The 115343-nt window shown below is 57.0% G+C and carries 100 protein-coding genes and 6 pseudogenes (2 of these 106 cut by a window edge); 38 read left to right on the forward strand and 68 right to left on the reverse strand.

The window, feature by feature from the left end; genetic code table 11:
• Nucleotides 1-679, reverse strand: partial view of an RHE_PE00001 family protein gene (locus ACX3M4_RS30100; protein WP_459359672.1) — the 5' portion only. The gene continues 428 nt to the left of window position 1, outside the view; the window shows 679 of its 1107 coding nt (coding positions 1-679); it begins with the start codon at nucleotides 677-679; its stop codon lies off the left edge, out of view.
• Between the two features lie 282 nt (nucleotides 680-961).
• Between ACX3M4_RS30100 and ACX3M4_RS30105 the strand changes: the two genes are divergently transcribed.
• Nucleotides 962-1891: a recombinase family protein gene (locus ACX3M4_RS30105; protein WP_459359673.1), complete on the forward strand. Its 930-nt coding sequence runs from the start codon at nucleotides 962-964 to the stop codon at nucleotides 1889-1891.
• Between the two features lie 45 nt (nucleotides 1892-1936).
• Here ACX3M4_RS30105 and ACX3M4_RS30110 read toward each other — a convergent pair whose 3' ends face one another.
• The 5 genes from ACX3M4_RS30110 to repA form a co-directional block, all read right to left on the reverse strand.
• Nucleotides 1937-2350 (reverse strand): PIN domain-containing protein, encoded by a 414-nt coding sequence (locus ACX3M4_RS30110; RefSeq protein WP_459359674.1) that lies wholly within the window; start codon nucleotides 2348-2350, stop codon nucleotides 1937-1939.
• Nucleotides 2347-2595: a type II toxin-antitoxin system VapB family antitoxin gene (locus tag ACX3M4_RS30115; protein WP_248157882.1), complete on the reverse strand. Its 249-nt coding sequence runs from the start codon at nucleotides 2593-2595 to the stop codon at nucleotides 2347-2349. Before ACX3M4_RS30115 ends, ACX3M4_RS30110 begins: the two co-directional genes overlap by 4 nt.
• 91 nt (nucleotides 2596-2686) lie before the next feature.
• Nucleotides 2687-3958: a plasmid replication protein RepC gene (gene repC, locus ACX3M4_RS30120; protein ID WP_459359675.1), complete on the reverse strand. Its 1272-nt coding sequence runs from the start codon at nucleotides 3956-3958 to the stop codon at nucleotides 2687-2689.
• A gap of 354 nt (nucleotides 3959-4312) precedes the next feature.
• Nucleotides 4313-5311 (reverse strand): plasmid partitioning protein RepB, encoded by a 999-nt coding sequence (gene repB, locus ACX3M4_RS30125; RefSeq protein ID WP_459359676.1) that lies wholly within the window; start codon nucleotides 5309-5311, stop codon nucleotides 4313-4315.
• Nucleotides 5308-6534 (reverse strand): plasmid partitioning protein RepA, encoded by a 1227-nt coding sequence (repA, locus tag ACX3M4_RS30130; RefSeq protein ID WP_459359677.1) that lies wholly within the window; start codon nucleotides 6532-6534, stop codon nucleotides 5308-5310. Before repA ends, repB begins: the two co-directional genes overlap by 4 nt.
• 2333 nt (nucleotides 6535-8867) lie before the next feature.
• Here repA and ACX3M4_RS30135 point away from each other — a divergent pair.
• From ACX3M4_RS30135 to ACX3M4_RS30195, 13 genes are all read left to right on the forward strand, one after another.
• Nucleotides 8868-9299, forward strand: coding sequence for a Ros/MucR family transcriptional regulator (locus tag ACX3M4_RS30135; protein ID WP_459359678.1), 432 nt, complete (start codon nucleotides 8868-8870; stop codon nucleotides 9297-9299).
• Between the two features lie 702 nt (nucleotides 9300-10001).
• Complete coding sequence (gene trbB / locus ACX3M4_RS30140) at nucleotides 10002-11006, forward strand: P-type conjugative transfer ATPase TrbB (RefSeq protein WP_459359679.1); 1005 nt, start codon at nucleotides 10002-10004, stop codon at nucleotides 11004-11006.
• Nucleotides 10996-11355, forward strand: coding sequence for a TrbC/VirB2 family protein (locus ACX3M4_RS30145; RefSeq protein WP_459359680.1), 360 nt, complete (start codon nucleotides 10996-10998; stop codon nucleotides 11353-11355). The genes trbB and ACX3M4_RS30145 overlap by 11 nt, the downstream gene beginning before the upstream one ends.
• A complete protein-coding gene (locus tag ACX3M4_RS30150; RefSeq protein ID WP_459359681.1) occupies nucleotides 11348-11644 on the forward strand; it encodes a conjugal transfer protein TrbD in 297 nt (98 codons plus the stop codon). Before ACX3M4_RS30145 ends, ACX3M4_RS30150 begins: the two co-directional genes overlap by 8 nt.
• A gap of 2 nt (nucleotides 11645-11646) precedes the next feature.
• Nucleotides 11647-14094: a conjugal transfer protein TrbE gene (locus ACX3M4_RS30155; protein WP_459359682.1), complete on the forward strand. Its 2448-nt coding sequence runs from the start codon at nucleotides 11647-11649 to the stop codon at nucleotides 14092-14094.
• Nucleotides 14072-14863, forward strand: a complete 792-nt coding sequence (gene trbJ, locus ACX3M4_RS30160; protein WP_459359683.1) for a P-type conjugative transfer protein TrbJ — start codon at nucleotides 14072-14074, stop codon at nucleotides 14861-14863. The genes ACX3M4_RS30155 and trbJ overlap by 23 nt, the downstream gene beginning before the upstream one ends.
• 2 nt (nucleotides 14864-14865) lie before the next feature.
• Nucleotides 14866-15072: a TrbJ/VirB5 family protein gene (locus tag ACX3M4_RS30165; protein WP_459359684.1), complete on the forward strand. Its 207-nt coding sequence runs from the start codon at nucleotides 14866-14868 to the stop codon at nucleotides 15070-15072.
• The gene (gene trbL, locus ACX3M4_RS30170; protein ID WP_459359685.1) at nucleotides 15072-16226 is read left to right on the forward strand and encodes a P-type conjugative transfer protein TrbL; all 1155 of its coding nucleotides are present in this window, start codon (nucleotides 15072-15074) and stop codon (nucleotides 16224-16226) included. Before ACX3M4_RS30165 ends, trbL begins: the two co-directional genes overlap by 1 nt.
• 15 nt (nucleotides 16227-16241) lie before the next feature.
• The gene (gene trbF, locus ACX3M4_RS30175; RefSeq protein WP_459359686.1) at nucleotides 16242-16904 is read left to right on the forward strand and encodes a conjugal transfer protein TrbF; all 663 of its coding nucleotides are present in this window, start codon (nucleotides 16242-16244) and stop codon (nucleotides 16902-16904) included.
• A gap of 29 nt (nucleotides 16905-16933) precedes the next feature.
• Nucleotides 16934-17767, forward strand: coding sequence for a P-type conjugative transfer protein TrbG (trbG, locus tag ACX3M4_RS30180; RefSeq protein ID WP_459359687.1), 834 nt, complete (start codon nucleotides 16934-16936; stop codon nucleotides 17765-17767).
• Between the two features lie 2 nt (nucleotides 17768-17769).
• Nucleotides 17770-18237 carry a conjugal transfer protein TrbH gene (locus ACX3M4_RS30185; RefSeq protein ID WP_459359688.1) on the forward strand — a complete coding sequence of 156 codons (468 nt, stop codon included), beginning with the start codon at nucleotides 17770-17772 and terminating at the stop codon, nucleotides 18235-18237.
• An 11-nt stretch (nucleotides 18238-18248) separates the two neighbouring features.
• Nucleotides 18249-19592 carry an IncP-type conjugal transfer protein TrbI gene (gene trbI, locus ACX3M4_RS30190; protein WP_459359689.1) on the forward strand — a complete coding sequence of 448 codons (1344 nt, stop codon included), beginning with the start codon at nucleotides 18249-18251 and terminating at the stop codon, nucleotides 19590-19592.
• Nucleotides 19593-19640: 48 nt separating this feature from the next.
• On the forward strand, nucleotides 19641-20066 hold the full coding sequence (locus tag ACX3M4_RS30195) for a hypothetical protein (protein ID WP_459359690.1): 426 nt from the start codon (nucleotides 19641-19643) through the stop codon (nucleotides 20064-20066).
• A gap of 278 nt (nucleotides 20067-20344) precedes the next feature.
• Here the strand turns inward: ACX3M4_RS30195 and ACX3M4_RS30200 are convergent.
• The 9 genes and pseudogenes from ACX3M4_RS30200 to ACX3M4_RS30240 form a co-directional block, all read right to left on the reverse strand.
• Nucleotides 20345-21028, reverse strand: a pseudogene (locus ACX3M4_RS30200) (IS6 family transposase).
• Between the two features lie 68 nt (nucleotides 21029-21096).
• Nucleotides 21097-21221 (reverse strand): annotated as a pseudogene (locus ACX3M4_RS30205) (LysR family transcriptional regulator); the annotation flags it as partial.
• A 60-nt stretch (nucleotides 21222-21281) separates the two neighbouring features.
• On the reverse strand, nucleotides 21282-21623 hold the full coding sequence (locus ACX3M4_RS30210; protein WP_459359691.1) for a RidA family protein: 342 nt from the start codon (nucleotides 21621-21623) through the stop codon (nucleotides 21282-21284).
• Nucleotides 21620-23029 (reverse strand): FAD/NAD(P)-dependent oxidoreductase, encoded by a 1410-nt coding sequence (locus tag ACX3M4_RS30215; protein WP_459359692.1) that lies wholly within the window; start codon nucleotides 23027-23029, stop codon nucleotides 21620-21622. Before ACX3M4_RS30215 ends, ACX3M4_RS30210 begins: the two co-directional genes overlap by 4 nt.
• The gene (locus tag ACX3M4_RS30220) at nucleotides 23016-23321 is read right to left on the reverse strand and encodes a (2Fe-2S)-binding protein (protein WP_459359693.1); all 306 of its coding nucleotides are present in this window, start codon (nucleotides 23319-23321) and stop codon (nucleotides 23016-23018) included. Before ACX3M4_RS30220 ends, ACX3M4_RS30215 begins: the two co-directional genes overlap by 14 nt.
• Nucleotides 23296-24396: an NAD(P)/FAD-dependent oxidoreductase gene (locus tag ACX3M4_RS30225; RefSeq protein WP_459359694.1), complete on the reverse strand. Its 1101-nt coding sequence runs from the start codon at nucleotides 24394-24396 to the stop codon at nucleotides 23296-23298. Before ACX3M4_RS30225 ends, ACX3M4_RS30220 begins: the two co-directional genes overlap by 26 nt.
• Before the next feature lie 58 nt (nucleotides 24397-24454).
• Nucleotides 24455-25444: a TRAP transporter substrate-binding protein DctP gene (gene dctP / locus ACX3M4_RS30230; RefSeq protein ID WP_459359695.1), complete on the reverse strand. Its 990-nt coding sequence runs from the start codon at nucleotides 25442-25444 to the stop codon at nucleotides 24455-24457.
• A gap of 68 nt (nucleotides 25445-25512) precedes the next feature.
• Entirely contained in the window at nucleotides 25513-26811 is a 1299-nt protein-coding gene (locus ACX3M4_RS30235; protein ID WP_459359696.1) for a TRAP transporter large permease, read from the reverse strand.
• Nucleotides 26808-27326 carry a TRAP transporter small permease gene (locus ACX3M4_RS30240; protein WP_459359697.1) on the reverse strand — a complete coding sequence of 173 codons (519 nt, stop codon included), beginning with the start codon at nucleotides 27324-27326 and terminating at the stop codon, nucleotides 26808-26810. The genes ACX3M4_RS30235 and ACX3M4_RS30240 overlap by 4 nt, the downstream gene beginning before the upstream one ends.
• Before the next feature lie 95 nt (nucleotides 27327-27421).
• On the opposite strand from ACX3M4_RS30240, the gene ACX3M4_RS30245 reads away from it, so the two are divergent.
• Complete coding sequence (locus tag ACX3M4_RS30245; protein ID WP_459359726.1) at nucleotides 27422-28345, forward strand: LysR substrate-binding domain-containing protein; 924 nt, start codon at nucleotides 27422-27424, stop codon at nucleotides 28343-28345.
• Between the two features lie 206 nt (nucleotides 28346-28551).
• Here ACX3M4_RS30245 and ACX3M4_RS30250 read toward each other — a convergent pair whose 3' ends face one another.
• The gene (locus ACX3M4_RS30250; protein WP_459359727.1) at nucleotides 28552-29061 is read right to left on the reverse strand and encodes an FMN-dependent NADH-azoreductase; all 510 of its coding nucleotides are present in this window, start codon (nucleotides 29059-29061) and stop codon (nucleotides 28552-28554) included.
• Here ACX3M4_RS30250 and ACX3M4_RS30255 point away from each other — a divergent pair.
• The 10 genes and pseudogenes from ACX3M4_RS30255 to ACX3M4_RS30300 form a co-directional block, all read left to right on the forward strand.
• Nucleotides 28963-29685 (forward strand): annotated as a pseudogene (locus ACX3M4_RS30255) (IS6 family transposase); the annotation flags it as partial. The gene ACX3M4_RS30250 and the pseudogene ACX3M4_RS30255 overlap by 99 nt on opposite strands.
• Before the next feature lie 255 nt (nucleotides 29686-29940).
• Nucleotides 29941-31518: an ABC transporter substrate-binding protein gene (locus tag ACX3M4_RS30260; protein ID WP_459359698.1), complete on the forward strand. Its 1578-nt coding sequence runs from the start codon at nucleotides 29941-29943 to the stop codon at nucleotides 31516-31518.
• A 71-nt stretch (nucleotides 31519-31589) separates the two neighbouring features.
• Nucleotides 31590-32528 (forward strand): ABC transporter permease, encoded by a 939-nt coding sequence (locus ACX3M4_RS30265; RefSeq protein ID WP_459359699.1) that lies wholly within the window; start codon nucleotides 31590-31592, stop codon nucleotides 32526-32528.
• A 1-nt stretch (nucleotide 32529) separates the two neighbouring features.
• Nucleotides 32530-33414: an ABC transporter permease gene (locus ACX3M4_RS30270; protein WP_459359700.1), complete on the forward strand. Its 885-nt coding sequence runs from the start codon at nucleotides 32530-32532 to the stop codon at nucleotides 33412-33414.
• A complete protein-coding gene (locus ACX3M4_RS30275) occupies nucleotides 33411-34436 on the forward strand; it encodes an ABC transporter ATP-binding protein (protein WP_459359701.1) in 1026 nt (341 codons plus the stop codon). Before ACX3M4_RS30270 ends, ACX3M4_RS30275 begins: the two co-directional genes overlap by 4 nt.
• A gap of 5 nt (nucleotides 34437-34441) precedes the next feature.
• Complete coding sequence (locus tag ACX3M4_RS30280) at nucleotides 34442-35407, forward strand: ABC transporter ATP-binding protein (protein ID WP_459359702.1); 966 nt, start codon at nucleotides 34442-34444, stop codon at nucleotides 35405-35407.
• 120 nt (nucleotides 35408-35527) lie between these two features.
• Nucleotides 35528-36664 carry an NAD(P)/FAD-dependent oxidoreductase gene (locus tag ACX3M4_RS30285; RefSeq protein ID WP_459359703.1) on the forward strand — a complete coding sequence of 379 codons (1137 nt, stop codon included), beginning with the start codon at nucleotides 35528-35530 and terminating at the stop codon, nucleotides 36662-36664.
• Nucleotides 36645-36950: a (2Fe-2S)-binding protein gene (locus ACX3M4_RS30290; RefSeq protein ID WP_459359704.1), complete on the forward strand. Its 306-nt coding sequence runs from the start codon at nucleotides 36645-36647 to the stop codon at nucleotides 36948-36950. Before ACX3M4_RS30285 ends, ACX3M4_RS30290 begins: the two co-directional genes overlap by 20 nt.
• Nucleotides 36947-38428 carry an FAD-dependent oxidoreductase gene (locus ACX3M4_RS30295; protein ID WP_459359705.1) on the forward strand — a complete coding sequence of 494 codons (1482 nt, stop codon included), beginning with the start codon at nucleotides 36947-36949 and terminating at the stop codon, nucleotides 38426-38428. The genes ACX3M4_RS30290 and ACX3M4_RS30295 overlap by 4 nt, the downstream gene beginning before the upstream one ends.
• Before the next feature lie 410 nt (nucleotides 38429-38838).
• A complete protein-coding gene (locus ACX3M4_RS30300) occupies nucleotides 38839-39768 on the forward strand; it encodes a LysR substrate-binding domain-containing protein (RefSeq protein ID WP_459359706.1) in 930 nt (309 codons plus the stop codon).
• A gap of 79 nt (nucleotides 39769-39847) precedes the next feature.
• Here the strand turns inward: ACX3M4_RS30300 and ACX3M4_RS30305 are convergent, their stop codons facing one another.
• The 8 genes from ACX3M4_RS30305 to ACX3M4_RS30340 form a co-directional block, all read right to left on the reverse strand.
• Nucleotides 39848-42508, reverse strand: coding sequence for a PAS domain-containing sensor histidine kinase (locus ACX3M4_RS30305; protein WP_459359707.1), 2661 nt, complete (start codon nucleotides 42506-42508; stop codon nucleotides 39848-39850).
• Between the two features lie 918 nt (nucleotides 42509-43426).
• Nucleotides 43427-44212 (reverse strand): helix-turn-helix domain-containing protein, encoded by a 786-nt coding sequence (locus ACX3M4_RS30310; RefSeq protein WP_459359708.1) that lies wholly within the window; start codon nucleotides 44210-44212, stop codon nucleotides 43427-43429.
• 511 nt (nucleotides 44213-44723) lie between these two features.
• The gene (locus ACX3M4_RS30315) at nucleotides 44724-46157 is read right to left on the reverse strand and encodes an NAD-dependent succinate-semialdehyde dehydrogenase (RefSeq protein ID WP_459359709.1); all 1434 of its coding nucleotides are present in this window, start codon (nucleotides 46155-46157) and stop codon (nucleotides 44724-44726) included.
• Nucleotides 46157-47431 carry a TRAP transporter large permease gene (locus ACX3M4_RS30320; RefSeq protein ID WP_459359710.1) on the reverse strand — a complete coding sequence of 425 codons (1275 nt, stop codon included), beginning with the start codon at nucleotides 47429-47431 and terminating at the stop codon, nucleotides 46157-46159. The genes ACX3M4_RS30315 and ACX3M4_RS30320 overlap by 1 nt, the downstream gene beginning before the upstream one ends.
• Before the next feature lie 6 nt (nucleotides 47432-47437).
• Entirely contained in the window at nucleotides 47438-47905 is a 468-nt protein-coding gene (locus ACX3M4_RS30325; RefSeq protein WP_459359711.1) for a TRAP transporter small permease, read from the reverse strand.
• Nucleotides 47906-47932: 27 nt separating this feature from the next.
• Nucleotides 47933-48949 carry a TRAP transporter substrate-binding protein gene (locus ACX3M4_RS30330; RefSeq protein ID WP_459359712.1) on the reverse strand — a complete coding sequence of 339 codons (1017 nt, stop codon included), beginning with the start codon at nucleotides 48947-48949 and terminating at the stop codon, nucleotides 47933-47935.
• 39 nt (nucleotides 48950-48988) lie between these two features.
• On the reverse strand, nucleotides 48989-50749 hold the full coding sequence (locus ACX3M4_RS30335; RefSeq protein ID WP_459359713.1) for a thiamine pyrophosphate-binding protein: 1761 nt from the start codon (nucleotides 50747-50749) through the stop codon (nucleotides 48989-48991).
• Nucleotides 50749-51603, reverse strand: a complete 855-nt coding sequence (locus ACX3M4_RS30340; protein ID WP_459359714.1) for a hypothetical protein — start codon at nucleotides 51601-51603, stop codon at nucleotides 50749-50751. Before ACX3M4_RS30340 ends, ACX3M4_RS30335 begins: the two co-directional genes overlap by 1 nt.
• Nucleotides 51604-51746: 143 nt before the next feature.
• Between ACX3M4_RS30340 and ACX3M4_RS30345 the strand changes: the two genes are divergently transcribed.
• The 3 genes from ACX3M4_RS30345 (at nucleotide 51747) to ACX3M4_RS30355 (ending at nucleotide 54701) form a co-directional block, all read left to right on the forward strand.
• The gene (locus tag ACX3M4_RS30345) at nucleotides 51747-52556 is read left to right on the forward strand and encodes an IclR family transcriptional regulator (RefSeq protein WP_459359715.1); all 810 of its coding nucleotides are present in this window, start codon (nucleotides 51747-51749) and stop codon (nucleotides 52554-52556) included.
• Between the two features lie 73 nt (nucleotides 52557-52629).
• Entirely contained in the window at nucleotides 52630-53637 is a 1008-nt protein-coding gene (locus tag ACX3M4_RS30350; RefSeq protein ID WP_459359728.1) for a cyclase family protein, read from the forward strand.
• A gap of 20 nt (nucleotides 53638-53657) precedes the next feature.
• Nucleotides 53658-54701 (forward strand): zinc-binding dehydrogenase, encoded by a 1044-nt coding sequence (locus ACX3M4_RS30355; RefSeq protein ID WP_459359716.1) that lies wholly within the window; start codon nucleotides 53658-53660, stop codon nucleotides 54699-54701.
• Between the two features lie 610 nt (nucleotides 54702-55311).
• Here ACX3M4_RS30355 and ACX3M4_RS30360 read toward each other — a convergent pair.
• Nucleotides 55312-56241 carry a LysR family transcriptional regulator gene (locus tag ACX3M4_RS30360; RefSeq protein ID WP_459359717.1) on the reverse strand — a complete coding sequence of 310 codons (930 nt, stop codon included), beginning with the start codon at nucleotides 56239-56241 and terminating at the stop codon, nucleotides 55312-55314.
• A gap of 83 nt (nucleotides 56242-56324) precedes the next feature.
• Here ACX3M4_RS30360 and ACX3M4_RS30365 point away from each other — a divergent pair, with 83 nt between their 5' ends.
• From ACX3M4_RS30365 to ACX3M4_RS30385, 5 genes are all read left to right on the forward strand, one after another.
• The gene (locus ACX3M4_RS30365) at nucleotides 56325-56801 is read left to right on the forward strand and encodes a TRAP transporter small permease (RefSeq protein ID WP_459359718.1); all 477 of its coding nucleotides are present in this window, start codon (nucleotides 56325-56327) and stop codon (nucleotides 56799-56801) included.
• Entirely contained in the window at nucleotides 56798-58093 is a 1296-nt protein-coding gene (locus ACX3M4_RS30370; RefSeq protein ID WP_459359719.1) for a TRAP transporter large permease, read from the forward strand. The genes ACX3M4_RS30365 and ACX3M4_RS30370 overlap by 4 nt, the downstream gene beginning before the upstream one ends.
• Before the next feature lie 49 nt (nucleotides 58094-58142).
• Nucleotides 58143-59171 carry a TRAP transporter substrate-binding protein DctP gene (dctP, locus tag ACX3M4_RS30375; protein ID WP_459359720.1) on the forward strand — a complete coding sequence of 343 codons (1029 nt, stop codon included), beginning with the start codon at nucleotides 58143-58145 and terminating at the stop codon, nucleotides 59169-59171.
• Nucleotides 59172-59239: 68 nt separating this feature from the next.
• On the forward strand, nucleotides 59240-60871 hold the full coding sequence (locus ACX3M4_RS30380) for an alkaline phosphatase family protein (protein WP_459359721.1): 1632 nt from the start codon (nucleotides 59240-59242) through the stop codon (nucleotides 60869-60871).
• 15 nt (nucleotides 60872-60886) lie between these two features.
• Complete coding sequence (locus ACX3M4_RS30385; RefSeq protein WP_459359722.1) at nucleotides 60887-62668, forward strand: SulP family inorganic anion transporter; 1782 nt, start codon at nucleotides 60887-60889, stop codon at nucleotides 62666-62668.
• On the opposite strand, the gene ACX3M4_RS30390 is transcribed toward ACX3M4_RS30385, so the two are convergent.
• From ACX3M4_RS30390 to ACX3M4_RS30420, 7 genes are all read right to left on the reverse strand, one after another.
• Nucleotides 62644-63165, reverse strand: a complete 522-nt coding sequence (locus tag ACX3M4_RS30390) for an HAD family hydrolase (RefSeq protein ID WP_459359723.1) — start codon at nucleotides 63163-63165, stop codon at nucleotides 62644-62646. The two genes, ACX3M4_RS30385 and ACX3M4_RS30390, sit on opposite strands and share 25 nt — an antisense overlap.
• Nucleotides 63162-64193: a threonine aldolase family protein gene (locus ACX3M4_RS30395; protein ID WP_459359724.1), complete on the reverse strand. Its 1032-nt coding sequence runs from the start codon at nucleotides 64191-64193 to the stop codon at nucleotides 63162-63164. Before ACX3M4_RS30395 ends, ACX3M4_RS30390 begins: the two co-directional genes overlap by 4 nt.
• Entirely contained in the window at nucleotides 64190-64954 is a 765-nt protein-coding gene (locus tag ACX3M4_RS30400; protein WP_459359725.1) for a metallophosphoesterase family protein, read from the reverse strand. Before ACX3M4_RS30400 ends, ACX3M4_RS30395 begins: the two co-directional genes overlap by 4 nt.
• Before the next feature lie 35 nt (nucleotides 64955-64989).
• The gene (locus ACX3M4_RS30405; RefSeq protein ID WP_459359529.1) at nucleotides 64990-66243 is read right to left on the reverse strand and encodes an extracellular solute-binding protein; all 1254 of its coding nucleotides are present in this window, start codon (nucleotides 66241-66243) and stop codon (nucleotides 64990-64992) included.
• A 113-nt stretch (nucleotides 66244-66356) separates the two neighbouring features.
• Complete coding sequence (locus ACX3M4_RS30410; protein ID WP_459359530.1) at nucleotides 66357-67187, reverse strand: carbohydrate ABC transporter permease; 831 nt, start codon at nucleotides 67185-67187, stop codon at nucleotides 66357-66359.
• Nucleotides 67184-68062, reverse strand: a complete 879-nt coding sequence (locus ACX3M4_RS30415; protein ID WP_459359531.1) for a carbohydrate ABC transporter permease — start codon at nucleotides 68060-68062, stop codon at nucleotides 67184-67186. Before ACX3M4_RS30415 ends, ACX3M4_RS30410 begins: the two co-directional genes overlap by 4 nt.
• Nucleotides 68059-69207 carry an ABC transporter ATP-binding protein gene (locus ACX3M4_RS30420; protein WP_459359532.1) on the reverse strand — a complete coding sequence of 383 codons (1149 nt, stop codon included), beginning with the start codon at nucleotides 69205-69207 and terminating at the stop codon, nucleotides 68059-68061. The genes ACX3M4_RS30415 and ACX3M4_RS30420 overlap by 4 nt, the downstream gene beginning before the upstream one ends.
• 96 nt (nucleotides 69208-69303) lie before the next feature.
• Here ACX3M4_RS30420 and phnF point away from each other — a divergent pair, with 96 nt between their 5' ends.
• On the forward strand, nucleotides 69304-70035 hold the full coding sequence (gene phnF, locus ACX3M4_RS30425) for a phosphonate metabolism transcriptional regulator PhnF (protein WP_459359533.1): 732 nt from the start codon (nucleotides 69304-69306) through the stop codon (nucleotides 70033-70035).
• A 166-nt stretch (nucleotides 70036-70201) separates the two neighbouring features.
• Here phnF and ACX3M4_RS30430 read toward each other — a convergent pair.
• From ACX3M4_RS30430 to ACX3M4_RS30525, 20 genes and pseudogenes are all read right to left on the reverse strand, one after another.
• Nucleotides 70202-70505, reverse strand: a pseudogene (locus ACX3M4_RS30430) (Glu/Leu/Phe/Val dehydrogenase dimerization domain-containing protein); the annotation flags it as partial.
• A gap of 17 nt (nucleotides 70506-70522) precedes the next feature.
• Nucleotides 70523-71958 (reverse strand): annotated as a pseudogene (locus ACX3M4_RS30435) (NAD-dependent succinate-semialdehyde dehydrogenase).
• A gap of 2 nt (nucleotides 71959-71960) precedes the next feature.
• Nucleotides 71961-73682: an acetolactate synthase catalytic subunit gene (locus ACX3M4_RS30440; protein WP_459359534.1), complete on the reverse strand. Its 1722-nt coding sequence runs from the start codon at nucleotides 73680-73682 to the stop codon at nucleotides 71961-71963.
• A gap of 14 nt (nucleotides 73683-73696) precedes the next feature.
• The gene (locus tag ACX3M4_RS30445) at nucleotides 73697-75118 is read right to left on the reverse strand and encodes an aspartate aminotransferase family protein (protein ID WP_459359535.1); all 1422 of its coding nucleotides are present in this window, start codon (nucleotides 75116-75118) and stop codon (nucleotides 73697-73699) included.
• 106 nt (nucleotides 75119-75224) lie between these two features.
• Entirely contained in the window at nucleotides 75225-75893 is a 669-nt protein-coding gene (locus ACX3M4_RS30450) for a GntR family transcriptional regulator (RefSeq protein WP_459359536.1), read from the reverse strand.
• 216 nt (nucleotides 75894-76109) lie between these two features.
• On the reverse strand, nucleotides 76110-77069 hold the full coding sequence (locus ACX3M4_RS30455; protein WP_459359537.1) for a Bug family tripartite tricarboxylate transporter substrate binding protein: 960 nt from the start codon (nucleotides 77067-77069) through the stop codon (nucleotides 76110-76112).
• Between the two features lie 65 nt (nucleotides 77070-77134).
• Complete coding sequence (locus ACX3M4_RS30460) at nucleotides 77135-77563, reverse strand: tripartite tricarboxylate transporter TctB family protein (RefSeq protein ID WP_459359538.1); 429 nt, start codon at nucleotides 77561-77563, stop codon at nucleotides 77135-77137.
• 25 nt (nucleotides 77564-77588) lie between these two features.
• A complete protein-coding gene (locus tag ACX3M4_RS30465) occupies nucleotides 77589-79112 on the reverse strand; it encodes a tripartite tricarboxylate transporter permease (RefSeq protein WP_459359539.1) in 1524 nt (507 codons plus the stop codon).
• Nucleotides 79113-79484: 372 nt separating this feature from the next.
• On the reverse strand, nucleotides 79485-80369 hold the full coding sequence (locus tag ACX3M4_RS30470; RefSeq protein WP_459359540.1) for an alpha/beta hydrolase: 885 nt from the start codon (nucleotides 80367-80369) through the stop codon (nucleotides 79485-79487).
• 777 nt (nucleotides 80370-81146) lie between these two features.
• Nucleotides 81147-82034: a LysR family transcriptional regulator gene (locus ACX3M4_RS30475; protein ID WP_459359541.1), complete on the reverse strand. Its 888-nt coding sequence runs from the start codon at nucleotides 82032-82034 to the stop codon at nucleotides 81147-81149.
• A gap of 60 nt (nucleotides 82035-82094) precedes the next feature.
• Nucleotides 82095-82997 (reverse strand): PDR/VanB family oxidoreductase, encoded by a 903-nt coding sequence (locus ACX3M4_RS30480; protein WP_459359542.1) that lies wholly within the window; start codon nucleotides 82995-82997, stop codon nucleotides 82095-82097.
• A 443-nt stretch (nucleotides 82998-83440) separates the two neighbouring features.
• Nucleotides 83441-84910, reverse strand: a complete 1470-nt coding sequence (locus tag ACX3M4_RS30485) for a glutamine synthetase family protein (protein ID WP_459359543.1) — start codon at nucleotides 84908-84910, stop codon at nucleotides 83441-83443.
• 26 nt (nucleotides 84911-84936) lie between these two features.
• Complete coding sequence (locus ACX3M4_RS30490) at nucleotides 84937-85551, reverse strand: aromatic-ring-hydroxylating dioxygenase subunit beta (RefSeq protein ID WP_459359544.1); 615 nt, start codon at nucleotides 85549-85551, stop codon at nucleotides 84937-84939.
• The gene (locus tag ACX3M4_RS30495; RefSeq protein WP_459359545.1) at nucleotides 85544-86905 is read right to left on the reverse strand and encodes an aromatic ring-hydroxylating oxygenase subunit alpha; all 1362 of its coding nucleotides are present in this window, start codon (nucleotides 86903-86905) and stop codon (nucleotides 85544-85546) included. The genes ACX3M4_RS30490 and ACX3M4_RS30495 overlap by 8 nt, the downstream gene beginning before the upstream one ends.
• A gap of 292 nt (nucleotides 86906-87197) precedes the next feature.
• A complete protein-coding gene (locus tag ACX3M4_RS30500) occupies nucleotides 87198-87602 on the reverse strand; it encodes a glutaminase (protein WP_459359546.1) in 405 nt (134 codons plus the stop codon).
• Nucleotides 87603-87728: 126 nt separating this feature from the next.
• Entirely contained in the window at nucleotides 87729-89201 is a 1473-nt protein-coding gene (locus ACX3M4_RS30505) for an amidase (RefSeq protein ID WP_459359547.1), read from the reverse strand.
• A gap of 39 nt (nucleotides 89202-89240) precedes the next feature.
• Complete coding sequence (locus ACX3M4_RS30510) at nucleotides 89241-89882, reverse strand: ABC transporter ATP-binding protein (protein WP_459359548.1); 642 nt, start codon at nucleotides 89880-89882, stop codon at nucleotides 89241-89243.
• Nucleotides 89883-89935: 53 nt separating this feature from the next.
• Complete coding sequence (locus ACX3M4_RS30515; RefSeq protein WP_459359549.1) at nucleotides 89936-91654, reverse strand: branched-chain amino acid ABC transporter ATP-binding protein/permease; 1719 nt, start codon at nucleotides 91652-91654, stop codon at nucleotides 89936-89938.
• Nucleotides 91641-92498 carry a branched-chain amino acid ABC transporter permease gene (locus tag ACX3M4_RS30520; protein ID WP_459359550.1) on the reverse strand — a complete coding sequence of 286 codons (858 nt, stop codon included), beginning with the start codon at nucleotides 92496-92498 and terminating at the stop codon, nucleotides 91641-91643. The genes ACX3M4_RS30515 and ACX3M4_RS30520 overlap by 14 nt, the downstream gene beginning before the upstream one ends.
• Nucleotides 92499-92568: 70 nt before the next feature.
• A complete protein-coding gene (locus ACX3M4_RS30525) occupies nucleotides 92569-93732 on the reverse strand; it encodes an ABC transporter substrate-binding protein (protein ID WP_459359551.1) in 1164 nt (387 codons plus the stop codon).
• A 501-nt stretch (nucleotides 93733-94233) separates the two neighbouring features.
• Between ACX3M4_RS30525 and ACX3M4_RS30530 the strand changes: the two are divergent.
• Together ACX3M4_RS30530 and ACX3M4_RS30535 are read left to right on the forward strand one after the other, a co-directional pair.
• Nucleotides 94234-94770, forward strand: a pseudogene (locus ACX3M4_RS30530) (integrase core domain-containing protein); the annotation flags it as partial.
• 128 nt (nucleotides 94771-94898) lie between these two features.
• Complete coding sequence (locus tag ACX3M4_RS30535) at nucleotides 94899-95339, forward strand: DMT family transporter (protein ID WP_459359552.1); 441 nt, start codon at nucleotides 94899-94901, stop codon at nucleotides 95337-95339.
• A gap of 31 nt (nucleotides 95340-95370) precedes the next feature.
• Here ACX3M4_RS30535 and ACX3M4_RS30540 read toward each other — a convergent pair whose 3' ends face one another.
• The 16 genes from ACX3M4_RS30540 to ACX3M4_RS30615 all read right to left on the reverse strand — a co-directional run bounded on the left by ACX3M4_RS30540 (nucleotide 95371) and on the right by ACX3M4_RS30615 (nucleotide 113411).
• A complete protein-coding gene (locus tag ACX3M4_RS30540; RefSeq protein ID WP_459359553.1) occupies nucleotides 95371-96804 on the reverse strand; it encodes an NAD(P)(+) transhydrogenase (Re/Si-specific) subunit beta in 1434 nt (477 codons plus the stop codon).
• Nucleotides 96805-96817: 13 nt separating this feature from the next.
• Entirely contained in the window at nucleotides 96818-98389 is a 1572-nt protein-coding gene (locus ACX3M4_RS30545) for a Re/Si-specific NAD(P)(+) transhydrogenase subunit alpha (RefSeq protein ID WP_459359554.1), read from the reverse strand.
• Nucleotides 98390-98412: 23 nt separating this feature from the next.
• A complete protein-coding gene (lpdA, locus tag ACX3M4_RS30550) occupies nucleotides 98413-99789 on the reverse strand; it encodes a dihydrolipoyl dehydrogenase (RefSeq protein ID WP_459359555.1) in 1377 nt (458 codons plus the stop codon).
• 10 nt (nucleotides 99790-99799) lie between these two features.
• Nucleotides 99800-100675, reverse strand: coding sequence for a 2-oxo acid dehydrogenase subunit E2 (locus tag ACX3M4_RS30555; protein ID WP_459359556.1), 876 nt, complete (start codon nucleotides 100673-100675; stop codon nucleotides 99800-99802).
• Between the two features lie 14 nt (nucleotides 100676-100689).
• The gene (locus tag ACX3M4_RS30560; RefSeq protein ID WP_459359557.1) at nucleotides 100690-102120 is read right to left on the reverse strand and encodes an NAD-dependent succinate-semialdehyde dehydrogenase; all 1431 of its coding nucleotides are present in this window, start codon (nucleotides 102118-102120) and stop codon (nucleotides 100690-100692) included.
• A gap of 16 nt (nucleotides 102121-102136) precedes the next feature.
• Nucleotides 102137-103459, reverse strand: a complete 1323-nt coding sequence (locus tag ACX3M4_RS30565; RefSeq protein ID WP_459359558.1) for a biotin/lipoyl-containing protein — start codon at nucleotides 103457-103459, stop codon at nucleotides 102137-102139.
• On the reverse strand, nucleotides 103449-104447 hold the full coding sequence (locus ACX3M4_RS30570) for an alpha-ketoacid dehydrogenase subunit beta (protein WP_459359559.1): 999 nt from the start codon (nucleotides 104445-104447) through the stop codon (nucleotides 103449-103451). The genes ACX3M4_RS30565 and ACX3M4_RS30570 overlap by 11 nt, the downstream gene beginning before the upstream one ends.
• An 11-nt stretch (nucleotides 104448-104458) precedes the next feature.
• Nucleotides 104459-105457, reverse strand: coding sequence for a thiamine pyrophosphate-dependent dehydrogenase E1 component subunit alpha (locus ACX3M4_RS30575; protein ID WP_459359560.1), 999 nt, complete (start codon nucleotides 105455-105457; stop codon nucleotides 104459-104461).
• 71 nt (nucleotides 105458-105528) lie between these two features.
• Nucleotides 105529-106827, reverse strand: coding sequence for a M24 family metallopeptidase (locus ACX3M4_RS30580; RefSeq protein WP_459359561.1), 1299 nt, complete (start codon nucleotides 106825-106827; stop codon nucleotides 105529-105531).
• A 71-nt stretch (nucleotides 106828-106898) separates the two neighbouring features.
• Nucleotides 106899-107654, reverse strand: a complete 756-nt coding sequence (locus tag ACX3M4_RS30585; protein ID WP_459359562.1) for a glutathione S-transferase family protein — start codon at nucleotides 107652-107654, stop codon at nucleotides 106899-106901.
• A 6-nt stretch (nucleotides 107655-107660) separates the two neighbouring features.
• On the reverse strand, nucleotides 107661-108695 hold the full coding sequence (locus ACX3M4_RS30590) for a branched-chain amino acid ABC transporter permease (RefSeq protein ID WP_459359563.1): 1035 nt from the start codon (nucleotides 108693-108695) through the stop codon (nucleotides 107661-107663).
• 2 nt (nucleotides 108696-108697) lie between these two features.
• Nucleotides 108698-109576, reverse strand: a complete 879-nt coding sequence (locus ACX3M4_RS30595; protein ID WP_459359564.1) for a branched-chain amino acid ABC transporter permease — start codon at nucleotides 109574-109576, stop codon at nucleotides 108698-108700.
• A gap of 9 nt (nucleotides 109577-109585) precedes the next feature.
• Nucleotides 109586-110314 (reverse strand): ABC transporter ATP-binding protein, encoded by a 729-nt coding sequence (locus ACX3M4_RS30600; protein ID WP_459359565.1) that lies wholly within the window; start codon nucleotides 110312-110314, stop codon nucleotides 109586-109588.
• Nucleotides 110314-111060 (reverse strand): ABC transporter ATP-binding protein, encoded by a 747-nt coding sequence (locus tag ACX3M4_RS30605; protein WP_459359566.1) that lies wholly within the window; start codon nucleotides 111058-111060, stop codon nucleotides 110314-110316. The genes ACX3M4_RS30600 and ACX3M4_RS30605 overlap by 1 nt, the downstream gene beginning before the upstream one ends.
• A 54-nt stretch (nucleotides 111061-111114) precedes the next feature.
• Nucleotides 111115-112386, reverse strand: coding sequence for an amino acid ABC transporter substrate-binding protein (locus ACX3M4_RS30610; RefSeq protein ID WP_459359567.1), 1272 nt, complete (start codon nucleotides 112384-112386; stop codon nucleotides 111115-111117).
• An 86-nt stretch (nucleotides 112387-112472) separates the two neighbouring features.
• A complete protein-coding gene (locus tag ACX3M4_RS30615; protein WP_459359568.1) occupies nucleotides 112473-113411 on the reverse strand; it encodes an NAD(P)-dependent oxidoreductase in 939 nt (312 codons plus the stop codon).
• 364 nt (nucleotides 113412-113775) lie between these two features.
• Between ACX3M4_RS30615 and ACX3M4_RS30620 the strand changes: the two genes are divergently transcribed.
• Both ACX3M4_RS30620 and pckA read left to right on the forward strand, forming a co-directional pair.
• Nucleotides 113776-114798 carry a LacI family DNA-binding transcriptional regulator gene (locus ACX3M4_RS30620; RefSeq protein ID WP_459359569.1) on the forward strand — a complete coding sequence of 341 codons (1023 nt, stop codon included), beginning with the start codon at nucleotides 113776-113778 and terminating at the stop codon, nucleotides 114796-114798.
• Nucleotides 114799-114970: 172 nt separating this feature from the next.
• On the forward strand, nucleotides 114971-115343 hold the beginning of the coding sequence (pckA, locus tag ACX3M4_RS30625; protein ID WP_459359729.1) for a phosphoenolpyruvate carboxykinase (ATP). 1289 nt of this gene lie beyond the right edge of the window; only the first 373 of its 1662 coding nucleotides appear in the window; it begins with the start codon at nucleotides 114971-114973; the stop codon falls past the right edge of the window.

The raw sequence follows: 115343 nt of genomic DNA on the forward strand, positions 1-115343 counted from the left end.
GCTGCAGCGGTTCGAGCCGCTCCCATGCATCCCACAAAATCGCTGCTGCCAGGGTCGCCGGAAACCTTTCAACCTGTCTGAGCACCTCCAGCCATTCAGAGATCCGTTCGGACTCGTCCCAATCAGGATCCCGAATAACCAACTCGCCCACAATGAGGTCAGGTTGCTGAGTTCTGGTAGATCCGGGGGGAACGGCTTCCACCAGCCAACTGGTTTCCGCAAGCACCTCGTCGAACTCTGCCAATTCCGGAGGAAGCGCATCGTGCTCGTCCATTCCGAGATGGCTCCCCTCCCCTCTCCTCTCGATTTTTTTTGGAAGCTCATCCTCCTGCTCGGCAATCCCCGCAAAGGCCATGATCCCAGCCCGCGAGATCGCCCAGCCAGGATCGTTTCTCATTGCCCGTCGTCTTGCCCGGACGATCCGGTGCGCAATGACGAGTTCGTGGCTTGGTGCACGAACATCCATCTTGGCATCGTGCAGAACCAGATCCTCCAGATGGACGAGTTCGCCGGCAACCCACATGCTGGAGACAGCCTCGAAGAAATCGGCCCGCTCCGCAAAGCCCTGTCCGACCTCGGATCGGGCAACACGCTCATCAAGCCGCGCCAGCGCGTCCTCCGCCGCCGATATCGGCGTCAAGAGCGTCTCGAGGTTCAGTTTTCCAGTTTCATAAGCCATTGTTTCTTTGTGATTTCGACCTGCATACGGAAGTTATCATGAATTTTATTTCCGTCATAGATTGCCTCTTCAACTCTCATTCACCGATATACAGTCTGACGCCTTCTGAATTGAACAAAGGCCCGGCAATCCGTGCTCAGATCGACGAGAGGGCCCGGTTTTCCTGGGGTTTTGACGCTTCAGGTCGTGGAAAAGGCACTCAAGAGACGTTTACAAACGATCAGTTATCCGTATCTTCTTAATTTGGAAAATCACTCTCAACATGACTCTCAGGCGTCCCAAATGGCCAAATCAGCGCTCAAACAGTCTTCTCATCGACCTGAGGGACGGCTTATTGGCTACGCGCGCGTCTCTACGGACGAACAGGCGACAGAGGCGCAGGAGCTGGAACTGCGATCGGCAGGCTGCGAGACAATCGTGGAGGAATACGGATCTGGTGCCTCTCGCGCGCGCCCAGCCCTTGCCAGGCTGGTTCGGGAGATCGATGCCGGCGAGACTCTGGTCGTTGTACGACTTGATCGCCTCGCACGCTCGGTGACCCATCTTTTGGAAGTTATCGACGATTTGAATGCAAAGGGAGCGCATTTCCGCTCGTTGAGCGACCCGATCGACACGTCGACGCCTCAGGGCATGTTCTCCCTGCAGGTTCTGGGTGCCGTCGCGCAGCTCGAACGCGCCTTGATTTCCGAGCGCACCAAGGCCGGCATCAAGGCCGCAAAGGCGAAGGGAAAGTTACCCGGCAATCCAGGAATTCGAGAGCGCAGACCTGAAGCGCTGGCCAAGATGACGGCCGCTCAAACAGCGGCCTATGGTGCACGCATCCAGGCAAGTGCCAGTCAATGGCTTCCAATTGTCCGGCGCATGCGCCCCGATCACACCTGGGACGATATCGCGCGGTTTCTCAAAAATCGCGGGCATGACTGGACGCCAGAACGGTTGCGGCGCGCAGTAAAGTGGATGATCTCCGAAGGAATGGCGGACAAGCAACTGCTCAGAAAATCGCCGCCCCGCCCGCCGGAAGACCGGTTGATGACACTGGTAGCCGGCATCCACTCGTCGAACCCGGACCTGACATTGCGTGAAATTGCCAGCCAGTTGGAGCGTTTGCACGAACGTACCCCGCGCGGTGGAACGAAATGGTCGCCTTCTTCCGTCAAGAACCTCATCGACCGAGCACACAGAACCGGTCTTTTGACAGTTTTGGAGGAGTGAAACAGTCGATTTCCTTCAGCCTGGTGCGGTACCTTGCTGACCGAATTAGAACTCCCAGGGAGAAATAAGTTCAAGGTCAGTCGTCTGAAAGTCGTTCAGATTTCGCGTGGCCAGGCGGCCACCGTTGATACGTGCGATTGCGGCAATCATTCCGTCCGGCGCGGACATGCCGCGGCCCTTACGGGCGGCCTCGCCCATGACGTCGCCATATGCCAGTGCCGCTGCTTCAGTCAGTCCAAAGATCCGATCGGCAAATCTGCGACGCCAGTCCGAAAGCCCTTGTTCCAGACGATCGGCGCGCTGATCGGGACGGATTTTCTGTATGCCGAACGCTATCTCGGCGATGACAACCGTCGACAACACCAATTCAGCATCATGTCGTACCAGCCACGCGATCACTCCCGGATCAGGAGCCTTTTTCAGCGTTTCCGAGATCACGTTGGTATCTAGGAAAATCAAAGCTCCGGCCCCAGATGGACCTTGCGGTTCTCTCGGATCACTTCTTCAAGATCGATATCGGTGCCAAAGTTTTCTGAAACCCGGGCATAAAAGTCCGCAGCAGGTTCCTTGCCTGCTTCCCTAACCTCGTATGCCTCCAGCGCACGTTCGACGATATCAGCAATCGAACGGTGTTCCCGGCGAGCAAGGCGATGAGCCAAGTCTCGCGCCTTTGCACTGCGTACGGAAAGTTGAGGTTCTGCCACGGGGGATCTCCTTTGTTCCAAATATAGCGAACTGCAACCTTGCCATCAAGATGGCAGATGACGGCAAGCCATCATTTTCGCATGACTGAGCTTATTTCGAAGCCAGTCCGAACAGTGACTTCGCCAGGGCCAGCTTTCCTTCCGCAGCCCGGTCGCAGCACGCCCGGAAATATCCGCCTGGCGAGCTGATTTTCTCCGGATCGCGCAACGCCTTTTCAGCAACGACCGCCAGGATTGCCGCAGCCGCCTGCCTTCCCAGCCGGCCACATGCCTGGGCGTAGGCCGATTCACTGAGGCCTATCCCCACCCGCATGACTTCAGCCGCCGACAGCAATTCAGGCCAACTTGTCAGAGATAGCCCAAAATCGCTTTGAACGGCCGTACAGGCGCTTTCCAGTAAGGATATCGAAACCGCATCCAGGGATGCTGATCTCTGGAAATCCGCTCCACTTGGGCGGTTCTGCGGGCGTTTGGAGGCCGTTTGAGCCCCACCCGACCCCGCTTGCTCCCTTTCAGGAGCTATTTCGGCGCCGTAGGCGACGTCAGGATTTGATTTTAGTTCATCCGCGTTAGCGGATGTCCGATTACTTAAGCAAGAGTCTGGTGAGTTTGTATTAAATAATTGGGTGACAGCGTTGTCATGCTCGCGTGTCATATTATTGTTTTCAGGTGCTTTTTCGGCAGTCTGAGCCTCGGCGACGGCTTCAAGCAATAGATCGTAAAGATCCAGCAGGGCTGCGGCCTTTTCCTGGACTTCCATACCATTTGCCAGGATAGCATCCATCTGTCCCTGAAAGTCGGAAAGAGCCTGATTGGATGTGATGCTGAGAATATCGACAATTGCCCGGGAAACCCGCGTAACCGTGCGTTTCGCTTCCCGTCTGGCATTGAGTTCGGCTTGCCATTCGTCGGCCATCCGCTTGATTTCAAAGTAGCGGACGCGTGCCGGCGTGAAATCCAGCCCGTAGGCGAAGGTAATGTCGCCGCTTCCGTTCCGGTGCACCCAGCGGCGTCCTGTGGAACTGTCTCTGTAGGCCAGAATCTGCGCTTCGACCAACTGCTTGATGGCGCGGATAACCGTGCGCTCGCTCCGGCCGACATAGGATGCCAGTTTTTCGTTGGAGATCGCGACGATCGGCCGGGCCGAGCGTTTCCAGTCTTCCGACTTCGACAGTCCAAGCAGAATGTCGAGCACATGATAGGCCGTTGACGAAAGACCGAGAGGCTGAGCGGCTCTCTTCAGAGCGATTGCGACTTCCGATTTTCCAATGTCTGGAATGTCGTTGGACATCGCCAAACGTTGAGATGCAAGGATCCCTGGCGTCACCTTCCGGAAGGAAGAGACGTTCGAAACAGTAGGCATAAAAACCTCCGTTCGCCGTCGCGAGTAGCATACGGCGTCGATCAATTCGGAAGGTTCAATGATGGGAAATCGGCAGAAATCCACTGTTCACGCAAGAAGACTCTTGCGCGGTGATTCGGTATGCACTACAACGGAAGGGCTTAGGGTTTCCGTTGGGATCTACCCATCTGAACCATGGAATTAGGGGCTATCTGGTTGCAGCCAGATGGTCCCTTTTCATTTTTTGCTACTTCTCTCCGTGTCCTCCTTTTTCGATCGAAAATTTACTCTCCCAGCGAAATTCCAGCCTCGCGGCCACCAATCCGTGGGACGTTTATCCTCTGCTTTGTTCGCCCAATTTGCAGCAACAGGCATCTAGTCCGGGTCTCTTTCATCTGTCTGTTCTTGCTGCAAATATTCGCCATGCAGATCAGGAATTCTCTCGCTCAGCCATTTCGCAAAGGCGATTTCCTCCTTAGGAAATGACACCGCGGCGGATGAACTTGTGGCTTTGAACCTCCCAACGACTTTGCCGGACGATTTGATTGAAACCTCATTCTTCTTTGGCGGTTCAGACTTTATGCGTCCTTTGATCGCCACAGTTGCGAGCCTCATTCGTTCAGCACCATCGCTTTCCAGAAATGCAGGCTCAGCAACGATCCTGCGGGCACGATCGGCCGCCTTGTCGTCATCAAACAGCTTTGCGAATTCGACCCAGGCCGGGCGACCGACACCTTTGGCTCGTCCAATCGCGCGAACGACATCCACCGGCACTGCATTGGCGACTTTCAAAAGCACCGAGATGTTCGTTTCCTTTTGGCCAAGGATCGGTTCCATCTCCCGCTGCTTGATGCCGGCGCCCTTCAACTGCACGGCCCACAAGGCCTGCTCGATCCAACTCAAATTTTCGCGAACGCCATTTTCAAGCGACTGCTCCTTGATCAGCTCTGCATCGGTCAGTTCGCGGACATAGGCACGCACCCGAACAGTCTCCGGGTTATCTGCTTCTCGATGCAGTTCCTGCAAAACAGCGGTGCGCCTATGACCATAAGCAAGTTGATATCGGCCCTGTTCGGTCGGGTGAGGCCGTACCAAAACTGCCTGCTTTTGTCCCTCAGACCTGATCGAAACTTTAAGCTCGTGCAACGCCTCTGCTGCTTCGGTGTCAGTTTCGAACCTGTCGCGAAAAGGCGATGGATCAATCTTGTCTGGGTTGATTGAAATCACCGTATCCGCCGAAAGACTTGTTAGAGCCTTTCCCACGTTGCCGACGACCGGGGACCCCATACGACGATGCCGAGGTGGCTTGGGCATCGCGTCCGCCGGATCTTTCCCCTCGCCTTCTGCCATCTGTTGGAGAATAGATTTCTTCATGTCTCTCGTCCCCAAACGCTCTTGACGATACTGAGAATTTCTTCATTCACCCGGTCAGAGCTTTCTCGTGCCCGTTTATAGGCATCACGCCCGACTTCGCCGGACTCGAGCTCATAAAGGGACTTCTTCGCCACACCGCCTGCTGCAATAGCTGTCGATTCCCAAGCTTCAGATACGAGGACATCTTCTGCAAAGAGGCGCCGCATGATTCCACTCATGTACTTTTGCGGGCCATCGTTGGGGTTCACCCGTGTAAGCAGAAACCTGATCCAGTCATGGTCGAACTTCGCTCCAAAGGCCTCCAGCGTTTCCGACAACTCCGAGATCATGATCAGGAACTGATTGCATGAGGCCACGTCGAGCATTGCGGGATGGACGGTGATGATTAAAGCAGTTGCCGCGTAGAGAGCTGCAAGTGTCGAGTACCCAAGGGAGGGAGGCGTATCCAGGACCACAACGTCGTAATTGTTCTCGACGGAGGCAATTGCATTTCGCAACCGCTCAAAGAACAACCCCAATTCGTCTCTGTGATTGTTAGAAAGATATGATGGCGTATCAAACTCGAAGTCCATGAGTTCCAGATTGCCCGGAACTATGTGAATCCCCGGGAAATAGGTCGCCTGGATTGTTTCGGCCAGTGACCGACGATCGTCGTCATAACGTAGAGCCGCATAAGCGGTCTCGTTCGGTTCGAGATCGAATTCGGGTTGAATGCCGAATGTCGAGGTCATTGAGGCTTGCGGATCAAGATCGATGCACAACACCCGGTAACCTTGAATAGCAAGATAATGCGCTAAGTGGACAGAAGTCGTCGTCTTGCTCGACCCACCTTTAAAGTTCGCGGTCGCGATGACTTGAAGGCTCTCGCCTTGCCTGCGATGCGGCAGGAGGCGCAAGGCATCTTCAGGGCGCTGCTGCGCCAGGAACTCTCGTAGTTCCCAGACCTGTTCGATGCTATAGATACGCTTGTTGTTCTCAGCGCGGCTAGGCTGCGGTCCCTTTCCTTCTAATGTGAGCGAGCGCAAAGTGCTTTCCGGAATGCCGAGAAGTTTCACTAGATCGAGTGTCGAAAACGTGCGCCCGAACACTTTCTGAGATTCAGGCGGATACATGCGAGCACGCATTGAGTTCAACTCTGCTGAGAGCTGACGCGTATAGTCCTCAATCTTTTTCGCCGTGTCCGGCTTGCGTGGCTTGTGCGCCCTAGTCTCGCTTACTGCCATTCGGCTCTCCTGACGGCAAACACCTCGTTCGCGACCGTGATGCCGTCAGAAGTGAAGGATGTCGCCAAAAATTGCAAGGATTATTAGGTTAATAAGATCTTAAGCCCCTAAACACCACAGTGTTGGAACTCCAACCAAATGACAGTCTCATCGAGGTTACAGCTCAGCAAAGCAGTCCGAGTGATAGTGAAGGAAATCCAATTTGCGCGCTAAAATAAAGGGTTAGTTGAATTTAGCTGAGAGACGGGCGGCACAAGATTCGTGCACGATTGCCTAAATCGGGCTTTCAGTGCATCTGCGATACAGGGTATACAATTCACAGGTAAATGCCCAATCCCTCTTCGTCAGGGTTCACAGAATCGCCCGTCAACACGGCTCGTCGCGACTCACCAAGCCAATAATTGATTACGCATTTCGTGCGTCTCCAAATGTCCGACTACAAGATAGTGCAGCAACGAGTTTCCAGCGTTCACGCCAATAAAACCCATCCCTCCCTTTCCAAAGCTGCGCATCGGCCACCTTCTATTTCGGCTTTCCCGCAGTTCTCGTTTGAGCCTACTCTGCACAGGCTGGGATAAACGCGAAAAGAAAGGGCACAGTTCTAGAATGACCTCCGAATCCCCAATAGCCGTTTCGATTGTTCTGGTTTCCACACCCGGCGGCACTCATTGGTTCATCAGATGGGCGCAACGATACAGGATGAAAAACTCGGACATTTCCCGATCAAATTCAGAGCCAAGAACACGCGTGAGGCGACCCGGGCCGAAGAAATAGTTATAGAATTGCGACGGGACAGCTTGCACGATTGAAACGTCAGGCACCCATAAGCGAACCAAGTTGTTTGACAATGAGGCACCTGAAACGCAGGCAAGCCGAATTATGGAAGTGACGAAATTCAAGCCATGTTCTGCTGGTTCTCCTTGGAGCTGGCCTTCTCCAAATCCTTCGACTTCGGCACCTGGAACATTGGAGAAACATTTTCGCCTCTGATCCCGAAGGGCACTCGATCCCTCGCCAACTCAAATTGGCCCCGATCTCGCGGACATAGTTCCAGCACCAGGCCATCGGCGATAGCTCCATCTAACTGATGGCATCCAAGCGGCACCGCAAGCGGACTGCGCAGCACTTGCACCATCGAGGCTTGTGCTTAGGCCGATACCTAAATGTTTGCACAGCACCCCCAGCACCGCACCCTTCCCTACTTCTTGCGACGTCGGGCGGCTGGGCAGGCATGCTGAACTGGTGCGCGGACGCCTAATTTTTCGCGATACAGCGCCGCCTCTTCTACTTCCCAATGGCTCGCAAGGTCTCGTGGCTCGCTTGCAATCCGCAAGACGCCTTAATTAGCTCTTCCGAAACGCACCGGCTTGAAAACAACCGAACACGACAGATTCGGCCAACCGCCTTCCCGAGCACTATTTCAATCATTGCACCGGCTACATCTTCATCGCGCGATCTTGACCAACCGCAAATACGAATACGCCTCCTCACAACGAACTAGCGTCGAAGAATTAGCAGATATTGCCTCATGGCTCGATTACGTAAATCGGCGACGTCCATTTCTCTCCTTAGACGGCTACTCGCCCAACGGGATCTACGGGATCCCAGAGATGGCGACGTCGCAAGTGGCGCAAGATTGCAACTGCCCCTTGCCAGCAGCAAGCACTTCTTCATCACCTGGCATGCCCCGATTCGAAATGCGGCGCACGCAAGCTCTGCGTGCGACGAGCTCGCACCGACTTATCAATTGATAAGTCACGTCTGGCTTCACACTCACTTACACGTAGCGCGACCCGATACTGCGAATTTGGTTTCAGTCATGCCGATTTCCGAGGAGGCGAGGTCGGGAGGTTTTATCGAAACGCCGAATGCGATGTTGCGCGATAGTCAACAAAGTTGACTCCCCAAGAACTCGAACTGAACTTATCAACTGATAAGTCTGGCCTGCCTCAACGCTCAACTCCACAGTAAGCGGCAATTGCCGACGCGACATGGTTGCTGCAGATGCAGCAAATAACTAGGCACTTTATGATGGTCTGTTCAATTAGCGGAATAGCGGAGCGAGCTTTAGTGCATGCTTTTTTGAAGGCGCAATAACGGGAAGGGGTCAATGCGAAAATGACATCCGCAAGAAATTTTACTACGAGGGGAGGGCTACCCAAAACAATTCGCATCTAGCTCGGATGGCCGAGAAAGTCGATCGCACTTTGCTCAGGGGCAGTGGCGCCTTTAAAGAGACCCCTGACTGTCCAATACGAAGAATTTGCTTTAATGGGGAACAGGTTTAGAACCAGCGCACACCCAGCTCCGAGTATCGCCTGGCAAGGATCCCAATGTCTGAGACACCCGAAAACAACCCAACTATTGAGCCCGTATATGTTGATCTGACTGCGGATATCGTTTCCGCATATGTGAGCAACAACACGATTGCTTCGGGTGATCTGGCCGCCTTGATAGCGACGGTTCATTCGGCTCTTGTGTCGGCCACACAAACGGCACAGGAACCGGCCGCTGAAGCGCTCTTGCCGGCCGTGCCAATCAAGAAGTCGGTAACGGACAACTACATCATCTGTCTTGAGGATGGCAAAAAATTCAAATCGCTGAAGCGGCATCTTCGGACGCATTTTGATTTGACGCCAGAAGAGTACCGCGCGAAATGGAACCTTCCGGCAGATTACCCGATGGTCGCGCCAGGCTATGCGGCTGCGCGTTCAGCACTTGCCAAAAAGATGGGCTTGGGTCAGCAGCGGAAGAAGTCCAAATGAGCCAACGCCAAGTAGGCAGTTGTGACTAATTCGACTTGATAGCACGCACCGCATAAACGGGCAGAAGTTCCTTCACGTTGTCGCCTTGAAAGCCCACTGCGAAGTCATTTGAGCTCGAGCACACCCGCTGAAAGGGGTTGCTACTCAACACCTATCAATTTGCCGATAGTAGTTTTGAAACGATTGCAGGCCTATGATTTCTCGCATGCCTCTTGCGAATGAGTCGGGGGCAGCAGTTTGTGGTCCATCAAGCCACATGCACAGAACCTTCGTACAGGCGCAGAGATGCACCTGTTTTTTTTACATAGCTGATAGGTCCAGGTTTGACCCCAGCCATAAGGATCTGTGATCACGAAGCTTCGTAACGTCCAATATCTCTTTAGCTAAGACCTAGATGAACGGTCGGCGACATGGTCCGATTTGATCGCTATATTTGCAAATCCATACATCTCTCCTTAGGTGTGGAAAACTTTTTCTCAACCTTGCGATGAGGCTTCGTTCTGTGTTGGGTTGCGCCCTCTCGCAAGGTGATCAACCACTGATTGCTGTAGCCGTAAATCATTGATCTCAAATAAAAAAGGACACTCCGAATGACCTCCGGAGAGCCTGGGCATACCCTCATGCCCGGTCCGATAAATGCTGTCTCAGTGAGGCCGCACCATCCCCTGAACATCTCAGCTTTCACCGGTAGGGGAGGGGACATTGAGGAACGGTGAAAGCCGCCGCAGGCTTATCGCCGGGCTGGAAGACTCGCTGGGGTCTACGATCCTGTCGGCGCTGTCGGACGAGGCCGTCGTTGAGATCATGCTCAACCCGGACGGACAGTTGTTCATCGAGCGTGTCGGCAGGTGCATGGAGCCCTCCGGCGAGATGACGTCTCATGACGCCCAGATCATCATGGGCAAGGTCGCCCATGCGCTCGGCACGGAAATAACGACCGACAAGCCGATCATTTCCGGCGAGCTGCCGATAGGCGGTCATCGTTTTGAGGGTCTTCTGCCACCGGTCGTTTCCAAGCCGTCCTTCACGATCCGCAAGAAGGCATCGCTGCTCATCCCGCTGTCCAAGTACGTCGAGGATGGCGTGATGCTAGAAGTCCAGGCCGCCGTGATCCGCGATGCGGTTACCGGCCGGAAAAACATTCTGGTTTCGGGCGGCACGGGCACAGGCAAAACGACGCTGACGAACGCGATCATTGGCGAAATGGTCTCGGTCGCTCCAGATCATCGCCTTGTCATTCTGGAAGACACCGCGGAAATCCAGTGCGCGGCCAGGAACGCCGTGACCCTGCACACGTCCGATAACGTGGACATGCAGCGGCTCCTGAAATCGACCATGCGCTTGCGCCCCGACAGGATCATTGTCGGCGAAGTGCGCGATGGCGCGGCGCTGACGCTGCTCAAAGCATGGAACACGGGCCACCCGGGCGGCATCGCCACGGTTCACTCCGACAATGCCTTCACCGCACTGACGCGCCTTGAACAGTTGATCGCGGAAGTGTCCCAGCAGCCGATGCCCCAAGTCATCGCAGAAGCGGTTGACCTCATCGTCTCGATCGAGCGCTCCCCCGAACACGGGCGCATCGTTCGGGACATTGTGACTGTATCCGGCTTTCGGGACGGCACCTATGACGTCCGCTCAGCCGTTGCATCTCAGTTCCTCAACAAAAATTCCAACGACAGACAAGGGACACTTCATGTCGCGTAATTTTGTGATTTTTCTTGCCCTGGTCGGGGCCGGACTTTTCGTCATTGAACCAGCCTTTGCCTCCGGCGGCGGTTCGCTTCCCTGGGAAGGTCCGCTTCAGCAGATCCAGGCCTCCATCAACGGTCCTGTCGCTGGTGCCGTTGGCCTGATCGCGGTGGCGATCGCGGGCGCGATGTTGATCTTCGGCGGCGAACTCAACGATTTTGCCCGCCGTCTGGCCTACGTCGTTCTGGTCCTCGGCGTGCTGCTCGGCGCATCCACCATCGTCGGTCTGTTCGGATCCTCCGGAGCGTCCATTGGCATTGCTCCGGATATTGAAGCGGCACCATTGGAACCGGCTCATGGCTGATGCGCCTGGGCTCAACAGAGCGCGGATCCACCGTGCTCTTTCACGCCCGACACTGTTGTTCGGGGCAGACCGCGAGCTGGTGCTCGTGACCGGTCTTGCCTCGGTCATTCTGATTTTCGTGATCCTGAAGCCCTATGCCGCCGTGCTCGGCGTGGCGATCTGGATCGTAGTGGTTGGCGTACTGCGGATGATGGCGAAGGCGGACCCGCGGATGCGTGCTGTCTATCTGCGGCACGTCAAATACCGCACCTACTACCGGCCGACATCCACGCCCTGGCGGAAATACTGAACATGGTTGCCCTAAAAAAATTCCGACATGTTGCGCCCTCTTTCTCCGACCTGCTGCCTTACGCGGCGCTGGTCGACAACGGCATTGTGCTCCTGAAGGATGGGGGCCTGATGGCCGGCTGGTATTTTGCCGGGCCGGACAGCGAGAGCTCGACCGCGTTTGAGCGGAATGAAGTTTCCAGACAGATCAACTCGGTTCTGGCTCGCCTCGGCAACGGCTGGATGATCCAGATGGAAGCCGTGCGCATTCCCTCAATCGGATATCCGGCCAAGGAAAGCTCGCATTTTCCGGACCCGGTCACGGCCCTGATCGATGACGAGCGCCGCCAGCGGTTCGAAGCCGGGGAGGGGCATTATGAAAGCCAGCACGCGCTTGTTTTGACTTACCGGCCGCCGGAGAAAAACAAGTCCAAACTGGTGAAATACATCTATTCGGACGACGCCAGCCGGAACACGTCTTTTGCCTCGCGCACACTTGAGCACTTCAAGACGACGATCCGGGAATTTGAGCAGTACATGGCGAATGTCGTCTCGATCCGGCGTATGGAAACCCATGAAGTGCCGGAAAGAGGTGCGGGGAGGGCAGGGGAGAGGCGTGGCCGTTACGATGATCTGCTGCAGTTTGCCCGCTTCGCGCTGATCGGAGAAACCCATCCGATCCGCTTGCCCGACATTGCCATGTATCTCGACTATCTGGTGACGGCGGAATTCCATCACGGTCTCAACCCCATCATCGACGGCCGTTATGTCGGCGTTGTGGCGATCGACGGTTTCCCGGCCGAAAGCTGGCCAGGGATCCTCAATGCCCTCGATCTCATGCCCATTACCTATCGCTGGTCGAGCCGGTTCATCTTCCTGGATCCAATCGCCGCGCGCTCGGTGTTGGAAAAGACACGCAAGAAGTGGCTGCAGAAGGTGCGGCCACTGATGGACCAGCTCTTCAAGACCAATTCCGGATCGCTCGATCAGGACGCCATGCTGATGGTCGGGGAAACCGAGGACGCGATTGCCGAGGCGAACTCGCAGCTCGTCGCCTTCGGCCACTACACGCCGGTCATCGTGCTCTTCGACACCAACCAAACCCGTCTTCAGGAGAAGTGCGAGGCGGTGCGCCGTCTTGTCCAGAACGAAGGGTTTGGCGGCCGCATCGAAACCCTGAACACCACCGAAGCGTTCCTGGGAAGTCTGCCAGGTGTCTCCTATGCCAACGTTCGCGAACCACTGGTCAGCACGCGCAATCTCGCGGACCTCGCTCCACTCAACTCCGTCTGGGCTGGGTCGCCGGAAGCGCCATGCCCCTTTTACCCCGTTGGCTCCCCGCCGCTCATGCAGGTGGCGTCCGGCTCCTCACCGTTCCGGTTCAATCTCCATGTCGGGGATCTGGGGCATACGCTGATCTTCGGGCCGACCGGTTCGGGTAAATCGACGCTTCTGGCGCTGATAGCAGCTCAGTTCCAGCGCTATAAGAACGCGCAAGTGTTTGTCTTCGACAAGGGCAAATCGATGTATCCGCTGACGCTTGCCGTTGGCGCGGATCACTATGACGTCGGCAAGTCGGAGACGCTGGCCTTCGCACCGCTCTCATCACTCGAGGACGACACCGACAAGGCGTTCGCTGCCGAGTGGCTGGAAACCCTGATCGAAATGCAGGGTGTGAAGGTCTTGCCGGAGCACCGCAACGCGATCACAACGCAGATTGACTTGATGTCAAAGTCGCAGCGCCGGTCGCTGACCGACTTCGTGTCGGGCGTTCAGAACCGGGAGATCAAGGACGCGCTGCAATATTACACGGTGGACGGTCCCATGGGTTCGCTCCTCGATGCGGAAGAAGACGGCCTGTCGCTCTCCAAGTTCCAGACCTTCGAGATTGAAGAGTTGATGAACATGGGCGACCGGAACCTGATCCCGGTCCTTCTGTATCTCTTCCGCCGGATCGAAAAACGCCTGACCGGTGAACCAAGCCTGCTTATTCTGGACGAGGCCTGGCTGATGCTCGGCCATCCGGTCTTCCGCGACAAGATCCGGGAATGGCTGAAAGTTCTCCGCAAGGCCAACTGCGCGGTGGTCCTTGCAACGCAATCGATCTCGGATGCCGACAGATCCGGCATCATCGACGTCCTGAAGGAAAGCTGCCCGACAAAGGTTTGTCTTCCCAATGGGGAGGCCCGGGTTTCCGGAACGCGCGCGTTTTACGAAAAGCTCGGCTTCAACGACCAGCAGATTGAAATCATCGCCTCCGCGATCCCGAAGCGCGAGTACTACGTCACCTCTCCGGACGGGCGCCGGCTCTTCGATATGGCGCTCGGCCCGATCACGCTGTCCTTCGTTGGCGCGTCCGCCAAGGACGATCTCAAGCGCATCGAAGACCTTCACCTCCACTACAGCGACAAATGGCCCGCCGAATGGCTCAAGCAAAGAGGAATTGCCAATGCCGAACAGCTTCTTGGCTAGATCGCTCGCCAGCGTTCTTTGTGTGATCGGAATTGCAGGACCGGTCCAGGCTGGTGGCGCGGTCACCGGTGCGACCGAGTTCACTCAGATCCTCAACAATAGTGAGCTCATTGCCCTCGGCGGTCAGAACGCCGAGCAGATTGCCAATCAGGTGCAGCAAATCGGCAACCAGATCCAGATGATCGAAAACCAGATCTCCATCTACGAGAACATGCTGCAGAACACGCTCTCCCTGCCGATGCAGGTTTGGGGCGAGGTCGAGCAGAACCTCGGCCAACTGCAGAGCCTGGTTCAGAAGGGTCAGGCCATGGCGTTCTCGATGGGCAATCTGGACGACACGCTGAAACAGCGGTTCCAGAGCTACTCCGACTTCGCGAAGAACGGCTTGCCGGACGGGCAGTCGTTTTCGACCATGTACCAGGGCTGGTCCGACACCAACCGGGACACGATTTCTTCGACCTTGAAAGCGGCCGGATACACGTCTGACCAGTTCGCCACTGAGGAGAACACCATGCGCCAGCTCCGGCAGCATTCCCAATCCGCGGAGGGGCAAAAGCAGGCCTTGCAGGTGGGTCATGAGATTGCAGCCCAGCAAGTCGAGCAGATGCAGAAGCTGCGCGGTCTTGTCTCCCAGCAGATGACCATGATGGGAACCTGGTACCAGTCCGAGCAGACGAAGAGCGACCTCGCTCAGTCAAAAAGGGAAAAATTCTTCAATTCCACACTTCCACCCATGACGGGCGGGCAAGAAATGAAAGTAGAGTTCTGAAAATGAACAAATCTTATATCTTCATAGTCGCTCTACTGATTTTGAGTGCAACAGCGATCGCGACTTTTACTTTTGTATTTCACGACAAATCTGAAACCAAGCAAGAGAAACACGAAAATAGGTCAACCGGCTTTGATCCCACCAAATACCCCATGACGGGTGGGCAAGAAATGAAACCTGATTTCGGCAATTCGAAAGGTGGGAACTGATGACCACCAAAAAGCGGATTGTTCTGTTTACAGCCATTTTGAGCCTGTTTTTCGGATCAAGCATGGCGCTGGCACAAGACGGCACAATATTGTCGACTGTCCAAAATCAGATACAAGCGGCGGCACAAGGATGGCAAACGACGATAGCCGATGCCGCTCGTTCGCTATTTTGGATCCTTGCTGGAATTGAATTTGGCATAGCGGCCGTCTGGCTGGCCGTTCAGGCCGCCTCTTTGGAAACCTGGGTCTCAGAGCTCATTCGCCGTATCATGTTCGTCGGCTTTTTTGCCTTCGTGCTCACCAATGGGCCGAGTTTCGCTCAGGCGATTGTAGACAGTCTTTTTCAGATCGGCGCCGGAGGTGGATCTGCTTCACCTGCTAACATTTTCAACGCTGGGATTACCGTCGCCGGCATCATGTCCAACAATGTACAGTTCGGTCTATTGGCAGATAACGGCCTCGCGATTGCTTCGGTCATAGCAATGGTCGTGGTGGTCATCTGCTTTTCCCTTGTCGCTGCAATTTTCGTCGCAGTGATGGCCGAAATGTATATTGGAATACTGGCGGGCATTATCATGCTCGGCTTGGGAGGTTCTTCGCATACCAAAGATTTCGCTATCAGATACCTGGTCTATTCGTTCTCGGTCGGCATGAAGCTTATGGCTCTCGTGATGATCGCAAAAATTGGATCTGACACCCTTATCGGATTAGCACAAAACGTATCTCCAGATGACGAGTTCATTGCAGCTCTAACAATCGCCGGCATATCGGTCGTGATTTTCATGATCGCTATCTACGTCCCACAGATCATTCAGGGTGTCGTCCAAGGCGTTTCCGTCAGCAATGGTATGGAAGTCATTCGTCACGGCACACAGTCCAGCACTTTCGCTGCCGGAACCGCTATCGGCGGCGCTCAAATGGCCGCCGGTGCGAAGGCAGCCTACGAAACCGCCAGGAACGATGGATCTTCGAGAGGGCAAGCTGCGGCGCAGGCCGCCATGGCTCCCTTTGCAGCCCTTTCATCAGCAGCCGCAGACAAGCTCTCTGGCGCCCCTCATGCAGGAAATGCCTCGGCACTGGGCCTTGCCAATCACAAACTGCGGCAATCCCTGCCGAACAAGCCAACTGGCGGATCTTCGCCCAAATCCTCCTGAGCAATAGGCAGTTAGATGGCAAAACATACTCCAATTGATAATCCCTATCTTGCCGCACGGATGGAATGGAACGAGCGATACGGCTCCTACATCCGTACCGCCCGCGTATGGCAGGGTGTCGGTCTTATTTCCCTGGCGATGGCAACAATCGGCTTCGGGTTTGCGCTGTACCAGAGCACCCAGGTCAAACTTGTCCCGTATATCGTCGAGGTGGACAAACTCGGTACGCCTGCGATCGGCGGCTTCCCGGCCCAGATCGAATATGCCGATGAGCGCGTTGTCCGCTCCATGCTCGGGGCCTGGATTGCTAACTTCCGATCGGTCACGCCGGATACAGTTGTTGCCAAAGGCTACATCGACCGCGTCTACGCGATGCTGCGGCAGACGGACGTCGCCACCCAGAAGGTCAACAACTTCTACCGGACGAACTCCCCTTTCGACCGGGCACAGTCTCGCACCGTGTCCGTCGAGGTGACGAGCATCGTGCCGCTCTCCAATCAATCCTATCAGATCGACTGGACCGAGATCGAACGGGACCGGAAAGGCAAGGAGCTTCAAACGAAGCGCTGGCGCGGGGTGGCGAACGTTACGCTCTCGCCCCCACAGGACGAAGCGGTCATCCGGCTCAATCCGATCGGCCTTTATCTCAAGGACTTCGACTGGACCGCTCAGCTGTAAGCAATTCGCACACTCAAAGAGAAAGAAATATGTCTCAGAAAAACTGGCTGCGCGCCGGCATGCGTATGCTCGCGGCTGCGACAGCCATCGCCACCTTGCCTGTTCAATCCTTGGCTGCTGACTACACTGCAAAGGAACTGCGAGCCCTCGGACTTTCGAGCGATTGGCGCAATGGTCGCGGTGTCATTACCAAAGGTCCGGACGGCAAGGTGATCTATCTCTATGGTCAGGTCCAACCGACCGTTGTCTGTGCTCCCCTGCAGGTCTGCGACATCGAATTGCAGCCCGGAGAAGCTGTTCGCAACGTCATGGTCGGGGATACGGTTCGTTGGAAGGTGGATCCTGCGACATCCGGTGGCCCAACCGGAAACTCGGTTCACCTGATCATCAAGCCGACCGAACCCGGGCTCGTCACATCGATGGTGGTGACCACGTCGAGGCGCACCTATCAAATCAAACTTCAAAGCGACAGTCACCGTTACATGGCCCGGGTAGGCTTCGATTACCCGGAAGATATCCAGGCCAAGTTCGAAGCGGCTAATCGACAGATCGAAGCCAACACCATTCCAGGTGCAGGCGTCTCCGCCGAGAACCTGGACTTCAAATTCCATGTTCGTGGTCAAGCCCGCTGGCGGCCGACACGTGTCTATTCGGACGGTCTCAAGACCTACATCCAATTTCCGAGTGGAATGGCGTCCGGTGATGCCCCGGTTCTTTATGTCACCGCCGGTGGACAGAACCAGATCGTCAATTATCGCCTGAAGGGCAGCCTCATGATCGTGGACTACATGATCGACCAGGCAGTGCTCGTTTCCGGTGTTGGCTACAGCCAGCAAAAAATCCGCATCAATAGGGGAGGGTGACGATGTTGCACACGCGCCGCTCAATTCTAAACGCCATTGGCATTTCGGCCCTCGCAACTCCGATGGCTGGCTGCATGACATCACAAAGCGGTTGGTTCAATCCGACGTCGAGCATTGATGCCGCCAACCTGTCTCCTTCCGCTGCACGCGTCGTCGCCGGCGACATGGTTGCAAAACTCTCCGAGCATGTCGGTGCAGGAACGGGAACCATCTTCCTAAAAGCTGACAATTCAGAGTTTGCCCTGGCCCTGGAAAATTCCTTGCGCGGGTGGGGGTATGCGGTCGCTGAAGCGGATCAGCAGCCATCAGGCGATACCATCATTCCCCTGGCCTACACGATCGATTCCGATGCAGGGCAAATCTTCGCTCGTCTCACCACGCCAACTGTCGAATTGGCACGGACCTATCAGGCAACGCCAACCGGAGCATCACCGACGAGCCCGGTTTCCGTTTTGACCAGAACTGTATAGAGGCGGCACTCATGAGCAATTCGGAATCGAACGTGCATCTGGCGGGTGGCGATATCCGGCCCGATGACGAAGCCCCCAAGATACGGCGCCTGAACAAACTTCCCATTGTCTTGTTCGTCGGGCTTATCGTGGTATTCGGCGTCGTGATCATCATCGGCCTTGCCAACCGTGGCATCAATTCGAGCAACAATGTCGCTGGCGACGAAGGCGGCGCGCCGGCGAGTGGGTTTGCGGATCAGCTCAAAGCCGGCATTAGCAACGGCGTCATTGATCCTCCCAGCCAGCATATCGCGGCAGTTCAACCAGACCCGGTCAGAGCCGCGGTCCCAGAGAAGGTTCAACAGCAGAGACCATTCGGCAACCCATTTCAACCGGAACCAGGCAAACCCGACGAGACCATTGCTCCACAGCAAACCGAGCCCGATTGGCGTGCTCAACTGGACCAGCGGTTTGAGGAACAACAGTTGCAGGAAATGCATCGGCAGCGGATGAAGCGGCTTCAATCAATCGATGCCGCCCATGACAGCCCCACCACTGTGAATCTGAGCGACCTTCAAGGCCAGGGGGAGGGGGGGCAAACCACACAGGGCAATCAAACGGGCAACGGCACCTTTACACGAGGTCCAACGTCACCTGATCTCCTCACAGCTGCCCTGCAGGCGGCTCAAGGAGAGAATGCCAATGCTGATCCCAACGGACAATTCGGCAAACAAGCTTTTTTCAACCAGGATATTGCCGAAGCTGGTTATCTCGCGAACCGCGTGGTTCCTCAGCAATCGCCTTATGAACTGAAGCGTGGATCCGTGATCCCGGCAACGCTCATCACCGGCATCAATTCAGACCTCCCTGGCCGGATCACTGGCCAGGTCAGGCAGAACGTCTACGACAGCGCAACCGGCCATCTGCTTCTGATCCCTCAGGGAACCAAGCTGTTCGGCCGGTACGATTCCGACGTGTCGTTCGGTCAGAACCGGGTTCTGGTCGTCTGGACGGACATTATTTTTCCGAACGGCGCCACCTTGCAGATCGGCTCCATGGGGGGTGTTGATGGTGAAGGCTATGGCGGTTTCAAGGATAAGGTGAATAACCACTACCTTCGGACTTTTGGCTCCGCGGCACTCCTTGCGATTATCGGAACGGGGATCGACATGGCAGTACCCGAAAGCTCAACGCTTGCCACCCAGGATGCGGCGTCCGATGCCGCCCGCCGGAACTTTGCGGAAGTGTTCGGTCGGGTGGTTGAGCGGACAATCAGCAAGAATCTTGATGTGCAGCCGACGTTACAAATCCGGCCGGGGTATAATTTCAACATCCTCGTCGATCAGGACATCATTTTTCCTGGACCGTACGGCTGATCATTGTGAAACCCAGGAAAGCAATTGAATCAGCAAAGAAGTGCTCCAATGGCTGAAGGCGCGCTGCAAACTCTATGGAAGGTTTACTTCGCACCGCTGTGCAGGCCGCAGGCGCTTTGGCTGTTCGAAGTATGTTGGTCACTGGATTTTTTTGTCTCCCTCTCTGCATTTGGCTTATGTGATTTTGGTCGATATGAGCTCGAACCATTAATTCGTGCTTCAAAAGTTTCTGATTGTGGCTTGTCACGCTATCTCCCGCGTCGGCAACATCTACTCCACGAGGCGGTTACTCAGCGAAGAGCGGCTTTGGAACCAGACATAAAAAACGAAGTTATGGAAAGTTGCAGTCAGGTGACGTTACGCTCCAAAATCCACATATGCACTGGCACCAATTTCGACTTACCCCACAAAGAATATGCTGTGGGGTACTTTGTGGCCATCGACTACTACGGCGCACTTGGATCAGCAGCCTGAACAGATTTGCGACTGTCCCTGATTGACTGTGCGATTTGAAATCTGCGCGGCGCACCACGTTCGAAAGCTGTCGGCTCAAAAACCTATCGCTAAGATCGTTTTCGGCTAGGCAACAAGACTATCGATCAGTTCATCGGCGAAGATAAGCTGGAGCTGCTGGACCTACTAGACCGGCAGGTTGAGATTGCCAAAACCGCAAAACAGGGAGGAACGGGAACGGGCCAGGTGGCATTGAAAAGTTAACTGACCGAGCCCGAAATTGGGGCTGATTGCGATGTTCACGCAGCTGCGAGGTGGGCGATCTCACTCCGCGCCTCCAAGGCGGCGGTGCGGAGCTCGCGAAATTCAGCGGACGTCATCTCGTGCCGGGGCCGGTGAAACAGGTTTGCAATCGTGTCATGAATGGAGATGAAGCGCTGCAAATGCCGAGGCGATTTGAAGCGTTTCTTAATGCGCACACGCCTTCGGGTCCTTTAGTGAGAGTTTTCGGCACGGTTATTCAAGCCCTAGCGCGAAAAGTGCGCAACCCCCGGCATGATCCCCCGCTTCGCCACCGGGTATGAGTGAAGTTTATCGGTGATCAATACACGCGGCGGATGACCTTGTCATTTCAGCAACTTGCGAATCAGGCGCAGGGCGGCATTCCGGTCACGCCAAGCTTGAGCCAGGACATCTAGCACGAACCCCTCCTGATCGACAGCCCGCCGAAGCCATTGCTTGTGCCCCCCGATCGAGACGACAACTTCATCCAGATGCCATTCGTCGCCGAATTTGCCAGACGTCTGGCGGCGGATCGTATTCGCGAATTCCCGTCCGAATTTTTCGGCCCAAGCCCGCACCGTCTGGTGCCACAGTATGAATCCGCGGTCCGCTAGAAGATCCTCGGCCATTCGCAAGCTCAGGTGAAATCGGAAATACAGCCAGACGGCATAAGTAATCACGTCAGGGGGAAACCGTGGCAGCGAAAGCGGCGGGCGTCGGTCATACCGCCATGTCGCACCTTACGCAGGCAGCCGCATTTACTTTACGGTGCCGATCGGTTTTCTAAATCGAATCCTGTGGCGACAATGTCGACGATACAACCCTCGTTAACGAGATCTACATGGACCTCCGGATACGCCGCAGGAAGACTGGGCCGAGTGGCGCCAGTATTTTGGGGAGTGCCGGCGCCGGCTACTCGACGAATGTTTAGCCGTGTTAAGTGCCAATTCGCCTTCAGTCGCAGGCGGCAGCGATTATGATCTCCACCTTCAACTCTTCCAAGGCAAGTTTCGTCTCTCCACAGGCTCGAGCCGGGGCGTGACCTTTGGGGATCCAGGCATCCCAGACGGCGTTCATTTCGGCAAAATCGCTCATATCAGACAACCAGACGATGGCCTGAAGTATGTTCTTGCGCGACGAGCCCGCCTTTTCCAGAAGAGCGTCGATGCGAGAAAGGCAGTCCCGAGTCTGCTCGGTGACCGTTGCGCCATTGCCTACTTGGCCGCACAAATATGCAACGCCATTGTGTTTGACGATCTTGCTCATCCGCGGGCCGGTTTCGATGCGTTCTATCATGTGACGGGTTCCTGTTCATCGATTAGGATGTCGTTCATGGCCTCCAACTCGCCGAGTGTGACCGGTTTCAGCGGTGGCCGGATGCGGTAATACCCGGTGGCGTCCTGCGTCTGGCCGGTTTCGGCAGCGAGAAGGTCCGTGACGGTCAGACCGCAATATCGGCCCTGGCAGGGGCCCATGCCGGAGCGTCCGAAAGCCTTTGCCTGGTTGGGACCAAGACAGCCGAGCCCCGCATAGCGGCGAATATCACCTGCGGTGACTTCCTCGCAGCGGCAGACGATCGTGTCGTCGGCAGGCGCCAATGCCTCTCCAAAGGGTGGGTATGCACGGTCCACGAGCGGCCGTGCGGCTAGTTCTGTTGCGAGTTTCCTGCTAATGCGAACAGCCGCCCGATCACGGTCCTCCCAGGTCGATTTGCCGAGATCGCAGGCTATTTCCAAAGCGGCCAGCCTGCCTTGAAGCTGGGCTGCCACCGCCCCGCCAATTCCAGCACCGTCGCCGGCAATGAAAACGTCCTGGAGCTGTGTTCTGCCCCAGTCATTCTTTTCCGGTACGAAACAATGCTGAGCCTCGTTCCAATGATGCGGCACATCAAGGGAGCGGGTGGCTTGCACGTTGGGCACGACCCCGTGATGCAGCAACACCGTGGCGCAATCCAGCCGGTGGCATTTTCCCTTGGAGATAAAGCTTATGGTTTCCGCCTTCGCACTGCCTTCAATGGCGATTTGCGACGCGCCTGTGTATCGGGCCACGCCAGCCTTTCGGACCTCGGCGAGGAGGCCGACACCTTTGGCCAACAACCGCCAGCCGCGCAGCGCACCGGGCAAATGCCGGAGCGCAGCCATCCTGTCCGCGGCTGTCTGGGTTTCAATCAGCGCCAACGGTGGCGAACCAGCCCGGCACATTTGGGCCGCGACCAGATACAGCAATGGTCCGCTGCCAGCCAGAACTGCCCGTTCGCACAAGATGCCGGATTGTTTGAGCAGGATCTGCGCGGCACCGACTGTCATCACTCCCGGCAGGGTCCAGCCGGGAACAGGCATCGGTCGCTCCAGGGCGCCCGTCGCAATCAATAGGCGCCTGGCGATGGCAGTGGATGCCGCGCCGCTTCGCGTGAAAGATACGCGCGGGCCGGCCTCGATCTGCCAGACCGTGGTGCTTGTCAGATGCCGGATCATCGGGTGGTCCAGCGCCTCCGCAAGAGCCCGTCCCCTGGTGTAATCGGTACCGAGAACCTGGGCCCGGCCTTCAGGCACTTGTGCCACGTCTCGGTAGATCTGGCCTCCCGGCCGTTTCTGTTCGTCCAGCAATAGAACCGTAAGTCCCGCATCAGCGGCTGTTCTGGCTGCCGCCATGCCGGCGGGACCGGCTCCGAGGACAATGAGATCGGCTTCAAGCATCGCCATCGTCTCCAACGTTCGGCATTTCTACCTTTAAACCTGCGGTCACCTCGGCCATGCAAGCCTGCCGGGTGATGCCGTCGATTTTGACGAGGCAATCGAAACAGGCCCCCATCATGCAGAAAGGACCACGCTGCGCACCTGATACGGGTGTTTTGCGAAAGGTTCGAACGCCGGCGGCCAGAAGTTCGGCGGCCAGATTGCCGCCGTCGCGCAACATCAGGTCCTTGCCGGCAAACCGGACGCGAACGCGTCGGACATCTGTTTCCAGTTCACGAAAGGGCGAAGCGGTCTTCACTGAACACCTCCAGGTCGGGCGCCTTATCGGTCTTTTCCAACCAATGGGGCAGGAAGGACGCATGGGCGGCGGCAAGCGTGATGCCGCTATGACAGGTCACGAGAAATGCGTCCGGCATTTCTTGGCTTTCCTGATAGATCGGCAAACCATCGGGCGAGAGCACGCGCAGTGCCCCCCAACTGCGCACCAGCTGGGCATTGGCGAGAATGGGATAGGCGGCCACCGCTTCGGCGGCGAGACCGGCGAGCCCCTTGACGGTAACCTCGTCATTAAAGCCGACTTCCTCGTTGGTCGCGCCGATCTGAACCCCGCCTTCGTCCACCTGGCGGGCAATCAGCGACGGCCGGTTGATGATCTTCGGCAGTTTCTCCGTGATCAGAACCTGGCCGCGCTGCGGCCGGATGGGGGCCTTGAAACCGAGTTTCGGGCCAAGCACGACAGAACCCAGCCCGGCTGCAAGCACCAACTTACCTGCTTCGACGACGGTCCCGTCGCTGCAACGGATTTCGAAGGAGCTGTTTCGCACGACCGTTTCCACGGTCTTGCCGTTCAGTACGCTACCGCCCTTGCTGCGGACACCTGCGGCCAGTCCCCGCAGCAGCTTCAGTGGATTGGCGTGACCGTCCTGATGGTGAAGGATGGCCCCGACCACTTTTGGGCCGATTTCCGGCTCTTCCCTGCGTAGTTCATTGTGACCAAGCACTTCGTAAGGGTAATCACCGCCAAGCTTGGCCTTCAGGGTTTCATATTTGGCGACGGTGTCAGCGAGGGCTTCGTCAGAGAAGTGAAAATCGTAACCGCCCTTCTGCTCGAGCGCTGCATCGACGCCGGTCGCGTCGCGCAAGGTGGCGGCAAAACCGGCCCAGGCAGCGGCAGACCGTTGCGACCAGCGGGCATAGGCAGGTTGATTCATGCCTTTCGATTGCACCCAGACAAGGCCGAAATTGCCCCGGCTGGCGCGGAAGCTGCCGTCGCCACCGTCAATGACCGTGACCGACCGGCCCATTTGGATCAGGCCCCAGGCAACAGAAAGCCCCACGACGCCCCCACCTATGATGGCGTAGTCCGATTCCATGATGTTTCCCATAAAAGATCAAAGTCCGGGCGGCGCATGCCGCCCGGGATTGCGTTGGTCAGTTCAATGCCTTGTCCAGGATTGACTGGCCCCATTCCTGGCCGACATCATTCAGGAGTTCCGGCCACACGGTTTCGCGCACCTTGGCTGCCATGTCCGCAAGCTGCTGGTCGGTGAGCTGGACGACATCCGTGCCGAGTTCGTCGGCAAGGCGCTGTTCCCACTTGCGCTGGTCTTCTTCGGCGACGACCCAGCGGGCGGCTTCGAAGTCCTCAGCAGCCTTTTTCATGGCCATCTGATCGTCTTCATCGAGGCTGGACAATGCTTCGTTTGAAATGATCATGAACCAGACCTCGAAATGGGTGTTGGCGGGGATATAAGACTTGGTCACGTCTCGGAACGATGCGTAGTAGCCTTCCGCACCGGAGCCGATGACACCGTCGACGACTCCTACCTGGATCGCCGTGAAGGCTTCGGAGAAGGGGATTGGCGATGGAATATAGCCGAGAGCCTCACCGGTAAGCTGGAAGCCCTTGATGCCCGGTACGCGCACCTTGATGCCCTTGGGCTCGGTGGAGCCGGGGGTAACGGCGTCGCGGTTCAGCGAAATGCCGCCAAAATAGACCGGGTAGGCTGCCAGCATGGTAATGTCTTGCTTTGCAAACAGCTCGGCCATCGTCTCGTGCAACACGCCGCCAGGACCGTAGATCTTGCGGGCCTCTTCCCAGTTGGAAGCAAGAAACGGCACAGAGGCGATCTGCATGCGCCGGTCCGTGCCGGTGCCTGCCGGCTGGGTCGCCATCTCGATGGCGCCGACTGAGACACGCTCCTGTACGGTGGTGTAGTCCCCCAATGCAGACGCGGCGTAGATCTCGATATTAACGTCGCCCCCGGTGGCTTCCTTCACTGCTTCCGCATAGGACTTGAGCTCGACGTCGATGGTCGCGCCCTGCGGGCGCACATGGCTCATCTTGAAATCGGCCGCCCGGGCTGCGCCGGAAAGACCTATCAGTGTTGCGACGGCTGTCGCGGTCAAAAGCTTTTTCATGATGTTCCCCGTGGTTTGCATGATTGTCCTCACATGAGTTTCGGTTTCGTCTGGTTTGATGGGGCCGGTCAGTAACCGAAGAGACGCGGCAGATAGAGCGACAGGTCTGGCCAGAAGGAGGTCAGGAACACCACCGGGACATAGCCTGTCACGACCAGGAACATGGCCGGCGGTATGACCTTGGTGACCTTCACCTTGCCGATACGGGCGCCGAGATAAAGGATCGAGGCATAGGGCGGTGTGACCCCGCCCATGGCGGTGTTGACGCCCATGATGGCTGCGAACTGGACCGGGCTGATGTCGAGCGCCTGCATTAACGGCAGCAGAAGCGGCGCGACGAGGATGATGGCCGTGGCATCGTTGACGACCATGCCGATCAGGAACAGCAGGATGTTGATCAGGATCAGCAACACGATCTTGTTCTCGGTGATGCCGAAGATGACGCTGACCAGCTTCTGCGGGACGCCCTCATAGACGAACATCTGGCCGAGGATCATCGAAAACAGGATCATCAGCATGATCGCGCCGACGGCCGTCGCGGCTTCCTTGCCGGCAAAGAGAAAGTTGTCTACTCGCAAGCCCTTGTAGATCAGGAACCCGACCGGAATTGCGTAGATGACGGCAAGGGCGGCGGATTCGGTCGGAGTCATGATACCGCCGTAGATGCCGCCGAGGATCATCACCGGCATCAGCAGGGCCGGGAAGGCGTAGACGCCGCGCCTGGAGATGTCGCTGGCGAACTCCTTCGCCGTCGGCTTTTCGTCCAGCACCAAATTGAACTTGCGCGCCATCCAGAGGTTCACGACCGAGAAGTTGAACATGATTAGAAGGCCCGGGCCGAGGGTCGCCAGGAAGCAGGCTGCAATCGACGTGTCGGTCACCCAGCCAAACAGGATCATGCTCAAGGACGGCGGGATCAAGAGGCCGAGGATCGAGGAATTGGCAATGAGCGCGGTGGCGTATTCCCGCGGATAGCCGCGCTTTTCCATTTCAGGAATAAGCAGCGGGCCGATGGCGGAAATACCTGTGAGGCCAGAGCCCGAGATTGCACCGATGATGGCACAGCTCACAGCGGCGACGACACCAAGACCGCCGCGGATATGACCGACAAAGGAATTGACGAAGCGCAACAAGGCAGCCGCAATACCGCTTTCCGACATGATGGTGCCGGCCAGCACGAACAGCGGAATGGCGAGCAGGGCCGGGTTGCCGAGTTGCTGGAAGCCCCAGAGCACCATGCCTTTCATGGTAACGTCGCCGATGAAATACATCACCATCAGCGCGGCGCCGAAGCACCAGGGCAGCGGTACGCCTAGGGTCAGAGTGATGACCAGGACCAAAATGGCCAGGAGCGCGATCTCGATCATGGTGCGCTTCCTTCCGCCGCCGTAAGGCTGCGGATATGCATCAGCAGATAGGTGACGGTGTAGGCCATCATCAGCACCAGCCCGACAAGCAGCGCGACATCGGCATAGAAAGTCGGGATGTAGAGCGTCGGACTTTCTCGCCACACCCTCCAGGCATAGCGGGTGTAGTCCCACGCCCAGCTCAGCAGCCAAAGGCCGACCGCGAGGCTGATGATCTCGCCGATGATGGCCAGAATAGTGTGCTGGCGGTCGGTCTTGAGGAAGATTTCGAGGACATTGGCGCGGATATGGCTGTTTTCCCGCGAGGCGTTGACCGCACCGAAAATATAAAGCCAGAGTGTCGGATACATGATCGTCTCTTCAAGCCCCATCACCGGGACCTGAAGCACGTAGCGCGTGATGACCTGAACGAACTGGCTAAGCGCAACAATCAGGATCAGAGCCGTCAACAGGCACTGTGTAAACCGTTCCAAAACCACCCCCCATACTGTTGGCGCCCCTATTTCGGCGCTCATCCCTCTCTGTCTGGAAGCGGAGTATGGAGTCGGCTAAGCCATAAAGGCAAATTCGAAATATTGCTACTTTGATAGAGTGACTTTATAGTTTGTCTATGAATCTCTCCTTCCGTCAGTTGCAGACCTTTGTCCAAGTGATGCGCACCGGCTCCGTCTCGGAAGCCGGCCGGGCGCTGGGGCGGACGCAGCCGGCGGTGAGTGCAATGATCGCTGGACTGGAACGGGAGGTCGGTTTCCAGCTCTTTGAACGCGAGCGAGGCAGGCTGGTGCCTAAACCCGAAGCGTACTACTTCCTGGAAGAAGCGGAATTCCTGCTGGAGCGGCTGGCCCGCTCCACGCGAACGCTGCATGACATCGGCAATCTGGAAAAAGGCAAGCTGCACATTGCCTGCAACCCGGCAGCCTCGAGCTTCTTCATGCCACAGGTGCTCGCCAACTTCCTGCGCGACAAGCCGGATATCGAGGCTTCGCTGATGATGCGGTCATCACCTGTGGTCACCGACTGGATAGCTTCGCAACAATACGACGTCGGGTTTGCCGAGACACCGGAGCCGCGGCGGACCATAAATTCGGAAATCTTCGCCTTGCCTGGCGTTTGCGCGCTGCCGAAGGACGATCCGCTCGCCCGCAAAAAGACCATTACACCTGCCGATCTGGATGGGCGGCCGATGGCGATGCTGTTTGACGACCACTCAATCAGCGCACAGACCCGCAAAGCGTTCCGGGAGGCGGGTGCGCGGCTCAACAAGCGCTTCGAGCTGCGTACATTCCTGCCTGCCCTGCAGCTCGTTTCGGAAGGGCTTTGCTACACGGTCTGCGAAGGCCTTTCGGCGATCAGCCATCAGGAAAGCTTCGGTTCGGAAAGCAACCTCGTCTTTCGGCCATTCAAACCGTACTGCTTTCTCAATATGTCCCTGCTCACCCCGGCCAATCGACCGCTCTCCCTACTTGTCGAAGCCTTTGTCGAGGCGTTACGCGAGGAAGTTCATGCCCTTCTGAGGCGGGCGGACGAGCTTTAATGGATGTTGTGGCTAAAACGAAGGATGACTGGGAGCGAGCCCTGTTGGAAAGACTGTAGAAGACCAAAGGAGAAACAGCCGGGAACGAAATACGAAGCGCAATTGTCATGGCGCTCCCGCCCCCGGCGAATGCAGGGAGCGGGGCTCGGGCCCGACTGGATGTTGCAGTTTCGTTATCAGCGCCGCTAATACGCGATATCCGCGTTCTAGGCGGCTGCCGCTTGCAAACCTTCTACCAAATGGTCGACTTGCTGCTTTGCCGTAGCGATAACCTGTTCCTGGACTTCGGCGCCTAAGGCGAGTTTCTCGGCCCGGATGAAGGTGACGTCCGTTATGCCGATAAACCCGAGCAAGGTGCGCAGGTGCGGCTCCTGGGCGTCCATGACCTGCGCCGGTCCTTCGCTGTAAAGCCCCCCGCGTGTCAGCACAACGATGGCGCGCTTGCCCTTCAAGAGACCTTCGGGACCGGCATCGCTATAGGAGAAGGTTATACCGGAGCGGAGCACGTAGTTGGTCGGCGCAATCAAGCACCCAAAGCAGCGGCAGATTTGGCTGCTGAAAGAGCGCTCCAGTAATGGGAGTTCCGCGTCATGCTTCTCAGTGCCATCGTTTAAAAACTGAAACGTCAATCGAAGGATGACTTCAAAGGCAGACAGCTTGAAGCCTGGCTGATCATCCAGGCGGTGTTCTGGTACTTGCGTTATCCGCTGAGCTATCGGTACTTGGAAGAAATGTTCCTGGAACGCGGCTTTCTGGTGGACCACAGCACCATCAACAGATGGGTTGTGGCGTATGCGCCGCTGATCGAAAAGCGGCTACGCCGGTTCCGCAAACCGCATTGCGGCTCGGTCCGCATCGATGAGACCTATGTGCGCATCGAGGGCTAATGGCGCTATCTGTATCGGTCCATCGACGAGCATGGAAACCCTCTCGATTTCCTGCTCACGGCGAAGCGCAATCTGAATGCGGCCAAGCGGTTCTTTCGAAATATGTTGCAGGATGCCTCGCTGCTGTCACCGGGTAAAATCGGCACCGATGCTGCCGGCACTTTTCCTCGGGCATCGGGGACGCGGTTGACGGCGGTCTGCTTGCTTCGGATCCAGTGCACTATGTGACCAAGCATTTGCAACAGGGTAATGAGAGCGATCATTTCATGGTGGAAGAAGAACATGCCGAAGGTCGGCGGGTTCCGCTCGTTCAACTCCGCCAGAAATTCCATCGCCAGCATTGAAGCCATGCTGTGGCTCAAGAAGGGCTTTGAATTTACCGGTCAGTGGAGTGTCCGCGAACAAAACGATCTGCTGGCGGTGCTCTTCGGAATTGAAAAAGTTAACGAAGCCCGAAAGTCGCTCCCAAAACGGGAGAACGCTGTCCGTCAGCGAAAGTTGCGACAGGCCCTCCTGATGGCTCTCCCATCGTGGGCCACACTTGATAACTTTTCGATATAAACTCGAGAACGGACGATATTAGCCTGGTTCGGGACGAGTACATAGACTGGAAGGGGCAAGTGCAGAACTGGCACCCCCAAGAATATTCAAGAATCCAGTCCGTCAGACATAGAGCTACGGCATACCCCAACAACAAGTGAGGATGCAATGAACACGACACGGAGGAATTTTCTATTGACGACCGCAGTGGTAGGGCTGCTCGCCCTCCCCAACAGTTGGTCGGCGACCAGTGCCACCGCCAGTGAGGCTGATCACTTCAATATCGCCATCAGCAAGCAACCGGGCAACCTTGACCCACATCGCTATATGGGATTGTGGGCCGTGCAGTCGATCATCTTCGAACCCTTGGTCAAGTATAGCAGCGACGGCTCACTTCAGCCGGCTCTGGCCGAGAGCTGGGACGTCTCGGAGGACGGAAAGGCGTTGACGTTCCACCTGCGCCCGGATGTGGTTTTCAGCGACGGAACACCCTGGAACGCCGAGGCGATGACCTGGAACCTGGATCGCTGGATCGGCTCCAGCGATCACAGCTGGCTTTCGATCTCCGCTCAGTTCGACCGCTATGAGGTGATCGACGACATGACAGTCGCCATTCACCTGAAAGAGCCGGCGCCGGCGGCCCTGTCCGAACTGACGGTCGTGCGTCCCGTACGCTTTCTGAGCCCGGCGTCAGTTGCGGCGGATGGCAGCTATCAGGATGCCGTCGGCACCGGGCCGTTTGTCATCAGCCGCAACGATCAGGAGGGGGCGACGCTTGTCCACAATGAGTCGTACTGGGGTGCGGAACCAACGGTGGAAACAATCGAACTGATCGTGATGCCAAATTCGCGCAGCCGCGTGGATGGTGTGCGTTCGGGTCAGATCGACGCGGTGGGCGGCCAGTTTTTGGCACGGGTCTCCCCTCAGGAAGCCGAAACCTTGAAACACTCTGGCCTGAGCATCGCCACGGCGCAGGGCACCGATACGATGGTGCTTGGTTTCAACCCAGAGCGCCCGCTGTTCCAGGACAAGCGGATCCGGGAAGCCATCGCCCTCTCCATCGATCGCATCCTGATCGCGGATAGGCTGATGAAGGGCTTTGCCCAGCCCACGGCCAACCTGTTTCCGGCGGTTGTCCCGCTTTCGGGCAAGCGATACGACGTGCCGGAACGGGATCTGGAGCGCGCCAAGGCGCTGCTGGAAGAGGCCGGCTGGACCGGGGATGGCATCCGCCAGAAAGACGGCCAGCCGCTGGCGATCGAACTGGTGATTTCTGAAGATGCCGTGCCCGGCTCCCGGGCTCTTGGCGAGGTGCTTCAGTCCTTCGTGCGCGAGGCGGGCGTGGAGCTCAGCCTGCGCATGGTCGATCATGCCAGCCGCCATGACGACATCCCGCAGATGAAATACGATGTCGCGCTCTTTGTCACCACGGGCGCTCCCTACGATCCCTATGCCTCCTTGCCGTTGTATTTCTCCAGTGCGTTCCTGACCGGAACCGATGGCAAAATGTTCATGGACAAGGAGGAGCTTGATCCGCTGATTGATGCGGCCATGATGGCCCAGGGAGACGAGCGCGAAGTGGCGTTCCAGGCCTTCAACGACTGGCTGCACGACAATACCGGCATCGTCCCACTGTACCACCCCGACCGGATCTGGGTGCACAGCCCGCGTGTGGTCGGGTTCGAAGTCCCGGCAACGGAATACGAACTTCCATACAGTGGCATCTCGATCAAAGGCGATCACTGAACCATCGGCCAGCTGTCGCAAGATGTGGCGGCTGGCCCTCCATTCCACTGACGGATGCCAGGAGTTAGACCTTGCTAAATCTGATCAGAAAAAGGGTCTGGAGCGCAATCACACTGATTATGGTTGCCTCCGTTCTGTGCTTCACCCTGATTTCCGCCTTTCCAGGAAATGTAGCGGTCATCATCGCCGAACAGCGCTCAGCACATGTCACTTCGGAGATCATCGAACAGATCGAAGCAGAGTATAATCTCGATAAGTCGGTAATCGTCCGGTACGGCTACTGGATCGCGGACACCGTTCAGGGCAATTTCGGCCAGTCTCTTCGGACCGGCGAAAAGGTCTCCGAGGCCTTGGCCGGCCGTGTTCAGCCCACGCTGACCCTGATCTTTGGGGGCAGTCTGGTGGCGCTTCTGGTTGGCGCCACCTTCAGCTTTCTCGGCGCGCTGCGTCCCGGAAGCGGGCTGGACCATGGAATGCGGGCCATCGCACTGCTCGGAGCCTCGCTGCCCAAGTTTTTCCTCGCCGCTTTGCTGGTCTATCTTTTCGGCGTGATCTTCCGAGTGTTGCCAACCTATGGCTATTCCGGTCCGTCTTCATGGATTCTGCCCGCTCTGGCCATCGGCATCGTTCCGGGGGCGTTGATCAGCCGCGTGACCCGGGTCGCGCTGGAGGATGCGATGAGTAAGCCCTATGTGACCACCGCCGTGGCCAAAGGGGCCAGCCGGACCCGGATCCTGATCCGCGATGCGCTGCCCAATGTGGTGCCGGTCGTGGTCAACGCCTTCGGTCTCCACTTCGCCTTCATGGTGCAGGCGGCCATCGTCATCGAGCCGATCTTTGCCTGGCAGGGTATGGCCTCCTATTTCATCGACGCCGTGCGCTACCGGGACTTCCAGGTCTTGCAGTCCACTCTGCTGCTCTTCTCGGTCTTCTTCATCTTGGTGAACCTGACCGTCGATCTGATCGTGATTACGGTCGATCCCAAGCAACGCCGCCCCAGGAGACACTGATATGTCCCTTGACACTCTTCTTGAATACGCCCGCAAAATTGGTTTCGTTCCTTTGGCGATCGTGTTCGCTTTCATCTTCGTCGGGGTCTTTGCCTCTTTCCTAGCGCCCTACGATCCCACCGCGCAAAGCCTGCTCTACAGCAACGAGAGCTTTTCGATGCAGCATTGGCTGGGCACCGACCACCTTGGGCGCGATACGCTGTCGCGGATCATCATGGGGGCGCAGACCACATTGCTGGCCGTGACAACCGTGATCGTCTTTGCCATGGGTTTTGGCGTCTTCATCGGCACCATCTCGGGCTATGTCGGCGGGCTTGTGGACGAGGTTCTGATGCGGTTCGTCGATTTCGGCCTCAGCGTGCCAAGTATGGTCGTCGCCCTCGCCATCATCGGTGTCTTCGGTCCAACCTATCAGAACATGATCCTCGCGCTGACCATCGCCTGGATTCCCAGCTACGCCCGGTTAAGCCGCGCCACCGTTGCCGCGACGGTGCAACAGCCGCATATCGAGAGCCTGCTGGTGCTGGGCGCTAGTCCCGCACGGATCATTTTCCGCCACCTTGCCCCCTCCGCCTTTGGTTCGGTTCTTGTCTACGCAAGTGCGGACGCCGGCATTCTGGCCCTCGCGGTAGCCACCCTCAGCTTTCTTGGGCTTGGGGTCCAGCCACCTATGTCGGAATGGGGGCAAATGCTGGTGGATGCCCTGCCCTATATCGAGGAAACGCCCCGCCAGGTGTTGGTTCCAGGTCTTGCTCTGACGGCAATGGTGATTGGCTTCAACCTGTTGGGTGAATCCCTCGCGCTGATGAAATCGCCTCGCAAGCTCAGTAAGCGCAAGCTGGCCCTGCGCCGCGCGGCCATCCTCGCTCAGGGAGAGGCATTATGACGCCGTTTGACAACACCGCCATCCTTAAGGCCGTAGATCTGTCGATCCATCTGCATACGGAAAGCGCAACCGTCTGGCCCGTGCGTCGGGTGAACTACGCGGTCCATCCGGGGCAAACCCTCGCCATCGTCGGCGAAAGCGGCAGCGGCAAGACGGTGATGAACTTCTCACCGCTCGGGTTGTCGCCGGCAGGGGTCACCGCGGATTGTTCCGGCGCCATGCTGTTCGGCGGAACGGATCTGTTGAAGCTCAGCGAAAAACAAATGCAATCCTATCGCGGCGGCGAGATCGGCTTTATCTTTCAGGATCCGCTCAGCGCGTTGAACCCGTCGCGCAGGATCGGACGGCAGATCGCCGAAGTCGCCGAGGCGCATCTGGGCATGACGGCAAAGCAGGCCATGGACAGGGCGCGCGAGCTGCTCGAGCTGGTGGGCATTCCCGACGCAGCTGCGCGTCTCAATCAATATCCGCACGAGTTGAGCGGCGGGATGCGGCAGAGGGTGATGATTGCCTCGGCTATCGCCGGAGAGCCCAAGGTGCTGATCGCCGATGAACCCACGACCGCCCTGGACGTGACGGTTCAGGCGCAGATCATCCGCTTGTTGCAGGATCTGCAAAAGCGGCTGGGGATGGCGATCGTGCTGGTCTCCCACGATATCGGGATCGTGTCAGGGCTGGCCGACCAGATAGCAGTTATGTACGCGGGCCGGATCGTCGAATTCGGCGGGGCTGAGAAAATCCTGCTGTCCCCGAAACACCCCTACACGCAGGCACTGCTCGACTCCGTGCCCAGGCTCGATGCGGAGATTGGCAGCAGATTCAAAGGCCTGCTTGGCCTTCCGCCGGACCTGTCTAAGCCGATGTCGGGCTGCCCGTTCCGATCGCGCTGCGCCAAGGCGGTGGAAGCTTGCGGGTCCTATACCCCCGTTATGGAGCCGGTTGGACCCGGCCAGATGGCCGCTTGCCCGGTGGAAAACCCGCTCAATGCTTTATGCGAAGAAGTAAAAATGGTGAATGGGTGAACGCGATGTTGGAGATAGAGAACCTTATCGTCCAGTTCCAGGATCGTGGCACCGGCGATACCATCACGGCCTGCGACAAGATCAGCTTGACCGTGAATGAGGCCGAAATCGTTGGTCTGGTCGGGGAATCCGGATGCGGCAAATCCACGCTTGGACGCACGATCGTCGGACTGGAGGGCGCCAGCTCTGGCCGCATCCTCTACAAGGGCCGGGATATTCTGTCGCTTGGCTGGAAGGAACGGCGCAGATTGCGGCGGGAAATCCAGTATATATTTCAGGATCCCTACTCCGCCCTGATCCCGCGTCAGAGCGTCGGACAGATGATGGACGAAGCGCTGGTTATCGCCGGAGAGCGCAATCAGGCAAGTCGGCTGCGCCGCGCCGAAGAGCTGATGTCGGAAGTCGGTCTGGCCCCCGAGGCGCTCAGCCGCCGCCCAAGGGAACTCTCCGGCGGCCAGCGGCAGCGCGTCTGCATCGCTCGGGCTCTGGTCACCGACCCCAAGGTGTTGATCTGTGACGAGCCAGTCAGCGCACTCGACGTCTCCGTCAGGGCGCAAGTGATGAACCTATTCCTGCGCCTTAAGGAGGAAAAGGGCATGGCGATCCTGTTTGTCGCCCATGACCTCGCGGTGGTCCGGCAGGCGGCAAACCGGGTCTACGTGATGTACCTCGGGCAGATCATGGAACATGGCGACAGCCAGGCGCTTTATGCCCAGCCGATGCATCCTTATACGCAGTCGCTACTTGGGGCCGTACCCTCGACGGATCCGCGTATCGAGAAGGCGCGCAAACACATCGTTCTGGAGGGCGATGTGCCAAGCCCAGCAAACCCGCCATCGGGATGCAGGTTCAGAACGCGTTGCCCGGCTGCGGCGGAGGTTTGCTTTGCGCCTCCTCCCGTCTCCTCCCGGCGATCCCAGGAAGCACAGTGCCACTTTGCGGGGGATATTCACCTCACCCCGCCCGAGTAGCCCTATCGCAGCAGCGCCACTGCCGCCCCAGACAAGCCCGCCACCGGATCGACATCGATGCCAGGCCCACCACCATGCCGTCCAGTCGATCCGGGCACACGCTCCAAAAGGGAAGCCAAAATGAAACGGACAATCGAATCAGATAGTTACGACTTTGCGGTGATCGGCGGTGGAGTCGTCGGTCTCGCCATTGCCTATGGCCTGCTTCGATCGGGAAAACGGGTTGTCATTCTGGACGAAGGCGATGTTGCCATGCGTGCCTCTCGTGGAAATTTCGCCCTAGTCTGGTTGCAGAGCAAGGGATTTGGGCTGCCCGAATATTCCCGCCTGACCCAACGATCGATCTCACTTTGGGCCGGGTTTGCCGACATGCTGCGGGACGAGACGGGCATTGACGTCAGCCTCAGCCAGGCCGGCGGCTTTCTGTTGTACCTCGACGAACAGGCGCTTCAGGCGCATGTGAAGCGGTTGTCGCGACTGGCGGATCAACTGGGTTCGGATCGGTTTCCGGTGTCCGTCATGGCCCCGAACGAACTGCGCGAGGCGATGCCGGCAATTGGTCACGAGGTCGTTGGCGGGACGTTCTGTCCGCTGGACGGTCACGTCAATGCCCTGCGCCTGTTCCATACCGTACATAGTGCATGTCTGAAACGCGGCGCGACCTATCTCGCCAATGCGGCGGTGACACGGATCGATCCCAGCCCGTCCGATTATCGGCTGGCTACGCAAAAGGGAGAATTGCGCGCCGAAAAAATCGTCCTAGCCGCAGGGCTGGGGAATGTCGATCTGGCCCCGATGGTCGGGCTGACCGCGCCCTTGCGACCCGAACGCGGTCAGCTGCTGGTCACCGAAAAGTTGGACAAAATCCTGCCCTATCCGGTGGGGACGCTGCGACAGACCGACGAGGGCGGCGTGATGATCGGCGCCAGCAAGGAAGACGCCGGCTATGATACCCGCACAACGCCCGATGTTCTGGCCGGTCTGGCTGCGGACGCAGTACGGATGTTTCCCGTTCTTGCCAGGGCAAGAATCGTCCGCACCTGGAGCGCGCTGAGGATCATGAGCCCGGACGAATTTCCCATCTACGATCAGAGCTTCTGGGGACCCGGTGCCTATCTGGTCACCTGCCACAGCGGTATCACCCTGGCGGCTGCCCATGCCCTGGATCTTGCGCCGTCGATAGCCACGGGCGGGCTTGCCCAAAAATACAATGTTTTCAGCCCGAAGAGGTTTTCAAATGTTCAAACGGTTGCATGAGCCGGAGTCAGCCGTTTCGCTGACGGTTGACGGGGCGCCAGTCATGGCGTCGCTCGGCGATTCCGTCGCTACGGTTCTTCTGACTCGAGAGACGCCGGTGCTTCGTATCTCTCCGGAGACCGGCACATCCCGCGGCATCTACTGTGGAATGGGGGTCTGTTTCGACTGCCTCGTGACCATCGACGGAGTGGGCAGCAGACAGGCCTGCCTGACTAGGGTCGCAGAGGGGATGGTGGTGACCACCGGGCAGGCCGCCCGCAACCTGATGGCGGAGGAGAACGCATGAACACCATGGCAGGGACCATCGAATACGATGTGCTGATCGTGGGTGCCGGTCCGGCGGGCATGACCGCTTCTGTCGATTGCGCGGCCAAGGGGGCCCGAGTTCTCGTCGTGGATGAAAATTCGGCAGCGGGCGGGCAGATCTATCGCGCTGCGGGCGGATCGCCCATGGGGGACCGGAAGATCCTTGGATCCGACTACTGGCGCGGCCGGGATTTGATCGAACGCTTCGAGGCCTCCAAGGCACAGTTTTGCGGAGGGACCACGGTCTGGATGATCGAAGCGCAAGGGGGCGGAGAGGAAGATGGCTCGGTAGACCGACAGGGATTTGTCATCGGGCTGTCCGCAATCGACGGCAGCGGCCAGGAGACGGCACGGCTGCTTCTGGCCCGGTCCGTTCTGATCGCCACCGGCGCGCTGGAAAGACCCTTCCCAATCCCCGGCTGGACCCTTCCGGGCGTGATGACTGCGGGGGCGGGCCAGACCTTTTTGAAATCCAGCGGTGTGGTGCCTCAAGGACCCACTGTCCTCGCAGGTTCGGGTCCTCTCCTCTATCTCCTGGCGGCTCAATATGCTCGCGCGAATGTCGAAATCTCAGCGCTGCTAGACACGACACCGCGTGGCAACCTTTCGCGAGCCGCCGCCAAAATCTTCGATTTTGTCCAGACCGGTAACTTCTGGAAGGGGATGTCACTTTTGGCGACGGTTCATCGCCATAACAAGATCGTGCGAGGCGTCACCTCTCTGAAAGCCAACGGCACCAACACATTGTCCTCCGTCACCTATGAAGCGAGGAGCACCAAGAAGGAGATCAACGCCCGGACGTTGCTGCTGCACCAAGGCGTTGTACCGCAAGTCAACCTGACCATGGCCGCAGGCTGCAGGCACAACTGGAACGAAAGGCGCCTGGCATTCGAACCCCAGTTGGATTCTGTGGGACACAGCAGCGTCTCCGGGTTGTTCGTGGCAGGAGACACGGCCGGCATCAATGGCGCGGCAGCGGCGGAATGTGCCGGGCACATCGTCGCCATGGGCATTTCGGCCTTTCTCGACCCACGTGGATCTACAGCAATCGGGCTAGAGCTGGGACGATTGCAAAAGGCCTATCGGGCGCATTTGAAAGGGCGGGAGTTTCTGGAGGCGTATTACAAGCCCGCCGCGCACTTTCGGATGCCGGCAGACGGTGTGGTGGTCTGCCGCTGTGAGGGGGTGACGGCCGGGACGATCAGAGCGCTGGCGCGGCAGGGGGCGCAGGGACCGAACCAGGCCAAGGCCTTCTGTCGCGCAGGCATGGGCGCGTGCCAGGGGCGGCTGTGCGGGCTGAGCGTCTCTGAGTTGATCGCGGCGGAGAAGAAGTCGCAAGTCTCCGAAATCGGTCATTATCACATCAGAAATCCGGTGAAGCCTGTGACGGTTGCCGCCCTGGCAGGGACCGTGGCAGAACCTTTGGCGGAGGAGGCAAAAAAACGGCGCTTGTTCTAGCGGCGCAGGGGAACTCGGCAGCGTAGTTCGTTTGCCGGTTTCTCCATTGAAACTAGAGAGTTTACAATGCCAGCCAACGCCTTGTCGATCGCCCGCCTCTTTGACCGGGTTGTCCATCTGCGCATTTTGCCTGTGGCGCAATCACTCGAAGTCATTACCGAAGTTTGTGATGCCCTTTCGTAGACACAGCTTGATCGGCTACGATAAATATTGTCCCACAAAGAGGATTTCGCTGGGGTGTCGCCCAGAAACCACCAACACTAAGGGTTGTGAGACCGTAAATCAATCGCAGTCACCCCGGCGCTATGGATAAGATTTAGAGAGCGAAAATAAACGATAGTTTGATCTTAACTGTCCCATCTGCTTATCTTACATTGACAAAGCGTCGCAAAATTCAGGAGAATACTTGTGTGGAGAAAGACTTTTCATCTCGTGAAGTTGAGGTTTTTGCCGCAGTTATGCAGCAAGGAACAACCACCAAAGCCGCCGAGGTCTTGGGAATATCCCAGCCAGGTGTAAGCAAACTAATTGCGCGCTTTGAGGAAAAAGCCGGGTTTGAACTTTTTCAGCGCCAAAGGCAACGTCTCCTCCCTACGCCTGAAGCCTATGCCTTATTCGAAGAGGTGGAAAAATCCTTTATTTCGGTCAAAGATATTTCACGCTTTGCACGTGACATTCGTGAATTGCAGGGAGATAACCTCAGGATTGGTGCATTGCCCGCTCTTGGCATCGGTTTCGTCCCCCGAATGGTTGAGGAGTTCAGTCACCTAGTGCCGAACACATCGGTTACCCTCCATGTTCGCGCGACTCGAACCCTCATCGGTCTTGCCGCAAAAGGTCAGCTTGATTTGGCTATTGGGGTCACGCTTCCCATTGATAATCCGGCGGTCGTTCGGCGACAAATACCAGAGGTCCCAATTGTTTGCGTAATGCGCCAGGACACGCCTTTGGCGAAGAAGAATTGTGTCAGTATAGCTGATCTTGCGGGCAATCGAGTGATCTCCCTGTTGCCCACCGATCCATTGATCATCCAGCTGGAGAACCGTGCGAAGTGTTCTGGCCAAGCTCTCAGAATTGACGTGGAAACAAATCTGGCAGCAGCGGCTATGTCATTCGCAGCTGCCGGTCCTGGCGTCGCAGTTGTTGATTATTTGTCCGCCGTGTCCGCAAAGACTCCTGAGCTTGTCATCCGCCCATTGACTGAACCCGTATCAATTCAATACAGCATTTATCGGCAGAGGGGTAAAATGGCATCGCATTCCACGGACGGCTTTATTGAGCATATCGTACGGTCTCTGGTCGCGGAAATATCGCGATGCCCGGTGATTGAGCGCCTTTAGGGTCAGGATCTGTAATTGCGGAAGCTAGGCGGTGTAGATCCCTTGAGGGTTTCATGGATCTGTCCGCACTGACCGAAGCCTAATCACCGGAAATGGAATGTTCGGCAGGAAGTGCAAAGATAAATCGTGCACCACCGAGAGTGCTCTCGCTATCGACCTTGATCATCCCGCGATGAGCTTCGATTATGGAGCGGCAAACGGGTAACCCCAGCCCCATTCCACCTTCTCTGGTCGTAAAAAAACTGTCAAAGAGCTTGCCTATGTGCTGCTGAGGAATGCCCGGTCCGGAATCCTCCACAATGCACCGAACCGATTTTTCTTCTGCCATAGTATAAACCAGGATCTTTCGTGCTCTGGCTGCACACAATGACATCGCCTGCGCCGCATTGAGGGCAAGATTTACAACTACCTGCTGCAACTGCGTTCGGTCCGCAGTGACGAATGCCTCGCCTACGGACGGACGGTGCTCGACGGTGATCTTATTTGACTGGAGTTCATGTCGAAGGAATATCAACGCTTCCCGAATGACTTCGTCCAAAGATAGGAGTTCCTGCTTGGTCTCGCGGCGCTGTGCCATGGCTCTCAGCCGCGAGACGATGTCGACCGCACGATGGGCGTCTGCGACAACACGACTTATGGACCCTTTCACTTTCTCGAGGTCTACCGCTGGACTGTTCAGCCGACGCAGCCCCGTCTGGCCGTTGATCTCGATTGCTGCCAAAGGTTGCGTGATTTCGTGAGCAATGGAAGCTACCAGTTCTCCCATAACGGAAACTCTGGCAGCGTGAGCAAAATCAGTTTCAAATCGGACAAGATTTCGTTCCGCTTGTCTTTTTTCCGTCAGATCGACAAATGAGTTAAGGGTAAGCCCCACCTCCGCCAATGTCGGTGGGGATGCGACGGTTAACATGCCCTCCAGAATCCTGCCGTCCAATGTTGTAATGGTGACCAACTCTTCGAAGACTTCCATACCGTGAAACCGGTTCTCCAGTTTCCGGATAAAAGCCTCTTGGCTGTTCCGCCAGAAAGCTGTCACAGGACCTTTCAGCTCCTCGGAACTGCTGGCGCCCAACAAACTCACGGCCGCCGCATTGGCGCGGACGATGACAGTACTTTCCAAGGCAAATTCCAGGAATTCGGGATGCTCATCGATGTAATTTCCCAGATTCACGACACCCTGTTTCTTTAGCTCCAGCATCCGCCGAGCCAGTATTTCCTCGCTTATCTGCAAGACAGGAATTGGTGTGTAGTGAAACAAATCTCGGTACCGTTGCTCGCTTTTCTCCAGTTCAGAATATGCTTGAACCCGATCGCTGATGTCCGTTACTGCTACTAGGCCGCGATTGTGGTCATCAGTCATTTGCCTCAAGGTAAACTGGGCATCAAACTCTGAACCATCAATCCGCTTCAATTTTGCATTCATCGTGAAGCTGGCACGCTCTTGCAGGATGGATACCAACCCGGCAGCACAGCGCGCGTGCTCTCGTTCGGGTAGAAAGTCTCCAAGGGTGCGAGCGAGCATCATTGTTGTATCGCCACCAAAAAGGATAATTGACTGCTCATTCACATCGATGAGCTGAGTTGTTCGCAATACGTCCCGAACACACTCCGGATTATTCCGAAGGTGTCGCTGCAAGTCGGTAATTCCCGAGGAGAGCCATCCTTCAAGCAGGAGGGATGTTCCGGAAAGATCAAGCTCCAGAACAGCTATCGTCATCGCCTGGAACAGGTCTTGATATCGTTTCTGACTGCGACGAAGAGCTTCCTCCGATCTCTTCCGTTGCGTGATGTCTATGGAACCGGAAAGGCTTTTGCTCGGATGGACAGGATGGCGGGACGTCGTAAAAAGCACATCGATGATTTCGCCATCTGAGCGACGTAGCTTCGCTTCCTCTTGAAAAAACACTTCGCCTCGATACCGACCTTCAATGGACCGCCGCATCGTGGGCAAGCTGGGCGACCAGTAACGTCCTACGGGACCGCACATATCTTCCGCCGACCGCTCGCCGAGCAGATCGAGGCTGAACTGGTTAACCTCTTCGATCAAAATGCTGTCCACCGCCTCACGGAGAAAATTCGGATGCTCATCCATATAGGCGCCAATATCCTCTATGCCTGCCTGGCGTAACTCTGTCAGCTTTCCAACAAGCTCACTGGCATCCACCTGTGTGAGAGCCACTGGCATGAACTGGAAAAGCTGGCGAAAGACCTTCTCGCTTTCCTCCAGTTCGGCGACCCCTTCACGCAAGGCCGACACATCCCTGATGGCAATAAGCGCGTGCGTCTCGTTGACGCTATCGAGCGCGACTGTAACCATCGCATCAAAATGCGTTCCATCTTTGTGACGGAAATTGCACGTCGTGTTTTGAGTATTTCTTTGAGCCGCAACGTTTAATAGGCATTCCACAAATTCCGGGGATGCATCTTCGGGCCAGACGCTTTCCAGGCCTTTCTGAAATACTTGGTCACAATCGCTTCCGAAGAATTTAAGTGCGTAGTCATTCAAATTTACCATGCGTATGCCTCGCATCGCATTGACGACGGGCACAGGCCGATTGTGCAATTGACTTAGAAGCTCGTCCCTCTGGGATTGCCCGAGACTTTTTACGAAACCAAATATGCTGGCAATATCCACTTCCCACAGTGCAACCTGCATGGCGTTGAGAAGCAGAGAAGATTTCTGCCCCCCCAGATCTTGATCAACGATGGCAGCATAAGCTGAATCTATTAGCGCTGACATACGATTTCTCTATCCTTAAGCCATCGCAAACTACGTTTTACATGCTCTTAGCGTAAGGCAAACTGCACCTAGATCAAATAACCTTATGCTAGATACCATTTGGAAGGAGCGATTGCCGCCAAACAGTTTCGGCTTCATCAAAATTTGACCGTGACCTGCTGCATTCAACACCAATCGCTTAGATATTGTAACTCAAGCTAAAGCATACCGAACCTCTCGGCATCTACCTCAGCAGCCATGCCCGCGACTCGTAATCCAGGACTGTTGAGGAAGTTGGCGCAAGCCTCTTGCCAAGACCAAGCGCCCGATTGGGTTTTCGGATTGCAGGCCTAAAGGAGACTGTTGTCACGGGTACGACGATCGCTTCGGTAGCATCGCCATAATGCCAATTTCGATCAGCTGATGTGGGACGACCAAATGTATAATTCCGGCGGTTATGCCGGCGACCGGCGATCACTCTGTACGCTGCCTTGCGGGCTAGCCCTGCAACCTTGAAGGCGGCATCAATATTGATCGCGTAGATGGTTTCCTTGATCACGACTGGGAGAGTGGCGCCAATCCTTGCGAGGATTTCTTGCGTTGACATAGGTAACGCGAATTTGCTCCTCGTTACTGGATACTCCAACGATGCAGCCAGCATCTTCGAAGCTTTGCAGAAACAATAAGGCACCGTCTTTGTGACGGCTGCGTTGTCCCTACATGAAGACATGCTGCCCTTTCGAACTGCTGCGCGTCGCCATACGCGACTTTTCCAGGCACACCAAAACAAGTGACATCTCGGTCTGCAAGCGTTACGGGATCGGTCATACCCATCACCTTAACTTCAGCGATGCGATGCTGACGATATCATAGCAAAAGGAAGGTCATTCGCGCTCCATTCAAAGCGCTTCCTTTCCATCGATTCTGCTGAAAAAATTTCTAGAGAAGGCGGCGATATTCGCTTGGGGTCAGTCCAGCTAGCCGTTTGAACGCTGCCCCAAAGGCTGACTGCCCACCGAAACCGACGCTCAGCGCAATTTCGGTCAAGCCCAGACTGCTGTCGGAAAGAAGAAGCTTCGCGCGCTCGATCCGCCGTTGCGTGAGCCAGCGGTGCGGTGCTACGCCGACCGACACCTTGAAGGCTCGGCTGAAATGCGACGTTGAAAGCTCAACTGCGTGCGCGAGTTCCTCAAGGCCGACATCCTCGGACAGTTTGGCGTCCATAAGCTCAAGCACCCGCGCGACCTGCCATGTAGCGAGCCCGCCACGAAAGTTCTTTTCTTGTCGGTCGCGCAGATGCAGGAGCGAGGCAGCAATCTCTAGGATCAATCCATCCGCCCACAGTCGGCTGCCAACGCTGGTGTCTCGTGTACCAACCCACAAACGGTTCAGAAGGTTAACGACATCGAAACTGATATTGTAGCCGCGATGCAACACTCCGAAGTCGCCATCCGGGGGCAGACCGGCATCCTCACCCGCGAAAGCCAGCAGCTTCGGATAGGGAAGAGCGAGGATTTGTACCGCATGGGGCCCTTCCACCAAGACCGAATTGGAGAATCCAGGCGGCATGGTTGTAAAGGCGTTAGGAACAAAGCCCTGCATAGAGAACTTGCCGCCGCCCAGATCCACTGTTGCTGGCGCCTGGAGTTCGGTTATCACTCCGACGACGAGGTCCTGCGTAGCGGCCCCCGACCAATCACCAGCACCTTGGACCACCCGCAACATGGACGCGCCCAAGCGGCCGGCCGGCCTCACTTCTTTCAAGGAAGGCGCATAGACCTCACGGTAAAGGTGTTCAAGACCTTCGAATCTTCGTGACTGCACCAATGCCCACCTGCTGCAACTCCGCTGTGTTCCCAACAGACATCCAAGAGCGTAGCCTTTCATCGTTCAAAAAGGAAGCCATTCAGCTCTCGGCTCCAAGTACGAACCCGCTGCGCGGGAGTGTGCGCGCGGAGAGGCTTGATGGTTTCGACTAAAGCTCTGGGCAGGTAGACGCTGAGGTCTGAGCAACCTCAGTATTAGATTTTGTGTCGCTTGTAGATATGTCCGCCCAATCCATCATGGACGAAAATTGAAATTGCCTGTGTTTTCAGATAATTAGATAAATTTCATCAACTGGGTCGAGATTTGACTGACTTAAATTATTTGGTTATTCGACAAGAACCTCATCTCCATCCTACACAGTGCTCTGCATCGCATTCCAGTTTTAGCTTAGTTCACTATAACTTGCTTCTCAGATTCCCGCCATGAGCAGATATTTGAGATTTGTGAATTCGTCGGTGCCGTGATGGGAACCTTCGCGTCCAAATCCGGATTGTTTGATACCGCCGAAAGGGGCAAGTTCGGTGGAAAGAACTCCGGAGTTGATTGCCACCATCCCGTACTCAAGTGCTTCGGCAATTTTCCAGACCCTCGAAAGGTCGCTTGAGTAAAAGTAGGCCGCAAGCCCAAACTCGGTCGCATTGGCAAAGCCGACGACTTCTTCGTCGTTTTTGAAGCGATAAACCGGAGCCAGAGGGCCAAAAGTCTCCTCCCTCGTCACCATCATGTCTGTGGTCACATCAGCCAGAATCGTGGGTTCGAAGAAGGAGCCTCCAAGCTTGTGAGGATTGCCGCCCTCGACCAGCCGGGCGCCCTTGGTTACAGCGTCGGCGATATGCGCTTCGATCTTCTGAACCGCCGCCTCGTTGATCAGGGGCCCTTGCTGGGTCTTGGGATCGAATCCATTACCCACCTTGAGACCGGCCACTTTGACTTTGAGCTTCTTGACAAACGCGTCATGGACCTTGTCATGAACATAAAACCGGTTGGCGCACACACAGGTTTGGCCTGAGTTGCGGTATTTAGAGGCAATGGCCCCCTCCACGGCCCGATCCAGATCAGCATCGTCAAAGACGATGAACGGCGCGTTGCCGCCAAGCTCCAGCCCGAGCTTTTTGATCTTCGGCGCGCATTGCTCCATCAAGATTCGCCCGACCTCGGTCGAACCGGTAAAGGTCAGCGCTTTGACATGATCGTTTTCGCAGAGCGCCCGCCCAATCTCCACGGCATTCCCGGTGATAACATTGAGCACACCATCCGGCACGCCCGCCTGGACAGCCAATTCCGCCAAGGCAAGAGCCGTTAGCGGAGTTTCCGCGGCTGGCTTAACAACGCAAGTGCACCCCACTGCCATAGCCGGAGCGATCTTTCTTGTGATCATTGCCGCAGGGAAGTTCCATGGCGTAATCGCTGCAACGACGCCAACCGGTTGGCGGATCACCAATATCCTCCCGTCCTTGATATGCGACTGCAGTGTCTCGCCGTTGATGCGCTTGGCCTCTTCGGCATAAAACTCGATGTAAGACGCCGCATAGGCAATCTCGCCTCGCGCCTCCGTCAAGGGCTTGCCCTGCTCGCTGGTCAATATTGATGCCAGCCGCTCCTGATCGCGCGTCACCAGATCGAACCAGCGGCGCAAGATCACCGAGCGTTCCTTGGCCAGCAAGCTGGACCACCGACCAAAGGCGGCCTTCGCCGCACCGATCGCCTCGTTCGTCTCCGCGCGCCCGAACCTTGGAACCCTTGCGATCACATCGCCCGTCGCCGGATTGGTCACAGCGTCAACGCAGTCCCCGATCCACGCACCATCAATCAGGCATTGTGTCTCAAGTTTACTCATGGTCATTATTTCATAGTTCCTGGTAGCCACGTCGCGAGGGGTTCAATGAGAACGACCGCCAGCATCAGCGCGACGATCATCAAAAGGAACGGTCCGATCTGGATCGCAATGCGGCGGATATCAATCTTGCCGATGCTCGCCACAGTGAAAATGTTGATGCCGATGGGCGGCGTGATCTGCGCGGCCTCGATGGCGAGGACGACGAACACGCCGAAGGCCAGAGGATTGATGCCGACCGCTTGGGTAATGGGGAAGAGGATCGGCACGGCAATCAGCATCATCGACATGGCTTCAAGCACGGTACCGAGCACCAGAAAGAGCACGATCATGGCGAAGATGACAGCCATCTTACTGAGGCCGAATTCAGTCACCAAATGAACAATCGCATCCGGAAGGCCACTTAAGGTGAAAAATTCGGTGAGATAGCGCCCGAACCCAAGCAGCATGAAAATCATCACGGTGGTCGAGACCGCCTTGAAGGTTGCGGTTTTGATCTTGGTCCAGTCGAGCGCCTTGGTCATCAGTCCGAGGGTCAGCACGTAAGCGACGGCCAGCGCAGCAGCTTCGGTCGGGGTGGCAAAACCGGAATAGATACCGGCCAGAATGAAAACGGGCAGCATGATGACCCACCCCGCCTTATAGGTGGCGCGTAGCCTATCCTTGAGGGTGAAGCGTTCCGCGGCCTTGAATTTGCGGGCGACGAAGGCGGTATAGATTGCCATCATCAGCGACAAGATGATTCCGGGCACAATACCGGCCATGAACAGCGCGCTGATCGATTGCTCGGCAATCACACCGTACAGGATCATGGCGATCGAGGGCGGGATGAGGATGCCGAGCGTACCGCCGGAGGCAATGAGAGCGCCTGAGAAATCGCGATCATAGCCAGCGGAGGTCAGGGCCGGAAACGAAACCAGACCGATGGTCGCGACGGTTGCGACGCTCGATCCGCTGATGGCGGCGAACAGGGCGCAGGCGGCGACTGTGGCCACGCCAAGCCCGCCGCTCAGCTGCCCCACCCATTTTTTTGCGAAATCGAACAGGCGGTCACTGAAACCGGCTTGTTCCATCAGCGTTCCGACCAGGATGTAGAGCGGCACGGCGACAAGCACGAAACCAGTAAAGGCTCTCGATATGGTAAGCGCGGCCGTTTGCGCGAGATTGGCGCTCTCGCCGATCAGCACCATCCCGAGGAGGCCAGAAACTCCCATGGCGGCGAACACCGGAAGCCCGAAAAGGACCAGTGCCAGAAACAGCACTAGGATGCCGATAGCCAGCATTTGAAATCATTCCTTTTCAAAAAGCGTTTTGTAGAGAAAGGCTACCGCCATCAGGGCGAACCCGAGGAACACGATGGTTTGTGGATAGACCATCGGGATGCGCATGATGGTGGCGGACTTCATGTCGAGCTTTAGTGACAACGCGATAAGCTGCCAGAACCCATACGCAACGAAAACAATCAGTCCGAGGCACACCAGCGTGGTTGCCAGATGCAACCATTTCCGCGGTGCAGCGGGTATGGCCATGGGCAGAATATCGACGGCGAAGTGATCGCCCCGGATGACCGCCAATCCGCTACCAAGCGTTGCCGCGCCAATCATCAGATAGGTGCTGATTTCGAGCGCCCAGAGCGTCGGCATGCCCAAAAAGCGCAGAATAACGTCATAGGTAACGATTGCACCGATCACCCAGATGCAAAGTGCCCCGAGGGTCGCGCCGAAGACCAGAATGGCGTCTATAATTCCTTTGATCATGGTCAGCATCCCCCAGGGTTATCACGCTTAATTGGCCTTGTCGGCTTCGGCCTTGACCGGAGCTAGGATATCAGGGCTGAGGCTTTTCTCGGCTTCGTCCATGAGCGGCTTGGTCGCCTCGACCCATGCCTGATATTCCGGCATATCCGGGGTCAGCTCAACGACTGTCATGCCTTCAGCTTCATACTGCGCGGCAAGGTTCTCGCGATCCTCGATGATCTTCTCGCGTGAATAAATCTCGGCTTCGCGAATCGCCTTGGCGATGATCTCGCGATCTTCACCGGGTAGGCCTTCCCACCACTCGAGATTAGCAACCCAGCCCTGATAACCGCCGGCGCCGGTGAAGGAGGCCGGAACGAGGACGTATTTGGCGACCTCATACATCTTCTGCGAGCCGACGCCCTGGAAGCCGGTGATGGCCCCATCAATGGCACCGCGCTGCAAGCCGGTATAAACGTCGGCAAAGGGCAGTTGCACCGGCGCCGCCCTGATGGCCTGAGCCAGTGCGGCAGTGCCTTCGGAATAGACGCGGATTTTCTTGCCCGCGAAGTCGTTTGGTTTGGTCGCCGGCTCGTTGGTGACAAAGACGGTGGGACCAAGAGGAGTAATGGCAAGCAGGGTCGAACCCTTTTCGCGAAACTGCGCGTCGAGAACGGCCTTGATGCCATTTTCGGCGTCGGTCGACGCTTCGAGTTGCTTCATGGTCAGACCTGTCGGTGCATCGGCGATCTTGACGTCTGGGAAGACGCCCGACCATCCATTGAGGGTTACCCAGCCGAGTTTTACGGCGCCCGCGGGAATCGCGAGAGGCATGTCGGCATCTTCGGCCAGTTGCCCGGAAGGAAAGTGCTTAACCGTGACCCGGCCACCGGTTTCTGCCTTGAGTACCTCCGTAAGCTTGCCCACAAAGGTCGAAACATTGATGTGGTTAGGACTTCCCCAGGTCGCGATAGGTATTTCGATCTGATCTGCTGCTAGCGCCCAGGATAAGCCGGCAATGGAGATCCCGCCGGCCAGCATCAGAGATGTGAAGTATTTTCGCATGGTTTCCTCCCTAGGTTGCGAACTATGCGGCAAACTGCCCTATACGGGCCGGTCGCCTTTGGTGACTTTGAGCGTCCGGTTATCGACACCGGGCAGCATTTTCGCGGGGTCACGAGTGACCACGACGTCTATGATCGAGGGCACGTTGCGCTCTTCGTTGGCGGCGCGGATCGCTGGCGCGATTTCTTCGGGGTCTTCAACGCGAATACCCTGGCAACCGAAATCCTTGGCGATCTCGGCGTAATTCATCTCGATGAGGTCGGACGACTGATACTCGCCGTACATGGCGTGCTGCAGGGCCTTGATGTAGCCCGAGGCCGCGTTGTTCACGATCATCAGTGTAAACGGGGTCTTGGCGCGACGAGCGGTTTCCAGTTCGCCCAGCACCATGTTGAACCCGCCATCGCCTGTAATGCCGATCACTGGCTGATCAGGTACCGCCAATTGGACGCCCATGGCGCCGGGGAGTCCATAGCCGATCGAGGCAAAGCCCCGGTCGGCGACAAAACGCCTGCCTGCCTTTTTGGTGTCATAGAGCAGCCCCCCCCAGTGGGCCGCAAAGCCACCATCGACCACAAGAACGGATTCCTCGGGCATCTCTTTGTTTAACTCGTTGAGCATGCGGCCCATATTGATCGGGGTCTCGGTGGCTTCGAGTCGGTCCTTGGCGCCATCGCGCCACTTGGTCATGCGCCGGGGCACTTCGGTGACATAGTCGGCGCGAGCCGCCATGGCCTTGGAGCTTTCGCTCCGCAAAGCGTGCGCCAAATCCTCGAGACCCAGCCTGGCATCGCCGACCAGCGCGACTTCGGTTTTGGTGGTGCGCCCGATCTCTTCGGGCAAGGATTCAAGGTGAATGATCGGCGCTCCGCCATTAAAGAGCTGGAAGCGCTTGGTGGCGATCTCTCCAAGCTTACAGCCCACGACAATAATGCAGTCGCTGGTCTCGATCAGATCGTTGGCAATACGCGAATACCGGCCGAACAGCCCGGCGGACAATTGATGCGTGCAGGCGATCGCTCCCTTGCCCGAGAGCGTGTGCGCCACCGGAATGGCCTGGCTTTCGGCCAGGGTCTGCAAAGCTTCATAAGCCTGCGAGATGTGTATGCCGCCGCCCACCAGAAGCAGGGGCCGCTCGGCCTTGCCAATCAGCGCTGCCGCCTTTTCGATCTCCCGGGCGTCCGGCCGCGACCTGTAGGAGGGAAAGCTCGTCGTGGTCGGATCGATCCACAGGTCGTCAAGCGGATAGTCGAACTGCTCGTGCGCCACGTCTTCGGGCACGTCGACCACCACAGGGCCCGGTCGGCCCGAGGTGGCGACCGCAAAGGCGCGACGCACCAGCTCGGGCACACGGGAGGACCGCTCGATCCTGATGACGTCCTTGACCGCGGGACGCAGAATGTCCAGTTGCCGCGCTTCCTGGGTCATGTTCTTCCAGGAATGATCGCGATGGGTGTCGCCCACAAAGACCACCTGGGCGATCCCGGCGTTGTAGCTCTCGACCAACGCAGTCACCAGATTGGTAGCGCCCGGCCCAAGCGTGGCGTCGCACACCCCAGGCTTGTTGGTCATGCGCGCATAAGAATCGGCAGCGAACGCCCCCACGCGCTCGTCATTGATCAGAAAATGGCTCAGTCTCTTGCGCCGCACTGCGTCGTAAAACGGCAGCAACTGAAAGCCGCCCATCCCGAACATCGGACCAACGTCCGCGCGCTCCAATATTTCGACGATTGCCTCGCCACCCGTAAGGGTGATGAAGTGGGTATTCCGGGCATCGGGGGCAACATTGCTCGACAGCATCAAACGTTTCCTTTGCTGATAGTTTCCGGGGCGCCGAGGCGCGCCGTCCGGCGCGCCTCGGCGATCACATGAGAAATAAATTCCCTGAGCGGCATCCCGGCGTGCGCACCAAGCCCTTCGGCAGGCGCGTTGACCGCAGACAGGATGCCGGTCTGGTAGGTGGAAAGGCCGTCACCAATCCGCGCGCTCCCGGCGTCGACGCATATCGCCGCGACGCCTGCTTCCGCGAGAACGGGTAGGCGCCGAACGCCTGCCTCCTCTATTCCAATGCCGGCATCGTTGAAGGCGACGAGCAAAGGCCGCGCCTTGAGGGCTTTTTCCGAAAGGTTGCCCGGCAGGCCGCCATGGGACCCGGTGACAACGATCGCGCCGTCGTCCTCCGCGTTAACTGAGGAGGCGGAATCGACAATGGTGATCAGGGCAGGCGCCCCACCCTGATCCACCTCGGCTTCGATATTAAGTCGCCGGAACTCTTCGCCATCGAGGAGAACCGCCTTTTCACCGGCGTGCGCACCGACCGCGGCTTCGAGCAAAACCGCGGCGTCGCGGACCGGCATTCCAGCGCAAAGGCCAAACTCCGCAGCGGGCGCGTTGACGCGGGAGAGAATGCCGCGCACCAGCATATCGGCCGGGTCGCCGATCCGGGCCGTGTCATGGCCCACGGCAGCGGTGGGAATACCATGGGCTTCTAGAACGCCGAGCGCGGCGACACCGGCCTCGTCGAGGCCAATGCCCGCATCGTGACAGATTAACGAGGCAACGCCGCATTTCAGCGCGCGCAGGCCCGACGGCGCGCCGCCATGCGATCCCACGATCACGTGGGCCCCAAGGCTCTCTTCCGTCAGTTCGGTCACGGACCCCTTCAGTATCATTCTATTTTCCGCTTATCGAAAAAAACTATTTGATAAAAGGAAAATTGCATGCTAGTGGAGAATTGTCAACTACCGTCCCGCGTTGGAAAATCCAGCCGGGCATGGGTCTGGAGGAATCGGACAAAGTGGCTGCGGAAAAAGGTGACCATCAGAACGTGGCGCGGGCTGCACTCGTTATCGACACATTGGCGGGCGCGCGGGAACAAGGGCTTCGCCTTACCGATGTGGTGGAAAAGACCGGACTCGGCACCGCCACGATCCATCGCCTTCTGGCGGGCTTGGTCGCTTACGGTTTTGTCGACATCGACAAAGCAAGCAACCGCTATTTCGTGGGCCTGAAAATGATCTCCTGGACGGCGACAGCGATCGAACGCTACGGGCTTGCGTCCTATGCGGACAGCGCACTCGACCGACTTTGCAGGCAAACCGAGGACACCGTCTATCTCAGCCTCCAATCCGGAAACGACGCAGTCTGTGTCGACCGGCGCGAGGGCAGCTACCCGATCCGAACCCTCACCCTCGCCCTGGGCGACAGGCGCCCGCTCGGCGTCGGCGCCGGCAGCCTCGCCCTGCTCGCCTTCCAGTCGGACGCATTCGTCAACGAGGTGCTGTCGAGCGATGTCGAACGGCGCAATGCTATGGGCATCGGGACGGATCTTGTTGAGCGGCTCGTCGGGGAAGCTCGGGAAAAGGGCTTCGCCCTCAACGAGGGTTTTCTCATCCCGGGGATGTCAGGCGTCGCGGTACCGATTCTCGATCACGACCGACGCGCAGTCGCCGCCATCAGCGTCGCCGCCATCACCACCCGACTTTCAGGCGAACGGTTGCACGCGGTCGTCGAGGACCTCAAAGCGGCGGCGGTTGATGTCGAGGCCGGTGCGGCGGATATCCTCGGATCGCCGCTCGCAAAGCGCTATTCCGTGCGCAAGGGATGATTGAAATGAAAGGCACAACACTCATCACCGGCGGTTCGAACGGCATCACGGGCCGAGGAGCACGGAATTGACAATAAGATGGACATGCCGCCCCGAGGGATCGAACTGGGGCGAATTCGGCGAGAACGATCAACTCGGCAGCCTCAATCACATCACCGAAGCCGAGATTCTGGATGCGGTGCAGACCGTAACCCACGGCATCCGCTTCGGCCTCAGCCTGCCGCTTGACTATCCGGGCGGCAACGCTCTGGCGCCACACCGCCTGCCCCCGGTTCTGCACTCCACCACGCGGCATGGTAGGCCCTATTTCAACTATGCCTTTTCCGGCGAAGTGTCCGGGTGTTGCGATGGAGGGTGCGATGACCAGGTTACGCTGAGCACGCAATATTCGACGCAATGGGACAGCTTTGCCCATATCGGATACCATTTCGATCTGTTCGGAACCGGCGAGCCGGCACTCTGCTACTACAATGGCTATGCCGCCGGGCGAGATATCCTGCCGCCCGAACAGCGGAACCCTTACACACAGGCTCCCCTCGGCGTCGACGCTTTCGCCGCGACGCCCATTCAGGGCCGCGGCGTACTCATCGATATCGAGAAACATTTCGGGCGCGAAAAGCGCGATCTCGTTTTCTCCGATATCGAACGGATCATCGATACCGAACGGCTGGATATCAGGCGCGGCGACATTTTATGCCTGCATACCGGCTTTGCCGACGAAGTGCTGAAAATGAACAAAAGGCCGGATGCCGAAAAGTTGCACAATATCTGCGCCGCCCTCGATGGCCGTGATCCGGCTCTGCGCGACTGGGTCACCAAAACCGGCATCTCGGCCATGGCGGCGGACAATTATGCGGTCGAGCGGGTCGGGCTCGCGCCGGGGCCGGACCTGCCCGCCTTCGTGCCACTGCATCATCATTGCCTATTCAAACGCGGCATTCCGTTAGGCGAACTCTGGCACCTCACAGAATTGACCAATTGGCTACGGGCAAACGGGCGTTACACCTTTTTGCTCACCGCGCCGCCGCTACGACTGCCGGGCGCCATGGGCTCGCCCTGTACTCCCGTCGCCACTGTTTGAAACAAAGGAGCACGTTTGATATGTCCTATGACGGCCGCACGCGCGTTGTGATCATGGCACAGCCTCACGCTGACGCAATCGATCTGGTGATGCGCGATCTCCCCGCGCTTCGATCCGGTGAGGCGCTCGTCAAGATCAGGTATGCAGGTATTTGCGGCACTGATCTGCATATCATTGGCTGGAATGAGTGGGCCGCTCGCTCCTATAAGCCCCCCTTTGCGCTGGGGCACGAGTTCTGTGGCGAGATCGTTGATATTCACGACGGGGGCCCGTTCCGGATCGGCGACCGGGTCACCGGCGAAACCCATCTCGCCTGCGGCCATTGCGACCAGTGTCGACGGGGACGCGGACACACATGCGAGAACCTCACGACTTTCAGTCGCCTCGACCGGGGTGCGTTCGCCGACTATTCGGTTGTTCCAGTCTCGCTTCTGCGAAAGGTCCCGACCCAAGTTTCAGATCAAATCGGTGCGATCCTCGAACCCTTGGGCATATCAGTGCGATGCGTGCGCGAGGTTGGCAGCGAAGGAAAGGATATGCTTATTTCCGGCTGCGGCCCGATTGGGTTGATGGCGGTCGCGGCCGCACGTGGATTTGGGGCACAGCGCATCATCGCCGTAGATCCGGCGCCGGCACGTCGGGATTTCGCTCTGCAAATGGGTGCAGACATTGCGATCGACCCGAATGCAACGGATGTCGTCGCGGCAGTGCGAAACGTTACAGGTGGCCGGGGAGCGGATGTGTGCGTCGAAACGTCCGGCGCTATACCAGCTATTTCGACCGGACTGAAAGCCACCAACCGAGGTGGTTCTTTAGTGATGGCGGGCCTGCCGCCACAGGATGTTCCCATCGACATCACGGGACAGATCGTTTTGCGCGAAGTGACTGTGCGCGGCGTGTATGGACGACTGCTCGACCAAACTTGGATCGATACGGAACGTGCGCTTCTCTCCAACCTAAATGTGGATGCAGTCATCACCGACACTTTCGCACTGGAAGACTATGTCGCTGCAATTAAATGCGCGAACGCTGCCCAAGCCGGAAAAGTTCTTCTACAGCCATAAATTGAGCCAAGCAGTACAAACTATGACTTGCTTCCACCTAGATCCGCAACAACGTCGGCTCTCCAGTCAGTTGCTCAATGTCATGATTTTGATGAGCCTTGCAAGCCGAATGTGGACACTTGACTACCTGCCCACCATATTTCCCGCTACGAATAAATTCGCTATTCCCACGACTAATTCGCGATATGCGCCCATGCTCTCCCTGAGGCGCCGCTTGCACCAACTGAACTTCCTGCCTACTTCATCGATGATCACACCACCCCGATGAACGTAAAAGGCGATGAAGTTGAACACGTGAACCGGCTGTCAAACTCAGCTCCCGACACCAAGAGTTCGCGCCGCGCCACCCCTACCCCCAAACTCTATTGAAGGCTGGGCCCTTCGTCGATTCGCGGATCAGCAACATTGCAGCCAATTTGAACCTGCAATCGATTCCGTCACCCTTCGCGGTTTGGCCTATCAATCCGACTCCTTCGAATATTACGAAGACGCCCCGAGCCATTTCGTCCTCAAGGTTCGGCAAGAGCGTTGCACACAGGATGCCGACCCCTGTAGCGCTTACGCCCATCGTGGAGAGGGCCAGTTGCCAGACCCGACCAAAGCGCCACCGCTACGGTGTGCTCGGATATACGGTCTGATTCAAATGCAGGAGTTGAGTCTTCACATATTGGATGAAATTCTTGGCCACGGGCGCAAGCGGAATGGCATCGTGATAGACCGCACCAAAGGCCACCTGCGGCAGGGCCTCAGTCTGAACTACACCAAGCCAACCATTCTGCACCCCTTCAAGGATCGCAAAGGTGGGCAGCACCGTGACGCAATCCACACTACGCAGCATCTTCATAAGCGTGCTAGCCGAATCGCTTTTCAGCAGCGTATTCAACTTGGTGACTCCAAGTCGCTGTAGCGACTCGGTAGCGATTTCATAGAGCATGCTATTGGGCATCTGGCTCACCCAGACCAATTGCGAAAGCGCCTCTGCCCCGACATTGGATTGATTGAGAATGGCATGGCTTTTGCGCGCGACCACGACATGTTCAGCTAGCAATAAAGTTTCATTCTTAAACGACCGTCCGGCCTGTTCCATTCCGATCGGTGCAAGCGCAAAGTCAATCGACCGCCCTTCGATCAACTCCAGTAGCTCGGTCTGATAGGCGGTCGTCAGCTCAAACCTGATGTAGGGGGACCGCTCCCAGAAGGCGATGATCAGGTCGGGCAGCACCCGCTCGCAAAAGAACGGCGGCGCCCCGATCTTCAGCAGCCCCTGGCTGCCCTGCCGATCGCCGGTGATGGCAAATTCCGCCGAGTCGATGGCGGCGCGGATGGCATGGCCCTGCGCCGCAAGGGTTTGGCCCAACGGCGTGGGCAGCACCGGCCGACGCCGCTGCGCTAAGAGCGGCGTGCCGAGCCGGGCCTCTAGATCAGCAACCATCTTCGAAAGCGCTGGCTGGGTCATCCCCAGGCGCTCGGCGGCCACCGAAAAGCTGCCCTCGTCGATGATCGCGGCCAGGTGCACAAGGTGTCGCGGGTCCAGTTGCATATCTTTTGGTTATGTTCGCATATTCATTGATCATTTGTTTATATGTTCCAGAGCTGTAGATTGCAACCTCGATGGAGGAAATAATGTCCGAACAGGCTGAGCCGGCTGACGGGTGGATTGCCGATCTATTGGAGTATGCAACCACCGCCGCGCTGCTGGCGATGATGATACTTACCTTCTTCGACGTCCTGGGCCGATACCTCTTCAACGCCCCGATCTTTGGCGCCGCCGAGATGATCCAGTTTCTGCTCGCCGCCACCGTGTTCAGTGGCCTAGGCCTGGTCAGCCAGCGCGATGCGCATATCGCGGTCGAGCTGTTGTCGCCCCGCCTCAGGGCCTGGTTTCCACGGACACAGCCAATCATCGTTGGGCTGGTTTCCGCCGCCGGCCTTTTCCTGATGGGCTTCGAGCTTGGGAAAACCGGCATCGAGGCCTGGCAGAGCGGCAAGGCCACCATCGTCCTGGAATGGCCGATGTATACCATCACCTTGCTGTGCGCCGGCCTGTGTCTGCTGGCGGCAGCGCTTCAACTCGTTGCGCCTTGGAGACATGCCTCATGATCGTCTCGCTCATCGCCTTTGCCGTCGTCCTGGCGCTCTGCTTTGCCGGGGTCCGTGTGGGCTTTGCCACCCTGCTGGTGGGCTTTGGCGGCTTTCTGATTGAACGCGGCTGGCTGGCGGCAACAACGCTCGTGGGCCAGCAAGTTCTTGAAGACGCAATGAACTACAACCTCTCGGTCATCCCGCTCTTCATTCTGATGGGCGTGTTCATTCACCGCTCCGATGTCTCGACCGATCTCTACAACGCCGCGTATTGCGGGTTGGGCCGGTTCCGGGGAGGCCCGGCGCATTCGACCATCCTGGCCTGCGCCGGCTTCTCTGCGGTCTGCGGCTCGTCCCTGGCCACGGCGGCTACCATGACCAAGGTGGCTATGCCATCGATGAAGCGGTTCAACTACAGCGCCTCGCTGGCCACCGGCAGCATCGCCGCCGGGGGCACCCTGGGCATCATGATCCCGCCCTCGGTCCCGTTGGTGATCTACGGCATCGTCGCCGAGCAGGATATCGGGCTGCTGTTTATGGCCGGAATCGTGCCGGGCCTGCTACTGGTACTGACCTTCCTCGTCGTCGTCGCCTTCTGGGCAATGATCTCACCCGCTTCCACCCCCAGCGGCGGCGCGATCCCACAGGCAGAGCGCCGACACGCGCTACGCAGCGTCCTGCCGATCCTGGGACTCTTCGCGCTGGTGCTGGGTGGCATCTACGGGCGGGTGTTCACCCCGACCGAGGCCGCCGGCATCGGCTCGGTCGGGGCGGCGGTGATCGCGCTCTCGCGCGGCTACCTGCGTAGCTTGCGCGAATGGCGCGGCGCCCTGGTCGAAACCGCCGTCACCTCGGCCTCGCTGTTCATGGTGTTCTTCGGCGCCCTGGTCTTTGCCCAGTTCATCAACCTCACCGGCATGCCATACGACATGGTCGATCTGGTCTTCGACCTCAACGTTTCGCCCTTCGGCCTCGTCCTCTGCATCACTCTGATCGCCCTGATCATGGGCATGGTCTTCGAGGCCATCGGTATCCTGCTGCTGCTGGTCCCGGTGTTTTTGCCGGCGCTGCTCGACGCCAATGTCGATATGATCTGGTTCGGTATCGTGGTGGTGCTGGTCATCGAGCTTGGGCTGATCACTCCACCTATCGGCATGAATGTCTTCGTCGTCAAAACTCTGGTCCCCGAGGTCGCGCTCTCACGCATCTTCAAAGGCGTCATGCCCTTCGCGCTGGCCATGCTTCTGGTGCTGACCCTGGTGCTCCTGCTGCCCGAAATCGCAACGCTGCTCCCCTCCCGCGCGGGATAGGGGCGGTGCCACCAGACAGCCCCAAACACCCATCAGAAGAGGAAACAAAATGAACCCAGTCACAACCCTTGGCGCCGCGGCGCTCGTAGTTGCGCTCACCACGGCGGCCTCGGCCGAATCCCGGCTCTTGGTTAATTGCTTCCTGCCGCCCCAGCACGTGATCTGCGCCGAGGTGCTCCCCACCTGGAAGGCTGCCGTCGAGGAGGCCACCGAACGGCGAGTGCGCATTTTGATCCCGGCCAAAAGCCTGGCCCCGCCGCCGGAACAGCTGGTCTCGGTCCGCAACGGCGTCTTCGATGGCGCAGTGCAGTTCAACGGCTTCATCGCCAATGAGGTCAAGGGCACGCTCGTCGCCATGATGCCCTTCACCGGCACCTCGAATGCCGAGGCCAGTTCGGTGGCGCTCTGGCGCACTCATGAGCAGTTCTTCGCCGCCGACAAGGAATATGCCGGTGTCGAGCTGCTGGGCCTTTTCACTGCGCCCGCCTCCGACTTCTACTCGATGACCGATACGCCCATTCAAAGCCTGGCAGATGCCACGGGCCGCAAGATGTGGGCCCTGCCCGGTGTCACCGCCAGCTTGCTCAAGGACAACGGCGGCTCGGTGGTCTCCGGCCCCGCCGTGCAGATGACCGAGATCATCCAACGCGGCGTCGTCGACGGCTATGTCGGCATTCCGGCCATTGGGGCCAAATCCTTCAACGTGCTGCCGTATGCAAAGTCGGTCACCCGCACCAGCCGGTCGATCTTTACTCCGGCCTTCAGTTTTTTCGTCAACCAGGACAAATGGACCGAGATAGATCCCACCGACAAGGCCCTGATTCTGGAACTGTCGGGCGAGAATTTTGCCCGCATGGCCGGCGAACTTTACACCAAGCAGGAGATGGTCGCCCTGGCCGAGCAGGATGAGGGCGCGCTCTCGGTGGTCCAGGCCGAACCGGGCTTCGAGGCCGAACTTGCCGAGGCCGCGCAGCCCTATATCGACGGTTGGATCGCCGAAGCCACCGAGGCCGGCTTCGATGCCGCCGCCGCGCTTACCTTCTACAAGGCGCAGGTGGATGAGCTTTCGGGCAACTGATGGCGCTGCCAGGGTCTGGCCTGCCCGTTGGTCGGACTCGCATTTACTTCCAAAGGAGGCCCCTTCCGATGGCCAAACCCAAAAACGTGCTTTGGATCATGGCGGATCAGTTGAGATGGGATTACCTGTCCTGCTACGGCCACCCCCATCTTGCAACGCCCAACCTCGACCGGCTGGCCGCGCGGGGAGTCCGCTTCGACAACGCCTATGTGCAATCCCCCTTCTGCGGCCCAAGCCGCATGAGCAGCTACACCGGCCGCTATTGCCACAGCCACGGCGCTACCTGGAACGGATTTCCCCTGCGTGTCGGCGAGCCAACCCTGGGTGATCATCTGCGAGAGATCGGCGTTAGGCCGGTCATCGTTGGCAAAACCCACATGAAGCCCGACACCGAAGGCATGAACTGGCTGGGCATCGACCCCGATACCGAGATCGGCGTTCGCCTATCGGAATGCGGCTTCGAGCCCTTCGAACGCGATGACGGGCTGCACCCGCCGGGACCCTACGACCCGGACCCGCGCTACAACGACTATCTGCGGGCCCAGGGGCTAGAGGATGAAAACCCTTGGGATACCTACGCCAACTCCGGCCTCGACGAGGACGGCAACCGGCTCTCGGGGTGGCTGTTGAAATACGCCAACATCCCAGCCGACATCCCCGAGGAATTGTCGGAAACACCCTATATGATGCGCCGGGCGATGGACTTCATCGAAGAGGCGGGCGATGCGCCCTGGCTCTGCCATCTCTCCTTCATCAAGCCGCATTGGCCCTATATCGTCCCGGCCCCTTACCATGACATGTACGGACCCGAGCATGTTTTGCCTGTGGTCCGCTCGGAGGCCGAAAAACTAACCGACCATCCGGTGTTCGGGGCCTATATCCAAAGCAGCATCAGCCGCGCCTTTTCCAAGGACGGCGTGCGAGAGCGGGTGATCCCGGCCTACATGGGCCTGATCAAACAAATCGACGATCAAATGGGTCTGCTTCTCGACTTCCTTGAGCAGCGCGGCCTGATGGACACCACCATGATCGCGTTCACCTCGGACCATGGCGACTATCTGGGCGACCACTGGATGGGGGAGAAAGACCTATTCCACGAACAATCGGTCAAGGTTCCGCTCATCCTTTACGATCCGCGTCCCGAGGCCGATATGACCCGCGGTACCGTTTCCCAGGAACTTGTCGAAGCCATCGACCTTGCGCCCACCTTCCTCAACTACTTCGGTGGCGAGCCCAAGCCGCATATCCTGGAAGGCCGAAACCTGGACCCGATCCTGCACGGCACCATCACTCCTGAAAACTGGCGCGAGTTCCTGTTCTCGGAATACGACTATGCCACCCGCGAAGCGAGGAAGATTCTGGACGTCAAGCAGGAAGACGCGCGTCTAATCATGGTTCGTGATGCCAGGTGGAAGTACACGTATTGTGAGGGGTTCCGCCCGATGCTGTTCGATCTTGAAAACGACCCTGAAGAGTTAACCGATCTTGGCAAGGTCTATAGCCCCGAGCTTGCTTCCGTTCGGGACAGAATGAGCCAGGCGATTTTCGCCTGGGCACGCCGGCATCACAACCGGATCACCATGAAACCGGAAACGATCGACAAGATGCTCGATCAAGACCCCCCGGGAATTGTCATCGGCATTTGGGACGAGGCCGACTACGAGAAACGGTTTGGCAAGCCGTTCCGCGAAAGCAATTGAGATGTGCAAAAGCCTATGATCAATAACTTGATTGGCGCCATTGTCGGCACAATTAACCACACATTTCGACCGCGGCCTTGGATAAAAGATCTGAGCAGAGATCAGCTCAAAAAAGATGCCTATGCCGGGTTGACAGGCGCTACCATCGTTCTACCGCAAGGGGTTGCATTCGCCGCGATCGCGGGCCTACCGCCGCAATATGGATTTTACTCCGCGATGGTTCCAACTGTGATCGCAGCATTATTCGGGTCATCAATGCACACAGTCTCAGGACCTACAACTGCGATTTCAGTGCTTGTCTTCGGGGCCCTCTCGACCAGTCTGGTACCGGGTAGCCCTGCGTTCATCCAGGGCGCGATCTGGCTGGCGCTTCTTGTTGGCATCGTGCAACTTCTCATGGGGATTGCACGGCTGGGCGTCCTGGTCGACTTCATTTCACATTCCGTCATGCTGGGGTTCGTTTCTGGCGCAGCATTGCTGATTGGGCTGAGCCAGATTCGCCTTGCGACAGGTCTGGACTTGCCGAGGTCCGAACATCTTTTAGAGTTTCTCTCTGCGTTGTGGCACGGCCTCGCGGGCTTTGATCCGATTTCAGTGACGATTTCAGGCGTAGCATTGTTTGTTGGCGCAATAGTCCGGATATTCAAGCCGCTCTGGCCCAACTACATGATAGCAATCTGCGCGGCGAGTGGGCTATATGTTTTATTGGGCTCCCATGCGCAGAGCGTTGTCACGATCGACGCTCCAAACGCGGTCTTCTCGACTTTTGATACACCGATACCCAGCATGGATTTCATCCAAAACCATGCATCCGCTGCGGTGGCGATTGCCATTGTTGGATTGCTAGAGGCCATTTCCGTAGGGCGGGCTCTTGCATTGCGGTCAGGCTCGACCCTGGACGGAAATCGTGAATTTACCGGCCAGGGTTTGTCGAACATCGGCGGCTCATTCTTCCAGTCGTACCCTTCATCTGCGTCTTTCACGCGCAGCGGCGCCAATTTCGATGCGGGAGCGCAAACGCCGATGGCAGCGGTTTTCTCCGCTCTATTTTTGGCGCTCATTCTGCTTGTTGCTTCCCCGTGGCTGTCATATGTTCCGATACCGGCCATGGCGGGCGTCATACTACTGGTTGCGTGGAACCTGTTGGACCGCCGAGAACTGGCCAGAGTTTTTACTACCAGCCTGACTGAAACCAGTATCGCGGTGACGACATTCCTGGCAGCGCTTTTGATTGATCTTGAATCGTCGATCTATATAGGTGTCCTACTGTCTTTTGGTCTTTTTCTTAAGAAGACGGCTCATCCGTTTGTTGGGGTCGGCGCACCGGACAACTCAACGCCGAACAGAACGTTTCGACCAGTATCACTGCACGAGCTTCCCGAGTGCCCCCAGATCCTAATTTCCCGACTAGATGGTCCGCTTTATTTCGGTTCAGTCGAGTTTATTAGGCGCGAATTCCGCCGCTTTGAATCTGAACGTCGCGACCAGAAACACATGCTGCTCGTGCTGTTTGGGATTGGGCATATTGACTTACCTGGTTGCCAATTGCTGATCGAAGAAGCACGGAGGCGGCGTGAAAGAGGCGGGTCGCTTTCAATCTACACCAAGACCCCTTGCACGATAGCAACCCTTAAGCGCTTTCACGTGGACAAGGAGGTACACTGTGGAAAAGTGTTTCAGTCCAAGGGAGACGCTATCGCAGAAATTATTCCACTTGTCGATGGTGGAATCTGCCAGAATTGCTGTGCACGGGTATTTCTGGAGTGCGCCACTCAGCCCGGTTTTGAGTTACAGTGATTGCATATGGTAGCCAGATGCGTGCGGCTGCGAAATTGAGGAACGCGGCGAAGGACGCCTTGCCTTTCCGCTCGTTGCGCCACCTTTCCAATGATGTCACGTGTATAGCCAGTCGTCGACCCGATCCGGATACCGCGCGCGCGCAAACCCTCGACAAGTGCCGGTACGCCAGGAACGACGTCGGACTGTGCGAGGATCGTTTCGACGCTCGTGGCGTTAAAGCGTTTATAGAGGCGATCGACATCCACTCCATCCGGCGCCCGGCCAAAGCGCTCCCGCCACCGCTCCGCAAGCTCCGGAATGGCCAGCATCTGCGCAATGTGGTCGCGCTTGGGCAGGCCCATAGGCTGCCGCGCTTCTTGCAGCGAGACCGGAAATCCAGACGCCTCGAAAACCGCCTGGAAAGCCATCGCCGGTCCGCGCGACCCGAAATCGACGGTGGTTCCCGCCCAGTCAAATATGATGGCTTGGATGGCGCTTTCGGACTGAGTACTCATGTCGACTCTTCTCCCTCGATAACGCGGCACACCAGCTCGGCCGCTTTCCGGGCGGCTGCCGTGTCGATACCATTGTGAAACACAAAGCGGATGCGTGCGGCCCCATAGCGGCTGGCTAAGACCCCGCTTTCGGCGAGCTTAATGAGATTGATATCGGCGTCGGACACGTCGAGCATCACAATGTTGGTCTGCGGCATGAGAACGTCGCCGCCACACGCAAGCAACGTTGTCGCAAACAACTGCGCGTTTTTGTGATCTTGCTGCAGCCGGGGCCGGTAATCCTTCAACGCGGCGCGGGCGGCAGCAGCAACCGGTCCAAGCGGACGCCACCAGCCGCCCAAGATGCGCCGCAGGAAATGGCCTTCTTCAATCGCGTCCCTGGGCAGCAGCAAAACCGATCCCAAAGGCGCGCCGAGCGCCTTGTTGAGATTGAGGGCAAGGCTGCCGACGCCTTGCGCAAGCAAGCGGGCATTGTCATGGCCGGCTGCGAGCGCGTTCCAGATGCGCGCGCCATCGAGATGCAGCTGCACGCCCCTGGCATGGCAAAGCGTTGCAATCTCCGGCAGCCAGCGTGTCGGCATCAGGGTGCCGCCCGCGCGATTGTGGGTGTTTTCAAGGCAAACAAGCTGCGGTTTCCGCACCGATCTAATCTTCTGGCGCGATGACAGCGCCGCATCTATCTGAGACGGGCTGAGGTGCCCGTCCTCGCCATCAAGAGACGCTACTTGTATGCCGGCCAATCCCGCGGTGGACGCCGCCTCGTTCGACGCAACATGGCTGCCGCGGTCGGCAATGATGGTATCACCGGGCTTGCACCACAGTTTGAGCGCGATTTGATTGGCCAGCGTACCGGTCGGCACCAAGATCGCGCCTTCGAAGCCAAACAGCTCCTTGATCTCGTCCAATAGCGCCTTCTCATCGGAGTCTTCCTCCGCCTCGAAAGCAGGCGCACGCGTCGCCACTTCAGCAAAGGCACACGCCACTTCCGGCCGCATCGGTGCAAGTATGTCGGAGCGCAAATCGATCATCGACCCGAGTCTTCCAGATATATCAGCTGATGCTGGAATCCCCCGGCAGTCAGCCGGTATTCCACGATTGCCGGACGACAATCGACTTGGACGAACGGTGGCGTCAGCTCCGGCAAATCGGCAATGGCCGGCCCCCATATGGCAGGCACACCACCGTGATGCGTTAGCCTGTAGGTATGCCGGTGACCTGAAAGAACGAGTCCGACGGACCTCGTCTCGATAAGTCTCCAGAGCCTTTTTCGAGCGCAATAGGGAATCGCCGCACTGGTATCGCGTCGCTCCGCCGCCCAATCAATGAAGACCGGTTTATGCAATACTACAGCGACGGCCTGTTCAGCCGATCTAAGGGAGGTCTCAAGCCACTGCCAGCCTTGCCTCTCCGCTTCGTTCTCTAATCCGAATTCCAACCCACTGATCCCAATAAATGTCCACCCGCCGATGGACAACGAAAACCTGGACGGCCCGACAACGGATTCGAACAGTTCTACCCGCGCCTGGTCCGGACCGGGCCCGACCGGCGGACCGTCGCCAATATCGTGATTGCCGGGCAGAGCCCGCCATAGGACACCCAACCTGTCCAGGTCCATACGGGCCTTTTCGAGCTCGGATTTATATCCGTTTTCGGAAATATCGCCGGTGTGCAAGACCAAATCGGGGCGGCGTCTGGCAATGATATCCATTGCGACCTCCCAATATTTTTCGGTCCCGGGCAGGCCAAGATGGCTGTCACTGATTTGAATGAAACTTGTCATGAAGATCATAGGAGGCGCTGGTTCGGCGCCTCCTTTTCCGCTGATCAGTTGGGTAGCAGGCTTGTGACTTCCTCACCGAGCTGGTTTAACCCCTCTTCGGGTTCGACCTGCAGCGTGAGGACGGATTCGATTTTATCATAAATGACATCGTTGATTTTGACGGTATTCTCACCGGAGAAAGAATACCAGGCCGATGCACGCGGAACTGTGCGCAGCGCTGCATCCATCAGCGGGCGTTCGGCGAAATAGGCCGCAAGCGAGGTGCCCTCAGCGACTGTTGCCGCGTTGGCCGGCACATAGGCCGTTTCCTCGGCGACAATAGTTTGTCCCGCAAGACTCGCCACGAACTGCATGAAGCGCCATGCGGCTTTTTGCTCGTCCTCATCCTTTGTCATCATCACCACGGCGACACCGGCAGCCGGGATAGTGCCGTTTTCGGTTACAGGGAAAGGTGCGACGCCGATCTCAAACGTATCGCCGATCTGGTCCTGATATTGCTTAAGGACGCTGGAGCTGTCGGTCAGGATGCCAACGGTGCCGGCTGCAAACGCCTGACGCGCCTGCTCCCGTGTCATGGCGAATCCACCCTGCCCGGCTTCAGCAAAAGCCCGATAAAGTGCAAATGCCTCCTGTCCTTCCGGACCGGTAAAGGTGATTTCGCTTTCGTCGGCGGACATCAGGCTGCCGCCGCGGCTTTCGACCTGGGCCTGAAACATCCAGGGGTGGAAGCGGTGGAAACCACCGACGACATCGCCTTCGAGCTCGCCGATCTCCCTAGCGAGTTCGACTACGCCTTCCCAGCTGTCGGGGAAAGCCGCATCGCCATCCTGGACCTGACGTACCAGATCGACATTATAGTAAAGCACTGGGAAGGAAATCCCCACGCCCAGTCCGTGCACGGTATCGCCAAGTGTCGCTGCCGCCGCAACGGAAGGCGCAAACCGATCCTCTGTCCAGTTCGGCTCGTTGGCGATGAATTCGTTCAACGGCACAGTTAAGCCGCGGTCGGCTAGGGTGCGGATGGAATCGTAGCCTTGGAAGGTAACATCCGGCAGATCATTGACGACGGCACGGCGTAAAATATCCTGGATCATTTCACGCTGTTCACCGGGAGGGACGGTCAAATCAATGGAGATGTCAGAGTTTTCCGCTTCGAACGCGTCGACGAAACGCTGGAACATTGGTGCAAAGATCGATGGTGTTGCCGTGACCGATATCGTAGTTTCTTGCGCAATAGCGGCGGAGGCGAATAATGTGCACGCGATGGCAGTGCCTATTGATTTCAGTGGATGCGACATGGATGGCTCCTCTTGCCTTTCGGTTGCAGTGCTGAAGAGGCCGGGTGTTCAACTGCAATTTGAACATCCGGCCGTCCCTGTTTACCCGGATTTTGATTGGGTCGGTTGCGGGATCATTTGAACCCCGACATGCTAAGCCCGTCGACGAAACGCCGCTGGGCAATGAGAAATGCTACTATCAGAGGCAAGACAGTAATGACGGCCGCCGCCATGAGCGGGCCGAAGCTGGTGCCAGCCTCCTCGCTACGGAAATGGATCATGCCAAGCGGTGGCGTCATCAACTCTTCCGAGCGGATGAAGACCAGCGGCAAAAACAGATCGTTCCAGCGACCAACCACAGATAGAACGCTAAAGGCAATAATTGCCGGCACTGCCGAGGGCATCATGATCCGCCAGATGATTTCCCATTCGCTGAACCCATCGAGGCGCGCGGCCGAAATCAACTCGTCGGGTACCGTCTTGAAGAACTGGCGAAACAGGAAAATGGCGAAGGGTGACACGATGCCCGGCAGGATGAGCGCTGCATAGCTGTTCAAAAGACCGAGATGGAAAAAAGCCACAAAAAGCGGGATCGCCAGCACTTGATGCGGCACCAACAGACCGATCAAAACCAGCGCGAAAATCAGATTCTTCAACGGAAACTGAAGCTTGGCCAATGCATAGGAAACTGGAGCCGCGACAAGAATTTGCAAAACTAGCGTGATCAGGCAGACCACCACTCCATTATACATGAAAGTCATCAACGGCGCGCGCGTCAGCGCTTCGCGATAATTTTCCACGCCGTAAAAGGTCTCGGGAATAAGCGAGAAGCTTGCCGAAAAGACCTCGACCGGCGGTTTGGCGGATAGGCTGACCATCCAGATAAACGGCATGAGCATGAAACCTGCCGTCAGCAGCAAAAACAAGTGCCTCGGCACACCGGAAAGTATCGATCCAAGGCTCATGTGTAGTGCACCCTTCGATCGAGAATCCGGGCCTGCAAAAGCGTCAATGTGACGACCACCAGTAAAAAAACGACGGTTAGCGCGGCGCCATAACCCGTACGGAAAAACTCGAAGCTTTCCACATAGAGGGTGTGCAACAGCATTTCCGATGCATTGCCGGGCCCACCCCGAGTGAGCACGCGCACGATATCAAAGACCTCGAATGCCTTCAGCGCTACGACAATTAGAATAAACATCGTCACAGGGCCGAGCATGGGCAACGTCACCCGAAGGGCCCGATCAATAGGCGTATCGACACCATCAAGCGCTGCGGCTTCATAGAGTTCATTGGGGATGGATTTTAGACCGGCAATGAACAGGACCATCGCATAACCGAGATGCTGCCAAATACCTATGACGCAGAGCGTAGGCACCACCAACCGTGAATCAGCAAGCCAGTTGGGCCGTCCCAAGCCAATGCTGCTCAAAGCCGCATTTATGGGCCCTATCGTCGGATGAAGCAGCGCTTCCCAAGCGATCGCCATGGAGGCGAGGGTCGCCATTACAGGCAGGAAGTGGATTGAGCGGTAAAGCGAACGCAGGCTTTCCTGGGATTCAATGGCCGTGGCCACCAAAAAACCCAGAACAGTGACTCCGGGGACGACTACCGCGACATATACGGCAGTATTGATCAAAGAGGTGCGGAATGTTTTGTCACTAAACATCGCGTAGAAATTGTGCAAGCCGACGAACGCCGCAGTCGAGGCGCCGAATTGCCAATCGGTCAGCGCCAACACGAACACCGCTAAAACAGGCAGGAGAACAAGAGCCAGCAAGCCCAAAACGGCAGGCAGTGAAAACAGCCCCGCTGTGATCCAAAGACGCTGATCGATCATGTCGCTACCTCCAGAACAGAGGCCTTTAATTCGATCCGTTTTCCGGCGGCATCGAACACGTGCAGATCGCCGGGATCAAAACTGAGTTTGACGTTTTCGCCGACCGAGATTCCCATAAGTTCTCTTTGCCGCAATTGCGCGCGCGCATCTTCGCCCCGCTGAAAGAGCTTGAACCGCAATACTGTATCTGAACCGAGAGGCTCGATATCGCGGACCTTGCCACTCACGGTTAGGGGGCCTTTGCATCCGACATAGATCCTATCCGGCCGAATACACAATGTGGCCGGGCCGTCGAATGCGCCCGGCAGGCTGATCGATGCGGGCAGTAAATCGCTGCTTAGATTGCCGGCGTCGATCCGTGCGGAAAAACAGTTGATCGCTGTAGACCCAACGAATTTGGCGACTTCTAGATTAGCCGGACGGTCGTAAATGGTGTGCGGCGTATCGAGCTGTTGAATTCGCCCTCCGATCATCACAGCTATCCGGTCAGACATTGCCATCGCCTCGGTCTGATCATGAGTGACAAAGATGAACGTCTCGCGCAGGCGTCTGCTCAGCGCACGAATTTCGCTACGCATTTGCGCTCGCAATGCGGCGTCTAGATTTGAAAGAGGCTCATCCATTAAAAAAAGGCGCGGGTTCCGGACCATCGCCCGGGCAAGCGCAACGCGCTGCCGCTGGCCACCCGACAGTTGCGAAGGCTTGCGGTCCAGCAAATGACTGATTTCGAGACTTTCGGCGACGGCCGAAACCTCTGAATCGATCTTAGCCTTGATCGCGGCACGACCTTGCACAAGTCGCCCAAAGGCGGGTAGACGACCGATCTGGCTGAGACGCGCCATTTCCAGTGGGGTGGCGATATTGCGCGCAACAGTCATGTAAGGATAAAGCGCGTAAGACTGAAAAACCATGGCAACGTTGCGCCGTGCGGGGCGTAGACAGTCTATGCGCTCGCCATTAAGCCGGATTTCGCCCTCATTCTGACGCTCCAAACCGGCAATAACCCTAAGCAGCGTCGATTTTCCACATCCGGAGGGCCCAAGCAGCGTCAGAAATTCACCATCGCGGGTTTCGAAGTCGATCTCTTTGAGAACAGGCATGCCGTCAAACGACTTGCTGAGCTGACTGACGGACAGGATGGTCATGAATTTCTCCTTTGCAAAATTGTTATAGAACTATTTCATGTCAGTTATGTGTAACAATGATTGGGCATTAGCCTTATCAGCTGATATAAGCTGGCCATGCGCAATGAGACTGACCTTTGGCGGAAAGTGAGTGACAATCTCCAGGAGGCGATTAAGTCCGGGAAGCTGACGCCTGGCGAACGGTTGCCGGCGAGTTCTCGCCTTGCGGAAGAGTTCGGTGTGCACCAGCACACGGTTCTCAAAGCGATCTCATATCTTCAAGACCATGGACTGCTACGCGTTGAGCAAGGCAGAGGCACCTTTGTGGTGGAGCACTCCATCGCTTTTCGGCTGGGCCGCCAGACTTGGTTTGAGCAAAATCTATCCGAGCAAAGCCAGATGCCTTCACGGCATATCCTGAGTGTGGCGACCGGCCCTGCGGAACCTCAAGTCCACACCGCCTTGGGAATGCCCGCAGATAGCCAACTGGTCTGCGCCAGATTGCTGGGCGAAGCAAACGGCGTCCCAATTTATATCGGCAAACACTATTTTGGGGCTGAGAAGTGCTCCGGAATCGATACTGTTCTTGAGGATCTTAAAACGCGAGGCGCTTCACAATTGGTGTTTGCCGATATCCTGTCGCAATTCGGAATCACCGGACTCCGCAGAAGCGGGGTGAAAATTCGAAGTCGCCTTCCCGACAACGAAGAGTGTCGTTACTTGCAGTGCTCACCGCGGACTCCATTGATGGAAACATATATTTCGTTGTCTGATTCAGCTTCAAACCCGATTGTTTACGGGATCTCATCTTATGTCTCGGATCGCGTCGAACTGACGATAGATCTTTAGCGGATATGGCTTGATCACTGCGAGACTGGAAGGACCAGCCAAAAGGTTATGCGCCCCCTACCCCTATTGGTAATGGAAATGCGGCCAAACAGCACAACGACAGTACAACATCGCGACTATCAGAACCTTTAGCGATTGTTTTTGCGTCGTTTTTCTCGACATCCGTCCAATCCATCAGCGCCGCGAGCGCCTCGACCTCGTCCTGATCAGCATTGGGTGCATAGCGAATACCCCCCCTTAGCCGGTGCCGGATGGTTGGTGTGGACTGCCCACCAGCCCTCGAACGTATGCATCCGCCCACGCAGCCTGACCCCGTACCTTGTGATATAGGTCTCGTTGCAGATCCGGATCTTCTCCGCCAGACCATCCTGTATCGGCACAAGTTCCGCTGCCCGCGAAAACATGGCATCGACATCAGAGAGAAAGGTGGGGTGCTTACTGTGTTGACCGGTTTGGTCGCTACGTTTCATCACAGATGATGTTTATCTCACAGTCCGGCCATGAGCATGTATTTGAGGTTTGTGAATTCATCGGTGCCGTGATGGGAGCCCTCGCGGCCGAAGCCGGATTGTTTTATCCCTCCAAAGGGAGTCAGCTCGCTTGAGAGAAGCCCTGAGTTGATCGCCACCATGCCGTATTCCAGCGCCTCGGCCACACGCCAGACACGGGCGAGGTCCCTGGCGTAAAAATAAGCCGCAAGGCCGAATTCCGTGGCGTTGGCGAGATTAATCACCTCTTCGTCGGTCTTGAACCGGTAGACCGGAGCAAGGCGTCCGAAGGTCTCTTCATTCGTGACGATCATGTCCGGGGTCACATCCGCTAGGATCGTTGGCTCAGTGTAAGAGCCACCCAGCCGGTGACGAGAACCGCCCTGAACCAGCCGGGCGCCCTTTGCCACCGCGTCGGTGATGTGCGCTTCCATCTTTTGAACCGCTGCCTAATTGATCAGCGGACCCTGCAGGGTATCCGGGTCCGAACCATCTCCCACTGTCAGGGTTTGAACTTTGGCTCTGAGCTTTTCAATGAACCGATCATAGACCCCATCCTGCACGTAAAGCCGGTTGGAACACACACACAGGTCTGGCCCGCATTGCGGTATTTGCTGGCAATCGCTCCCTCGACCGCCGCATCGATATCGGCATCCTCAAAGACGATGAACGGCGCATTGCCGCCCAGTTCCAGCCCAAGCTTTTTGACGGTGCCCGAACATTGCCGCATCAGAATTCGCCCCACTTCGGTAGAGCCTGTAAAGGTCAACGCTTTTACATCCTCGCTTTCGCAGAACGCCTTGCCGATTTCCTTAGCATCGCCGGTGATCACATTGAGCACCCCATCGGGCAGTCCCGCCTCTACGGCCAGTTCCGCCAACGCCAATGCTGTCAGCGGTGTTTCACCCGCCGGTTTGACCACACAGGTGCAGCCCACAGCCAGGGCCGGCGCGATCTTTCGCGTGATCATGGCAGCCGGGAAGTTCCATGGTGTGATGGCCGCCACCACACCCACCGGCTGACGGATCACAACGATCCGCCCGTCCTTGATGTGCGACTGCAGGGTCTCGCCATTGATACGCTTGGCTTCCTCGCCATAAAATTCGATGTAAGATGCCGCATAGGCGATCTCGCCGCGCGCTTCCGCCAGAGGCTTGCCCTGCTCCGCAGTCAATATTCCCGCCAGCCGTTCCTGATCCCGCATCACCAGATCGAACCAGAGCCTGAGGATGACCGACCTCTCCTTGGCCAGCAGCCCAGACCACGCCTCAAACGCCGCCTTCGCCGCGGCAATCGCTTTTTCGGCCTCCACCCGGCCAAAGTGGGGAACGCGTGCGATCACTTCGCCCGTCGCGGTGTTTACAACAGGGTCAGTCGGCTCTCCAAGCCAGCTGCCGGAGATGAGATTTCGGCTTTGCATGGCGCGCTTCAGCATGGTCAGCGTCCGAGGGCTCCGTCGAACATCGACAAAGGCGGATAGGCTTCAGGGTCCGTCACCACATCGATCAGGCAGGGTTCGCCGCCCTTCAGCGCGCGCTCCAGCGCCGCATCAAGTTCACCGGCGATTTCAACCTTGATGGCATTGCAGCCACAGGCGGCCGCCACCTGCGCGTGATCCACATATCCAAGCTGACATGCCCCGGAATGCCGCCCGAACTTCACGTCCTCGGCGTCTTTCTGGTACCCCAGAACCGAATTGTTGAGGACGATCACAACAACGGGTAGGCGCTCCCGCACCAGCGTCTCAAGCTCGGACCAGACATGACCAAACCCGCCATCACCACACACACATACCACTGTGCTATCGGGCCGCGCCAGTTGCGCGCCCATCGCAAGTGGCAACCCCCATCCCAGACCCGCCAGACCTCGTGGCGTGAGAAAGCGCATGCCCGGCGCGCTGGCATTCAATTGAGTGTTGATCCAGACCGAGGAATAGCTAGCATCGGCCACCAGCACCGTGTTTTCGAAGACATGCTCCGAGAGCGCGCTCATTGTTCGTTCCGGCCGGATCGGCGACTGGTCGCTGCTCCTCACCTCGTGACTGGCGGCGCGATGTCGGGTCCGCGCATCCGAAATTCGCTTTTCCAGTCCGGCGCGTTTGGCGGCGCGTTTGCTTAAGTTACAAAGCGCAAGTTCGTCATACAACGCCTGCAAAGTGAGTTTGGCATCACCGGCAAGCCGCAGGGCTTCATAAGTCCGCCCGATCTCCTGCCCATCAACATCTATGTGGATGATCCTGGCTGTGGGAGGAAACAGCCGCCATGAATCGGTTCCGTTCTGATTGGTGCGGTTACCCACCAGCACCGCCACATCGGCATCCGAAATGATTGGCTTTGTGAACTGCCCGATGGACCTTTCACCCATTGCGTTGCCGACAAGCCCCAGCGAGAGTGGGTGCAATTCATTGACGCTGCCCTTGCCCATCATCGTGGTGCCCACGGCCACGCCATAGGCTTCCTGCAGAACCGAAAGTTCATGGGTCGCACCGGAGGAATGCACCCCACCGCCGGCAATCACGACCGGCAGGTCCGCATCGGCGATCATTCCAGCGGCATCACGGAGCGTCTCGGCATTCACAACGGCCCGGTCCAAAGGATAATGCCCATAGGATTGCGTGCGCGGTTTGGCCGGAGCAACCGCCGGTTCGTTGAGAAGATCAGCCGGGAACATCAACGCGACAGGTCCGGGCCGGCCCGTCGCCGCGGCGATCATGGCCATGTCGATATAATCGTCGATCCGGTCGGCTACGGGAACCTTGCGCGCCCATTTGGTGCAACTGGCAAACAAGGAAAGATGATCGAGTTCCTGGAAAGCATTGCGATCGACTTCAGGCCGATTGACCTCCTGCACGATGGCCAGCACCGGTATGCTGGCCTTCTGGGCTTCGGCCAAGGGCGGCACCAACAGCGTGGCCGCAGGACCGTTTTGCGCACAGACCACCCCGACCTTGCCCGAGAGCCTCGCAAAACCATCAGCCATGGTCCCACCCGCGTTTTCGGTGCGGTAGGTGATCTGGCGAATACCCAGGTCCTCACACGCTAGCACCACTCGGCTGGGCAGACTCTGCGAAAACATCACCTCAACCTTGTGCCGCTTGAGCGCAGCCGCAACCATATCGGCAACCAGACCGGTTGCCGGCTTCAAATCAGTATTCGTCATCTTTTCTGACTTTCTCAGTACTGGTGTTCGTGGGGCCGGTTCGCGGCAGCTTGCCGGATGCGTTGTTCAGCATCGGGCAAATCGTCCAGAACGGCGGCAAAGCTCTCAATAAAGGCGCTGATATCCGCAGGCGTCATAGGCAGCGACAGGCAGGAGGAGGTATCGGACGGCATCAGAACTCCATAAGCCAGCAGCCTGTCCGCGATTTCCTTGTGCAGCTTCGCACCCTCGGGGGTGACCCAGGCCTGCCGGTAATCACGGGGCGCTTGCGCCCGCAGGTGCACCCTAAACAGGGACCCAAGCCCGGTGACCGAAATCGGCAAAGACCTTTTTTCAGCAAAGCCGCGCAACCCGGCACGCGTCTGTTCACCCAGCGCGTCAAGTTTGGCGAAACTCTCCTGCGTCAGCGCTTTCATTGCCGCCATGCCGGCAACCATTGTGAGCGGATTGGCGGCAAAGGTGCCACCATGGGGAACCGCAGGGGCACCGCGCGAGGAATCAAACACCTCCATGATGTCAGCCCGACCGCCAAAGGCCCCGACCGGCAATCCGCCACCAATGATCTTGCCAAAGGTCAAAAGATCGGGCTTGACGCCGTAAAGATCGGAGATACCCGCATAGCCTGCGCGGAAATTGAGCACCTCATCTGAAATCAGAACCACGCCCAGCCTGTGTGTGACTTCGCGCAGAGCGGCAACAAACTCCGGCTCAAGGGGAACCAGCCCGGCACGGCTGGGCATCATGTCAACCACGACACAGGACAGATCTCTGGCATTCCTTTCAACCAGCGCGACCGCACGCTCCACATTGTTGATGGGCAGAACAATCGTCTCATCAAGCACCGAATGCGGCATGCCTTTGTAATAAGGCACCGAGTTGGACTCTGCACCGCCCCAATTTTCGGGGCCGCTGGCCTCACTGACCTCGGCCCAGTCATATGCCCCGTGATAGGCCCCTTCGAGCTTTGCGATCTTCGAACGTCCGGTAAAGCCGCGCGCGCCCTTGATCGCGAACATGACAGCCTCGGTGCCCGAATTGGCAAAGCGCAGCCGTTCAAGACCCGGCACACGCTCCACCAGAAGCTCGGCAAGCCCTATCTCAGTATCGGTGGGATTGGCGAAACACGTCCCCGCTCCTGCATGTGCCGTGATCGCATCGACAACCGGCTGAAAGGCGTGTCCGTGAATGAGCGTGGTGTAATTGCCCACAAGATCGAGATAGCGGTTGCCATCCACGTCATAAAGATGCGCGCCACGACCATAATGCGCGTAAATGGGAACCGGCATCCGCTTCACGGTCACTCGTGTTGTCCCGCCCGGAAGCACGTTCTGCGCCCGGTTGTAATAGGAGCTGGATACCTCGAGGTCCACAGCTTTAGGTCGCCCCCTCAGACGACCGGCAGTCTCATCGGACTCCATCTCCGCTGCGCTCGACATCGCTCCAGTTCCCCCACTTTTCATTTTGACCTCATTTATAATATGTGATGTTTGATATATCAAAAATGTGCGCCTGAAAAGCCCCATTTGGCATCGAATGCATCACTCAGGCGGAAATCAGCGTGCGAAGCCTTTCATATCCGAACTGGATATCAGACTGGATGGCGGCCTTCACGGCATCCGGGCGGGAATCGCGGAGACCCTGCACAGCCTGCCGATGAAAATCGATAGGCAGGTTTGACAAGGGTTGGGTCGAGTTGAACAGATTGAACGACGGCCCCATCTGCAACCAGAGGGTTTCGATATAACTCACCAGCCGCGGCATTCTAGCGGCCTGATAGATCTTGAAATGGAAGGCTTCATTGATCTCCAAGGACTGGCGAAACCCCTTGGTGCTGCGCGTTTTTTCGTACCGCTGCTGAATGGCCTCAATCTCATCCACCTCGGCTGACGTGATATTCTGCGCGGCAATCTCCGCCGCCAGCCCCTCGACCGCCACGCGGATCGTCGTGATCTCATCCAGAGCCTCGCGCGAGATTTGCGGCACGGCCACTGTTTTAGGGCCCACAAGCTCAAGCGCCCCCTCTGAAATGAGGCGCGATACCGCCTCGCGGGCGGGCGTCAGACTGACCTGCGCGGATTGCGCGACATTCCGGGCCGAGATTTTCTCACCAGGACTGAGAGAGCCGGACATGATCGCCATACGCAGCTTTTGATAGACATCCTCGGCAAGTGTGTCATGGCGGGAAACGGGTCCCACTCCGGCAATCGACATATCTATCCCTCAACCTCAGCGCCCGCAGCTCGTCCGCCGCCGCAGCCACTCGTTCAGAACGCCGCGCATATCCGTCGCGGCGCAATAATGACATTCGATATATCAATATTGCGATCCGGGCAATGCATCGGGCGCGACCTCATTAAGGGTTTTCGCTGGATGAAAAATGCCCGCCACTTACATGGCGGGCACTCAACGTCAGGAGGAAGTATCGTATTATTCCATCGCAAGGCCGAGCTTCTTAAGGTCCACGCCCATGGCGAAATGTCCCTCCGCAATCAGCTTCCCATACTGCTCACCGGTGGAATAGGCGGGCTCCATACCGAGTTTTTCAAGAGTTGCCTGGAAATTCGCATCATCGAAGGCCTTGCGGAAGGCATCTTCCAGAACCGCTGCGATGTCATCACTCAATCCCTTGGGAGCCGCGAGACCGGCATAGCTTTCGACAGCCACATCAATCCCCTGCTGCTGGAGGGTCTGCACCTCGGGCAGACCGGGAAGCGGTACCGTGCTCGCAGAAGCAAGGGCCCGCAACTCGCCGGATTTGACGAAAGGCACGATATCCTTGGGATCGGCCACGATCAAATCAACCTCATGACTGAGCGCCGCTGTGGACACTTCCTGACCAGACTCATAACGAACCCACTTGTATTCGGTGTCGGTTGCCGCCCCAAGACGAACCATCGCCACGGATTCAATTGTGCTTGCGGCGCCAAAACTCACCGATTGACCGGACTTGGCCGCGTCGACAACATCCTGAATGGTCTGAAAGGGCGAATCCGCCGGCACGGCAATACCGGTCAGAAACCGTGCAAAGCCGACCAGGAAACGGAAATCTTCAACCGAATAGGGCACCTTTTGCATATGCGGGGTGATGGCCATAGGCGAGAAACTCGCCACACCCACCGTGTAGCCGTCAGGCTGTGCATTGGCGATGAAGGTTGGCCCGACCGTACCGGAACCACCTGCCCTGTTCACCACCTGGATCGGCTGGCCGAGAAATTTCTCAGCCGCCTCAGAGAACGCGCGCGTCGAAAGGTCCGTGCCACCACCAGCACCATAGTTGACGATCATGGTGATTTCTTTTTCCGGAAAGCTCTGCGCTGCAGCCCCGGTTACAATTCCCAGCGCCACCAGACCCGCACCGGCAAGGGTTTTCAAGATTTTGAAACTCATTTGACACTCCCCATTTTGATATATCATCTTTGATATATCATTTTTGTGATGCGGTCAAACCTGTTTCAGAAGATTGCGCTGGGCAATCTCACCTCAAGAACCTTGAGCAGAAAGAAGTAGACGCATACGGGCACGCCCGCGGCCAGAAGGCAGGGCGCCCAGCCGCGCTCGCCGATCAAGTGTGAAAGCACCACGATCAGGAAAAAACCGGCAATGATAAAGCCAACCTGGGTAAACAGGACATAGCCGGCAAGGATTGCCACGAATATGGCCAGCGTACGTCGCCAGGCGGGAATGGCCTCGACATCCGCGCCACCGCGAGGGGACACCCAGGTCATCACCAACCAGACGATTGACGAGGCCACCGAGCCGATCATGATGGCACGGGGATAATGTCCGGCAGAAAAATCGCCGCGCAGACCTTCCGGAATTTCCCCAGGAAAGACGAAAAACACCAAGAACAGTCCGCAGAGCAGAAGCAGAAGCGCTGCCAACGCATCCACTCTGCGTTTGATTATGTCAGACATGATTGGCTTCTCCCTGGGCGGTTGATTTTTGGCTGCGGCGGCGGGCGCGTCTCTGCAATGTGATCCACACCACCAGAATGGCGGCCGCGATCCACAACGCATTGCCCAGAGGGCTTGAAACGAAGGTTGCAAAATTGCCGTCGGAAATCTGCAGGGCCCGCCGGAAATTGTTCTCCAGCAATGGCGCGAGAATAAAGCCGATCAGGAAGCTGGATTTGGACAGGCCGATCTTGGTCATTCCATAACCAACCACCGCGAAACATAGCGCCATGCCCACATCGAACAGACTTTGCTGGAAGGAGTAAGCGCCCACAAGTGACAGCACGAACACCGTTGGAAACAGCAATCCGATACGCACAGACGCCGCACGGACAAATATCGGGATCAGGGAAAACCCGATCACAAGCATGGCTGCATTGGCGAGCATCAGCCCCATGTAAAGTCCATAGACCACGTCCGGCGCTTCCTGGAAAATCTGCGGCCCCGGCGTCAGCCCATGAATGAGAAACGCGCCGATAAGAATTGCCGCTTCCACATCCCCCGGGATGCCAAGCCCGAGCAGCGGGATCAGGTTCGCTCCGCTCACCGCGTTGTTTCCGGACTCAGCGCCCGCCAGCCCTTCGATGGAGCCTTTGCCGAATTCCTCCGGTTTTTTGGCGAACCTGAGGGCATTGTCATAGCCCAGAAACGCACCCAGCGTCGGTCCCAGTCCGGGAATGATGCCAATAATTGTGCCAATGATCGAACCACCGAATACCGGAGCGACCATCAGTTTTGCATCCGAACGGGTGATCCGCCGGTCGTCCCGATCCTTGGGTTGCGGCAGGTGAGCATGCGACTGTGAAAGGGCCTGCTCCATCTGAATGATAAGCTCGGACATGATGAGCAGACCGATGAGCATGGGCAAAAGACTGATGCCGCCATAAAGATCGATCACACCAAAAGTCAGCCGCGGCAGTCCTGTGGTGGGATCGAGGCCGACAAGCGCGAGCGCAAGCCCCGCAACTGCAGCGAATACGCCTTTGATGAGCGATTCGCCCGATGCCGATCCGATAATGGTCAATGCGACGATGGCCACCGCCGTATATTCAACCGCTCCGAACTCCAGGGCCACCCGCGCAAGCTGCGCTGCGGTGAGAATGAGTATGATGTCGCTGAAGGTGTCGCCGATCACCGAGGCCACGAGCGAGACCTTGAGGGCCTTCAACCCCTGCCCCTCTTTCGCAAGCGCATACCCGTCCGCAACACTCGCCGCTGCAGCAGAAGTGCCCGGCGCACGCACCAGGATCGCGGCAATCGAGCCGCCGTAAATGCCCCCCTTATAGGCCCCCATCATCATGAGGAGCGCCGTAACCGGGTCGAACGCCAAAGTGAACGGAATGATCAGCGCAATGCCCATGGTCGCGGAAAGGCCCGGAATGGCACCAAGTATGATGCCGATTGTGACCCCGCCAACCAGATAGAACAAATGCTCGACCGCAAAAACCGTCTGAGCGGCAGTGATGATTGCTTCCATAAATTGCCTCTCCCCGCCGTCCATGACAGATCCAGCGATACGTTGCATTTTTGATATTTGACATATCAATTTTGCGACTGCAATAGCGCATGGAGAGATTTCCTGGCGCAACTGTTATGTCCAGACACTAAAGGCGGATGGCTTTTGTGGAATTATAAACGCGCTGACCCGAAGGCCAAAAGCCAACCCGAGCGGTCGGCTTGTCCTTGGAGGATTTCGTTCCCGCAAAATCCCGACAAATGTCATTCGGCGCGGAATCCCTCAGCCCCCAACACGGATAGCGCACACGTCTGAAAGGAGTGCACATAATTGACTATCTATGTGACGTTGGGATCCGGGAGTTGGCGTGAACGCGTCAGCTGCTTGGCTTCTTCAGCGGATCAAATCCACGATCTGTTGCACTATTTCGCTATGCAGATCTTCCAGCGGCCAGGTCACATCAAAATGATTTGTGCCGGGAACGGAAACATAATCCGCTTTGTTGCCTGACTTCTTCCAAAGCTCCTGATACTCTAAACTCTGACGATGGAAGGACGCGCTTTCGTCGCCCCCGACGATAAAGAGCATAGGCGCGTCGGTTTTGACGGGGGTCTGCAATTGCGGCGAATTGCGTTGGATCACCGCTCCGTCCAGTTGAAGATATGGCTGAAGAAAGCTGTAACGCAGCTCGCGGAGATCAAAAACGCCGCTTACGGGCACTCCCGCCTTGATGACATCGTGCGGAATGCCATACAGCGACCAGTCGGTATTCATACATTGAGCCGTCAATTGGCCACCGGCGGAGTGGCCCGAGACCAGAATTCGCTCAGGATCGCCATTGAACTTTGCGATATTGTTATATGTCCATGCCACCGCAGCGCGCGCCTGTCGTGAAATCTCGTCGATGGTCACGTAAGGACAGAGCGAATAATTTGCGATAACCGTTGTTATCCCGTGCGGCACAAAGCCCGCAGCGATACAGTCAAAGTCCCGCCCGGCACCAACACGCCACCAGCCTCCATGAAAGAATATCATGACGGGCGCATTTGGTTCAGCTGCGGGAAAGATATCGAGATACTCGTCTTTGCTGGGGCCGAACCGCACATCCAGATGACACTTCAGTTCGCCACGCGCACGCGCGCTGTGTTCCTGCCAGTGGCCGACATAGGCAAGAAGGTCATCCACTCCGGATTCAACGTCGTACTCTTTGTCGTGATGCGCGATGACCTCCATCGCGTTAAGCCCGCTCCAGTTATCGACGTTGCCGAACATCGCCATTACGGCATCCTCCGATTCGAGTAAATTTTCACGCTCTCCAAAAACTGAAGCAACACTCTAACCGGCTCATGTGATCAATGCCAAAATTTGAAAATATAGTAATATACATTATAACTCGCATTTATTCCTGAAATAAAACCCGATATTATCATGTATACTATTTGTACTTATTCCAATATCTAAATACGACTGCACAAACAGGAAGCATATTTTGATGCTACAGTGCATTCAATCTGCAACTTCGCAAAACGGATTCGCGAAATTGCATGCGACAAGGTCGGTTCATCAAGTTGGCGCACGCGCCAACCTGATGAACGGGACAGGAGAAATCGTGCGTAATGTTTGGCGCCAAGCGGCCAAAAAGGAGAGCCGGCTTCACGTCGAAAACGCATCGTCGCGCAAATAGGCAACTTCCCCGTCAAAATGTGTGGGCCACGACGGGCTGGTATCTATCGGCACCAACGATGAAATGGACATGTTCTGACCTGCAAGGGTCCGCTCCAACAACTTTCCCACTGACCCATCAATCGGTATGGGGTAGCCCACGGGCCTTATGCCGATAGAGCGGTACATGCCGCCTACTTACTTAATGAAGTGTCTCCCTGTCGGCCAGCCCGCTTCTAACTACTTTATTTCTTGTTTCGCGCACCACCGGGCGGCTACATCAAGTCTGCGGTTACGATGTGAAGCACCCTCCAGTTGCTCCGGACGGCCTGCTAGCCATGCCTACTGGCCTCCGATGCAGTCCGAAGGTCTCCCTGCGCTGAACGCCAAGGTTCAAATGTTATTGAATGTGTCTACCAGAAACCTGACCGTCTCTTTTACGCGACGTGCCCGAACCGTCTCTCGTCTGAACACCAACCAAAGCTCGATGTTGACAACCTCGTCATCAACCGGAATCAAATTGGGCGCGTCGTCTGCGATAAACGACGGCAGACGCGCCAATCCCATGCCCGCTCCACACAATTGCCGGAGCAGAACATAGCTGTCCACGCGACAAACCAGCTTCTCGTCCATAGGCGCAAAAGCCCTATTCCGTTCATCAACCAAACTGAACTCGTGATCACGGTGAGAAAAATCGGACGCGAGCGAAATCGTGTGCCTGGTATCCGCCGGCTCGCGTGACATGCGATCGAGATATTCTTTGGATGCATATTTCCGGAAGGGAATATCCGCGAGTTTCCTTACCCCGCCTGCCCCACGCAGCGGACGCGCGGCGCGCACTGCCAAATCGACTCCTTCACGCTCAAGGTCAACGAATCTCGTTTCTGTAGTGATATCCAGTATTATTTCCGGATTGTTTTTCTGAAACTCTCCCAAATTCTTGAGGACCAATGTCGCAAAAATATCCAGCATGGTTACGCGTACCAGGCCAGCGCTACCAATCCTTTCAGATTGGTTCCGGAACTTCGACGCGGCCGCTTCCATCTCCAACGCAGATGTCAGCATGTGTTCGTGTTCTGATTGCAAAACGACACCATCCGCGTCTCGCGTGAACAGGGTCATGCCCAAGCTGGTTTCCAGCGACTGGATTTTGCGGCGAACCGTAGATATGTCCATGTTCAGGATCTGGGACGCACCTTCATAGCTTCGCGTCCGTTGGAGCGCCAAAAATACCTTTACAAGTTCCCAACTCTGCAAGTCTTGACGCCTGACTGCGATCACGTGTCAGAGGATGATCGCCCTCGCTCGATTTCACTGACACTATCATCAGACTACCTTTCGCTAGACGTCAAGTACGATACGTCCGGTACTCGCGCGCGAGCAGCACAGCGCAAACTGGGTGTTTGCGTTCTTTTCACTTTCAGTCTGGTAGGAATCCCTGTGAATTGCGGCGCCCTCGATTATCGGGACAAGGCAGGTTCCGCATATCCCCTGCTCGCACGATACGCTGACGCGAATTCCGTTCTCCTCCAAAGCCTGGGCTGCGGATTGATTGGAGCGCACCTTAATTAGCTTGTCACTGCGGCTGGCGAATACCTCGAAAGCTTCTCCGTGCGCCATATCCTCGCTGGGCTCGAAAGCCTCAAAATGAACATTGCTATCGGGCCAGCCACAGCGAGACGCTCCCTCGCGCACAAATTCCATAAAGCCAATCGGGCCGCACACATAAAGGTGGTGCTGATCGTCAGGTCCTTGCAGAACGGTGTCGGGGTCAAACGAGGTCAGACCGTTCGCGCCATCAAAATGCCAGACCACCTTACGCCCGAACGGCGTCTTTAAGATAGCCTTGCGAAAGGCAGCATCCAGCTTGGTGCGTGCGCAATAATGCAGTTCAAAATCCGCGCCAATTTCCTCGAGGCGGTAAGCCATCGCGAGCAGGGGAGTGATGCCAATGCCACCGCCAACTAGGATGGACTTCTTTGCTTCCTCTTGCAGTTTGAACGCATTTCTGGGACAGCTGATCTCGAACTGGTCGCCAACCTTGAGCGCGTGCATCGCTCGCGCCCCTCCCCGCGATCGATTGGTCAACAACACACCAAAGCGATAAACATCACGCTGGCCCGGCGCATTCGATATCGAATACTGCCGGATCAAGCCGTCTGCCAAGTGCATGTCCACGTGATCACCAGCATCAAACTTGGGTAACGGTTCTTCCGTTGCACTCTTTAACTCGATGAGGGCCACAGACGCGGTTTCTCGAGAGCGTCTTGTGACCTCAACCCTAACTCTATCAGATTTGGCGCCAGCCGATTTGTTCTCTTCTTCTGTCATAGAAACGCTATCGCCCGATACAAGCGATCTTTCTTCTTCGCGACCACTCCGAATGCTGACTTTCCGATGAGTCCGCAGCCACGCATTTCCGGTCAACTAGGTCTACATCTGCACCCCAACCAAAAACGTGGACCCAGTCCGTCTTTGAAAAAGGCGCGCCGTCTATTGCCTGATGTCTCTAAGAATTGACGAGGCCGTGCCGCTTAGGAGGCGGCTGCAAACCGGCATAACCGTCGCTTTGGTGTGAAGCTGCGCATTCGGCAGCACCGCTCTAGACCACCGTGCAAGAAACCCTTCGTTCAACTTGCAAGACAGTTTTTGCCGGACTGTTTCGCTGCAGGAAAAGCACGCCTGCTCTAGAAGTTCTCAAAGTACTCGGCATGTTCCCAGTCAGTTACGGCGGCCATAAATCGTTGAATTTCATGCTGTTTCATGGCGACGTAGTAGTCGATGAACTCTGAGCTGAGGCTGTCGCGGTAGAACTCGGACTCACTCAGGGCGGCAATCGAATCCATGAGACTGACCGGCATCGCCTGCTTGTCCATTTGACCGTAAGGGTCATCCAAGGGAGGACCGGGATCAATCTGATTGTCAATGCCGTCGACGCCAGCGAAAATCTGAGTGGCCATATATAGATATGGATTGGCCGCCGGTTCACCCGAACGATTTTCCACATGCGTCGCCTTCTGTCCAACGCCGCCGATAACCCGGCACATTGCCGCCCGGTTGTCTATCGACCAAACCGCCCTTTTCGGCGTTAGCGGATTCGCATTAAGCCGCTTGTAGCCATTAATGGTTGGATTGGAGAAGGCGGTACCGGCGCGAACGTGGTTCAGGATGCCGCCGATAAAATGCCGTCCGGTGTCAGAGAGCACTTCTGTGTCAGAGGAGAAGACATTGCGGCCCGTTTTGCGTTCTATCAGAGACTGATGCAAATGCCATCCACTGGAGAAGACATTAGGAAGACCCGGCTTGGCCATAAACGTTGCCGCCATGCCATTGCGTTTGGCAAACTGCTTCACAGTACTGCGTAAGAGAGCCACAAGGTCGGCAGCTTTAGTGTCGTGCAGCGGATCGAACGTGATCTCGATTTGGCCTGGGCCGAGTTCCGACTCGATCGTACGTAACGGCAGACCCATAGCCGTCAAAACCTCCCGAAGAGGCTCGATGATCGGATTTTCCTCGTCATAAACGAGCTCCGACATATGCTGATAGCCATGGGAGAACGGCATGACCTCAGGGGGAACGGCAGGTTGACCGCTGTCCGCCAGGTTCAGGCGCGGATCGGATACTTTGAAGACGTGACATTCGATCTCGACACCGCCGAGATAGGAGTAGCCCCGATCATGCAGGGCCCGCACTGCCCTCTTCATGATGCTCCGCGGATCATAAGGGCAGTATTCGCCATTCGACATATAAAGATCACACAGGATCCAGCCCGTGCGGTCGGCCCAGGGCAAAATCCTGAATGTATCCAGATCCGGTACGCCAAGAACGTCCCCAGCGCCACCCATTTCCTCATGCCCAAACCCGCCGTCATGGGTGAAGACGGGCTTGAAAATGAAGTTCCCGGAATCCATCGCAAGCAATGCGGTCGTAAACGGCACCCCATTACTCGCTGCCTGCTCGAAATGAGAGGCTTCGATGGGGCGCATTCTAATAATTCCGTGCGCGTCAACGAAGCCAACACGGACAACTTTGAGGTCTTTTTCCTTGATCAGACCTAGAAGCTCAGCGAGCTTTTGCTTCCGTTCTGCAGTTTCCACACCTGCCAAAGCGGTGAAATTCGATTTCCCAAGATCATTTCCCGTGACGTCGTCATGCATGGTTCTACTCTCTATTTTCCCAATTTTTACAGAGTAAAGCTGTTGTTTTCTTGCGCGTGATCAGCGTCGAACAAATTGATGCGCTTCAATGCGATGCGCCATTCGTCATCGACTTTGCGCAAAATGAAGCCATTCCAGCCCGAACGATGTGTCACGTTTCCGACCAGGCTGGTTTGGATCACAAAGTTGCACAGCACATGCGCGAGCTCGTCCGAAAACGACAGGACCTCAATATTGGTATAAAGGTGTGTCGCACGGGTCGTGGGTGCCTGACTATACGCGCGCTCTGTGGCGAGACGTTCGACGCGCTCTTCAAGTCGTCGCCTGTCATTCATTTCCCAGCTTACCGTGAAGCGTGGGTCCGACGCGGAGTTATCCGCCGGGATCCAATAGGTGGCGTCGTCGGTATAAAGCTCCAGCCATTCTTCCAAGCGTTCCTGATCCAGCAATCGCGCTTCAAGGAAAAGCAACCGTTCGATAGTGCCTCGCAGCGCTTCCGAGGGGATCATCTGTTCGGGAATTTCGGACAGTTCCCGCCAGAATTCCACGATGGCCTGGAGGCGCTCGTACCATTCCATCGAATAGTACTCCAGATCAGCGGTATCGGCAGCCGCTGGTTCATCGGACAGAATGTCAAGCATCAACGCGCTCCCTTGATTTTGCTTCTCGGGCCTTTTTCTCGGCGGCGCGCTCCATTATCCGCTTCCACTCAGCGTAATAGACCCGCATGTGAAGATCGGACGTAACGGGTTCATAATAGTGGCCGTCGGCATCGACCGCGCCAGCCTGCGTCGTCATGTGGCGGCTTATGTCGATCCATTCCAGTTCCGGCACGGTCTCCATACCCTCCTGACAGCTCTCCCATTGGGCTGTGTCGTCCACTTCACCGAATGAGGGGAAGTCTTCCTGCATGCGCATCCTGGCAGCGTTGATGTCTTCGTCCGCGCCTTCCAGCGACGTCGAAAAGAAGGTGATGATGGTTTTGTTTACCGCCAGGGGCTCAATCAATTGCACCTGATTGCCCAGAAACAACAGGTTCGGAAAAATGCTGAGATTCATGCCGGCACCTGTCGATGCGTCCAGGCGCTTGGTTCCTTCCTCTTTCCCATATTTTTCGATAACGGCCGCTTCCGCGACTTCCCGCCCCGGATGCACGTGCTGGCGTGCCCACGCAGATTCCGCATGCATCGCTACCCGCTGGTCCAGCAATGTGTGACCATTGCCCAAGTGTTTCATCGGGATGGGCCCTTCCTCCGCACCGGATGGGAAGTAGGTCATGTCGGTGTCGTCGCCATACCGGCGAGCGAAAACACGCAGCATTGATTCATGCGAAAAAGGAGGGTGGTATCCGTCACCAGCGTTGTCATAAACGGTCTTCCAGTTCGAATGGGATGTAAACCGCATAGAACCGTTATTGATGATCACCTTTTCGCCGGCACCGCGATCGAGCCACTGATCGATATACCGGGTCGCGCCGGCCAGGTGCTCAGTAAGCGGAAGCACATCATCCGACATCGAGGCAAATACGAATCCGCGATAGCTGTCGACACGCGCAGGCTTTAGGAGATTGTTCTGTTCGACATCAAAATCTTCGCCATAAGCATGACGGATTGGTATCGCAACGCATTTGCCGTCGTTCTCAAAGCTCCAAGCGTGATAACCGCATGTGAACCGCTTCGCATTGCCTTTTTCAAACCGGCAGATCAACGCGCCCCTATGGGGGCAACGGTTGATCAAAACATCTACCTCGCCATTATCCTTTTTGACGAAAATAACCGGGCGCCGGCCAATTCTGCGCCTGATAAAGTCGTTGGGTTTGGGCAACTCGGTCTCGTGGCCGATATAAACCCATGTGCTCCCGAACAGTGAACCCATTTCGGCAGCGAACAAGTCCGGGTTGATATAAAGATCTCTGTGAACGGCCCCGTCTCGGAAGTATCGCGCATAACGATCCTTCTCCTGGCCCGAGCTAACTTGTCGTTCTGAGGACGTCATATTTTTCCCTCGGAATGATTGCATAACTTATCATTTCTGAGGTTAGCCTCAGTGTGATCTGGTAACGATTTCAAAGATGCAGGTTAGAAAGGCAAATTTGCGCGTGGCGTTTAACCCTTTGGAATTAATATGTTTTCCATTGGGAGAGTGGCGCGGCAGCTTCGCTTTGCTTGTCGAGACTCAAGCGATCTGATGGCATCATCAGGAGCCGGAAAAAGGCAAGACCGCATTCCGCAAGAGTCAGCCGGATGTGCTTCAACAGGTCATGCGGTAATCGCCAATCAACGCACACTCAATAGAATTGCAACCGAAGCCTTTCCGACAACTCCTGCGCGGCAAATAATCCCGCGTTGGAATTGCCGTTCTGATTAAGGCCAGGCGACCATATTGCGATAGAGGCTCGTCCTGGCGCTATGATCAACATGCCGCCACCGACGCCGCTTTTGGCAGGCATACCGACACGAAAGGCAAAGTCGCCGGATTCGTTGTAAAGCCCGCAGGCCGTCATCAACGCATTTATTCGTTTCACTTTCTCCGCAGCGATGAGGTGGTATTTTTCGTGCAGCCCAGCCAAGTAACGGCCGGATTTCGCCAACTGACGCGCCGGTATCTCTATTGCGCAGTGATGGAAGTAGGTCCCAAGAACTCTCTCCGGATCGTGCTCGAGGTTCCCGAACGATTTGAGATAATGGGCCAACGCATAGTTTCTGTGGCCAGTTTCATGGCGTCGGTGCGGCCCATAACCGAGCAATGTAACCCACGTATTTTTGGCCACAAATCACCATGCCCTCGATAGAATTGATGATTATCCAGCTCTTCTTCCTTAAGCGGCAGCGAACGCTCTGGTAGGAGCTTTCCCCCAAGGCCTAACTTTCTCAAATTCGGCGCATGCCGCAATGACATCTGCATCGCCGTGTTTACGCCCGATTATCTGGATACCGACAGGCAACCCGTCAATCATCCCTGCGGGCACAGATGCCGCTGGATGACCGGTGAAATTTGTCAGATAGGTCATCGCCCATCCAACCCTGGGCTCAAGGTGAACGTCACCAACCTGGCTTGGCCCGACCGTGTCGCCACCGGTTGCGTTTTTGAACGGCATAAAAGATGTGACGGGCGACACGATCAAATCGTATTTTGAGAACGCGTCGCAAAAGCAATCAAAAACATGTGTCCGCATGATCTGGTCGGCCTGCATTTCCGCGAGCGACATCCGTTCAGCTATCTGAACCCATTTCACCAGTTCATCGGGGAAATCGTCTTTGTGGTGGTTCAGCAGATCGACGCCCCCAGAAGCGAGGTCATTCAAGGCGCCGAACGAAACCGCCGAAATCATGCGGCACCAAAGCTCTCCCAGTTCGAGCGCCGAATAACGGATCCCGATTTCCATGCGCTCCACTGTGGCCCCTGCCTCCTCAAAGGCAAAGCCCGCCTTGTTGACGGTATCGGCAATCCACCGGTCGACTGGAAAGATGCCAAAGTCTTCGGTCAACCCGATGCGCATCCCGCGAACCGATTGCCTAAGGGCGGCGGAAAAGTCCGGCGTATGCATGCTGCTGAACGGATCTTTGGAACTGTAGCCCCCTAGAACCGACATCACCGTTGCAATGTCTTCGACAGTGCGCCCCATGGGCCCCTCGTAGATAAAGGGTGCAGTCGCGCCGAATGCGTTCGGGCGCATTATTGCGGGAACACAGCCAAACGAAGGCTGAAACCCGACAAGGCCGCACCAGGCGGCTGGGATTCGTACAGATCCGCCCCCATCCGATCCTTCGGCAAAGGGGACCATGCCGGAAGCAACCGCGGCGGCCCCGCCGGACGAACCGCCACTGTTGAACTCTAGATTGTACGGATTGCGGGTCGGACCAAACATTAGATTATCTGTTGTGCCGGCAAATCCCAACGTAGCGCTGTTGGTTCTGCCCAGAATGACAGCTCCGGCGTGCTCCACGCGGTCCACAAAGTTGCTCTTGATGTCCCAAACGGAATTTTTTAACGCCCTGACCCCGCCCAGCGTCGACGGCCAGCCGGGCTTAAAGCTGAACAGATCCTTCATTAGCGTCGGCACGCCCGCCAGAGGACCCACTTCGTCGCCGTCGAGCAGACGGCGCTCAATGCGGCGGGCCTGCTCAAGCGCCTCGTCATATCCCTTGAACACGACCACGTTCAGTGCGGGATTATCGCGTTCGATGCGCTCGATCGCACAGGCCGTAACTGCAACCGGCGATACCTGCCCGGATTTCACAAGGGCCGCGGTCTCAATTGCGGTCAGGTTGGCCAGTTCGTCGCAATCCATCTTCCCAATCCTCTCAGCAGACCGAGAACTATCCAGCATTCACGACAAGTAGGCGTCGTGCAGGCGATCGGTCGCATTTACCAGCGCAGCGCAATCGTCGGACAGCACAATCCTACCGCCGCTCATGACATATGCGCAGTTGCCGTATTGCAGTGCCAGATGCGCGAATTGTTCAACAAGCAGAACGCCGAGACCGTCCTCGACGAGTTCCTTGATGATATCGAGCAGCCTGCGGACGATTACCGGCGCAAGGCCGAGTGACATCTCGTCGATCATCAAGACCTTGGGATGCCGAAGAAGGGCACGCGCAATAACCAGCATCTGCTGCTCCCCTCCTGAAAGCATGCCTGCTTTGGTGTTCCGGCGCTTGACCAGTTCTGGGAACCATTCAAAAGCTGGTCCGACCTTGCTTTTTTCGCAGCTTACAAGGAAGTTTTCCTCAACCGACAATTCGGTAAAGATGGTTCTGCCCTGCTCAACATGTCCCAACCCGCTTCGGCTTCTTGACGACCTGCTGGCCTTGGTCATCGTCAGCGACCCAAGAGAGATCTCTCCGCTTTGTATATCGAGTTCGCCGGATATCCCCTCCAGAAGCGTCGTCCGCCCTGCACCGTTTGCCCCGAGCAAAACTGTTATTTCACCCGTCGGGACTGTCATCGATACGTCTTTGACGACCGGCAAGCCTAGCCGCTCGACATTTATGCTCTCAAGAGTCAGCGTCGCTCCACTCCGCATCATGCCGCTCCCAGGTATGCTTCGACAACATTACCCTGGGCCAGGACGACTTCCGGCTTTCCTTCGGCAATTACCTTTCCAAAGTCCAGCACTGTGATCCGATCGCAAACCGAACGGACCATATCCATGTCATGTTCCACAATGAGGACCGAGCAACCGAACAACTCCGGAATTCGGGTGATATGTTTGGCAAGTTGCTCCGACTGTTGCGATGACAGGCCCGCGGCAGGCTCATCAAGCAAAAGGGCTTTGGGTCGCGCAGCCAGATTGGCTGCAACCTCGATAAGCCGTCTCAATCCAATTTCAACATCCTGGATCAATGCCGTTCTTGGAGGACATTCGAGAAAGGCAAGAATTGCGTCTATATCCTCGTTTGAAATGCTGCTTCCCGCCGACAGCCGCATATACTGGCCCACAGTCAGCTCGGGAATAGCGCGACCTTGCTGAAAGGTGCGCCTGATTCCTGCCTTCGCACGCTGGTGCGGGGGTAGTTTGACAAGTTCCCTACCGCCAATCCGCACAACGCCCGCAGCGCCCGGAATGAAACCCGAAACAGCGTCAATTATCGACGATTTGCCGGCGCCGTTTGGCCCGACCAATCCAACGATGGTCCTCGGCTCTATTGTCAAATTGAAATTGTCGACGGCAATCACGCTTCCGTAGTTTACGATCAAGTTGGAGATTTCGAGATCCTCGCCCGCCTCCGGCCCGAACATCCCCTCGCTGGTTTCCCGGATTTCATCAGTGGAGCCGGTGTCCGACATCACTGCACGGGTGCCCGCACGGCGGTTACGCCGCGATTTAAGAGTCTTGCGTAAGCCGCCGGCAAGACTGGACTTTTTGCGCAGGGCGTCAATGGCGCCGACCGCAAATATCACTGCCTCAAGATCGAGCGGCAGGCCGAACCGGCGCAAAAGTTCGGGAACCCCAACTGTCAGAAGGCCGGCAATAAGTGTGCCTTCCCAAAAACGCCCACCCGCAAAAATTGCCAGAGCAAACAAAGACAGGGATGCCAGCGGACTGAAGTTTGACGCCGTAAGAATTCCCAGTTGAGACACAATGAGCCCGCCTACCAGACCCGCAATACCGGCGCTGGCCGAGAAAGCCGTCAGTTTGGAGCCAGCAACCGATACCCCCATGGCGGCTGCCGCGCGTTCTGAATAGCAAATTGCACTCCACATCGCCCCAATACGGGCCTGTGTCAGCATGGACGTTACGAGATATACGATGATCGCGACGCCGACACAGAACGCGAGAAACGCGCGTTCATCCAGCAGCATTTCGGGACGCTGAAACGAGATCATGCTTTCGTTCCCGGGAAAGCCGGTCTTGGTAAAAATTGCGTCCACGGCCACCGCAAAGGTCAGCGTAATCGCCGCGAGATTAAGTCCACGCAACCGAAGTGCGGGCAAGCCGACCAAGAAGCCAACGACTAATCCAGCCGCACCGCCCAGCAACAGTGAAATAACATAAGGAATGCCCGGCGCGTGAATGCCCAGCCACGACACCGTCCATGCACCAATAGCGGCAAACGTCATCTGGCACAGCGATATCAGGCCAGCCTGATCGGTAAGCAGCCCAAGCGAACGCACCATGATCGCCATCAAAACGCCGGTAGTCGCCAAAAACACGAAGTACGACGGTAAGGCGAGAATGGCATAAGTGCCCCCGACCATTCCCGCGACGATAAAAAGTGGGACGTTCCTATCGCGCAGCATCCCAAACCTCCCCACGCTGAGACCATATCAGGATCGCGAGCACTACGATGAAGGGAAGTGCCTGGCGGTAGGGTGCGAGATAATCAACATATGTTGCGAAGGCCTCCAGGACTCCCAGAAATATGCCTCCAAAGAGGGCCATGTATACGTTGCGGAACAACCCGAACAGGGACGCCGCAATCGCGGGAAGAAGAAGCAAACTGAGGATAAGAAAATTGGTGGGACGCGTCGGCATGATGAGCGTGATGCCAAGCGCGGCGATTGCCCCGGTCAATGCCCATACAGAAAGCGAAAGCGTGCCAACCCGGACACCCAGCAACTCAGCGGTTTTTGGCCGTTCGGAAAGCGCGCTTAATTGGATACCAACGCGCGTTCTGCGCTGTGCGGCCTGCAGCGATACCGCGATAATAACGGCAAACAGCAGGCCAATTATGGTCGTGGCTGAGAAGTAGATGCCGGCCAGCTCGAAGCTGAAATTGGTGAACAGTCTTGGCGCCGCCCGCGGGTCATCGCCAAAGACACGTGCACCGACAGCAAGAATTGCCAGCATCAGCACAATGGTGACCGACGATTTCGTCTGAACGTTCGCATCGGCGAACCAACGCACCATGACGCCGCCAACCAGAAGACCCACGCAGGCTCCTGCAGCGATGCCCACCAGTGATGCCCAGGGTTGAGGCAGGCCGATGTCAGCGACCGCCAAACCTACATAAGCGCCAAATACGCCAATCGCGGTCTGAGCGAAATTAAGAACACCAAGTGTTTTGTAGGTAAGCGTGATCCCAATCGCCAGTAAGGCATACGCGCATCCTGGAATCAGCCCTGACAGGAGATAAGAAAGCATACCGTCAATCCCGCTAGAGGCGGTTCTTTCGCCGATACGATCACCATCCGCGAAAGAACCTGGTCGTGAGCTATTTAGGGAGGACCACAAAGTCAGGCGTTACGACTTCCCAGGCTCCGTTTTGGATCTGAACGAACTTCGAAGAGCTGTTCGGCGCATGGGAGGATCCGTCGCCAACCGAATACGGCGTCCCAATCAACGGCGTTTCGTAGCTGTCGAGTTTGCGTAATGCCTCGGACACGGACTCGCGGGTGATTTCCCCTTCAATTGACTTCAACACATCAACAAAAATCGTCGCGGCCAGGTAGCCACCCTGGGAAAAGGATGTCACAGGGACGTTGTTCGCTTTCATCAACTCGTCCCAATCCTCAAGAACCGGCGAGGGCGTCAGAAAAGGCTCGAACTCGGAATTGGCATAGATCCCCTCGCCGCCTTCACCAAGGACTTCGGCAACATTGAGTGTGTAAGCTGGTGTCAGGAAGACCCAGGCAATATCCTTAATGTTCTGTGCGTTGACCGCCTGCATCCAGCTAACGACCTGCGGCTCGATTCCCGGGAAAACGACCGCCTCGCACCCAGCATTTTTTGCCTTTAGAACAAACTGAGTCATATCGTCTGTGTTGCCGACGTTACGCTCATCGATCAGCAAGCCTTTTTTGCTGACGCTGTCATAAAGCGATATCGCCGCTTCCCAGCCCGGCTGTTGCACGGGGTTGCCATTTACAAACGAGCAAACCTTGTCGAAACCCAGGATCTCTGCCGCAAAATACAAAGAGACAGCCTGGCCGGTAAACGGTCCGGTATTCACCGGGGAAATATTCGCTGTCGTGAAGCATGCGGGATCAACACCGGTTCCCTGAATGGAGAAGACATCCTTCGACTGATAGTAGGCCGTGTTTGCAGCGCATTCCAACAAACTCGCAGATCCGACGTTTGCATAAACGCCCTCATTGTCTATCAGGCGCCGGGCAGCCTGCGTTGCAACACCGGGGTCCATCTTGTCGTCTTCTACAAAGTATTCAATCATACGGCCGTTTATGCCGCCTTGCGCATTCACCCGATCAAACACCGCTTTCGCTGCGGCGCTGGCTTCCGGAAAAGTAAACGGACCGGTCAGGGTACTCACTGCACCCACGGGGATGGGGTCGCTGTCTGCCGCATTTGAAGCTGTCGCAAAACCAGCAACCAAACCAATTGCCATCACAGCACCCAGCACTGGAAGTCTTACACTCATATTAAGTTCCTCCGGCGACTATCATCTATCCTCGTCAAGCACCACGCTTGTCCGAGACGTCAAACAAATGTCACGAAGAGAAAATGAAGAGAGAAGCGCCGCCACGCCTAGTGCAAATGCGCACTTGGGTTTTGCAAGATTGCGCAGGCGAACGCGCTACGCGTATCACCTTGCAGGGCGAGAGATAGGGAGCCGACGGCACCTGTGCCTAAATTCGCGTTCATGCGCACCGTCATGCGTGTGATTTGGATAGTGTGCCGATTCTTCTAACAGCCACCGTCGGGCCTCCAAACCCAGCAAACGTTCCCATCCGAGTGAAGTTTGCTTTCGTACCTGCGTTTGAGAAAATCTCGGCCGAAATGTTCTCGCTTCCAGGTTGAGCGAAGAAGTTTGCTGGAATAGATTTCTTATCCTTGGTATGAGCGTGGAGCGGCTTCGGATTTGCGACGTACCGCCCATGTGACCCAAGGACTTTTTCAGTGTTGATTCCATAAGGATTGAGTGAAAGCGAAGCCTCAGGAGGATCGGCAGGAGGCCGTCGGGCCGAACGATGTCTGGGCGATGGATTTTGTCCACGACCAATTGGCGACAGGCAAGAAGCTGCGCATCCTGACCATCGTTAATACCCATTCACGGCTCTGTCCGGCGACCGATCCACGCTTCACCTATCGCGGCGAGGATGTGGTGCAGACCCTGGAACGGGTTTGCGGCCTGATTGGCTATCCGAAGACGATCAGGGTGGACAATGGCAGCGAATTCATCTCCCGTGATCTTGACCTGTGGGCCTATGCAAATGACGTCACGCTCGACTTTTCTCGGCCCGGAAAGCCGACGGACAATGGCTTCATCGAAGCCTTCAACAGCAAGTTCAGGTCGGAATGTCTGAACGCGCATTGGTTCCTGACGCTTGCGGACGCCCGCGAAAAGATGGAGGATTGGCGTAGACACTACAATGAGGATCGGACTCATTCAGCGACCGGGTACAACGTCCCGATCGCGCTGCATAATCACGGTGGCATCCCCAGCCCGTCACCGTGAAAGAAGCCGGAAAACTCCAACCTCCGGCGATCCAAGATTGGGTCTCAGTGCAGTATCACTCTAGCTTCTTCTTAAAGAAAGCGCGGGAGCGTTCTAAAGACAAACTGGTATATTGGGACAGGAAGCAAATGACCTGGATTCACATGCTGACGATTTTTGCGATCGGCATATTTTTCTCTTTGCAGCCCGCAGTCAACGGCACCGTAGCGAAGCTGCTAGGTTCTCCCCTATCTGCAGCCATAGTGTCAGTAACAATTACATGGATCGCCCTAATCTTGATTTATCCATTCTTCGGAGAACCGGTTCGGGCAAGTGGTGTTGTTCGTCTGCCATGGTGGATTGGACTTGGCGGCATCGCCGGTGTGTTAATTGTCCTGGGAGGCGCAACACTCGCCCCGATGACTGGAGCGGCGCTTTTCTTTGTCTGCCTTATCGCCGGTCAACTTATGGGATCGGCACTGATCGATCACATGGGGGCGTTTGGCATGCTGGAACGTCCCATGTCCCTTTTGAGGGTGATCGGACTTATCCTTGTTTTCGCTGGGGTTATGCTCGTTCGATTGGATTAGTTTTCACCTTACCTGACTAATCCCGTCTGTCTCACCCTACCTGCGTCAGCAGCTTGTCGAGGCTGGCCTTGGCGTCGCCGTAGAACATGCGCGTGTTCTCCTTGTAGAACAGCGGGTTCTCGATACCGGAATAGCCGGTGCCCTGGCCGCGCTTGGAGACGAAGACTTGCTTGGCCTTCCAGACTTCCAGGACCGGCATGCCGGCGATCGGAGAGTTCGGGTCTTCCTGGGCGGCCGGATTGACGATGTCATTGGAGCCGATGACGATGACGACGTCCGTTGACGGAAAGTCCTCGTTGATCTCGTCCATTTCCAGAACGATGTCGTAGGGCACCTTGGCTTCGGCGAGCAGCACGTTCATGTGGCCGGGCAGGCGGCCGGCGACCGGGTGGATCGCGAAGCGCACTTCCTTGCCCTTGGCACGCAAGCGCCGTGTCAGTTCGGCGACGTTCTGCTGTGCCTGGGCGACCGCCATGCCATAACCCGGAACGATGATGACGCTGTCGGCATCTTCAAGCGCGGCAATGACGCCGTCGCTGTCGATGGCGATCTGTTCGCCTTCCACTTCCATCGCCGGCCCGGTGGTGTTGCCGAAACCGCCGAGGATGACGGAAATGAACGAGCGGTTCATCGCCTTGCACATGATGTAGGACAGGATCGCACCCGACGAGCCGACCAGCGCGCCGACGACGATCAGGAGATCGTTGCCGAGCGAGAAGCCGATGGCGGCCGCGGCCCAGCCCGAATAGGAGTTCAGCATCGACACCACCACCGGCATGTCGGCGCCGCCGATGCCCATGATCAGGTGATAGCCGATGAAGAAGGCCAGAAGCGTCATCAGGATCAGGGTCCAGATACCCGCATCGTTCACGAACAGGAGGAGCAAGATGATGCTGAGGGCGGCAGCGCCCGCGTTCAGCATGTGTCCGCCCGGCAGTTTTTCCGCCTTGGACGTCAGTTTGCCGGCAAGCTTGCCGAAGGCGACGACCGAGCCGGTGAAGGTGACTGCCCCGATGAAGACGCCGAGGAACACTTCGACCTTCAGGATCGACTGCTCGATCGGGGTCTTGTGCGCCAGGATCGCGGCAAAGCCTTCAAGCGCATGGCGCTCTTCCTCGCTCATGGCCAGTACGTTGCCAAGCTCGATATAGGCGTTGAAGCCGACGAAGACGGCGGCCAGGCCCACCAGCGAGTGCATGGCGGCGACAAGCTGCGGCATTTCGGTCATCTGGACGCGCTGCGCCACGAAATAGCCGATGATGCCGCCGGCGGCGATCAGGATAAGGGACAGGAGCCAGAGGCCCGAGCCAGGCCCGATGAGCGTGGCGACAACCGCCAGGCCCATGCCGGTGATGCCGTACCAGATGGCGCGCTTGGCGCTCTCCTGGCCCGACAGGCCGCCGAGCGACAGGATGAAGAGAACAGCCGCAACAACATAGACGGCAGTCGTGAAACCGAATTCCATCTCTCGGCCTCCCTTAGGATTTCTGGAACATGGCGAGCATGCGCCGGGTAACGAGGAAACCGCCGAAGATGTTGATCCCGGCCATGAAGACGGAGAGCCCTGCAAGCAGGATCACCAGGAACGACCCGGATCCGATCTGCATCAGGGCGCCGAGGATGATGATCGACGAAATTGCGTTGGTGACGGCCATCAAGGGCGTGTGCAGCGAGTGGCTGACATTCCAGATCACCTGGAAGCCGACAAAGACTGCGAGCACGAAGACGATGAAATGCTGCATGAAGCTGGCCGGAGCGACGAGGCCCACCAGCAGCATGACAAGGCCGCCGATGGCAAGCAGCGAGACCTGCTGCTTGGTCTGCGCCTTGAACGCGGCAACTTCCTTTGCACGCTTTTCCTCCGGCGTCAGTTCCTTCGGTTTCTCCTTCGACTTCGCCGCGATCGCCTGCACCTTGGGCGGTGGGGGCGGGAAGGTGATCTCGCCCTCATGCGTCACGGTTGCGCCGCGGATGACGTCGTCTTCCATATTGTGGTTGATCTGACCGTCCTTTTCAGGGGTCAGGTCGGTCAACATGTGGCGGATGTTGGTGGCGTAAAGCGTGGAGGCCTGGGAGGCCATGCGCGACGGGAAGTCGGTATAGCCGACGATGGTGACGCCGTTTTCCGTGACGATCTTCTCGTCCTTGACCGTTCCTTCGGCGTTGCCTCCGCGCTCGGCGGCAAGGTCGACGATCACCGATCCCGGCTTCATCGCCTTGACCATGTCTTCCAGCCACAGCTTCGGTGCATCCCGGTTCGGGATCAGGGCTGTGGTGATGACGATGTCCATCTCTGGCGCGAGTTCGCGGAACTTGGCGAGTTGGGCCTCGCGGAATTCCGGCGAGGAAACGCTGGCATAGCCGCCGGTGGCAGCGCCATCCTGCTGTTCTTCCTCAAAATCCAGATAGACGAATTCGGCGCCCATGGATTCGACCTGCTCGGCCACTTCCGGGCGCACGTCGAAGGCATAGGTGATGGCGCCGAGGGAGGTGGAGGTGCCGATGGCGGCAAGTCCGGCGACACCGGCGCCGACGACCAGCACCTTCGCCGGCGGAACCTTGCCGGCGGCCGTGATCTGGCCGGTGAAGAAGCGGCCGAAATTGTTGCCTGCCTCGATCACGGCACGATAGCCGGCGATGTTTGCCATGGACGACAGCGCATCCATCTTCTGAGCGCGGGAAATACGCGGCACCATTTCCATGGCGATGACGTTGGCACCGGACGCCTTGGCCTTTTCAAGGCCGTCCGCGTTGCCGCCCGGGTTGAAGAAGGAAATCAGGGTCTTGCCCTTGGCAAGGTAGCCCAGTTCCTTGTCTTCCGGCGGGCGCACCTTGGTGATGATGTCGGCTTTCTTCCAGAGGCTGGCCGCGGTCTTGACGATCTCGACACCTGCCTCCTCATAGGCCTGGTCGGAAAATCCCGCCGCGGTTCCAGCGCCGCTCTGAACGAGGCAGTTATAACCGAGCTTCTGCAGCTGTCTGGCGGAATCCGGGGTCATTGCCACACGGTTCTCCCCCGGGAAGGATTCCTTTGGTGTGCCCAGGTACATGAGTGGCCTCAATAGGTTTTGGTTCAGAGATCTGTAAGGGTGCCAAGCGCTCTTTCAGCTGCAAACGAGATTGTTTCGGACAAGGTCGGATGGGCATGGATGGTAAGACCAATGTCTTCCAGATTGGCTCCCATCTCCATTGCAAGCACGCATTCGGCAATCAATTCCCCGGCGTTTGCTCCCACTAGTGTGACGCCGAGCAACCGGAAAGTTCTTGGACAGTAAATGAGCTTAGTGAGCCCCTCGCCACCACCAGACCCGAGATTGCGACCGCTTGCCATCCACGGAAAACTCGTCGATTTGTATTCGACACCCAATTCCTCGGCACGCTTCTGCGTCAGACCAACCCAGGCCAGCTCTGGGTGGGTATACGCGACAGACGGAACAAGCCATGTGTTTAAGGAAACGTCGCGCCCGCACGCAGCTTCCGCAGCAATATGCCCTTGAGCCGTTGCGAAGTGCGCGAGCATAGGCCCTCCCGTCACATCACCGATCGCAAAAATATGAGGTAGATTGGTTCGGCAGCTTGAATCGATGGGTATTTTCCCTCTGTCGCAAACTTCGATGCCCGCTGCTTCTGCGTTCACCGTGTCGCCGTTAGCTCGCCTCCCGATAGCCTGAATGATCGCGTCTGCTTTGAGCTCACCGTTAAAACTGCCTTCGCATCTGAGCGTCAAAGGCCCTTTCGGCGCTTTCACGGAAATGACCTTAGTTAATGTATGAACCGTTATTTTTCGCCCTTCCATGGCGCTTCGCAATATCCGTACAGCCTCGCTATCCGCCCCCGGAGCTATCTGATCCGCCAGTTCGATTACCGTGACTTCCGACCCAAGGGCGGAATAGATCGTCGCCATTTCTAGACCGATGATACCGCCACCTACGATTGCTAGGCGCTTTGGAATTTCTCTCACCTCCAAAGCGGCTGTTGAATCCCAGATGCGATTATCTTCCGGCCATCCCGGCAGACTTACCGGCGTCGATCCAACCGCGATGACGGCTTCGTTGAAAGCCCAATCTTCTCCATCAATATCAAGGTGACGTTCGCCAGTGAAACGCGCCATTCCGCAAATGACATTCACTTTCCGGCGACGTGCAAGCCCAGCCAGTCCACCGGTCAATTGCCCGACGACAGCCTCTTTTTTGGAGCGGAGGGTCTCGAGAGAAATCTTGGGTTTCCCGACGGAAATGCCCCATTCGGAAATGTCGCTTGCCTCACGAATGACTTGCGCCGCGTGAAGTAGAGTTTTCGAGGGGATGCACCCTTCGTTCAGACACACCCCGCCGAGCGTCGCTCGCGGATCGACCAATACGACGTTGCGACCCAGATCTGCTGCTCGAAAAGCGCAGGCATAGCCGCCCGGTCCCGCTCCCAAGACGATAAGATCAGCTTCTTTGGCCATCCCGGCCTCCCTAGATCAACATTTTTCGGGGATCAGCCAGCAGGCCAACGAGATGCGTCATGAACCGTGCCGCATCAGCACCGTTGATCACCCGATGGTCATAGCTCAAATGCAGCGGAAGCACTTGTGTTGGAATAAACTCAGAGCCATTCCAGACAGGCGTCATTTCTGCCTTAGTAATCCCAAGGATGGCGACCTCAGGAGGATTAACGATCGGTGTGAAGGCCTGTCCACCAATCCCACCAAGATTGGTAATACTTATGGAAGCCCCGCTCATTTCTTCGGGCCGGATTTTGCGGTCTTGCGACCTTCCGGCCAGATCCGCTATCTCGCTAGCAATCTGCCAGATCCCTTTCTTGTCCGCATCCCGCACAACTGGCACCATCAGACCATTTAGAGTGTCCACTGCTATGCCGACGTGAACGTATTCTTTCCAGAAAAGGGTCTTTCCGTCGGCCGAAAGTGATGTATTGAACTTCGGAAAGCGTTGCAGGGCATGCGCGACTGATTTCACCTGAAAGGCTAAAGATGTGAGCTTGACATTTCGAGCTTCGGCTTCAGATCGAAGGCTCTTACGGAAATTTTCTATCTCAGTAATGTCAGCCCTGTCATGATGCGTCACCGCCGGAATCTTGCTGTTTGCCGCACTGAGATTGTCCGCAGCAACCTGAGCGAAACGGCTTACCGGCTCTTCTCTAACGGGGCCAAACCGGCTGTGATCGACCTTCCAATAGGAAAGATCTATCGGCTGACTTCCGGCTTTCGCGACGCCTAAGAGATCGTCAGCTGTAATCGTGGTTCGGCCAAGATCATTTGCCAATTTTTCAAGATCGATCCCCTTACGCTGAGCAAGTGCGCGAACTGATGGGGAAGCTGCAGGTTCCATTATTTCCTCCACCCTCACCAGCTGGTTGAAATGTACTGGGTTTCCATAAATTCTAGCATGCCCTCATGGCCACCTTCCCTACCTAGGCCGGACTGCTTAGTGCCGCCAAACGGAGCCGCGGGGTCAGACACGAGCCCTCGATTGAGACCAATCATGCCGTAATCGAGACGCTCGCAAACCTGCAAACCGCGCTTCATATCTTCCGTGAAGACATAGGCGACAAGACCGTATTCGGTGTCATTGGCGCGACGGATGACGTCCTCTTGATCCATAAATGTTTGGATCGCCGCCACAGGCCCGAAGATTTCGTCGTGCACGCAGTCCGCCTGTTCCGATACGTTGGACAACACGGTCGGCGGATAGAAATATCCTCTGCCTTCAGGAATCTCGCCTCCGAGTTCAACCCGCGCACCCTTCGCAACAGCATCAGTGACCAGTGCTGCAACCTTGCTCCTTGTTTCCGAATTGACGAGCGGGCCGACATCGACCGTTTCATCGGAACCGTCACCGACTTTGAGGCGGCTCATTGCCTCGACAAGCCGGCGGGTGAAATCCGCGGCAACGTAGTCATGGACGTAGATACGATTTGCGGCGGTGCAAGCTTCGCCGAGATTGCGCATCTTGGCGAGCATCGCTCCCTCCACCGCCACATCAAGATCGGCATCCCCGAAGACGATCAACGGGGCGTTACCGCCAAGTTCCATGGCCGGTTTCAAAACTTGATCGGCGGCGGAATGCAGGAGCTTGCGTCCGACGGCCGTAGAGCCGGTGAAGGACACCACCCGGACGCGTGGATCGTGCAGTATGTGATCGACCAAGGCGCCGGTTTTCTTAGACGGTAGCACGTTAACTAGACCCGCTGGCACGCCGGCCTCTTCCAAAAGCGGCATCAGCGCCAGCATCGTCAGCGGAGTTTCAGACGCCGGTTTGATGATGACACCGCATCCGGCGGCAAGAGCGGGTGCAATCTTTCGAGTACCCATCGCCGCTGGATAGTTCCAGGGCGTTACAAGAACGGCGAGACCAGCAGGTTTGTGCTGCACCATGATGCGCGCACCTGATGCTGGTGCATGAGTAAGAAGACCGTCCGCACGGACAGCCTCTTCTGCAAACCAGCGGAAGAATTCTGCTGCGTAGGCCGCCTCGCCCATCGCGTCGCCTCTAGCCTTGCCATTTTCGAGTGTGATCAGCTTTGCAAAATCCTCGAGCCGAGCAGTGAAGAGTTCCCAGGCCTTTCGCAGTACTTCGGATCGTTCGCGCGGGGATCTCGCGGCCCACTCCTTCATAGCGTTTTCAGCTGCATCTAGCGCCGCATTAGCATCTTCAATATCTGCTGAGGCAACCGATGCAATTACTTCTTCGGTAGCAGGATTGATAACATCGAAGCGCAATCCTGCAGCTCCATCGCGCCAAGTCCCGTCGATGTAGAGATTGGTGTAATCCATGATAGTCTCCATGGTTTCAAAGCAAGTGGCGAAGTGGCTGCTTCATCCGACCTGCGAAATTGGATAGAAGATCAATGGCTGATTTGGCGGCCAGTTGATGGTCAGCACATTCCAGCGTCAGGCTAAGTCCCTTGTCGCGTGGCAATAACGTGAGCACCGGACATTCCTCGGTACCGAGTTGAACCGACCGCAATTGGCTGGCACGCAGGTCGCGCACACGTAGATCGGCCTTCTCGGCTGAATCCGTGACCGAAACCTCTTCGAGCCCGGCAGTCGGGACGAGGTACGACATTTCGCCAAACGTTGTTTCGACGACAACGGTTGCGGGGAGCTTACCGAGGCTGGCTCCAGCGAGTCCTGCGATCAGGGCCATTGGATCCTGCAAACCGGCCTGAGCCGCCGCCCAGGTCGCAAATTCGGCGAATCCATCCTGATCGAGCTCGGCACAAAGATAACGGGTCGCAGAAGTCGTCGTTGACGTAGACTCATCGATGGCAGACATCTTGAACGTTTCCACGTCCTTGGCATGGAAAGGCTGTGAAAGACCAGCCTTCACGAGCTGATGTAAATCCACACCGCGCTCAGTCGCCAGGCGACGTGCCTTGGGGGAGGCAAGGATCTTGCCGTCACTGCGGAAGGGAAGTGCAGTGGGCGCAAGCGCCGGTTTTGTTGCACCTGTCTCCGAAGGCTTTGCCGGTTCTGGTTCCGACATCGTCGTCTTCATCAAGGGAGAAGATGTTCCGACTTCCTTGTCTTTAGCACCCACTGTCCTTGGATTGACAGGCTTTGTCGCACTAATGATCGCGATCGTATCCCCGACAGGAATTTCGTCGCCGGCTTCAGCGAGAAGCGCGGCGATGAAGCCGTCCTGACCTGCGTTGACTTCCATAGTGCTCTTGTCGGTCTCAACCTCGAACAGGACATCGTCGGCTGTGACCTCATCGCCGGGCTGCTTCAGCCAGGCGATCAGGAGTCCAGTATCCTGGGCCATCCCGAGAGAAGGCATAATCACCTTGTGGCCATCAATCACCATTGAACCGGATGTTGAGACGACTTCATCACTAGCCGTATTCTTTAGCCTGGCCTCGCTAGCGCCATTTTGCGTCTCCGAAATAAGAGCAATGACTTTGCCGACGGGTATTTCGCTACCAGCCTCGCCGGTCACATTCGTCAGGAAGCCTTCAGCCTGAGCCTCGACTTCCATGGCGGCCTTGTCCGTCTCGACCTCGAAGAGCACATCACCCGCGGCGACTGCTTCCCCGGGTTTCTTGTGCCAGGCCAGGAGAAGGCCGGTGTCCTGGGCCATGCCGAGCGCGGGCATGATGACTTCATGCGGCATGGACCAACTCCCCGCGGCAGATCCTGCGCGCATTTTCTACTACGCCCTCCACCGTCGGCACGGTGATGTCTTCCAGCGCCGGCGAGAACGGCACCGGCACGTCCATCGCGCCCATGCGTATCACCGGTGCGTCCAGGTGATAGAAGGCCTTTTCACTGATCCGGGCCGCGATTTCCGCCGTGACGCCGTAGCTCTGATGGCCCTCGTCGATGACAATGGCGCGCGAGGTTTTGCGCACCGAGGCCAGGATTGTCTCCTCGTCCAGCGGCACGATGGTGCGCGGGTCGACGATTTCGGCGCTGATACCTTCCTTAGCGAGGATTTTGGCCGCCTTCTCTGCCACCTGCACCATGGAGGACGTCGCCACCAAGGTAACGTCCCGGCCTTCCCGCTTGACATGCGCCACGCCGAAGGGGATCAGGTATTCCTCTTCCGGCACAGGCGCCTTGTCGTTGTACATCAACTTGTCTTCGAAGATGACGACCGGGTTGTTGTCCCGGATCGCGGTCTTCAGGAGCCCCTTGGCCTCATAGGCCGAGGACGGCATCGCCACCTTCAGACCCGGAATATGGGCGACCAGCGCCTGCAGCGACTGGCTGTGCTGGGCGGCGGAACGCCGGGTCGCACCCATGTTGGTTCGAAGCACCAGCGGCACGGACAGCTTGCCGCCGGACATGTAGTGGGTCTTGGCCGCCTGGTTGCACAGCTGGTCCATGACCAGATAGAGAAAGTCGCCGAACATCAGGTCCACGATGGGCCTCAGGCCGGTCATCGCCGCACCAACCGCAATTCCCATGAAGCCGGGTTCGGAAATCGGCGTGTCAATGATCCGCTCCGTGCCGAATTCCTCGACCAGACCAGAGAGGACCTTAAAGGGGGTGCCGGCCTCGGCAACATCCTCGCCGAGAAGAACGATCGTCGGATCGCGGCGCATTTCCTCCGCGATGGCCTCGTTGACGGCCTTGGACAGGGTGATTTCACGTGTCATGGTGTCTCTCCTCAGGCAACAGCGTCGGCATAGACATGCATGTCGACTTCGCGCTGATCCGGATATTTTGCGTCCAGCGCATAGGAGACGGCAGCCTCGGCGTCCGCCGCGATTTCCTTGTCGATGGCGACCAGCTCGTCGGCGGTCATGATCTTCTGGTCGATCAGCCACTTGCCGAAATTGGTGATCGGATCCCGGACCTTCTTCCACTCCGCTTCCTCGTCCTTGGTGCGGTAATAGTCGCGGTTGATGTCGCCGACGTGGTGGCCGTGATAGCGGTAGGTGTCGAGTTCGATGAAGAAGGGACCTTCGCCTTTGCGGCAGCGGGCGGCCAGCTCTCCGGCCAGCTTGTTCACCGCCAGGACATCCTGACCGTCGACCTTGAAGCTCTCGATGCCGAATGCTTCGGCGCGGGCGGTCAGCGATCCGGCGGCTATTTCTTCGGTCTTTGTGTACTCGCTGTAGCCGTTGTTCTCGCAGGCATAGATCACCGGCAGTTTCCAGAGCGCGGCCATGTTCATGACCTCGTACCAGAGCCCCTGTGCCGTCGCGCCGTCGCCAAAGAAGCAGACGGTGACATGCCCCGTGCCCAGGCGCTTGGCGGTCAGAGCGGATCCGGTGGCAATGCCCATCGAGCCGCCCACAATGGCGTTGGCGCCCAGATTACCGTTGGCCTGGTCGGCGATGTGCATGGAGCCGCCCTTGCCCCGGCAATAGCCCTCTTCCTTGCCGAGCAGCTCGCAGAACATTTCCTTGAAGTTGGCACCCTTGGCGACGCAGTGGCCATGGCCCCGGTGGGTGGAAGTGATTTTGTCCTCGGCCGTCAGCGCCTCGCAGATGCCCACGGCAACCGCCTCCTGGCCGGAATACATGTGCGTGAGACCGGGCATCTTGGCCGAAAGATACAGTTGATTGGCGTTGTCCTCGAAGGCACGGATACGCACCATCTGCCGGTACATGCGTAGATAGTTCTCCGTGTTGTGCTTAGTCTTCGCTTTTGCAGCACTCATGTCTCTATCCTTGAAACTCTTCATCCGCGGAACAGGCCCGGCCTGCCTCGAGGCCAGGCTGTTTCGGCACTTCAGTACCGGTTGGCGATCGGAAGCTCTTCGGCCGGGAACAGGCTGATAACCTCGACACCGGTGTCGGTGACGACCACCTCTTCCTCGATGCGGGCCGCCGAATAGCCGTCGGCTGCCGGACAATAGGTTTCCAGCGCGAAGACCATGCCGGTCTTGATCTCCATCGGATGCTCGAGGGAAATTGCGCGTGAAATGATCGGTCGCTCGTGCAGGGCTAGGCCGAGGCCGTGGCCGAATTGAAGGCCGAAGGCCGCTTCCTCGCTCGGGAAACCGAATTCTTCGGCCTTCGGCCAGACTTCCGCGACCTTGTCAGTGGAGACACCCGGCTTGATCATCGAGATCGACGCGTCGATCCACTCGCGCGCCTTCACATAAGCATCGCGTTGTGCGGGCGTGGCACGGCCGATGTTGAAGGTACGGTAGTAGCAGGTCCGGTAGCCTTGGTAGGACTGCAGGATGTCGAAGAAGGCCTGGTCTCCGGGCCGGAAATAGCGGTCGGTGAAATTGTGCGGATGCGGATTGCAGCGCTCGCCGGAGATCGCGTTGATCGCTTCGACATCGTCCGAGCCCATTTCATAGAGCATCTTGTTGGACAGGGCGACGATGTCATTTTCGCGAACGCCCGGTTTCAGCTCCTCGTAAATCATGTGGTAGACGCCATCGACCATGGCTGCTGCCTGGGTCAGCAGCTGGATCTCGTCCCAGTTCTTGATCTCTCGTGCCGCCAGCATGATTTGCTGCCCGTCGATGACGTTCAGGCCTTCTTCCTGCAGTGCATGGAACATGGCCGTCTCCGCGTAGTCGACACCGACCGGCATGTCCGCCATGCCGGCATCCCGGATCAGGCCGGCGATCTCCCTTGCATATTTGCGCATCAGGCCGAATTCCGGTGGGATCGTGCCGCGCATGCCGACGACGCCGGCAAGGCAGTGATCCGGTTCCAACCAGTCGGAAAATTTCTTGTGGTGATAGGCAGCTGAGCCGAAGTCCCAGACATAGGGCGAGTCGTCGCCGGTCAGCAGGCAGAAGCGGCACATCTTGTCCCGCTCCCACTCGCCGATCTTAGTGGCCGAGACGTAGCGGATGTTGTTGACATCGAAGAGCAGCAGCGTGCCCGCCGGCGAGGCCTTCAGGGCTTCCCGGGTGCGTGACAACCGGTAGCGACGCAGCCGGTCGTGATCGATTCGGCGTTCGAAGTCTACCGAGGTGTGGCCCCAGGCGGGCAACCGGTTTTCCCACCTCCAGTTCGGATCAAGGTCCTGGGGTGTCAGTACGTTGGGCGTCAAAGCGCGAGACATAGGCATAACTCCTCCGTTCCCGCCCCCTTTTCCATCGGAGGCGAAGCGATTAAGTGAAATTTTTCCAGATCTTAGATCTTGCTTCTCAAGTGGGGATACTTCTCCGTCAAGAGCGACCCTTCGTAGTATGTGGGCCTGAATGCGGGCGTCGATTTGATCGATTCAAGCCATTGCGCAACTTCAGGATGGTCGAGCCATTGCTTATCGAGACCGATATCTTCCATCCTTACGATGACAGGCATTATCGCAATGTCTGGCAAGGTGATTTGGCTCCCCATGATCCAGGGCCCCCCGCTTGCGCGCAGCCAGCCGGCAAGTCTGTGAACTCCGCGCTGCAGCCTTGCAAGTGCCTCATCCATTTCCTGTTCCGGAAATCCTGTGCGGCCCATCTTCAATAGGAATTCCCGCCTGAGAGGCTTCGAGTCCGCAAGTGCCTGGAATTCCTCTTGTGTCATCTCCTTGAAATGAGGCAGGAATGCAAGATTGTAGCTCGGTATCCGTATTGCAGGGGTAGGCACTTCGTCGATATACCGCAGCATTGAGCGCATTTGGGCCCGCGCAACCGGACCTTCAGGAACCAATGGAGGGGCGGCCGATATCTCGTCGAGATACTCCATGATGACGGCGCTATCTGTAACAACGTGATCGCCGTGCACCAGTGTCGGGACAACTCCGTTTGGATTGATCTGCAGGTATTCAGGGCGAAGCTGGTCACCAGCAAAAAGGTCCAACCGGTATTCGTCGAAATCCAGCCCCTTTGCGTGCAGCGTATAACGGACGCGCTGCGAGCAGGTGGATTGGGGAGCGTTGTGAAGAGCGAAATTCATGGCCGGTCAATCCCAATTCAAGATACGGGGCAGCCGGTGTTTCTTCGCAAGAGTCCCGACGATTCCAAGGGGAAAGAACATGAGTGCCAAGGCCATGACCAGACCAGTCGCAAGGATGTTGATCTCGGAAGCCCCAAGAGTGGCCACAAAGAATTCGTTGAAGGCGACGATCAGCACCGCGCCGATCACTGGACCCGCAATTGTCCCTTTACCACCGAGGATGCACATCAGCACCATGTTCACGGAGACGAGAATGATCAGATAGATGTTAGGTCGGATGTAGGTCAGATACTCACCCCAAACCGCGCCGGCCATCGCAACGAAGAAAGCCGACAGAGCAAAGGCCAGAGCCTTGTAGAGGCGTGTATTGATCCCGGCACTTTCTGCCTTGATTTCATCCGCAGCAATGGCCCTCAGTCCGAGGCCGAATTTGGAATGCTTGATCTTGTAGGCAACGAAGGTTGTTACCGCAGCCATTGCGATGAAGGCATAGTAATAGGGCAGTTTAGCCCATTGGACCGGCAAGTCTGTAGCAGGAAGGGCCAAACCAGCCGCTCCGCCGACAAAGTGCCAGTTATCAAACAAGATCCGCGCGATCATCACGAGCGCAAGCGACGAGATGATGAAGGAGGGACCCCGCACCTTTAGAGTGATCTTGCCGATCACGAAACCTAGGAGAGCTGCAACAAGCCCTGCGAAGGGTGCCAGGATGATCGTCGAGATCCCGTAACGGGCAAAAATCATTCCAGCAAAATAGCCACCTATCGCGAAGAAAACATTGTGTCCTAGCGAGACGTAGCCGGCAAAACCGCCAAGGATGTTCCAACCCGATGCCATCACAACATTGCACGCGGTGAACAGTACAAGATGAAGCATATAGTTGTAGTTGCCGGAGAACTGTGCCAGCGGCAGAGCTAGCAAGGCGCAAAGTAAAACTAACGGGAACCAGACCGCACGTGTCTTGTCGGCCTTGGCTGCAAGCTTTTCGTTATGCGCTTTGCGCGCTGCGAGTACTTCAGTTGTTGATTGAACAGTAGTCATGATCAAGCCAGCTCCGGTTTTTCACCAAAGAGTCCCTGTGGTCTGACCAGCAGAATGAGGAACAATGCGACGAAGAATGTCAGTGTCGACCAGGTCGCCCCGACATAGGCGCCGACGAATGCAGCAATCACTGACAGCATGAGAGACGCGACGACTGTCCCCAAGATGGATCCCATGCCTCCCAGCACGACCAAGGACATCAAAATCGCAATCCATTCCCAGTGTTTTGCAGGGAAAAACGAGAACACAAAGGAGACCAACGCTCCGGCAGCGCCTGCGAGGCCAATTCCAATCGCAAAACTCACAATTCCTACCAAGTTCACGTTAACTCCCAGCAGTTCAGCGGCTGACCGGTTCTGCGTTGTCGCCCTGATTGCGTTTCCGAATTTCGAATATTTCAGGAAAAGTGCGAGAGCCGAGATGATCGCGGCCGAAACAAGCCCGGCATATAGTTGTCCGGTCGGAATAAAGATGTCACCAAGGAAGATGGCGTCGGTAGCATAAGCCGGAGACGTTACCCGTTGCGTGTTCGTGAAGAGACCGCCAAGCGCCCCTTCCACAATCATGGCGAGGGCAAAGGTCAGCAGAACTGTCATCTCAGAATATTTTGCCGACCGCGCTTCCCTTTCGAAGACAAACTTATAAAGCACAACGCCAATGCCGGCCATTATGACTGTTGCCACGGGAAGCATAAGCAACGGGTCTGCGCCAAGGAGTTTGAACCCCCAGTAGGCAACATATGCGCCGGCTATAATTAGGGACGGGTGCGCAAGATTTACGATACGCATGACACCGAAAACCAGAGAAAGACCGGCGCCCATCAATGAAAACACGCCGCCAAGTGCCAAGCCAAGAATGAGTACTTGGATTATTTGAGACATGGTCTACTCCTATGCTGCCTTGGTTGCGCCAAGATACAATTCCTGAATGCGAGGATCCGCCAGCACTTCAGATGCAGGACCTTCGAAAAGCGTTTGCCCGAGATCCAGCACGATGCCCCAGTCGGAGTATTTGAGGCCCATGAGTGCATTCTGCTCGACGAGCAGAATTGTAATCCCCTGCTCGGCCATCATTTTCATGATGTCGAACATTTCCTGGACAACCTTCGGGGCGAGCCCGAGGGAGGGTTCGTCCAGCATGACAATTTCAGGATTGACGATCATGGTCCGCGCCATCGCAAGGGTCTGCTGTTGACCGCCGGACATGGTGCCCGCCAATTGTTCAGACCGCTCGTTGAGAATGGGAAAGCGTTCCATGATCTTGTCGATGCGCCGGTCCACCAGGGATTTGTCGTCTAGGATATAGCCGCCCATCCTGAGGTTCTCTCTGACCGTCATCTTGGGAAAGAGCGCACGCTCCTGTGGAACGAAGGCAATGCCGCGGCGCATGATCTGATCCGGGCGCAACCCATTCAAACGCTCACCTTTGAACCGAACTTCTCCCTTGCGGATATGCAGCATTCCACAGATCGACTTGAGCAGCGTCGATTTTCCAGCACCGTTCGGGCCGATGATGCAATGGACTTTTCCGGGTTCTACGGTCATTCTCGCACCATCGAGAATGGCAGGTCCGTCGCCGTAGCCCGCAGTGATGTCTTCTACGTTCAACAGATCGGTCATCAGGCTGCCTCGTCAGTCAGAACACCACCAAGATAGGCATCAAGCACCTGCGGATCCTGACGAACCTCTTCAGGTGTGCCGTCCGCAATGACAGTCCCTTGCGCCATCACCACGACCCGATGCGACAGGCGCATTATTAGGTCCATGTTGTGTTCGACAATTAGGACGGTGAGCCCCTTTTCGTTGAGCGCCTTGATGTGACCGATGATTTCTTCCAGCAGCGTCGGATTAACTCCACCTGCGGGCTCATCGAGTAAAATTATCTTGGGATCGCTCATCAGAAGCGCTGCGAGGTCCATTAGCTTTTTTTGGCCATAAGACAGGTTCCCACCGTCTTCAAACGCGATACGCGTGATACCAAGGAAGTCGAGCAGCCCCATTGCCTTGTCGACTTCTTCTCTGGACATCGCAGGCCTGAGCATGTCCTGCCAGCTTTTGAGTTTCGACTGGCAAATGATGTTTTCAAGAACCGTCATGTCCGAAAGGTTGCGGGAAATCTGAAAGGTACGGGACAATCCCAATCGGGTGATCTGATGTGGCCGCAGGTCGTCGATCCGCTTGTTCTCTAACCAGACTTCTCCACCCGTTGGGATCATCGTTCGGCTAATGCAGTTGAAAGCGGTCGTTTTGCCGGCGCCGTTCGGGCCTATCAGCGCCGTGATCGATCCTTCTTCGACTTCGAAGGTGCAGTCGTTTACGGCGCGAATACCGCCAAAATGTTTGCTTAGGCCTTTGACCTTCAACATTTTTCTTCTCCCTGGTGGCTGCCGGGCCACAAAGGGCCCGGCTTCTTCTAAGCGTTAGAAAGAGCCTTTCGGATAGGTCATCTTTTCCACGCCGTCGAACGCACCAACCGGGTAGACGAACTGCAACTTGTCACCGTTCCACTGGGTCATGATGAAAGGTTTGTTCGCGGGTAGACCACGCTCATCCCAGTTGAAATTTCCAAGCACCGTTTTCACGGGGTCGGCTGCGGTACGAGCGGACAGCCAATCGCCCATTGCCTTGTTGTCGGTCGAGTCGGCTCCGGCAATGGCCTGCTCGATCCCCTGGCAAACCGCGAACGGAATTGCGCTGTCCTCGTCCGGAATTTCGCCGTATGCCTCCTGGAAGGTTGTCACGAAGTCACTGTTGGAGAACGGCTGGCCTCCGAGGACCGACTTGAAGTCGACGTCCTTGTGCCATGAAGTATGGATCAGGACGCCGTCGCCGGCCTCTCCCGTCCCCTCATGAAATTCAGCCTGCGTGCCTTGGGAAAAGTAGACGAGCTTTGGGGTTGCATGCACTGTCTTCAGTGCGCGCGTGAGCTGTACAGCTTCTTCAGCGGAAGCGGTCAGTCCGATAATAAGTTCGGCGCCGGACCGCTTGATCGAATTCGCAAGGTTTAGCCAGTCATTGAAACCCTCTTCAGGCCACTTCTGTGTGAAAACGGTCTCGATACCAAGGTCTGCGAGATAGCCGGGCGCAAGGTCGGCGACGAGACTGCCGTCTGCGGGGTTGGTGACCTGTTGCCCCAGAAGCCCCGCCTCGACGGCATTTGCAAAGAAGTCGTCAGCTGCCACGACTGCAGCGGTTTTCGGGCCCTCCCCTTCCGGGATCAGATCCTTGATCACACCTTCAAGAGACGCTCCAACGTATTCAGCAGCATTAGGCTGAAAATAGAAGATGTTGTCGTGACCTTGAGTGTAGATTCGCAACGCACCACCTGCCGGCAGTGCATGAACAAAGCCGTTCTTTGCAAGGATGTTCGCGACAGGAAAGCTCAAGCGGGACGAAAAAGTACCGTAGACGGCTTCAACTCCATCGACATTGATGAAGCGTTCGTACTGATTGATAGCGGTTGCCGTGTCCGACCGGTTGTCGGAAACAATCAGCTCGACTTCGCGACCCAGGATGCCACCACGCTTGTTGATCAGGTCCACGCACAGTTCGTACCCCTGTTTGTGCTTTTGACCTGCGATCGAAAAGCCGCCGGTAAGAGGCAGTGACGCCCCAATCTTTAAGGTCTCGGCATGGCCTATGGCGGTGGATAGCAACAACGCGGCAGCAGCGCCAAAAAACAGATGTTTCATCTCAATCCTCCCAGATTGCAAATTTCCAACTCATCCAAAGCATGAGGAAATGTGTCCCCGTTCTTCCGGGGACACACCGGTAGCGGTCACTCCGCAGCGACTGCGGGGATTTCCAGACCAGTCGGCACCGGGACATTTTCGCTCTTCAGCGTCATCCCGGCAGAAAGCGCTACCGTTTCCAGGATTGCGGCAAAGTCTTCTGCCAGATACGCTTGCGGATCGTCCCGAAGCATGGCGGCGCCGAAATGAGCTTGAAATGCTTCGCGCGTGGTCGCAGTAACCGGCATTGAAACGCCCAGCTTTCTTGCCGAAGCGAGCCCAAGATCCAGGTCCTTACGCATTAGCTCGGGAGTAAAAGTAGTCGTCCAGTCCAGGTTGACGAAGGCGTTCGCCTTGTACTGGGTGAAGATCGAACCCATGACCGAATTGTTCATGAAATCGAGGAACGCGCTACGCGGAACGCCGGCCTTTTCACACAGCACCGTGATTTCAGCCAGGTTCTGCGTTACCACGCCCAGAAAGACGTTATGAGCGATCTTGCAGATGCGGGAAAGCTCTCCATCACCGACGTAACTCACCCCCCTGCCTGCGATAGCCGAAATGAGATGCTCGACCGCGTCGAAAGCCTTACGCGGGCCGGATGCAACTGCGCTGAGCTTACCCGCACGAACGCATTTCCCGTTGCCGCTCACCGGGGAGGCGACGAGTTGAGCGCCCTTGGCAGCAAGCCGTTCACGGAAATCAGCCGATTGTTCAACGGCAATGGAAGAACAATCAACGAAAATGCCGGGCACACCGTCACCGGACAGGACTCCGTTCTCGCCGAAATAGACCTGCTCAACGTCTGCGCCGGTCGAAACCATTGTGAAGACCACATCGCATCCCGCAAGATCGCCCGGTGCATCGACAAGCGTTGCTCCGAGCTTTTCCAGGGGCTCGGCTTTTGACCGTGTCCGATTCCAGACATGAACGTCGTTACCAGCCTTTACAAGGCGTTCAGCCATGGGATACCCCATGCGGCCCATACCGATCCACCCAACTCTAAGTGCAGTCAATGTCCCTCTCCTTACCTTCACGGTTTTGGACCCCACGTCCCAGGTTGGGCCGCTGACGATCCTGATTAGATCTCTGCAAACGTTTGCAATTCAGGGCAAATAGAGAGTCTGTCAACAACCCTCCAACTCGCAAGACGTTTGGCTCGCTTCCCGCCTCTGGCCGACTTCACAAATCTAATGCAATCGTTTGTTTACACGTTTGTGCCACGATGAAAATTTCAGGTCAAGCATTTTCTACAAACGTTTGCAGAGACGCATTTCTTGATATATTCACAAAGACGTCTATCACAGCAGACATTACCCAGACCCAGGCGATTCAAAACACAGAGGCGAGATGAAGAAGCGCGTTACTCTCAAAGATGTAGCCCACGCCGCCGGAGTGCACACATCGACGGTCTCAAGAGCCCTGGATCACAATGCCAGCGCACTTGTGGCGCGCGAAGTTTCTGACCGCATTAAGAAACTCGCCAAGGAAATGGGATACCGCCCCAACCGCATGGCGGCAGGACTACGCACAAGCCGATCGATGTCTGTGGGTATCATGATACCCGACATAACGAACATGCTCTTTGCTCCGATTGTCCGCGGCATCAGCTCGGCACTGGAGCCGGCAGGATATTCCTCTATTCTAGTCAATACTGACAATATACCCGATCAAGAAAAAAAGATGATCGAGGTGCTCATCGAACGCGGTGTGGATGGCATCATCAATGGAGCCACGTATCGAGACGAGCCGGAAATTGAAGAACTCCTCGAATCCGGCCCGCCATTCGTTACCCTGAACAGGCGCATCGAAAAATCGCCTTATCCATACGTCATTTCCGACGACGAGTTTGGAATACAGCAGGTGGTAGCTCATCTCCATGACCTTGGGCACAGACGCATTTGTCATCTGGCTGGACCTCAGAACCTGTCGACGGGCAAAATCCGCCTTGAAACCTTCGTCGCGCAATGTCACTTGCACGGCCTGGAGCATTCCGCGGATACCTACGCAATTGCAAGCGCTTACAATGAGTCGGAGGGCGAGCGATGCGTGAGCCAACTGCTTTCCTCCTCGCCCAGTTTCACGGCCATTGTCTGCGCCAACGACCGGCTGGCACTTGGCGCTTACACCGAGATTCGCAGACGTGGGCTCGTCGTGCCGGATGATATATCGGTGACGGGATACAACGATCACGCAATCCTGGAGATGATCCCCCCCAGGCTGACAACTGTTCGTGTCCCCAAGTTTGATGCGGGGCGCGTTTGCGGTGAAGTGATGCTGCGCCTGATGAAGGGCGAGAGTCTGGGCGCCGTCGGTACCATACTTCCTGTCAAACTGATTGTCAGAGACAGCACCTGTCCGCCGAAGACCTGATTGTCAGCAGGCTCTGACCGTAAATGCGATATGCCATTTGGCCGAATACGCTGGATCCGGGCACCCGCCAAGAGTGAACAGTCATCCAGGACGCCTCGTCCCAAAGAACCGCTACGACCAAAATCCACATTTTTCTTGCAAACGTTTGTAGTTCCTTTTATGCCATGAATTGATGCTGCGCGGCGAGAAGCTCGCGCGTGAAATTGCAATCGTTTGCAGGGAGAGTATTGTGAAGGAATCCGGCACCTGGAACAGCGCGCAAGGAATTTCCAAACTGGGCATTTCCGCGGGACGCGTTCGCTATAACGCTGGTGAAAGCGAATTGATCGAGGCCGCGCTCCGCAACAAAGAAGCAATGCTGAGCCGGGACGGCGCCGTCGCCGTAGAGACTGGGAAATTCACCGGCAGGTCACCCAAAGACAAATACATCGTCAGAGAGCCGTCTACGGAACGGGAAATCTGGTGGGGGGGAAACAACGCTTTGTCGCCCGGCCAATTTGAGGTGCTCAAAGGGGATATCTTCAGCTTTCTCTCCGGCAAGGAAC

Source organism: Roseibium sp. M-1 (assembly GCF_054515675.1).

Bases quoted from the DNA above. Each gene is read 5' to 3' on its own strand.
- ACX3M4_RS30105 (WP_459359673.1), top strand. From the start codon at position 962: ATGGCCAAATCAGCGCTCAAACAGTCTTCTCATCGACCTGAGGGACGG.
- repC (WP_459359675.1), bottom strand. From the start codon at position 3,958: ATGCCTACTGTTTCGAACGTCTCTTCCTTCCGGAAGGTGACGCCAGGG.
- repB (WP_459359676.1), bottom strand. From the start codon at position 5,311: ATGAAGAAATCTATTCTCCAACAGATGGCAGAAGGCGAGGGGAAAGAT.
- repA (WP_459359677.1), bottom strand. From the start codon at position 6,534: ATGGCAGTAAGCGAGACTAGGGCGCACAAGCCACGCAAGCCGGACACG.
- ACX3M4_RS30135 (WP_459359678.1), top strand. From the start codon at position 8,868: ATGTCTGAGACACCCGAAAACAACCCAACTATTGAGCCCGTATATGTT.
- ACX3M4_RS30145 (WP_459359680.1), top strand. From the start codon at position 10,996: ATGTCGCGTAATTTTGTGATTTTTCTTGCCCTGGTCGGGGCCGGACTT.
- ACX3M4_RS30150 (WP_459359681.1), top strand. From the start codon at position 11,348: ATGGCTGATGCGCCTGGGCTCAACAGAGCGCGGATCCACCGTGCTCTT.
- ACX3M4_RS30155 (WP_459359682.1), top strand. From the start codon at position 11,647: ATGGTTGCCCTAAAAAAATTCCGACATGTTGCGCCCTCTTTCTCCGAC.
- trbJ (WP_459359683.1), top strand. From the start codon at position 14,072: ATGCCGAACAGCTTCTTGGCTAGATCGCTCGCCAGCGTTCTTTGTGTG.
- ACX3M4_RS30165 (WP_459359684.1), top strand. From the start codon at position 14,866: ATGAACAAATCTTATATCTTCATAGTCGCTCTACTGATTTTGAGTGCA.
- trbL (WP_459359685.1), top strand. From the start codon at position 15,072: ATGACCACCAAAAAGCGGATTGTTCTGTTTACAGCCATTTTGAGCCTG.
- trbF (WP_459359686.1), top strand. From the start codon at position 16,242: ATGGCAAAACATACTCCAATTGATAATCCCTATCTTGCCGCACGGATG.
- trbG (WP_459359687.1), top strand. From the start codon at position 16,934: ATGTCTCAGAAAAACTGGCTGCGCGCCGGCATGCGTATGCTCGCGGCT.
- ACX3M4_RS30185 (WP_459359688.1), top strand. From the start codon at position 17,770: ATGTTGCACACGCGCCGCTCAATTCTAAACGCCATTGGCATTTCGGCC.
- trbI (WP_459359689.1), top strand. From the start codon at position 18,249: ATGAGCAATTCGGAATCGAACGTGCATCTGGCGGGTGGCGATATCCGG.
- ACX3M4_RS30195 (WP_459359690.1), top strand. From the start codon at position 19,641: ATGGCTGAAGGCGCGCTGCAAACTCTATGGAAGGTTTACTTCGCACCG.
- ACX3M4_RS30210 (WP_459359691.1), bottom strand. From the start codon at position 21,623: ATGATAGAACGCATCGAAACCGGCCCGCGGATGAGCAAGATCGTCAAA.
- ACX3M4_RS30215 (WP_459359692.1), bottom strand. From the start codon at position 23,029: ATGGCGATGCTTGAAGCCGATCTCATTGTCCTCGGAGCCGGTCCCGCC.
- ACX3M4_RS30225 (WP_459359694.1), bottom strand. From the start codon at position 24,396: ATGGAATCGGACTACGCCATCATAGGTGGGGGCGTCGTGGGGCTTTCT.
- dctP (WP_459359695.1), bottom strand. From the start codon at position 25,444: ATGAAAAAGCTTTTGACCGCGACAGCCGTCGCAACACTGATAGGTCTT.
- ACX3M4_RS30235 (WP_459359696.1), bottom strand. From the start codon at position 26,811: ATGATCGAGATCGCGCTCCTGGCCATTTTGGTCCTGGTCATCACTCTG.
- ACX3M4_RS30240 (WP_459359697.1), bottom strand. From the start codon at position 27,326: ATGAGCGCCGAAATAGGGGCGCCAACAGTATGGGGGGTGGTTTTGGAA.
- ACX3M4_RS30245 (WP_459359726.1), top strand. From the start codon at position 27,422: ATGAATCTCTCCTTCCGTCAGTTGCAGACCTTTGTCCAAGTGATGCGC.
- ACX3M4_RS30260 (WP_459359698.1), top strand. From the start codon at position 29,941: ATGAACACGACACGGAGGAATTTTCTATTGACGACCGCAGTGGTAGGG.
- ACX3M4_RS30270 (WP_459359700.1), top strand. From the start codon at position 32,530: ATGTCCCTTGACACTCTTCTTGAATACGCCCGCAAAATTGGTTTCGTT.
- ACX3M4_RS30275 (WP_459359701.1), top strand. From the start codon at position 33,411: ATGACGCCGTTTGACAACACCGCCATCCTTAAGGCCGTAGATCTGTCG.
- ACX3M4_RS30280 (WP_459359702.1), top strand. From the start codon at position 34,442: ATGTTGGAGATAGAGAACCTTATCGTCCAGTTCCAGGATCGTGGCACC.
- ACX3M4_RS30285 (WP_459359703.1), top strand. From the start codon at position 35,528: ATGAAACGGACAATCGAATCAGATAGTTACGACTTTGCGGTGATCGGC.
- ACX3M4_RS30290 (WP_459359704.1), top strand. From the start codon at position 36,645: ATGTTCAAACGGTTGCATGAGCCGGAGTCAGCCGTTTCGCTGACGGTT.
- ACX3M4_RS30295 (WP_459359705.1), top strand. From the start codon at position 36,947: ATGAACACCATGGCAGGGACCATCGAATACGATGTGCTGATCGTGGGT.
- ACX3M4_RS30305 (WP_459359707.1), bottom strand. From the start codon at position 42,508: ATGTCAGCGCTAATAGATTCAGCTTATGCTGCCATCGTTGATCAAGAT.
- ACX3M4_RS30310 (WP_459359708.1), bottom strand. From the start codon at position 44,212: ATGTTGCGGGTGGTCCAAGGTGCTGGTGATTGGTCGGGGGCCGCTACG.
- ACX3M4_RS30315 (WP_459359709.1), bottom strand. From the start codon at position 46,157: ATGACCATGAGTAAACTTGAGACACAATGCCTGATTGATGGTGCGTGG.
- ACX3M4_RS30320 (WP_459359710.1), bottom strand. From the start codon at position 47,431: ATGCTGGCTATCGGCATCCTAGTGCTGTTTCTGGCACTGGTCCTTTTC.
- ACX3M4_RS30325 (WP_459359711.1), bottom strand. From the start codon at position 47,905: ATGATCAAAGGAATTATAGACGCCATTCTGGTCTTCGGCGCGACCCTC.
- ACX3M4_RS30330 (WP_459359712.1), bottom strand. From the start codon at position 48,949: ATGCGAAAATACTTCACATCTCTGATGCTGGCCGGCGGGATCTCCATT.
- ACX3M4_RS30335 (WP_459359713.1), bottom strand. From the start codon at position 50,749: ATGCTGTCGAGCAATGTTGCCCCCGATGCCCGGAATACCCACTTCATC.
- ACX3M4_RS30355 (WP_459359716.1), top strand. From the start codon at position 53,658: ATGTCCTATGACGGCCGCACGCGCGTTGTGATCATGGCACAGCCTCAC.
- ACX3M4_RS30360 (WP_459359717.1), bottom strand. From the start codon at position 56,241: ATGCAACTGGACCCGCGACACCTTGTGCACCTGGCCGCGATCATCGAC.
- ACX3M4_RS30365 (WP_459359718.1), top strand. From the start codon at position 56,325: ATGTCCGAACAGGCTGAGCCGGCTGACGGGTGGATTGCCGATCTATTG.
- ACX3M4_RS30370 (WP_459359719.1), top strand. From the start codon at position 56,798: ATGATCGTCTCGCTCATCGCCTTTGCCGTCGTCCTGGCGCTCTGCTTT.
- dctP (WP_459359720.1), top strand. From the start codon at position 58,143: ATGAACCCAGTCACAACCCTTGGCGCCGCGGCGCTCGTAGTTGCGCTC.
- ACX3M4_RS30380 (WP_459359721.1), top strand. From the start codon at position 59,240: ATGGCCAAACCCAAAAACGTGCTTTGGATCATGGCGGATCAGTTGAGA.
- ACX3M4_RS30385 (WP_459359722.1), top strand. From the start codon at position 60,887: ATGATCAATAACTTGATTGGCGCCATTGTCGGCACAATTAACCACACA.
- ACX3M4_RS30390 (WP_459359723.1), bottom strand. From the start codon at position 63,165: ATGAGTACTCAGTCCGAAAGCGCCATCCAAGCCATCATATTTGACTGG.
- ACX3M4_RS30395 (WP_459359724.1), bottom strand. From the start codon at position 64,193: ATGATCGATTTGCGCTCCGACATACTTGCACCGATGCGGCCGGAAGTG.
- ACX3M4_RS30400 (WP_459359725.1), bottom strand. From the start codon at position 64,954: ATGATCTTCATGACAAGTTTCATTCAAATCAGTGACAGCCATCTTGGC.
- ACX3M4_RS30405 (WP_459359529.1), bottom strand. From the start codon at position 66,243: ATGTCGCATCCACTGAAATCAATAGGCACTGCCATCGCGTGCACATTA.
- ACX3M4_RS30410 (WP_459359530.1), bottom strand. From the start codon at position 67,187: ATGAGCCTTGGATCGATACTTTCCGGTGTGCCGAGGCACTTGTTTTTG.
- ACX3M4_RS30415 (WP_459359531.1), bottom strand. From the start codon at position 68,062: ATGATCGATCAGCGTCTTTGGATCACAGCGGGGCTGTTTTCACTGCCT.
- ACX3M4_RS30420 (WP_459359532.1), bottom strand. From the start codon at position 69,207: ATGACCATCCTGTCCGTCAGTCAGCTCAGCAAGTCGTTTGACGGCATG.
- phnF (WP_459359533.1), top strand. From the start codon at position 69,304: ATGCGCAATGAGACTGACCTTTGGCGGAAAGTGAGTGACAATCTCCAG.
- ACX3M4_RS30440 (WP_459359534.1), bottom strand. From the start codon at position 73,682: ATGACGAATACTGATTTGAAGCCGGCAACCGGTCTGGTTGCCGATATG.
- ACX3M4_RS30445 (WP_459359535.1), bottom strand. From the start codon at position 75,118: ATGTCGAGCGCAGCGGAGATGGAGTCCGATGAGACTGCCGGTCGTCTG.
- ACX3M4_RS30450 (WP_459359536.1), bottom strand. From the start codon at position 75,893: ATGTCGATTGCCGGAGTGGGACCCGTTTCCCGCCATGACACACTTGCC.
- ACX3M4_RS30455 (WP_459359537.1), bottom strand. From the start codon at position 77,069: ATGAGTTTCAAAATCTTGAAAACCCTTGCCGGTGCGGGTCTGGTGGCG.
- ACX3M4_RS30465 (WP_459359539.1), bottom strand. From the start codon at position 79,112: ATGGAAGCAATCATCACTGCCGCTCAGACGGTTTTTGCGGTCGAGCAT.
- ACX3M4_RS30470 (WP_459359540.1), bottom strand. From the start codon at position 80,369: ATGGCGATGTTCGGCAACGTCGATAACTGGAGCGGGCTTAACGCGATG.
- ACX3M4_RS30485 (WP_459359543.1), bottom strand. From the start codon at position 84,910: ATGCATGACGACGTCACGGGAAATGATCTTGGGAAATCGAATTTCACC.
- ACX3M4_RS30490 (WP_459359544.1), bottom strand. From the start codon at position 85,551: ATGCTTGACATTCTGTCCGATGAACCAGCGGCTGCCGATACCGCTGAT.
- ACX3M4_RS30495 (WP_459359545.1), bottom strand. From the start codon at position 86,905: ATGACGTCCTCAGAACGACAAGTTAGCTCGGGCCAGGAGAAGGATCGT.
- ACX3M4_RS30505 (WP_459359547.1), bottom strand. From the start codon at position 89,201: ATGGATTGCGACGAACTGGCCAACCTGACCGCAATTGAGACCGCGGCC.
- ACX3M4_RS30515 (WP_459359549.1), bottom strand. From the start codon at position 91,654: ATGCTGCGCGATAGGAACGTCCCACTTTTTATCGTCGCGGGAATGGTC.
- ACX3M4_RS30520 (WP_459359550.1), bottom strand. From the start codon at position 92,498: ATGCTTTCTTATCTCCTGTCAGGGCTGATTCCAGGATGCGCGTATGCC.
- ACX3M4_RS30525 (WP_459359551.1), bottom strand. From the start codon at position 93,732: ATGAGTGTAAGACTTCCAGTGCTGGGTGCTGTGATGGCAATTGGTTTG.
- ACX3M4_RS30535 (WP_459359552.1), top strand. From the start codon at position 94,899: ATGACCTGGATTCACATGCTGACGATTTTTGCGATCGGCATATTTTTC.
- ACX3M4_RS30540 (WP_459359553.1), bottom strand. From the start codon at position 96,804: ATGGAATTCGGTTTCACGACTGCCGTCTATGTTGTTGCGGCTGTTCTC.
- ACX3M4_RS30545 (WP_459359554.1), bottom strand. From the start codon at position 98,389: ATGTACCTGGGCACACCAAAGGAATCCTTCCCGGGGGAGAACCGTGTG.
- lpdA (WP_459359555.1), bottom strand. From the start codon at position 99,789: ATGGCCAAAGAAGCTGATCTTATCGTCTTGGGAGCGGGACCGGGCGGC.
- ACX3M4_RS30555 (WP_459359556.1), bottom strand. From the start codon at position 100,675: ATGGAACCTGCAGCTTCCCCATCAGTTCGCGCACTTGCTCAGCGTAAG.
- ACX3M4_RS30560 (WP_459359557.1), bottom strand. From the start codon at position 102,120: ATGGATTACACCAATCTCTACATCGACGGGACTTGGCGCGATGGAGCT.
- ACX3M4_RS30565 (WP_459359558.1), bottom strand. From the start codon at position 103,459: ATGCCGCATGAAGTCATCATGCCCGCGCTCGGCATGGCCCAGGACACC.
- ACX3M4_RS30570 (WP_459359559.1), bottom strand. From the start codon at position 104,447: ATGACACGTGAAATCACCCTGTCCAAGGCCGTCAACGAGGCCATCGCG.
- ACX3M4_RS30575 (WP_459359560.1), bottom strand. From the start codon at position 105,457: ATGAGTGCTGCAAAAGCGAAGACTAAGCACAACACGGAGAACTATCTA.
- ACX3M4_RS30580 (WP_459359561.1), bottom strand. From the start codon at position 106,827: ATGTCTCGCGCTTTGACGCCCAACGTACTGACACCCCAGGACCTTGAT.
- ACX3M4_RS30585 (WP_459359562.1), bottom strand. From the start codon at position 107,654: ATGAATTTCGCTCTTCACAACGCTCCCCAATCCACCTGCTCGCAGCGC.
- ACX3M4_RS30590 (WP_459359563.1), bottom strand. From the start codon at position 108,695: ATGACTACTGTTCAATCAACAACTGAAGTACTCGCAGCGCGCAAAGCG.
- ACX3M4_RS30595 (WP_459359564.1), bottom strand. From the start codon at position 109,576: ATGTCTCAAATAATCCAAGTACTCATTCTTGGCTTGGCACTTGGCGGC.
- ACX3M4_RS30600 (WP_459359565.1), bottom strand. From the start codon at position 110,314: ATGACCGATCTGTTGAACGTAGAAGACATCACTGCGGGCTACGGCGAC.
- ACX3M4_RS30605 (WP_459359566.1), bottom strand. From the start codon at position 111,060: ATGTTGAAGGTCAAAGGCCTAAGCAAACATTTTGGCGGTATTCGCGCC.
- ACX3M4_RS30610 (WP_459359567.1), bottom strand. From the start codon at position 112,386: ATGAAACATCTGTTTTTTGGCGCTGCTGCCGCGTTGTTGCTATCCACC.
- ACX3M4_RS30615 (WP_459359568.1), bottom strand. From the start codon at position 113,411: ATGGGCCGCATGGGGTATCCCATGGCTGAACGCCTTGTAAAGGCTGGT.
- ACX3M4_RS30620 (WP_459359569.1), top strand. From the start codon at position 113,776: ATGAAGAAGCGCGTTACTCTCAAAGATGTAGCCCACGCCGCCGGAGTG.